Below are 112,613 nucleotides of genomic sequence, written 5' to 3' on the forward strand. Positions count from 1 at the left end.
TCACGCGCGACAGCCGCGTCATCGAGGCTTATCTCGGCAAAAAATGGGTGGCCCATGCTCCGAATTGAAGGGCTGACCGCCGGCTATTCCGCGATTCCCGTGTTGAACGGCGTCTCGATCAAGGTCGACGAAGGCCAGTTCGTCGCGATCGTCGGACCGAACGGCGCCGGCAAGACCACGCTGTTCAAGACGATTTCCGGTATCGTGCAGCCGAGCGCGGGAACGATCACATTCGAAGATCACGACCTGCTGGCGATCCGGCCGTCGCAACGCGCGCATCTCGGCATCGCCCACGTCCCGGAAGGCCGTCAGGTCTTTCCTTCGCTCACGGTGATGGAAAACCTCGAAATGGGCGCGATGACCGAGGCCGGCCAGCGCGACTGGAAACTCAACATCGAGCGCATCTTCGAATGGCTGCCGATCCTGGCCGAGCGCCGCGGCCAGTTCGCGGGCACGCTCTCCGGCGGACAGCAGCAGATGCTGGCGATCGGCCGCGGGCTCGCAGGTTCGCCCAAGCTCCTGATGCTGGATGAACCCTCGATGGGCCTTGCGCCCACCATCGCCGATTTCATCTTCGAACGGCTGATCGAAATCCGCCGGCAATCCAACCTGACCATCCTGCTGGTCGAACAGCGCGTGGCGGAGGCCCTCGAATCCGCCGACCACGGCTACGTGCTCGAAGCCGGCCGCGTCGCGCTCGAAGGCAACAACGAAACCTTGCGGGCGGACGACCGCATCCGCAAGGCCTATCTCGGCATGTAACCAACAACAACAACACCATTGGAAGGACGAAAATGGGCCAGGACAAGATTGAGGACAACGCAGCCGACAAGATCTCGAAGACGTCGCTGACGCGGCGAACCGTGCTGTCAGGCGCGGCGGCGATCGGCCTGTCGACGATGGCGCGCGCGCAAGCGCCGGCCGAGGTCAAGGTTGGCCTGATCGTGCCGCTATCCGGCATCTATACCCGCCCGGGTCAGGTGATGCGCATGGGCGCCGAGATGGGCATCGAGCACATCAACGCGCAAGGCGGCATCAAATCGCTCGGCGGCGCGAAGATGAAGCTCGTCGTGATCGATTGCGGCGACACCACCGAAAAGGCCAAGAACGCGGCACAGCGCATGGTGGCGCAGGAGCCCGATCTGGTTGCGGCGACCGGCTCCTATCTCAGCTCCTTTACACTGGCGGTGACTGAAGTCACCGAACGCGCCGAACTGCCTGTCCTGACGCTGTCCTATTCGGACTTGCTGACCGATCGCGGGTTCAAGTTTATTTTCCAGACCGCCGCGCCCGCCAGTGTGCAATCGCAACTCGGTCTGCCCGAACTGATGAAGCTCGCAGAAAAGGCCGCCGGCAAGCGGCCGAAGACGGTCGCGATGCTGATGGACAATACGGCAACCTCGGTCGCAACCGCCAAAGCGCTGAAAGAGAAACTCTTCGCGCAGGAAGGCCTTCAGCTCGTGGTCGAGGAAGTCTGGACGCCGCCGCTCTCCGACGCCACGCCGCTGATCCAGAAGGTCAGGTCGGCGAGGCCCGACCTGCTGCTATTCATGCCGAACGCGGTCTCCGACGCAAAGCTCGGCCTGGAGAAGATCAACGAGTTCGGCCTCGGACAGGGCAAGATTCCGACCGTGTCCTTCAGCATCACCATTGCCGAGCCGGACATGCTGCAAAGCGTCACCCCGGAAGTCGTCCAGGGCATCATGACGATCGTCGCCAATTGGGGTTGCAAGGGACACGAGGACATCATCGCCGAGCTCAAGGCCAAGTACAAGGAGCCCTGGGCGACTCAGAACTTCATCTCGACCTACGGCGACATGTGGCTGATGAAGGCCGCGCTTGAAAAGGCCGGCAAGGCCAACCGCCTCGCCGTCGCCGATGCGTTCCGCACCCTGGATGGCGGGCCCGCGAAATACTATCCCGGCGGCCAGTTGAAGTTCGACGAAAAGGGCCGCCGTGTCGGTGCCGGCGTCGTCATCGTGCAGTGGCAGAACGGCGTACCCGTCACCGTGTTCCCTTCCGACCTCGCTCAAGCGTCCCCGTTCTGGCCGAAGAAGTCCTGACCATCATGTCGTCAACAAAGATTTCAGGGAGGAATTGTCATGACAAGGAATACCCGATCTGCACTGACACGGCGTAGTTTACTCGCCGGCGCATCCGCCGGTCTGATCTCGTCTCGTGTGTGGGCACAGCAAGCATCCGAAGTAAAAGTCGGATTGCTGGTGCCGATCTCTGGCCTTTATGCGCGCCCCGGAGCCGTGATGCGCCACGGCGCCGAGATGGGGGTCGAGCACATCAATGCGCAGGGCGGCATCAAGTCGCTGGGCGGCGCCAAGCTCAAGCTGGTCGTGCTCGATTCCGGCGACACCACCGAGAAGGCCAAGAACGCCGCGCAGCGGATGGTCGCCCAGGAAACCGACATGGTGGCTGCGAGCGGAGCCTATTTGAGTTCGTTCACGCTGGCCGTCACAGAGGTCACGGAGCGGGCCAACCTTCCGGTCCTCACCCTCTCCTACTCCGACCTGATTACCGACCGCGGCTTCAAGTATGTGTTCCAGACCTCGGCGACAGCGGGATCGCAGGCAAGACAGGCGTTGCCGCAGATCGTGAAGCTTGCGGAAACTGCTTCCGGCAAGAAACCGAAAACGGTCGCGATCATCACCGACAACACCGCAGCGTCGGTATCTTCCGCAAAGGCGATGCGCGACGGACTGCTCGCCGAAAACGGCCTGCAGCTGATCGTCGATGAAACCTTCACGCCACCGCTCGCCGACGCGACCCCGCTGGTTCAAAAAATCCGGTCAGCGAAACCTGATCTTCTGTTCTTCCTGCCGACGGTGATTTCCGACGCCAAGCTGCTGCTCGAGAAGATGAATGAGTTCGGCCTCGGACAAGGCAAGATTCCGACCATCTCGTTCGGCATCGCAATCGCCGAACCCGACATGCTGCAGACCGTCAGCCCGGAATTGCTGCAGGGCCTGCTCACCTGCGTCGCCAGCTGGGGCGCCAAGGGTCACGAGGCACTGATCGCCGAACTCAAGACCCGCTACAAGGAGCCATGGATGACGCAGAACGCGATCTCCACCTATGGCGACATGTGGGTGATCAAGGACGCGCTCGAGAAAGCCGGCAAGGCTGACCGCGTTGCGGTCGCCGACGCGCTGCGCACCATGGATGCCGGCCCTTCGAAATATTACCCGCTCGGCGAAATCAAGTTCGACGCGAAGGGTCGCCGCGTCGGCGCCGGCATGACGATCGTGCAGTGGCAAACCGGCGTACCGGTCACGGTATTCCCGCCGCAACTGGCGCTGTCGCAGCCATTCTGGCCGAAAAACTAGCTCAAGATTGGATACCGACATGGACAAGGCAACATACGATCGAGGCCTCCAGATCCGGAAGAACGTTCTGGGGAGCGAGTTCGTCGACAAGGCGATCGCATCGGCCGATGATTTCAATCGGCCGATGCAGGACCTCACGACGGAATATTGCTGGGGCTATGTCTGGGGCCGCGACGGCCTCACGCACAAGACCCGCAGCTTCCTCAACCTTGCGATGCTGTGCGCGCTCAACCGGCCGCAGGAACTCAAAACCCATGTGCGGGGCGCCCTGACCAACGGCGCCACGCGCGAGGAGATACGCGAGGTGTTCATGCAGGTCGCGATCTACTGCGGCGTGCCGGCCGGCGTGGACGCTTTCCGTAACGCCAAGGAAGTGTTTGCCGAACTGGACAAGAAGTAACCGGGGACTGACGATGTTGCAGGGCAAATGGGCTCTCTTGACCGGGGCGACGGCGGGCTTGGGCCTCGCCGTGGCCGAAAGCCTTGCGGGCGCGGGAGCCAACATTGTCCTGCACGATCTGACCGAACCGGCGCAGACGCGGGATCGTCTGCGCGCGCAGTTTGGCGTCGAGGTAGTCAGCATCGCAGCCGACCTGGCACAGCGCACCGCCATAGAATCGATGATGGCCAGCCTGCTCGGACGTGTCGGCGCGGTCGATATCCTGGTGAACAATGCGGTGGTACGGCATTTTTCACCGGTCGAGAACTTCCCGCCGGAACGATGGGACGAAGCTCTCGCCGTCAATCTATCGGCCCCGTTCCACCTGATCCGGCTTGCATTGCCCGGCATGAAGCAACGGAAATGGGGCCGCATCATCAACATGGCATCGATCTATTCGACGCGTGCGGTCGCGGACCGCATCGATTATGTGACCACCAAGACGGCCATCATCGGCATGACCCGTGCGGTCGCAATCGAAACGTCAAAGAGCGGAATTACCTGCAACGCACTGTGTCCGGGCACGCTGCCGACGCCGGCCATTCAGGGAAAGATCGCAGCCATCGCGGCCAGCGAAGGCCGCAGCGTCGACGAGACCACCAGTGACTACCTTGCGAGCCGGCAGCCGAGCGGGCGATTTGTCGCCATGGAAGGCGTCGGCGCGATGGCGGCCTTCCTGTGCAGTCCGGCAGCGCAAGATATCACGGGGGCTACCCTGCCGATCGATGGAGGCTGGTCCATCGCATGAACATCATCGGCTGTCCCACCCAGGAGATCTGCAATGGCTGAAGCATCGAGCCGAAATGCCGTGGTGACCGGCGCCGCCGGTGGCATGGGTCGTGCGATCACGAAAGCGCTGGTCGAAAGCGGGCGGCGGGTCGTGCTCGCCGACCGCGATCCGGCCTCGCTTCGTGCGTTCGCCGCTGAGATGGGCGACAACACATTCCCGATCGAACTCGATATTACCGACACCAAGGCCGTGGACCGCCTGCCCGACCTCATCCCGGATGCCTTCAAACCGATCGACATCCTCGTCAACAACGCCGGCCACGACATCGGCGGCCGGACCCGCTTCGATTTAGGCTCAGCGGACGATTGGTCCGGGATCATCCAGACCAATCTGATCGGCCTGATGCGGGTGACCCGCAGCCTGCTGCCGGAGATGGTCAGGCGTAACGCCGGCCACATCGTCAACATCAGCTCGATCAACGCCGTACGCATCGTCCCTGATATGGCCGCCTACAGCACCAGCAAGGCGGGCGTGCACATGTTCACCGAAACGCTCCGGGGAGAGCTTGCCGAAACGGCGATCCGGGTCACCGAAATGCAGCCCGGCCTGACCAGGACCAACATCATCCTCACTCGCTACCGCGGCGACCGGGAGAAGGAAAAGGACTACTTTGAGCAGTTCAAGATGGCGCTCGAACCGGCCGACATTGCCCGGTCGATCGTATTTGCCCTGGACCAGCCGCCGCATGTTCAGATTGCGGAGATGATGATTCTGCCCGTAAATCGCTATTGAACCAATGCCGGTGCGAAGGCGGTAGACAATGGACAAACGCGGTGAATTGCAATCCACGCTCCGGATCGAGGACGTTCCGACCGTCCGGTCGATGGTCGCCCAGAAGCTGCGCGAGGCGATCATGTCCGGAAAGCTGAAGCCGGGCCAGCGCCTGGTCGAACGGGAGCTTTGCGAGATGACCGGCGTAAGCCGGCCATCCATTCGCGAAGCGCTCCGGTTGCTGGAAGCCGATGGTCTCGTCAATACCGTCCCTCACCGCGGCCCTGTCGTCAGCACCATCAGCCTCGAGGAGGCAAAGCAGCTCTACGCCGCCCGCGCCGTCCTCGAAGGATTTGCCGGACGCGAATGCGCGCGCCTGCACGACCCCGCCGTCGTCCGCCGGATCGGGGACGCTCTCACCAAGCTGAAAGCGGCGTTCGCCGATTCCGACCTGATCACGGCCCTCGAAGCCAAGACGGAGTTTTATGCGGCGCTGATCGGCGGCTGTCAGAACGCCTTCATCGAACGAATGCTCAGGCCGCTGCACGACCGGATCACGCTGTTGCGGATTACCTCGATGTCGCAGCCAAAGCGCATCAACAAGAGTCTGCGCGAGGTAACCGCGATCTGGCGCGCCATCCAGAGCGGCGATCCCGACCTCGCCGAGAAATGCTGCGTCGATCACATCAACGCGGCGGCCGTGGCCGCGCTCAGCATGATCGAACAATCATCCGCGTCGAACGAGAAGGCGACCGCGGATGAATGACCCAACGCTATTTCGACCAAGCCGTTTCAAGGGGCCACAAGGCCGATAGGAAGCTGTCATGAATCTTGTAAGACGCGTTCTTCTGATGCTGTTGCTGTCGCCCGTACTGCCGGCATTCGCCCAGGAATTCCCGAGCCGGCCGATCACGCTGGTCGTACCCTTCTCGGCCGGCGGGCCCGGCGACGTCATTGCACGCCTGCTCGGGACGTCGATGAGCGCGACGCTGAAGCAGTCGCTCGTCATCGAAAACGTCGTCGGCGCCGGTGGTACCCTTGGAACCAATCGCGTCGCCAAAGCCTCGCCTGACGGTTACACCCTGCTGCTGATGCATGTCGGCCAAGCCACCGCGCCGGCGCTCTACGCCAAGCTGCCGTTCGACCCCGTTGGCGACTTTGCGCCGATCGGTCTCGTCACCGACGTGCCGATGATCCTGGTGGCGCGTGCGAATTTTCCGGCCAGGGACCTCAAGGAACTCGTCGCGCATGTGCGCGCCCAGGGCGACAAGGTCACCTATGGCAATGTCGGCCTCGGCTCCGCGTCACACCTGTGCGGGTTGATGTTCATGAACGCCATCGAAGCCAAGCTCACACCGATCTACTACAAGGGCGGCGGCCCCGCGCTGAACGATATCATCGCCGGTCACATCGACGTCTACTGCGATCCGGCCACCGGGCCGACACCCTATATTCAGGCCGGCACCATCCCCGGTTACGCAATCACCAGCAAGAAGCGCGTGCCGACCTTGCCGAATGTGCCGACGTCGGCGGAAGCGGGGGTGCCGAAGTTCGACGTCACGACCTGGTACGGGCTGTATGCGCCACGCAATACGCCCAAGCCGATCGTTGATGCGCTCGTCGACGCGCTGCAAAAGGCGCTGAAGGACCCGCCCCTGGTCAACCGCTTCGTCGAACTCAGCATGGCGCCGGTCGAGCAGGAACGCGCGACGCCCGCAGCGCTCGAAGCCCTTCTCAAGAGCGAAATCGACAGATGGGGCCGTATTATCAAGGATGCCGGCATTACGCCGCAGTAAAGCGGACTCGGCTCGCAATGGCCGAGGCCGGTTTAGCAGCGGGTGGATCACCGGAGTCGTGTAGAGCGTGAGGAACTGGGAGACCAGCAGCCCGCCTAGGCTAGTGATGCCGAGCGGCCGCCGTAATTCGGTACCGGGGACGGTAGCGACGATTAACGGTATCGGCGCAAGCGAACCATTCGACCGCCGTGTCCAAACCATGTGACACAGGGCACGCCATACAAGCCGACGAAGCGTCCGAACCATTGAATTCGTTGAAGATTTTCGGGAGTTGGTACCCCGGCAGCTATTGGTAGCGAGAGAGGGACTCGAACCCCCGACCCCAGGATTATGATTCCCGTGCTCTAACCAGCTGAGCTACCTCGCCACGGTTCATCGTCACGGCTCAATATACCGCAGTCGCGAACGCGCGGCATATAAGGAGTCGGTCGCCGACCTGTCAAGCAAACCCGCCCGGTTCGAAAACTGCCTGCAAACGGCGCTATTTGGGCCGGATCGACTGATCGCCGCCGGGGCTGCCGGGCGGCGGAATCACCGGCGTTTTGCCGCCACCGGGCGTCGGCGCGTGGATTTCGGGATCAATGCCGGCGGGCGGGCACAGCACGCCATCGGAGCGCGCCAGCCTTTCGCCGAGCGGCTCGGCCCGCTGGCCGGTGGTGGTGCCTTCCGGTGCTGCCGCGCCGGAATGCGGCATGGGTTGCATCGGCGCGCAATTGGCGGTCCGAGCTGCCGATGGCGGCGCGGTCGGAGCCGGGGGAGTGGCCGGACTCGGCGGGGCCTGCGCCGCCGCCATGCCGGAGGCCGCCATCAGAACACACGACAGAAAGAGCGAGCGTTTCATTGCCATGCAGGGAAAACGGTCCGCAGCCGCGGAGGTTCCCGGCTGATTTCAAGACTTGCGGAAGCGGATCAGCGAAAAATGCCCCATCGGCGGCATCGGCCGCCGTTCTGTCAGGCTGACGCCGCCATGTTTGGCGGCCCAATTGGTCAATCGTTCCCAGGGGAATTCCGGCCGCCAGCCGAGCCGCCGCGCCAGCGGCGCGAAGGCAAGTTCAAAGACGCGCCGCGGACCGCTTTCGGCGCCGATGTGATTGACCAGGATGAGTTCGCCGCCGGGCTTCAGCACGCGGATGAAATCATCCAGCGTGCGTTCGGGATCCGGCACCGCGGTGATGACATATTGCGCCACCACGGCGTCGAAGAACGAATCCTTGAACGCCAGATTCTTGGCATCCATCACCGCGAGCGTTTCGACATTGGAGAGGCCGAGCGCGCGAACCCGCTGTTGCGCCCGGCGCAGCATCGGTTCGGAAATATCGACGCCGCACAATTTGGTGCTGCGCGAATAATCCGATAGCGACAATCCGGTGCCGACGCCGACGTCGAGAATGCGCCCGCCGATCTTGTCGGCTTCCGCGATCGTCGATTGACGCCCGTGCTCGAACACCTTGCCGAACACGAGATCGTAGACCGGCGCCCAGCGCCCATAAGCCTTTTCGACCCCCTCGCGGTCGATGTCCGCAGTCATTCCCTTAAGCCCCCGCCCTTGTGCCCCACATTTTTTTAGCCGCGCATCACCTCGGCAAGCGGCGGTGAAGTTGCCGCCTGTGCCCCTGCCCTCGCCGCGGCGTTCCGCGCGGTGGCACTTTTAATGAATCCGCCGCCGAGCACGCGCGCCTGCCCCGAGGGCGCGTCGTAAAACACGCAGGCCTGGCCCGGCGAAACGCCCTCTTCGCCGGCGACGAGTTCGACTTCATAGCCGCCATCGACCGCACGCAGCCACGCCGGCTGCGGCGGGCGCGTCGAGCGCACGCGCACGAACATCTCGATGCCCGCGCCGATCACGCGCTCCAGCGCGCCGCCGCCGATCCAGTTGACGTCGCGCAGCTGGATACGGTCCATCCGCAGCGCCTCGCGCGGCCCCACCACGACGCGGCGGCTGGCGGCATCGAGCTTGACGACATAGAGCGGCGCGGCTGACGCGATGCCCAGTCCCTTGCGCTGGCCGACAGTGAAATGAACGATGCCCTGATGCTGGCCGATGATTTGGCCGTCGAGATCGACGATGTCGCCGGGCTCGATCGCGCCGGGCTTGAGGCGGCCGATGATGTCGGTGTAGCGCCCGGTCGGGACGAAGCAAATGTCCTGGCTGTCCTGCTTGTCGGCGACCTCGAGGCCAAAGCGCCGCGCCAGTTCGCGCGCCTGCGGCTTGGTCATGTCGCCGAGCGGAAAGCGCAGATAGTCGAGCTGCTCGGGCGTGGTCGCGAACAGGAAGTAGCTCTGGTCACGGTCGGCGTCGGCGGCGCACACCAGCGCCCGCGATCCATCCACGAGGCGGCGCGAGGCGACATAATGTCCGGTCGCGAGTGCGCTGGCGCCAAGCTCGCGCGCGGTCGACAGCAGGTCGCGAAACTTGACCGAGCGGTTGCACTCGATGCACGGCACCGGCGTTTCGCCGAGCGCGTAGCTGTCGGCGAAATTGTCGATCACCGACTCGCGAAAACGGCTTTCGTAATCGAGCACGTAATGCGGAATGCCGATCCGCTCGGCGACATTGCGGGCGTCGTGGATGTCACGGCCGGCGCAGCAGGCGCCCTTGCGATGGGTGGCCGCGCCATGGTCGTAGAGCTGCAGCGTGATGCCGACCACATCGTAGCCCTCGGACTTCAGCAAGGCAGCCGTCACCGAGGAATCGACGCCGCCAGACATGGCGACCACGATCCGTGTGTCCTGGGGGCGGCCTTCGAGGTCCAAACTGTTCGGCATGGCAGGTCAATCGGCTTCAATCGCGAGGCAGCGCCGCGCGGCAAGAGTTCAAAAAAGCCTTTTACATATAAGGCCTTAAGGCCCGGTCCGGCCCTTTTTGGCCGGACCGGAAGTTCGCTCTTTAATATAGGCCGTATTCCCGGGAGGCAATCAGCCGGACCGGGTTATGGGCCGGCAATAGACGGCAAATCTTGCCGCCGGGCAGAAAAAGGGGCCGGCCCAAGACCTTCGTGGCTAACCCGCCTCCTCATTAAGCAATTGAAGTTAAAGGAAATTATTCTGATATAGGGCGTGGCCCGGTCCTTGCTGAGAGGTAGTCAAGGTTTCAGCGCGAGGGTCGCCCGTGGTTAGTGTCACGTCAGAACTAATGGCAAACGTGTCTTTTCAAGGCGCGACCGCGAGGTCGGGACGATCGGATTCCGACCAGGCGGCCGGAAACGACAGCTTTGCGGCGCTGGTCGACAGCAACAAGGCCGCGGCCAGCGACCACCGTTCCCAGGACACCGCGCCGCGACGCTCCGACGAACAGCAAAGCCCGGCGGATAACCGGGCGCGCGACAACACGGCCGCTTCGGACAAGGCAGCTTCGGACAAAGCGGCATCCGACAAGGCCGCACGCAGCGACGCGCGCCAGGACTCCACGAGCCGCGATGCCGGCAGCAATGCCCGCGACAACGCCGAGGCCGACACGAAGGCTGACGCAACCCGCTCCAAGACGAAATCGGATTCCCCCAAGTCCGACGCGTCGAAACCGGACGAGACCAAGGCGGAAGGCAAGCCCGCTTCCGGCGAAGGCGCTGCGGCCGCCGATCAGACCGAAGCAAAACAGGATACGGCAGCGCTGGTAACAGCCAGCGCTGTTGCCACCGTGATTCCCGTCGCGACGGCAACAGTGGAAGCCTCGAGCGCAAAAGCTCCGACCGATTCCGCGACGGCGCCGCTTGCGATCGCCGCAGCCGCCATTGCTGCTACCGCCTCGCTCAGCGGCGCTCCGGCGGCCGATGCCGGCGCAAATCCGGCTGCGACCGCCAACGCCGCCAAGACAGCGGGCGCGAAGATCGATGCCCAGACCGAGGTCAGCGTCGCCGTCATTGCGCAGGCCACGCCCGCCGACACCACGGTCACATCAGGCATCGCATTGGCTGCATCCGCAGCTGCGACGGCTGCCGGTGTGTCGAAAACCGCAACGCAAGCCATGACGACGGTCGTCACGAAAGAAGCCACTGCGACATCAGGCGAGTCCGACAAGGCTGCCGGCACGATCGCCGCTCCCGCAGCTCCGGCACCGGGCACCATCGTTCCCGCCACCGCACCGCAGGCGGAGGTCGCCGGCCAAGCGAAAGCCGAGAACGGCGTCATCGACGCCGCTAAGGCTGATATCGCAGGCAACGGCGCTCCGGCACTATCGGCCAATGCGGCCGCCCATGCGCATCCGGTCACAGCCGATGTCAGCCAGACCCTGGCTGGCGCATCGAACAACGGCTTGCAGGCCGCTGGCGCGATCCAGACGCAGCAGCCGGCATCTTCCACCACGCCGGCCCCGGCACCCCAGCTCAACGTCGCGGTCGCGACATCAGCGGCGGTGCCGCTCAGCGGGCTTGCGATGGAAATCGCGGCGTCCGCCAGGAGCGGCAAGAGCCGTTTCGAAATCCGGCTCGATCCGGCCGAGCTTGGCCGCATCGACGTCCGCATCGATGTCGATCGCAACGGCCAGGTCACCTCGCATCTGACGGTGGAGCGGCCGGAGACGTTGTCGATGCTGCGCCAGGACGCCAACCAGCTGCAGCGCGCGCTCGACAATGCCGGGCTTTCGACCGGCAATGGCGGGCTGCAATTCAGCCTGCGCGATCAATCCTCGCGGGGCCAGAACGACGGCAACCAGTCCAATCCCAATGCCCATCGGCTGGTCGTCAGCGAAGAAGACAGCATTCCGGCGGCGGTCGCCGGCCGCAACTATGGCCGCATGCTCGGAGCGAGCGGCGGCGTGGACATCAGGGTTTAACGGAGAGCGTTATGGGCATAGAAGCAACCATGCCGACACCGATCGTGTCGGCGGCCGGAACCGGCAGTTCGACCTCCACGAGCTCGACGTCCTCGACGGCGACGACGGGGATCGCGGACAATTTCCAGACCTTTCTGACGCTGCTGACGACGCAGCTGCAGAACCAGAACCCGATGGATCCGCTCGACACCAACCAGTTCACTCAGCAACTGGTGCAGTTCGCCGGCGTCGAGCAGCAGCTGCGGTCCAACGAGCAGTTGAAGTCGCTGATCGAAATCGAAAAGAGCGCCCAGGCGACGCAGGCGCTGGTCTATGTCGGCAACACGGTTGCGGTCGACGGCAGCAAGGCGCAGTTCGACAAGTCGGCGACCTGGAATTTCCAGTCGGAGAAAGACACCACGGCATCGATCACGATCGCCAGTTCGACGGGACTGACGGCCTATTCCGGCAGCTATGCGCTGAAGCAGGGCGGCTCCAGTTTCGTCTGGGACGGCAAGGGCAATGACGGCGCGCAGTGGCCGGCCGGCACCTACACCCTCACCGCGACAGGCAAGGACAGTGCAGGCAACAACGTCTCGATCTCCACCGAAGTCCAGGGCGTCGTCGATTCAGTCGATCTCAGCGCCTCCCCGCCGCTGCTGTCGATCGGCGGGCAGAGCTACACCACCGACAAGATCAAGCGCGTGGTGCGCCCGTCGACCGCGAGCTAGCGCTGCGGGCTGACGGGTCGCGCTCTCGTCCTCGCCGTCCCGGCCTTCCGCGTGAACGTCCGCAACCCTCTCCGCGTCATTGCGAGCGAAGCGAAGCAATCTATCTCACGACTTGCTGAGGTATGGATCGCTTCGCTCGCAATGACGCGGTCAGACTTTGGATTCAAATTTCAAACAGCCCTTGCCGTCATCGCCCGGCTTGACCGGGCGATCCAGTACGCCGCGGCTTCTCGATTCTTCGCTGACGTCTCTGGAATACTGGGTCACCCGCCTTCGCGGGTGACGACAACTGAATATGCCTTCGCATTCTCGCGACGCATTGCGCCCGAGCTTTGCCAGAAATTCCTTGCCCTCGAAAATAGAGGGCGCAGGGAAGACCGGGTGCGCGCTGCACCCGCGGTCCCGTGTGCGGATTGCACAAAACAACATGCACACGAGCATACAGGGCAGCGGTGAACACCCGGCCTTCCCTGCGCAATGGCTTTACGGCTTATGCCGCGCTCTCCCCGGAGACGAGTTCTTGGTTGACTCCGTCACCGCCGGTTCAGCTTGCGCTTAGCCGACGGCTTGACGCCAGCAACGGGCGCCAGGACCACACGGTTTTGCCGTACGCTTATCCACGCCGTCGTCGAGGCGTAAACCAGCGTCCACCGCAACCCGCCCAACGTCCGTGACGACGGCCGACGCCCTCTGAGTGGGACGGGATGGGCAAACATATGCACCTGATTTTCCTTCCGGTAAACAGAAATATTTTTTATTTCGGGGCTTGACACGACTTCCGAAAAGCAGAACTGATTTGCCCGTCGGGTTGATTTGTCGCACGCGCGCAGCGAGATTTCGCTTGCGCACGAGGCGACGCAGCAACGGTAGGGCGGATTGGAGCCAACGGGTCCGCGCAAAGCGGACCCGTTGGGCGTAATCCGCCGATCAGAACCAGCAACCCGCCCAATCACCGTCGCTCGCCGAAATCACCGTCCACCTCGCCGTCACCAGCCCAATCTTCCGGAAACAACCCCGCGCGCACATCGCGGTGAAAGGAAGAATACGGCCAGTCGCACACGCGCGCGACGAGACCGTGCTTGAGCGGATTGATGTAGCAATACTCGACATGGCGCGCATAGTCGGCCTCGTCGCGGATCAAATGCTCCCAGAATCGCCGCTGCCAGATGCCGCGCTCGTTGCGGGCGACGCGAACGACGTTGAGCCGCTCCTGTTTCGGCAGCGCTCGCGCGAACCGCGTCTTGATCAGACGCCAGCGCGTGGAGAAATTATGATCGCCCGGCGGCAGTTGCCAGACCGCATGCAGATGATCGGGCAGCACGACGAAGGCATCGATGGTGAAGGAATGGTCGCGGCGGGTTATGGCGACGGCCTCGCGCAGCATCGCGATATGATCGGCGAGCAGGGTTTTCCGCCGCTCCAGCAGGTTGACGGTGAAGAACCAGCAGCCGCCCGGAAACGACGATAATTCGGCATGGGAAGCAGGATAGCACATGCTATAGTTGTGGCACGCCCAAGATGGCGGATTACGCCTTCCACTTTCGCTCGTGGAGCTACCGCCGATGTAGTCGGCTCCAATCCGCCCTACCGGCCCTTTTCTGCGTTCGAGCCGCAGCGCATTATGAACAGTCTGGGCCATAGCCGAGTGTTCGACGCTATTGTCATACTCGTTTTCCTCGTACCAACCGGCTCATTCGCATGGCTCTTCGGCGCCGTTGCAGGTATGGCATTTTTCTTGTTGGGACGTGCGCTGCAACCCGCATCAGTTTGACGTTTTTCAAGCGAAGCATGCCCTCGGACTTGTTCCGGCGGTGGAATTCAGTTCGCGTCAAGAAAGCGTAATCCGCCGCACCGGTTACATCGCCAACGGGGTCAGTGCTCCCGCGCCCCATATCGAATGATGGTCGCGCTTGCGCAATTGGCGAGCGGAGACTTTGGCGAACAGCGACCACTTGGAGCGGTTGGCTGAGATGACTACGGACTGGCGCTGAATGGCGGATTACGCCTTGCACCTTCGCGGAGCTACCGCCGATGTGGTCGGCTCCGGCTGCAATCCCTCGTCCGCCCAGACGCCTCCCCAGCCCCAGTTCCAGCCATTTCCAACGAGATTCGTATTGAACCCTTGGGCTTAGGCAAATTTTAAGTCGCACGGCGTAGGTTGTCAGCGTGAGTTCAGTGGTTGAGAGTTTGTGAGTACGCCATGACAGAACCCCATCGCCCGAGGGTAAAATACGTCATCGGGCCTGACGGAAGTCCATTAACAATTGCGGACCTGCCCGCGCCCGGCACCAAACGGTGGGTGATCCGCCGCAAGGCCGAAGTCGTTGCCGCGGTTCGCGGCGGCCTGCTCTCCCTCGAAGAGGCTTGCAGCCGCTACACGCTGACGGTGGACGAGTTCCTGTCCTGGCAGTTCTCCATCGATCAGCATGGCCTGGCAGGCTTGCGGACCACCCGCATCCAGCAATACCGGCAATAAACTCTCCAAACCGGAAGATTTGATGAAAACCGGCTTCGTTTTGCGAAGCTGGTTTTTTTCATGCCCAAACTTCTTCACCGACTTTAACGGTCGTTAACCATATGGAAACCATCCCCTAGGCAATAATTGCCCAGTCGGTCCCCGGGTACGAATCTGGGCCGAACCCCTGGGGGCGGTTGGTGCAAAGTCTCGTTGCTTTCCTGAAAGGCCTGGGCGCGTCGCGGCTGATGGCGATGGTCGCCGTGACCGCCGCCCTGATCGGCTTCTTCGCGTTCGTCATCATGCGCGTCACGACGCCGCAGATGACCACCCTCTTCACCGACCTCTCGGCCGAAGACTCCTCCAGCATCATCAAGGATCTGGAACGCCAGGCGATCCCCTTCGAAATGCGCAACGAGGGCGCCGTAATCATGGTGCCGAAGGACAAGGTGACGCGGCTGCGGATGAAGCTGGCCGAAGGCGGCCTGCCCAAGGGCGGCGGCGTCGGCTACGAGATCTTCGACAAATCCGACGCGCTCGGCACCACCAGCTTCGTCCAGAACATCAATCATCTGCGCGCGCTGGAGGGCGAACTCTCCCGCACCATCCGCGCCATCGACCGCATTCAGGCCGCGCGCGTCCATCTGGTGCTGCCGGAACGGCCGCTGTTCTCCCGCGAAATCCCGGAGCCGTCGGCGTCCATCGTGGTCCGGGTGCGCGGCAGCCTCGAGCCGCAGCAGATCCGCGCCATCCGCCACGTGGTCGCTTCCGCCGTCAACGGCCTGAAGCCGCAGCGGGTGTCGATCGTCGACGAGGGCGGCCGGCTGCTCGCCGACGGCGCCAGCAGCAATCCCGAGGGCGCCAGCGGCGACGAACGCCGCACCGCCTTCGAGAAGCGGATGCGCAACGAGGTCGAGGCGATCGTCTCCTCGGTGGTCGGCCAGGGCCGCGCCCGCGTCCAGCTCACCGCCGATTTCGACTACAACAAGGTCACCCAGACCTCGGACAAGTTCGATCCCGAAGGCCGCGTGCTGCGCTCCAGCCAGTCCCGCGAGGAATCCTCGGCGACCGCCGGAGACACCGGCCAGGTCACGGTCAACAACGAACTGCCCGGCAACCAGGCCAATGCCGGCGTCGCGGCGCGCGACCAGAGCAAGAAGAGCGAAGAAACCAACAATTACGAGATTTCCCGCGTCACCAAGACCGAAGTCACCGAGGCCGGCCGGGTCAACAAGATCTCGGTCGCGGTGCTGGTCGACGGCGCCTACACCAAGAACGAAAAAGGCGAGATGGTCTATCAGGACCGCAGCAAGGAAATGCTCGACCGCATCGCTACCCTGGTTCGCTCGGCGATCGGCTTCGACCAGAAGCGCGGCGACCAGGTCGAGGTCGTCAACCTGCGCTTTGCCGAAGCCCCAACCGTGCCCCCGGTCGCCGAGCCGACCGGACTGCTCGGCATGTTCCAGTTCACCAAGGATGACGTCATGTACGTCATCGAGCTCGGCGTCATGATGCTGCTCGGCCTCGTGGTGCTGTTCATGGTGATCCGCCCGCTGGTCAAGCGCATCCTGGCCGCCGAAGTCGTTCCCGCGCTGGCCGGCGGCGCCGCTGTGCCGGCGCTGGCCGACGGCACCGCCGAAGGCGCGCCGGGCCAGGTCCTGCTTCCCGCCGGCGGCGCCGCCGCGCTGATCGACGTCGCCCAGGTTCAGGGCCAGGTCCACGCCCAGGCCGTTCACCGGGTCGGAGAACTCGCCGAACGAAATCCGAACGAGACCGCCTCCATTGTTCGTCAATGGCTCACCGAACCTGTCGAGTAAGCTGACATGGCCGTACCGCAAACCACCAACGCCAACGACATCACCACCGTCATCTCGGCGCTGGCGAGCCGGCAGGCGACAAGGCCGAAGGGCAAGCCGCTGACCGGCCCGAAGCGGGCCGCCATCCTGATGCTGGCGCTGGGCGAACAATATGGCGGCAAGGTCTGGGCGCTGCTCGACGACGACGAGGTGCGCGAATTGTCGATCCACATGTCGACGCTCGGCACCGTCGAGGCCGACGTGGTCGAGGACCTGCTGCTCGAATTCGTCTCGCGGATGTCGGCCTCCGGCGCCCTGATGGGCACCTTCGACGCCACCGAACGGCTGCTGCAGCAATATCTGCCGAGCGAGCGCGTCAGTGGCATCATGGACGAAATCCGCGGCCCCGCCGGCCGCAACATGTGGGAGAAACTCTCCAACGTGCAGGAAGAGGTGCTCGCCAACTACCTCAAGAACGAATACCCGCAGACCATCGCCGTGGTGCTGTCGAAACTGAAGCCGGAGCACGCCGCCCGTGTGCTGGCGATCCTCCCTGAGGATCTCGCGCTCGACGTGGTCGGGCGCATGCTGAAGATGGAAGCGGTGCAGAAGGAAGTCATCGAGCGCGTCGAGCAGACGCTGCGGACCGAGTTCATGTCGAACCTGTCGCAGACCCGCCGCCGCGACGCCCACGAGGTGATGGCCGAAATCTTCAACAATTTCGACCGCCAGACCGAAACCCGCTTCATCACCTCGCTGGAAGAGGAAAACCGCGAATCCGCCGAGCGCATCAAGGCGCTGATGTTCACCTTCGACGATTTGATCAAGCTCGATTCCGCCTCGGCGCAGACGCTGATGCGCAACATCGACAAGGACAAGCTCGGCATTGCGCTGAAGAGCGCCAATGAGGAGGTCCGCAGCTTCTTCCTCGGCAACATGTCGTCCCGCGCCGGCAAGATGCTGCTGGACGACATGGCCGCGATGGGACCGGTGCGGCTGCGCGACGTCGACGAGGCGCAGGCGCTGCTCGTCAACCTCGCCAAGGACATGGCCGCCAAGGGTGAAATCACCTTGACCAAGAACCGCGCCGACGACGAGCTGGTGTACTGATGGCCGCGCCCGCAAAATTCCTGTTCGACATGGACTTCGGCGCGCCGGACAAGACGCGCGAGCGCCCTGCCACGCCGGCCGAGATCGCGCAGAAGATCGCCGCGGCCGAAGCCCGCGCCTATCGCGACGGCTACGAGGCCGCGCAGCGCGAGGCCAGAGCCGAAAGCGACCGCCGCGCCGCGCTGGCGCTGGAGGAGATCGGCATTGCGATCAAGGGCATCGCCTCGCGCTTTGGCGGCATCGAAGCGCGGATGGAGACCGAGGCGGTCGACGTCGCGGTCGCGGTGGCCCGCAAGCTGTGCTCCGAACTGATCGCCGCCGAGCCGCTCGGCGAGATCACGGCACTGGTGAGCGACTGCTTCTCGCACCTGGTCGCGACGCCGCACCTCGTGGTCCGCATCAACGACTCATTATACGAGGCTGCCCGCGAAAAGATCGAGCGGCAGGCCACGCAGAGCGGCTTCGAGGGCCGGCTGGTGATCCTGGCCGAGCCTGACATTGCAACCGGCGACTGCCGGATCGAATGGGCCGACGGCGGCGTGGTGCTGGAGCGCGCCGCCATCGAAGCCAAGATCAACGAACTTGTCGGGCGCTACATGGCGTCCCGCGATCAGGCTGGAAGGCCGTGAGGACTGAACCATGAGCGACACCGACACCCAGGTCCCGCTGCAAGACCTCAACGCGTCAGACGCGGAGGCCGCGGACGATCTGGCCTACAATGAAGACGAACAGGCCTCGCGCATCGCGGCTGACCTCGAGGCCGTGTTCGACGTGCCGGTGCAGGTCTCAGCGGTGCTGGGGCGCTCCAAGATGGACGTCGGCGAGCTTTTGAAGCTTGGCCCCGGCACCGTGCTCGAACTCGACCGCCGGGTCGGCGAAGCGATCGACATCTACGTCAACAACCGGCTGGTGGCGCGCGGCGAAGTCGTGCTGGTGGAAGACAAGCTCGGCGTCACCATGACGGAAATCATCAAGGCGGAACGCACCTAAAACAACAGCACGCGCATAAGCGGCGCGAACAGACGAACAGGAGACTATGATGCGGCTTCTCATCGTTGGCACATTGAAGGGCCAGCTCACCACGGCCACCAAGATCGCGATGGACAACGGCGCTTCGGTGACCCACGCCGAGACGGTCGAACAGGCGATGGCGGTGCTGCGCGGCGGCAAGGGGGCCGACCTGATGCTGGTCGACGTCGCGCTCGATATCCGCGATCTGGTGATGCGGCTCGAGGCCGAACACATCCATGTGCCGATCGTGGCCTGCGGCATCTCCAACGACGCCCGCGCCGCGGTCGCCGCGATCCACGCCGGCGCCAAGGAATACATCCCGCTGCCGCCCGATCCGGAACTGATCGCCGCCGTGCTCGCCGCCGTCGCCAACGATTCCCGCGACCTGATCTATCGCGACGAGGCCATGGGCAAAGTCGTCAAGCTGGCACAGCAGATCGCGGGCTCCGACGCCTCGGTCATGATCACCGGTGAATCCGGCACCGGCAAGGAAGTGCTGGCGCGCTACGTCCACACCCGCTCGGCCCGCGCCAAGCGGCCCTTCATTTCGATCAACTGCGCGGCGATCCCCGAGCACCTGCTTGAATCCGAACTGTTCGGCCACGAAAAGGGCGCCTTCACCGGCGCCGTGGCGCGACGCATCGGCAAGTTCGAGGAAGCCACCGGCGGCACGCTGCTGCTCGACGAAATCTCCGAGATGGACGTACGACTGCAATCGAAATTGCTGCGCGCGATCCAGGAGCGCGTCATCGACCGCGTCGGTGGCACCAGGCCGGTGCCGGTCGACATCCGCATCATCGCGACCTCGAACCGCAACCTGGCCGACGCCGTGCGCGAAGGCACCTTTCGCGAGGACCTGCTGTTCCGCCTCAACGTCGTCAATCTGAAGATCCCCCCGCTGCGCGACCGGCCGGCGGACATCATCGAACTGGCGCACCATTTTGCGAAGAAATATTCCGAAGCCAACGGCGTGCCGCTACGCCCGATCTCCAGCGACGCGCGGCGGGTGCTCACCGCCAACCGCTGGCAGGGCAACGTCCGCGAGCTGGAAAACACCATGCACCGCTCGGTGCTGATGGCGCAGGGCGACGAAATCGGCGCCGATGCGATCCTGACCCCGGACGGCGACCGCCTCGAGCTTGCCAAGACCGCACCGGCGGTGGCCCACGCCACCTTCGCCGCCGAACAGGTCACGCGTGCGCTGGTCGGGCGCACCGTTGCCGACGTCGAACGCGACCTGATCCTGGAGACGCTCAAGCATTGCCTCGGCAACCGCACCCACGCGGCCAACATCCTCGGCATTTCGATTCGCACGCTGCGCAACAAGCTGAACGAATATGCCGACGGCGGAATACCGATCACGCCGGCGGGTGCAGGCGACTATCAGCGCTTTGCGGCGGCGGGGTAGCCTGCCTTAGCCCATCCTGGGGACGAAGCGATCGAAACGATCGGCTTCGTCCGGAACGGCATCGTGCCGCGAATAACTCGGTGCGTCCGGGTTGCGGAAGATGCGGATGGGGGCACCGGGCTGCAGATCGCGGCCGCTGAAGACCGCATAGGCGTAAAGCGCGAGATAGCCGATCGCCAGAGCGCCGACGCCGTAGAAAGCCCAGACCGCGATACGCTTCATCGGGTCACCACACCGCATTGGGCCAGGCGCGCGACGTCGCGCCGGCAAAACCACAGCGGCAAAACAGTTTTGGGAAGCCTGCGTTCCAACGTGCGCTCTCATTCCCGGGGCGGAAGCGGGCCTTTTAGTCCGTGCGCCCGCTGAACGCCACGGCAACAAACGCCCTACCCGCGCCCGTCACCGGATTTTCACATATTCCGGAGCCTGATTCCATTTGCCGAGTGGGACGCAGTCGACCAACTCCGATTCATTCGTACCCCTTCCGGGCCTCAGAATCACGATTCCCGAAGGGGTCGGCACGTCAGCCCTGGTCATCCTGAATTTGCCCTTTCCTTATGCACAAGGGAACAACAACGCCGGCGCAACCGTCGGCATCACCGTGAATGGTGCGCTTTCGTCGGTCCTGGCGGGGTTCACCTACAATGAACAGATATCGGGGAGCGCCCGGGTGCCGACCACATTGGTAGTCAGCGTGCCGCTAGCGGCTGCGGCGCAGACCATTGTCGGGGTTTGGTCCGGCGTGCGCGGCAGCACCGTCATCATCGACACACCGGCAACGCTCAGCGCGATCCTGGACTAGATTTCCCGCATCAGTAGCGAGCGGCTCGCGGTGGGGGCAGGCTGACTTCGGCCAGCCGCACTGCGTCCTCGTCCTGATCGATCGCCACATACTGGCCCTGCCAATAGGCCAGCGCCGCAGTTCGGCTCGATAGCTGCAGGTCCAGCACGCGGCCGATCACAATCGCATGGGAATGCCGCTCGACGATTTCCTCCACCTCACACTCGATCGCGGCGAGCGCGCCCACCAGCAGCGGCACGCCCGAAGCGCGCGTCGTCCACTGGGCGCCGGCAAACCGTTCGGCGCCCTTGAGCCCGTCCTTGCCGGCAAACCGCTCGGCGACGTCGATTTGGTCCGACGTCAGGATATTGACGCCGAAGAAGCCGTACCGCTGCACCAGCGGCCATGAGGACGCGTTCCGGTTGACGCTGACGATCAGTGCCGGCGGATCGACCGACAGTGACGACACCGAGGTCACCGTCATCCCCGAAATGTCCCTGCCTCGCCCGGCCGTGACGACGCTCACCCCGCCCGTCAACTGGCGCATGGCGCCACGAAAATCGCCTGGCGAAACCGCGCGGGAAACTTCTTGAGAAATCTCTTGGGAAACCTGACGGTCGATCGCGATATGCCGGACAACGGAGTTCATGATGGCCTCACAGGTCGGAAGTGTCCTCGGTGCCTTGCAGCAGGTTCTTCAGGATCGAGCCTTCCAGCGCAGCGAGCTCCGCCGAACCCCGACGCCTTGGGCGCGGGATATTGACGTCGATGTCATGCGCGATACGGCCGTCCTCGATCACCAGAACGCGGTCGGCCAGTGCCACCGCTTCGGCGACGTCATGCGTCACCAGGATCGCGGTGAATCCCTGATCCTGCCAGACCCGCTCCAGCAGCCGCTGCATCGAGATTCGCGTCAACGCATCAAGCGCGCCGAGCGGTTCGTCGAAGGCCAGCACGCGCGGGCGGCTGACCAGGGCCCGCGCCAGCGCCACGCGCTGTTTTTGTCCGCCGGAAAGCACCGCCGGCCATTGCGCCCGTTTGTCGTCAAGGCCGACTTCGACCAGCGCGCTGTCGGCGCGCGCTTGCGCGTCGGGCGAGGTTCTTTCGCGGCCGAGGCCGACCTCGACGTTCGACAGCACCCGGGCCCAGGGCAGCAACCGCGGCTCCTGAAACATCACGCGGACGTCTTCCGCGCGGGTTTCCTCGCCAAAGCTGATGGTACCCGCGGTAATCGTTTCAAGCCCCGCGATCAGCCGCAGCAGCGTACTCTTGCCGCACCCGCTGCGGCCCACGATGGCGACGGACTGCCCTGCCGGAATGTGCAGATCGATGCCGCGAAGCACCTCGTTGTCGCCGAACGATTTGCGCAATCCCCGGATTGTCAGCGAAAGCCCACGCAACAGGGCGTCGGCATCCCGCCGCAACAGCCGCGCCTGCTTGACAAAATCGGGCTGGTCCACGGCTTCGGCATCCGCGGGGCGAAAACGAAGAGCTTCCTGCATTTCAATCCTCAAAAGTTTCTGCCTCAATGTTTCTGGAAGGCCGGATGCCAGGACAGCGTCAGCCGCTCCAGCGCGCGTGAAGCGCTGTCGGCGAGTTTGCCAAGCAGCGCGTAGATCAGGATGGAGAGCACCACGACGTCGATCAGCATGAACTCGCGCGCCTGCATCGCCATGTAGCCGAGGCCCGACGACGCCGCGATGGTTTCCGCCACGATCAGGGTCAGCCACATGATGCCGAGCGCAAAGCGCAGGCCGACGAAGATCGATGGCAACGCACCCGGAAAGATCACCCGGCGGAACAATTCGCCGTCGGTCATGCCGTAGATGCGGCCCATCTCGATCAGCTGCGGATCGACGGTGCGGATGCCGTGCAGCGTGTTGAGGTAGATCGGAAAGAACACGCCGAGCGCGACCAGGAACAGCTTTGCGGACTCATCGATCCCGAACCACAGGATGACGAGCGGGATCAGCGCCAGATGCGGAATGTTGCGCACCATCTGCAACGTCGTGTCGGTCAATTTGCTCGAGAGCTGCGACAGGCCATTGGCGAGCCCGAACGCAAAGCCGATGCTGCCGCCGATCAGGAAGCCGACGCTGGCGCGCCAGAAACTGACCCAGATGTTGCGCACCAGTTCACCCGACAGCAGCAGCTTCCATCCCGCCAGCGCCACATCGCTCGGCGCCGGCAGCACCCGCGCCGAGACGAAGCCGGTGACGCAAGCCACCTGCCAGATCAGGATGATCGCAAGCGGCACGATCCATGGAATAAGGCCGTCGGCTCGCGGCAAATGCAGGCGTCGGACACGCGGAAGACTTTCGATCAGACTCATGATTGCGATGCCTTGACGAGGGGACGATGTTCGTTGGCGATGGTCTCGCCGAACGGGCCGGTATTGACGCGGATCGGCGTCACATTGTTGGGCTGCTTCAGCGACAGCAGCGGAAACACCAGTTCGGCGAAGCGATAGGCTTCCTCCAGATGCGGATAGCCCGACATGATGAAGGTATCGATGCCGACATCCTGGTATTCGCGGATCCGCGCCGCCACCGTCGCGGGATCGCCGACCAATGCCGTCCCTGCCCCGCCGCGCACCAGACCGACGCCGGCCCAGAGGTTGGGGCTGATCTCCAGCTTGTCACGCCTGCCGCCATGCAACTGCGCCATGCGCTGCTGGCCGACCGAATCCATCCGGGAAAATATCTTCTGCGCCGAGGCCACCGTCTCGTCGGTGACATGCTGGATCAACTCATCTGCCGCCTTCCAGGCCTCAGCGTTGGTCTCGCGGACGATCACGTGCAGGCGGATGCCGAACGAGAGTTTTCGCCCGCGCGCGTCCGCCACCGCTTTCACGCGGTTGATCTTCTCGGCCACCTGCGCCGGCGGTTCGCCCCAGGTCAGATATTTGTCGACGGTGTCGACGGCGACATCGATGCCGGCATCCGACGATCCGCCGAAATAGAGCGGCGGCCGCGGCGCCTGCACGGGTGGAAACAGCAGGCGACCATCCTCGATGCGGATGTGCTTGCCTTCCACATTGACGGTCTTGCCCGCGAGCAGGTCGCTATAGACGTTGAGGAACTCGCGCGTCACGGCATAGCGCGCGTCGTGATCGAGGAATATCCCGTCGCCCTTGTTCTCGACGGGGTCGCCGCCGGTGACGACGTTGACCAGCAGCCGCCCGTTCGACAGCCGGTCCAGCGTCGCGGTCATGCGCGCGGCGACGCTCGGCGATTGCAGGCCGGGCCGTACCGCCACCAGATAACGCAGCCGCTCGGTCCAGGGCGCGACGGCCGACGCCACCACCCAGGAATCCTCGCAGCTTCGCCCGGTCGGCAGCAGCACGCCGTAATAGCCGAGCTGGTCCGCAGCCTGCGCGATCTGGCGCAAATAATTGAAGTTCACTTCACGGCCGCCGGTGGTGGTGCCGAGATAGCGGCCATCGCCATGGGTCGGCAGGAACCAGAGGATGTTGGCATTCGCCGATGTTTGGTTGCTCATGAGCCCGGCCTCCGCGCCGCGTCGGAAATCTTGATTTGCTTGGGAATAAGACCGAGCGCGAAGAATGCGTCGGCGACCTGTTGTTGATCGGCGATCACGCTGTCGGTGATCGGCTTGATGCCGTAGGACTGCCGCTTCAATGCCACTTCAACGACGGGCACCGGAAGCCCGATCGCCGGCGCCAGCTGTTCGGCAACGGCGCGGATGTCGCCCTTGGCCCAGTCATCGACCTCGCTGAGTTGCGCCAGCACGAGATCGACGATGTCAGGGTCGGCGCCAATGAACTTCTTCGAGGCGAAGTAGAATTGATAGTTCGAGACGATGCCGGTGCCGTCGGCGAGCGTCCGCGCGCCGGTGGCGGCTTCGGCGGCGGCCTGGAACGGATCCCAGATCACCCAGGCATCGACCGCGCCACGTTCGAACGCAGCCCGCGCATCGGCCGGCGCCAGAAACACCGGCTCGATCTCCGAGTATTTGACACCAGCTTTCTCCAGCGCCTTCACCAGCAGATAGTGGACATTGGAGCCTTTGTTCAGCGCCACCTTCCTGCCTTTGAGATCCGCGACCGAAGCGATCTTGCTGTCCTTCGGCACCAGGATGGCTTCGCCCTTCGGCGCCGGGGGCTCATAGGCGACATACTGGATCGGGGCGCCCGCGGCCTGCGCGAAGATCGGCGGCGCTTCACCGGTGTTGCCGAAATCGATGGCGCCGACATTGAGCGCCTCGAGCAGCGGTGGCCCGGAGGGAAACTCGGTCCACACCACCTGATAACCCGCGGCCTTCAGCTTGCTCTCCAGCGTGCCCTTGCTCTTGAGCAGCACCAGCTTGCCGTATTTCTGGAAGCCAATGCGGACGACCTTGTCCTGCCCGTAGCTGAGGCCAACCGTCGAGCCGACGATGGCGAGAGACAGCATGGCACTCGCGATCATGCGCTTGATGAAACGCTTCATGATGAATTCCCCTGCGTTGATTGGAATGGCTTTTCTCGAAGTCAGGTCTGGGTATTGCGCCAGACGATGTCGCGAACCACGATCGGCTTCGGGATCAGCCCGAGCTTGAAGAAGCGATCGGCGACGGCCTGCTGGGTCTCAATAATCGCCTCCGTCACCGGTCCGATCGCAAACGAGGCCCGGTTGGCCGCGACGGCCTGAACTTCCAGCGGAATGCCGGTCACGGCGGCGAGCGCGCTTGCCACGGCGTCGCGATTTGCTTCCGCCCACCGGGCGGCTTCCGCCAGGCCCGCGATGATGTCGCGGGTGTGCTGAACGTTGGTGTTCGCGAAATCGCGGTTGGCGAGATAGAACGAATTGGTCTTGGCGACCTCAAAGGCGTTGATCAGGATCCGGCCGTTCTGCTTTTTCTCGCCGATCGCGAAGTACGGATCCCAGATCGCCCACGCCTCGATGCTGCCATTGGCGAATGCCGGCCCCGCATCAGGCGGCGACAAATAGACCGGCGTGATATCGGCGTAGGTGAGACCGGCCTTTTCCAGCGTCGCGATCAGAACGTTATGCGCGCTGGTGCCCTTGGCAAATCCGATCCGCTTGCCCTTCAGATCGGCAATCGTGCGAATGCTGGAGCTGGCGGGAACCAGGATGCCCTGCCCGTTGGTAATGGGCGATCCTGCCACATAGACGATGTTCGCGTTCGCAGCCTGGGCAAAGATCGGCGGCGTATCGCCAACCGCGCCGAGATCGACACTGCCGGTGCTCATCGCCTCCAGCAACGGCGGGCCCGACGTGAACTCGATCCATTTGATGACAATTTGTTTCGCGGCGAAGTGCTTTTCCAGAATAGCCTGCTGCCGTGCGATCACGAGCACCCCGGTCTTCTGATAGCCGATGCGGATTTCCTTGACCGGTGCTTGCGCGCGCGCACCTGGCGACAGCGCGACAACGGCACCGGCAACCGACAATCCGAGAAACTCGCGACGCTTCATCACATTCTCCTGAACGATCATGTTCGCGGCGATGCGCGATCATGCGATGCAAGAGATGATGGTGGCGCTTTGAAACGCTGTCGAGTGCTCCGCGAAAATAGCAATGACGGCACTGCTGGTCCGGCTCGCGACGACGCGTTTATTGCCGGAACACGATTTACAACGACGCATTTTTCTTGACGCTTGCGCGACGCCAATTCGCTAATCTTGCATTAGGCAGCGACGGAACCTGATCCACCCAGAGTCATAAGCGACCGCCGCTGGGATCGACGAGCGCCTATCAAATATGCGCTTGGAATTTCTCTCTGCGAATGCCGACCGGCGTAGCATCGTCATGCGGATCGCGTGACAACAAGAAAGAACGGTTCTATTGACCGCCGTTGCGCGGCATCTAGCTTGTTTTGATCCCTTTAATTTCAGGCAGATCAAACTCCATGGGCAACCGCACCGCATCCATCATCAGAGCCATCGCAGCCTTCGCGGTCGTTTCAGCCACATCCGTGGCCGCGCAGACGCCGCCGTCCGATACGATTCGTATCGGCTATCAAAAATCCTCGACGCTGACGGCCATCCTGAAAACCAACGGCGAACTGGAAAAGGCGCTCGCGCCGCTCGGCGTCCGCGTCTCCTGGCATGAATTCACCAGCGGCCTGCCGCTCTTGGAGGCGATCAACACCGGCAACATCGACTTCGGCGCTGACGTCGCCGATACCGTGCCGCTGTTCGCGCAAGCCGCAGGCGCCAGGCTTGCCTATATCGCGGAAGAAGCCGCTTCACCCTCGGCGCAGGCCATTCTGGTCGGCGCGGAATCGCCCATCAAGACGCTGGCCGACCTGAAGGGCAGGAAGGTTGCGGTGACAAAAGGCGCCGGCAGTCATTTCCTGCTGCTCGCCGCGCTCGCCAAATCGGGCCTGAGCTTCAAGGATATCTCGCCGGCCTACCTGACGCCGGCCGACGGCCGCGCCGCTTTCATCGGCGGCAATGTCGATGCGTGGGTGGCCTGGGATCCGTTCCTGACCAGCGCCCAGCGCCAGTCCAACGCGCGGGTGCTGACCGATGGCAGCAACGGCCTTGCCAGCTACAAGCGCTACTATCTGTCGTCGGCTGCGTTTGCCGATCGGCGCGGCGACGTGCTGAATGCCATCTTCGGCAAGCTCGACGAGACCGGCAAATGGGTCAAGGCGAATCAGGACGACGCGGCCAAATTGCTATCGGGCCTCTGGGGCATCGACGTGGCGACGGTGAAGGAAGCCAACAGCCACCGTTCCTACAAGGTCGGAATTGTCACGGCGCCCGGCCTGTCCGAACAGCAGCGCATTGCGGATGCGTTCTTTGCGGAGGGATTGCTGCCGGTAAAGGTCAACGCGGGCGATGCGAAGATCTGGACGCCGAAGCGCGATTGAGCGAGGCGGCAGACTCGCTGCACCTCTCCCGCTTGCGGGGTCGAGACGAGCGAAGCTCGCTCTTAGGTCGGCGCGTAGCGCCGGGTGGGGGCTCTCTCCACACGGGGAGTGTCAATTGTGGAGACACCCCCACCCCAGCCCTCCCCCGCAAGCGCGGGAGAGGGAGCGCAGTCCCTTCGCGGCCGCTATGCCGCCTCGAACGCCGGAACCGGCAACGCAGTAACCGACTTGATCTTTTCCATCGCGAACCGCGACGTCACGTTCTTCAGCGCGACCGCGCCGATCAGCTTCTTGTAGAAAAGATCATAGCTCCGCATGTCGGCGACGACCACGCGCAGCACATAGTCCACGTCACCAGCCATGCGATAGAACTCGATGACTTCAGGCATGGCGCTGACGGCGGCCGCGAATTTCTTCAGCCACGCATCGGAATGATCGTCGCTCTCCACCGACACGAATACCGACAGCCCGAGGCCGATCTTGTTCTGGTCGACCAATGCAACCTTGCCGGTGATGATGCCCTCGTTCTCCATGCGCTGGACGCGCTTCCAGCACGGCGTAGACGAAAGCCCGACGCGCTCCCCGATCTCGGCTACCGACAGCGATGCATCCTCCTGAAGCACCCGCAGGATCTTGCGGTCGATCGCGTCGATGCGTCGGGGAGGTTCCGAGGCGGTGACAACGTCGCTCATGTGTACAACTTTCTTCCAAATGCATTGCTCTCAACAATGCTATTCAGAAAATAATTCCACACAAGCCGGTCGCCGTTTCGAAATTTGGCGTCGCTAGAGAAAGACTTGCTGCGCGGACCGCCTTCCAAGGTTTAAAGACCCGCGCCCTTGCCTATGGCTCCGGAAAACGAACGGTCGACGATGTCGGCGGCGTTGAGCTTCTGCTTGATCAGGCCGGACCGGAAATAGAGATCGATGGTTTGCTGTTCGTCGGCCACAACGCCGTCATCGATTGGTGCAACACGAACCTTCGCCCGGCTCAGCCAGTTCAGCGGCACCGCGGGCGGAATGTTCATCAGTCTGCCCCACGTCTCGGCATAGGCACCGACATTGGTCTGCGACCACGCCCGCGCGGCCGTCAGCCGCCTGACAAAATCTTCCAGTTCCGGCCGCTTGTCGCGGATCGCGTTCGGTGTGGCGACCTGGAATCCCAAGCCGGGCGTAAGCCCCTCCGCCGTGATCACGCGCCGCGACTGGAACAGGACTTCTTCCTGGCTGACATAGGGCTCCCATGTCGACCAGGCATCGACGGAGCCTTGCGTGTACGCAACCTTGGCGTCCGATGGCGCGAGGAACACGATCTGGACGTCGCTGGTCGACCAACCCTTCGATTCAAGCGCGGCAAGAATCAGTTGATGTCCGATCGAGCCACGGCCGGTGGCGATCTTCTTGCCTTTCAGGCTTTCGAAGTCAGGGATCGGCGAGTTTTTCGGGACGAGTACCGCGAGCCCTTCGCGCGTCTGCCGGATCGCGGCGATGGCTTTCACCGGAACGTTGGCCGCCGCAGCGAAGGTGAACGGCGCGTCGCCGACCAGGCCGGTTTCAATCGCGCCCGCGCTCAACGCTTCCAACAGCGGCGCCGCTGCCGCGAATTCCTTCCACTCGATCTTGTATGGAACATCCTTCAGCACGCCGGCCGCCTCCATCACGGCCTGCGAATTCCCCTTTTGATCGCCAACCCGCAACGTGGTCTGGGCATCCGCTTAGGCAATCGCACCCAGCAGCAGGCCCGCAATGAGAATATTGCGCATCATTCTGCGGCCACTCCCCGGGCAACACTGCGTCCGGCGATCAGTTGACGCGTCAGCGGGATCAGTTCGCGGCCGTAGTCGATGGCATCGGTCAGGGGATCGAAGCCGCGAATCAGGAAGTGGCTGATGCCGAGATCGTAGTAATCGCCGAACACTTCGGCGACCTGTTCGGGTGTGCCGACCAGCGCCGTGGTGTTGCTGTTGGCGCCGGTGAGCTTTGCGATTTCGGTCCAGAGCCGCTTGTCGATCCTTGTCCCCTGCTCGGCCAGCGCCAGCAGCCGTTTCGCGCCGGCGGTGGCATGGCCGTCCGCCGGCTTGCGATATCCGGTCTTGTCCTGCAGCGCGGTGGCGCGGGCCAGGATTTCATCGGCCCTGGCCCAGGCCTTCTCCTCGGTATCGGCGAGGATCGGGCGAACCGAGAGGCTGAAGCGCGGCGTCGGCCGGTCATGTTTCGCGGCAGCAGCGCGAACCCGCGACGTTACATCGCGCACCTGCGCATAAGATTCGCCCCACAACGCGAACGTATCGGCATGCTTGCCCGCGACCTCGACTGCCGCGTCCGAACCGCCGCCGACGAAGATCGGAATGCCTTCGCTGCGGTAAGGTTTCAGCTGCGAGAAACCGTTCTGCACCTGATAATATTTGCCCTCATAGTTGAACGGTTTTTCGCTGCTCCATTCGGCGCGAACTACGTCCAGGAATTCGCTGGTCCGGGCGTAGCGTTCGTCCTTGTCGTCGACGACATTGCCGTCCTGCCGCAGTTCGGTGGCGTTGCCGCCGGTGATGACGTGCAATGCGACGCGTCCACCGGACAGTTGATCGACGGTCGCAAGCTGCCGGGCAAGCAGCGTCGGCGCGGTGAAACCGGGCCGCTGCGCGATCAGGACGTTGAGCTTGTCGGTTACGCCGAGCACGTGCTGGCCGATCTGCAGACCATCCGGCGTGGTCGAGTGAAATGCCAGCAGCGCGCGATCAAAGCCTGCGTTCTCATGCGCCTTCGCAACGGTCTCGATGTAGTACCGGTCGAGAATCCCGCCGTTCCGCACGACGGTTTCGGAAGAGTAATTGCTGCCGATGTATCCGATGAATTCCACTGACATGGACTTGCTCCAGAGTTTGGGACTGGTTCGTTGATACTCAGACGCCGAGCACGAGGCGTCCGGCGTTGACTCGCGTAGCGTCGTCCTGCGGGGTGTGAACCCGCCCGCACAGCACATCGCGATAATGCCGCTCCAGCGGATTGGCGCGGGTGAGACCATGATTGCTGGTCAGCGACAGTGCGTCTTCGAGAATCGCGACCGCATTGTTGGTGACCGTGAGCTTGACGATGCTGGATTCGGAGGCACTCAGCTGCACGCCATCGTCGAAGTCGCCGGCAAAACTGTCGATCAGTCGCGCATTGACGGCAAGACGCGCCTCGATGCCGCCGACGATCTCCTGCACTCTCGGCAGCGTTGCCAGCGATGCGCCGAGATTGGACGGCTTCCGATTCCTCAGGAACTCGACCAGCCAGTCGCGCGCGGCACGGGCGACGCCGTCATAAATCGCGGCGACGAAGATCGCATGCACCACGGACTGGGTGAAATCCGGCACCCGCCAATCCTCGGGCGCGCGGACGTCGATCTCATGATCGAGCGGAAACACGACGTCTTCGAACACGATATCCTGGCTGCCGCTGGCACGCAGGCCAAGATGGTCCCACGTTTCGATAATCCGCGTGCCCGGCAATCCCGCGGGCACCAGGAACAGGCCGACGCGCGTTTCCGGCTCGTCGGTCTTCGCCCACACCGCATACCATTTCAGGATCGGCGCGCCGGTGGAATAGATCTTGCGGCCAGAGAGCCGCCACCCCGTCTCGGTCCTTCGCGCGGTTGTCGCCGGCAGCCCGCCACGCGCGGGCGAGCCCAGATCCGGCTCGACCCGCAGCGCATTGATCAGCGCCACGCCGTCGACCGCCTCGCGCGCCAGCTTGCGCGACAGACGCCCCGGCCAGCGCGTGCTGCGCGCCATCACCAGGTGCTGGATGTAATGCATCGACAGCACCAGCGCCGTCGATGGATCGGCCTTGCCGAAAATGCCGAGGATGCGCGCCGTGTCGAGCGCACCCGCGCCGTGGCCGCCCAGCGCGGTCGGTACGGTCAGCGCCAACAATCCCGCCTCGGCAAGCTCCTTGAAATTCTCGTGCGGAAAGCTGGCCTCCCGATCGTGCTGCGCGGCCCGGGCCGCAAACTCGGAAGCGAGCGCCCTCGCGCAATCATACGGCACCGGCGCGGCCTCCGCCGGCGGCTCTTTACGTATCGAACTGTTGATAGCACTCACCATGTCGCGTCCAATCCGAGCAGGCCAAGGATGCTACGGCGAAGCTCCGCCAGCCTGGGATCGCCGCGGTGCCGCGGATACGGCCGATCGACCGCGATGTCGGCCTTGATGCGCGCCGGACGATCGCTGAACACGATGACGCGGTTGGCGAGGAACAAAGCTTCCTCGACGTCATGGGTCACCAGCAGCGTGGTGAATCCCTTGCGCTGCCACAGCGCCACGATTTCGGCCTGCATCGTAATGCGCGTCAGCGAATCCAGCTTGCCGAGCGGCTCATCGAGGATGAGGATCTTGGGATCGTTCACCAGCGCCCGCGCCAGCGCGACACGCTGCGCCATACCACCAGACAATTGATGCGGATAGGCGTTGCGAAACTGCGACAGCCCGACAAGGTCGAGCGCAGCATCGACGCGATGGCGCTGGGTCTTCAGGATGCCCTGCGCCTCGAGCCCGAGCGCGACGTTGTTCCAGACGGTTCGCCACGGAAACAGCGTCGGATCCTGAAACACCACCACGCGGGACGGAAACGGTCCGGTGACGGGATCGCCGTCCTCTCGCAGCACGCCCGACCGCGGCGCCTCCAGCCCCGCGACCAGCCGCAGCAAGGTCGACTTGCCGCAGCCGGACGGACCGAGCAGCGCGATAAATTCGCCTGGCTTGACGCTGAAATTGACGTCGTCGAGCACCGGCAACACATTGCCGTCGATGTCGAAGGCGTGGCTGATGCGTTCGACATCGAGCGAGGCGCCGACGGCCGGATAGGTGACCGCTTCGGCCAAAGCATGGGCTACCATTTGACGACTCCCTTTTGCCAGATCAGCAGGCGGTCGCGCGTCCGGAACAGCAACGTGATCGCGCCCGAGCACAGCAGCGACATCACGATCAACGCGGCATACATGTTCGCGTACGCCGCCCAGCCCTGCGCCCATTGCAGATACCAGCCGAGCCCGGCCTTGACGCCGATCATCTCGGCAACCACCAGCACCGCAAACGACGAGCCGAGGCCCATGAACAGGCCGACGAACACATGTGGAAGCGCCGCGGGAATGGCAACCTTCAGCACCAGGAACGACGGTTTCGCGCCGAGCGTCCGCGCCACGTCGTAATAGGCATTGCTGACGCTTGCTACGCCGGACCAGGTCAGCACCGTGACCGGAAACCCGGTCGCCAGCGCGATCAGGAACGTAGAGGCGCTCCAGCTCGACGGGAAGGTGAAGAACGCGATCGGCAACCACGCCGTCGCCGGCAGCGGGCCGATGAAGCGCAGCACCGGATGCACCCAGTAGCCGACGCTGCGCGACCAGCCGATCGACACGCCGGTCAGAAAGCCGACGGTGGCGCCGATGACATATCCGCCGAGTTGAAGTTTTACAGAAGCAAGGATGCTGTCCAGCAATTTGGGCAGATCATCGGTGTAGACCTCGATGATGGATTGCGGCGGCGGGAAGAACGGCAGCGGCAGCCACCCGAACTTTGCGGTCGCGACTTCCCACAGCGTCAGGAACAACGCCGAGACCAGCAGCCACGGCGCACGCCGTTGCAGGCCGGCATTGAACCGCCCGAGCCGGCTGCCCGCCACCGTCGCCAGGAAAATGGCGCCTGACATGACGAAGGCAGCGGCGGCGAGCTGATGGGTGCGCGTCCAGTCGCCAATATCCGGCCACCACAGGCACGATATGCCAAACCCGACCCACGCCAGGCTTGCGAACAAGCCAGTCCCGCCTGGCGGAAACGAGAACGCCAGCGACAATGGCCGCCCTGAAAGTGCTGCGCCTTCCTCCGCCGATTGCGCCAGTGCGACCGTCTTAGACGCCGAATACGTCGACATAGATCCGCTCCGCAAATTTCGCCGTATCGGTGCTGGCCTTGAAGACCGAAACGCTCTTCAGGTCGTCCGCATAAGCCTTCAGTTCCCGCTTCAACACTTCGCCGACCGGATGGTGATGATGGGTGTGGTAGCGGACCATCGCCTGCAGATCCTGCAGGCTCGCCGTCTTGGGGGCGTAAGGCTGGAACGAAGCCGCGGCGACATCGGGATTTTGCGCGGTGAACATCGCGGCATCGAGCAGCGCTTGCGTGATGGCGCGCGCGACCTGCGGCTCTTCGCGAACCAGGCTGCCGCGCAATCCGAGGATGCAGCAGGTCTTGTCCTTGTATTCACCGTCGAGGTTGGAAGCGACCTCCTTGTAGGCGGTGTCCTTCAGCCAGATATGGGCAATCGGATCGGAGGCGAGGAACGCCTGAACTTCGCCCTTCTCGACGGCGAGCTGCAGCAGATTGCCGGGATAGGCGCGCCAGTCGACATCCTTGTTGGGATCGATGCCCTGTTTGGCAAGCTGGATCGAAAAGAAATTCTTGTCCGGCCCGCCGAGATCGCCGACCGCAACGATCTTGCCCTTGAGGTCGGTCAGCTTGTCGACGCCCGAATTGACGCGCGACAGCACCCGCATGCAGCCGCCATGGGTGCCAGCCGCGATCTTGACGTCAAACCCCTGCTCCAGCGGCTTCAGCCACCGCAACGCCATGCCGAGCCCCGCGTCGCTCTTGCCGGTCGCGATCGCTTCCAGCAGTTGATCGGTCGAGCCACTGTAATTGATCAGTTCGACGTCGAGATTGTGCTTCTTGAAGATGCCCTGGTCGATCGCCACTGGAACCGGCACGAGGCAGACCGCACCGGCGTTCCATGACAATTTCAGCTTTCGCGGCGCTCCTGATAGCGCCGGCGCGTTCGAGGCGGTCCTACAGATCGGAAACTCCGAGAAGTCGATGCCGGGCGTGGCCGCACGGAACGGAAAGGCCTGCGCGCCGAACACGCCGAGCGGCGCGGCGAGCGCCGCGGCGGCCCCGCCGCGCAGCAACGTTCGGCGATCCAGCCGCGTTGCGCTATTGTTTTCATCTCGTGACATCCTGCACTCCTGCTCTCAAAACGGCATGGCGCCGCCGTCGGCGCAGCACGTCGGTGCTGCGGCCCGTTATGTTCCACACTGGCGATCGGTTTTTCGGTTCAATCCCCGCGAGACTCCGATCTCGCGCCGTTGATCTGACGTTCAAATGATGCGCGGCAGCAACGCCGTCGTCAATGAAATGGAATTTTGAATGTGAAAGCGAACGGAGAGATAATCTCCACACCGATATCGTCGCGCGATGAAACGGTTTTTGCACGCTCGCAAAATATGCAGCGACCTCGCATCGATTCAATTCTGCTGATCGTGAACAAATTCAAGCCGCGCAGCAGACACCTTTCATTCGCGGGTGAGTAACGAGACGATCATTACCGGTGCATCAAAATATTCAGTCAGCCATTTCATTGACTGCGCGCCTTTCGCTCGTACGCTTGGTGCATCGCTGATTGCGTCATGCAATGCGGCGGATCACACCGGAAAGAACAAAGGCATGAACAAACTCGAATCAACATCGCGCACACGCATCCGCAGACTTGGCGCCACGCTGTTCAGCGTCGCGTTGGGGCTGGCGATGACGGCTTCAGCAATGGCAGCGGACACCGTTACGCTGCGCGTCGGCGACCAGAAGGGCGGCAACCGTTCGCTGCTCGAAATCGCGGGATTGGCGAAGGATCTTCCCTACAAGATCGAATGGTCGGAATTTCCTGCCGCGGCGCCGATACTCGAAGCCTTGAATGCCGGCGCGCTCGACGTCGGCTACACCGGCGACCTGTCCTTCCTCACCGTCTATGCCACCGGTGCGCCGATCAAGGCGATCGGCGGCACGCGCTCGGATGCTCGCACGCAGGCAATTCTGGTTCGGCAGGATTCGCCGATCAAGACGGCCGCGGATTTGAAAGGCAAGCGGCTGGCGGGAACGCGCGGCGGCTGGGGCCAGTTCCTGATCGACGCGACGCTGGAGAAAGCCGGATACAAGGTCGACGACGCGACCTTTGCGCCGCTCGGACCGGTCGATGCCAAGATCGCGCTCGTCGCCGGCTCGATCGACGGCTGGGCGGTGTGGGAGCCCTACGTGTCCTACGCGACACTGAAGGATAAGGCCCGAATCGTCGCCAACGGCGAAGGCCTGACGCCGACCATCACCTTCATCGTGGCATCCGATTCCGCGATCGCCACCAAACGGGCGGCGGTGCAGGATCTCGTGCAGCGGCTCAACAAGGCGCGGCTGTGGTCGCTGGATCATCTGCCCGAATATGCCAAAAACACGTCCGAGCTGACCAGGCTGCCAGAAGACGTGCTGCTCAGCGCCTACACCGCGCAGAAAACCAGCCCGATCGTGATCGATGCCGGCATCGTCAAGGAAGTGCAGGAAGCCTCCGACCGCGCCACCCGCTACGGCATCCTTTCCAGGACGCTCGATGTCGGCAAGGCCGTCGATCGCAGCTTTACGGCGGCGGCCGCCGGATCGAACTGAGACGAGCGTTTCGACACGAACGAACGGGCCGGCATCGAATGCCGGCCCGTTGCACTTCGCCCGCCGAACCCGCTATCCCGCCGCGGCAACTTTCTGCGGCGCAACGCTGACCGCCAGTTTGCCGTAGCGGTCCTTGAAGGCCTCGGTATCGATCTCCTCGAGCTGGATCGCGCCGCTCATCACGCCGGCCTTCCAGGCCTCGTGCTCGGGATCGCGCTGGAATTCCGGCATCACTTCCCTGGCGAACAGCTCAAGCGAATCACAGATGTGCTCGTGGCTGTTCTTGCCGGCCTGGTTGAGCAAGATCACCTGGTCGATGTGCGAGGAACGAAACCGCCGCAACTTCTTGCGGATGGTTTCCGGCGAGCCGATCAGGCCGCCACGAAGCGCCGCCTCCTGCGCCTCCGGATTTTCGCGCTTCCACTTGTTGTATTCGTCCCACATGTTGACGGTGCCGGGGTCGGGGCGCTGCCGGTTCTGCGACGCGCCGTAATAGCGCAGCGCGAACTGGAAGAAGGTGGCGCCATCGGCACGCGCCCGCGCCTCCTCGTCGGTCTTGGCGCACATGAAGAACGACACCAGCGCCATGTTCGGGTTGATCTCGTAATCGGCGAGTTTCTTCAGCCGCTTGGTGATCGCGTTGTAATAGGCGTGCACCCAGGCGTGGGCCGCTTCCGCGCTGACGAACTGAAAGCCCAGCGCGCCAAAGCCGTTCTCGCCGGCGCGTTCGATGGTCTGCAATTGCGAGCACGCCATCCACAGCGGCGGATGCGGCTTCTGCACCGGCTTCGGCACCACGTTGCGCAGGGGGATGTCGAAATATTTGCCGTGATGCTCGGTGCCGACCTTGGTGAACATCGGAAAGATCGCCGCGACAGCCTCCTCGAACACCTCGCGCTTGGTTTCCATGTCGCGGCCGAATGGCGTCAGCTCGGTGATCGAGGCGCTCTCGCCCATGCCGAATTCGCAGCGCCCGTTGCTGAGCAGATCGAGCACCGCGACACGTTCGGCGACACGGGCAGGATGGTTGGTGGTGAGCTGGAAAATGCCGTGGCCGAGCCGGATTTTCTTGGTGCGCTGGGAGGCGGCGGCCAGAAACGATTCCGGCGACGGCGAATGCGAATATTCTTCCAGGAAGTGATGCTCCACCACCCAGGCGTGGTCATAGCCGAGCCGGTCGGCGGTTTCGAGCTGCGTCAGGGCATTCTGATAGAGCCGGAGCTCATCGCCCTCTTCCCACGGGCGCGGCAGTTGCAGCTCATAAAAGATGCCGAACTTCATGACGTCGCTCCCGATTGTTGTTTTGCGGCAGTGTATTCGCGGCGGGGACCAAGTCCAGCCTCGGGCATGAAACTCCAATTCCGCGCCGCGGAAGCCGGCTTGCATGGAACGCGCAAATGATTAGCTTGAGTTTCCGTTGAGTCGTGGCCGATCACGGCCCGCTCGCCCCTCCGCCGAGACCACATGACCACGTTTACGCCGCATCAGGATTCCGCGCTGAAGGCCGTTGCCGACTGGATGAAGGCAAAGCCCGGCAAGAACGGCACGCCACCGGTATTCCGGCTGTTCGGCTATGCCGGAACCGGCAAGACTACGCTGGCGCGGCACATCGCCGACGGCGTCGACGGCGAGGTGAAATTCGCGGCCTTCACCGGCAAGGCCGCGCTTGTCATGCGCAACAAGGGCTGCGACAACGCCTCCACCATTCACTCGCTGATCTACCGCGCCCGGGAATCCGGCGTCGAGCAGCCGAGCTTTGAACTGTGGGATGACGCGCCGGCCTCGAAGGCGAAACTGATCGTGATCGACGAATGCTCGATGGTCGATGCCGAACTCGGCCGCGACCTGATGTCGTTCGACTGTCCGCTGCTGGTGCTCGGCGATCCCGCGCAGCTACCGCCGATCCAGGGCGGCGGGTTCTTTACCGATTGCGAGCCCGACGCGATGCTGACCGAGGTGCATCGCCAGGCCCAGGACGATCCGATCGTGCGGATGTCGATGGATATCCGCGAGGGCCGCGAGCTCGAAATCGGCCGCCATGGCGAGAGCGAGGTGGTGTCGCGGAGCGAACTCGACCCGGACCGGGTGATGAAGGCCGATCAGGTGCTGGTCGGACGCAACAATACCCGCCGCGCCTACAACATGCGGGTGCGGCAGAAGCAGAACATCGAGGATCCGTTGCCGGTTGCCGGCGACAAGCTGGTCTGCCTGCGCAACAACCGCAAGAAGGGCCTGTTCAACGGCGGCCTGTGGCGGGTCAAGTCGCGCGCGCAGTCGAAATCGAAAATCATCACGATGCGGTTGTCGCCCGATGAGGACTTCGGCCACAAGGTGACCAAGGTCTCCGTGCGCGGCGACTGCTTTGGCGGCGCCATCGAGACCATCCCGTGGGAGCAGCGCAAGCCCTATGACGAGTTCGACTATGGCTATGTGCTGACCGTGCACAAGTCTCAGGGTTCGCAATGGGACGACGTGGTGCTGTTCGACGAAAGCTTTGCGTTCCAGGACAGCCGCGCGCGCTGGCTCTACACCGGCATCACGCGCGCGGCGAAGCGGCTGAGCGTGGTGGTGTAGGCTACTAGATGCTGGCGTTCCCCGGACGCTGCGCAGCGCGAAGCGGTGCGCTGCAGAGCCGGGGTCCATGCCGCACCGTCATTGGGTCCCGGCTCTGCGGAGCAGCGCGAAGAGCGCTGCACCGCGTCCGGGACACGAGACCTACTTCTCCGCCACGAAATAAAAATCTTCCCTGCCCGGCGGCGAGCCGTAGGTGAAGGGCTGTTGCGCGCGCTTGGTCATCGTCCAGACGTCGTCGCGGACGATATCGAACAGTTTCCGCACCTCGACCTTGGGCGTCTTGAGTTCACGCGCCAGCACGGTCGCGAACGGGCTGTTGACGGAATCGCCGTCGAGCGCGGTCTCGCCGTGCTTGGCGGCGTAGACCACCATGAAGCCGGCCTCCGGCTCGATGTTGGAAAAGCCCTTGTTGACTAGCTTCAGCGCAATGGTCCGCTGCATATTCTTTTCGAACGGATTGTCGCGGCAGGCATCGAGTATCACCAGCCGCAGCTTGCGCGCGCCGGAGACCGCAGCGATCAATTGCTCCAGCGCGACGGCTTGCGTCTCCGCATCGCGGTCGGCGGCGAGCTTGGCGTCGGTCGGGATCAGGTAGTTGACGCCACCGATCTCCATGCCGTGACCGGCATAATAGACCACCGCCCAATCGGCTTTTTCGGCTTGCGTCCCGAACTCATGCAGGGCCGCGAAAAATCTGTCGCGGGTGAGGTCCGGCGCCAACGTCACGGTCGCAAAGCCGAGGTCGCGAAGCGTGGACGCGATCAATTTGGCGTCGCGCGCCGGATTGGCGAGCGGCTGCACGTTCTTGTAGGCGCTGTTGCCGACGATCAAGGCGACCTTGCGCGGACCTGATGATGCAGGGGCTGCGGCCGTCAGCGCCGCCAGCCGCTCCTTGGCGAAGCGGCGGGCAATGGCGGCGTCGATATCATCGAACTTGGTCAGGGCCGCGCTCGCCGAGCGATATTCGCTGCGCGCGCCCACGAGGTCGCCGCGCTTTTCGAACACCTTGCCGCGGTTGGCACGGGCGCGGATATTGTTCGGGTTGATCTTGAGCGCCTCGTTGTAATCCTTCAGCGCCGCGTCGAGGTCACCCTTTGCCAGATAGACATTGCCGCGGCTGGTCATCGCATAGACCGAATTCGGCGTGTGACCCAACGCCACGTTGCAATCCGCGATCGCTTCGTCGAACTTCCTGATCTCGGTGTAGGTGATGCAACGGTAGGCCGCGACCTGCGGGGCATCGGGATTGATCTTTTTCGCCTCGGCGAAATCGGCGAGCGCCGCATCATATTGCTTGCGGTACGTCTGCACGCGCCCCCGGTTGAAGCGGTGATTGTAACGGCTGGCGTCGTTGTTCGCGAGCCTGACGGCGGAATCGAGTTCGGTGAGGGCGCGCTGCAGGTCGCCCTGACGCATGAAAATAAGCGCGCGGTTGTTGTAGGGGCTCGAGAAATTCGGCTGCAGCTTCGAGCTCTGCGCGTAGTCGGCCAGGGCCCGTTCGTCCTCGCCCTTGCTGCTATAGGCGAGGCCGCGCATGTTGATGTATCCGGCGTTATCGGGAACCAGATCGATCGCCGCGGTATAGGCAGCGATCCCGCCGTCATAGTCGCGCTTCTTGATCAGCGCCTCGCCGCGAACGGCGAGAGCGCCCGCCCTGGCTTTGGCGGGCATTTTGTTGTCGGCAATGACGGTCTCGCAGGCGGCCAATCTTGCGACCGGTTCCGCATCCTTATTCCGGCAGGTGTCGATATCGCCCGCCGCCTGCGCGGAGCCGGCGGCGACAAGGGTGACGATGACCAGGAAAAAGGCGCGCAACATCAGTGAAACGCTCCGGCGCATGAATTTTGGTCGCCGGAGGCTGCCGGCGGTTCATTGTGGGAAGTTGCGCCGGATTCGGTCAAGCGTGGCCAAACATCGCGCCTAACGTGTTGCGCCGGCGCGGTTTTATTCACGAACTCGTGTGCCGCCGGCCGTAACAAAATGAGCCCTTGCCCGTATCTCGGCGTATCGGAGGGAGCTGCGCCGATTGCGAAACGCGGCTCCCGCTCTAAACTGCCTTCCAACAGCACCAAGAGGAAACCATGTCCCCTCGCCGATTCAGCCGCCTTTCGCTGTGCGCCGCCGCCATCGGCGCGCTCGCCATTGCCGCGTTCGCCGTCACCCCCTCGCGCGCCGCGGAAGAAGCCGTGATCATCCCCCCGCCCGCCGCCGACGTGCAGCCGGCCGGCGGCCTCCAGACCGCGGTCCTTGCCGGCGGTTGCTTCTGGGGCGTCCAGGGCGTGTTCCAGCACACCGCGGGCGTGGTCAACGCCGTATCCGGTTACGCCGGCGGCACCAAGGCGACCGCCGACTACAATCTGGTCTCGATGGGGACCACGGCGCATGCGGAAGTGGTCGAGGTCAAATACGACCCGAAGAAGATAAGCTACGGCAAGATCCTGCAGATCTTCTTCTCGGTCGTGCACGATCCGACCCAGCTGAACCGCCAGGGCCCGGACACCGGCACGCAATATCGCTCGGCGATCTTCACCACCAGCGACGAACAGAAAAAGGTCGCGGAGGCTTATATCGCCCAGCTCAACGCCGCCAAGGTCTACAAGAAGCCGATCGTGACCAAGGTCGGCCCGCTGGAGGCGTTTTATGCGGCTGAGGCCTATCACCAGGACTACATGACGCGGCACCCGAACCAGCCCTATATAGCCTTCAACGACATCCCGAAGGTCCATAACCTCAAGAAGATCTTTGCAAGCGACTATCTCGACAAGCCGACGCTGGTCAGCAGTGCGAAGGCCAGCAACTGAGGGACCAAATTCAAAGGAGACTCCATGTCCGACACCAAGACCAAGGTCGAGAAGAGCGAGGCCGAGTGGCGCCGCGAGCTGACGCCGATGCAGTATGCGGTGCTGCGCGAAAAGGCGACCGAGCGGCCGTTCTCCGGCGAATACGAGCATGAGCACCGCAAGGGCACCTATACCTGCGCCGGCTGCGGGCAGACGCTGTTCGAATCCGATGCCAAGTTCGATTCCGGCTGCGGCTGGCCGAGCTTTACCGCACCCGCTGTCGACAGCCATGTCGACGAGGAACGCGACATCAGCCACGGCATGATCCGCACCGAGGTTTTGTGCTCGAAATGCAATGGCCATCTCGGCCACGTCTTCGAGGACGGCCCCGGCCCGACCGGCCTGCGCTACTGCATCAATTCGGCCGCACTGAAGCTGCAGCCGAAGTAGCTTCAGTCGCCGTCGTGCCCTTCTCGTCATGCCCGGGCTTGACCCGGGCATCCATCGAGAAGAAGCATTCCTTAAGGTGATGGATTGCCGGGTCAAGCCCGGCAATGACAGTGGTCGGTCTAAAGGCCTCTTTATCTTCAATTCCATTCGAACTCATTTCCCACCCCGTGCGACCAAGAGCTGGTCGCGCGGGGTTTTTCATTTTTCAGGGGTGCTTCTCCGGTTTGCCCGGCGCGCAAACAAGGAAAGTTCAGATGCAATTATCGAAACGTCTGCTGCTCGGTCTCGGCGCAGCCACCCTCATCATGGAGAGCGTTGTGATCCAGCCCGCTTTTGCCGCCGACAAGGTCTCCCTGTTCAAGGTCATTACCGCGAAAGATGAAATCGTCATCGGCATCGCCGAGGACGATCTGGCGCAGATGGACGGCAAGAACGCCGGCGGCATCGCCAAGATGCTGGTGGCCAAGGGCTCGATGAGCGTCTGGCGCTACGCCGTGCACAAATCGGCCTCGGGCAACCTCGAACAGGCGCCGCTGCACAAGATCGGCCTGCTCGCGTCGGACTCGCTGCGCGTCGAGCCCTATGCGACACCGCTGAAGGTGCTGCCGATCGACGAGACGAAGAAATGATCTCCTTCCTTCGCCCCCTGTGGGAGAAGGTGGCGCGAAGCGCCGGATGAGGGGTTTGCATCCGCGGAGACAGACCCCTCACCCGTCTCGAATGAGCTGGCGGTCATTCGATCCACCCTCTCCCACAAGGGGAGAGGGGAAGAAGCGCCAGCGGCAATGACACTCTCCCAAGGTTTCGGCGGAGCGAGGACTCGCGGCCTGGAGTATCCTTTGCTCCGGGCCGCGGGGCGTTTTCACCTGACGCCGGCCACGCTTTCAGGAGGTCGCGATGTCGCTGGGCACGATCCTGATCATCATCCTGATTATTTTCCTCTTAGGCGGCTTCTCCGGCCGTTTTCGCGGCTATGGCTATGGTCTTGGCCATTCCGGCATGGGGCTTGTCGGGGTGATCCTGATCGTGCTGATCATCCTGGTGCTGCTCGGCAAACTTTAGGCGCCGTAACCAATTGAAATAACAGGACTTATTTCGGTCCGAAGCGGGCCCAAAGCCAGCCATGCGCAGATTCAGCATCACCCCCGATCTGCGCATCAGGAGTCGCATTTCTGTCAAACAGGCTTATATTGGGGGTCGAAATGACGTGCACGGCGCGCCGCCCGGGATAGCGGCCCACCGTCATCCAATCCCCACTCGCTCGACGAACGAGCCAAAAAGATTGAGGTCACAAACCATGCGTCCATTCAGCTACGATACCGCTGCCGAACTGTTTCCTGCCGCGATCCGCAAGAAGAAGCGGGCTGGCTTTGCATATCGGCGTTTTGGCACCGCGGCCGAAGCGGTTCGCTTCGCGATCGAGGAGCTGCCGGCGGACTCGCTGAACGGCGCCTATCTGCAGGTCGAGGAAGCGCGCTTCGACCAGAGCGGCATCCGCACGCTCTATGAGAGCGAGGCCTTCCCGCTGACGCGCCGTCCCCGTGCGCCCGCCGCGACCGAGACCAACGCCGACGCTGCGTAACAGCAAGCTTTCGAGCTGTCTGCCCTCGGACGATGTCCGGGGGCATTTTTTCGCGCGTGTGAAGTTGATTACTGCGGTTGCTTGTCGAGCCAGCGCTTGAGCATCCGCACGTTGCGAACGTTGGCGCGGAACATGACGTCGAAGGCGTCGCCCGCGACCGGCACCAGGCCGACCACGCCGTCGAGCGCGACATTGGCCAGCATCCGCGTCGTGATGTGCCAGGGCGCGCCGAGCGCGCGCGCCTCGCGCACCAGCCACAGCGAAATCGCGGTCGTGATGATGTCACCGACGACAGGGATCAGCCCGATCAGGCCGTCGATGCCGTAGCGGATATTGGTGCCCGGTACGATGAAGGCGACGTCGAGCAGTTTCGAAATCGCTTCCAGCCGCGCCAGCCGCTGCTCGCGGGTGAGATTGCCGAACGGGTTGGCGCTGGAATTCCCGAAGTCGATCCGGAAACCCTCGAACTGCCCGCGCAGGCTCTCATCGGGGATTTCGCGCCCCTCCTGGTCGATCACAGGCCCACGGCCCTTCGCGCGCCCCTGCGAGGGACGTTCGGTGCGGGCGCTGTTCGGCACAAAAATATCGTCGTTTGACATGGTCATCAAATGGTAACGCAAAAGGCGTGCGCAAGTTGCGTCAAATTATCGCTTTCCCCTTGCGCCCTGTGGCATCTGAGGTCTGGGCCACATACTCCGTCATTGCGAGCCACCGGGTCGCGCGAACGCGCGCCCGATGACAGGCTCCGCGAAGCAATCCCTGTGGCGGCACCGCAAGAATGGATTGCTTCGTCGCTACGCTCCCTTGCGCAAACGCTTCGCGTTTGTCGCAGGCGATGACGGCCGCCGCGAAAGAGCGGCCTCGAAACTGCGTGCCATTGCGCGCAACGTTCCATCTTCGCCGGCGCGTCCGGCAAAACACAGGGCTGACGGCAGTCCGTCCTGGCGCGTCACACCCGGCACTGATACCGCGCAAAGATCGAGTGGATTCACGAAATAGGTGTAAGTGCCCATGATGGTATTGCGTCCCATCGGTTCGGCCAGCATCTCCTCGATGGTGAAGATGGTCGGGATCGTCGGCACGACCAGCGCAGCGAACCCCGCAAGGCTGTTCGACGCCACGCGCTGCAGGCGCTTGACTTCATAGAGCGTCTGGAACGCGTCCTTGGCGCTAAACGCCAATCCGGGCTCTATCGCCGCCCAAACCGCCGGATGAATGGCATCGCGCCGGTTGGCGATGACGTCGCCATAATCACAAAGCCGCTCGGCCACCATCGCCGACTGGAACACCAGCCGCCCCGCTTCCTCAAACGGATCGAAATCGATCTCGGTCAGCGAGAACCCGAGCGCGACGAGCCGGTCGAGATTGGCCTCGAAGGTGTGCGCCGAATCCGCGTCACCAAAGAAACGCAACTGGCTCTTTCTTGGGGTCGCGAGCGCCTTTAGCGAAGGCGCTTTGGCCGTCACGTCGATCCGCCCGGCATCCGGACGGCTGAACGGGTCGCGGCTGTCATGAGCTGCGATCAGCTCCAGAACCTCGTAAGCGTCCGCAATGCTTCTCGCGAAGATCGGAACGCAATCGAGGAAGCGGTTGTTGTAGAGCAGTCCACGCGAACTCACGAGACCGATCGTGGGCTTCAGACCGACGATCCCGTTACAAGCTGCCGGCACGCGCCCCGATCCACCGGTGTCGCTCCCGAGCGAGAATGCGACGATATCGCGCGCCACCGCGACCGCAGATCCCGAGCTGGATCCGCCCGGGATGTAGTTCGGATGTATCGCGTTACGGCAGAGCGGCTCCGGACTGCGTGTGCCATTCAGTCCCGTTGCAAACTGATCCATCGTGTTCTTGCCGATGAGAACAGCTCCCGCCTGCTCGAGGAGTTGGACCGCGTGAGCCGTTTCCTCCGGCATGATGGAGAGGCCCGGGCAATTGCTCGTTGTGACCATGCCCGCGGCGTGAATGTTGTCCTTGACCGCAAAGGGCACGCCGAGCAGCGGGAGACTCTCGCCGCCGTCGGCGCGCCGTTGCAGCGCATGAGCGCGCGCAACGGCATCTTCGGGCGGCACAAGCGCGGTGAAAATACCGTCCCCAACCACGGCCTGCGCGCGCCGGCAGGCTTCAGCGACCAGATCATCCGCACGCGCGCCCGCCCGGCGGGCCTCGCGAACAGATTTCAGGTTCAACGGAATTGCCGAAAGGTCCGACATGGTCGGCGCGGAACATGCCACGGTGGGTTTCCTCTAAAAAAGCAGGCGAGTTCGTTGGAAGGCCGGCGAAATCAACTCTTGCCTTCCCAGTGCACGATGCGCCGCGCGAGATAGGCAATGCCCCGGTCACTGATCAGACCGATGAGGCCGATCAGAATGATGCCCGCAAAAACATAGGTGGTACGGAAGAAGCTGCTCGCATCGAGGATCACAAAACCAAGCCCGCGATCGCCGCCGAGAAGTTCGGAGGCGACCAGGATCGTCAGCGCCGTGCCCATGGAGATGCGCAGGCCAGTCATGATCTGCGGGAAAGCGGAAGGCAGCACGACAAAGCGAAATGTCTGCCAGCGGCTGGCGCCCATCGATTGCGCCGCCCGGAGCGCGTCGAGGGCGCAGGAGCGCGAGCCGGCTTGTGCGTTCACCATCATGATCAGAAAGACCGAAAGGAAGATCAACAATATCTTGGATAGTTCCCCGATGCCGAACCACAGGATGAACAGCGGAATGAGGCCGAGCGGCGGAATCGGCCGAACGAGTTCGGACGGCACGATGAAAAGCGCATCGATGGCCGGAACACGTCCGCGCAGCAGCCCCAGCGTAATACCGAGCACCGAGCCGGCCACAAACGCGATACCAACCCGCCAAAGGCTGGCGCCGATATGCGTCCAGATTCCGACGCCGGAATAACCGCGCTGAATCATGTCGAGGAAGCTTGTCGCGACCGCTGCCGGCGACGGCAGGATGGTCGGCGGCACGGCGCCCTGCATCGTAACAAAGGTCCAGAGCAAGAAAATGGCGAGCGGCGAGAGGATCGCGAGCGCCACATACTGGCGCCGTGCCTTGAGCGCGGTGGAATTCATGCAAAACCCTCACGGCGAATGAAAACGGTCAATGGCGCATCTTCCGGTAGATCATCTCGCGCAGCCGAATGAACGACGGATGCAAACGGTTCTCGCCGGTATCACGCGGCGACGGCAGATCGACTGCGAACTCGTCGAATGAGCCGTCCTTCAGATCGGTGAGCAGAAAAATCCGGTCGCCGAGGAATACCGCCTCGTCGATGCTGTGGGTGACGAAGAGAATCGTGCAACCGGTGCGCTCGCGAATGCGCAGCACCTCCTCCTGCAACACTTCCCGTGTCTGCACGTCGAGGGCGGAGAACGGCTCGTCCATCAGCATGACTTTTGGCTTCGCGGCGAGCACGCGGGCAAGCCCGACCCGCTGCCGCATGCCACCTGAGAGCTGGTAGGGATAGGAATTCTCGAAGCCGGAGAGGCCGACCAGCGCCGCCATTTCTTCCGCGACCTGCTGGCGCTCCGCCTTCGGGCGGCCGGCGCAGCGCAGGCTGAAGGAAATATTGTCCGCAACTGTCATCCAGTTGAACAGTGCGGCAGCCTGAAATACCACGCCGCGATCCGGACCCGGCCCGGCGATCTCGCGGTTGTCGATGAACGCGACACCTTCGGTCGGCTGGAGGAAACCCGCCACCAGGTTGAGTATCGTCGTCTTGCCGCAACCGGATGGCCCGAGCAACGCGACGAGTTCACCGGGGCGGATAGCGAAGGAGACGTTGCTCATGATCGAGCGGCGGTCATACTCGAAACCGACGCGCTCGAATTTGAGCATCGGCTTGACCGCAGCGGACGCGCCGGTTTCGTCCGCCGCCAATCCCACGGTCTTGTCAGGTACGATGCTCAAGACGCGGGCGCCCGTGTTCATTTGAGGCTCGCACGATAGGCCTGAACCGGCTTGGTATAAAGCAATCCCGACCAGTCGGTGGGGGCGGCCTGGATGCGTTTCTCCTCGACAAGAAAGGCCGCAATGCCCTGCAGATGCTTGCCGAGCCGCGAGTTCGCTTCCTGGCCCGGAGGTCCCATGAAATCGGCCGTCAGAATTTGCTCGAAGGTTGGATGGGCTGCACCCTGCCCCTCGATGAGCTTGTCGAACTGTTCCGGAGCCATGTCGACCCGCTTGGCCTCATACTGACGCACCTCGGCCGGCTTGGCCTTGTAGTCCTTCTGGGCCTGGTCCCAGATCTTCAGGAAAAGCTGCACGGTTTCCGGGCTGCCGTCGGTGAACGCTTTCCGCGCGGCCCAAACACCGCCGGTAATCATGCCGAGACTTTTTGTCGTCGCGATCGGCTTTGCGCCGGCACGCTCGATGGCACTGACATTCGGCTCCCACACGAAGGCGGCATCGATCTGCCCGGCCACATAGGCCGGCGGCATGTTCGCCGGCGTGAGGTTGATGAGGGTGACGTCGGTTGCTTTCAGGCCGGCTTTCTCGAGCGCCCGCAGCAAATGGTAGTGGCTCGTCGATCCCGTGGCGACGCCAATGCGCTTGCCCTTGAGGTCGGTCAGTTCCTTGATGCCCGAAGCGGGATTGGCCGCAAGGCGCACGTTGGTGGCGTCGATCCGCTCCATGAACAGGATCTGGATCGCAAGACCGTTGGAGTAGCCGGTGACCGCGGGGAATTCCCCCATCCATGCCAGATCGACCTCGCCTGCCGCAATGGCTGGAAGCATTGCCGGGCCGGCCGGGAACTGCGCGGTCTTCACGTCGAGGCCGCCAGCCTTGAACAGTCCGGAGCCCAACGCGTAGGAAAGGATGACGTTGATCTCACCGGTCTGGAATCCGATTCTGATCGGCTTCAGATCCTGGGCTGATGCCGCGCCAAGCGGGGCGAAGGCGATACTGGCGAAAAGCGCCAACCACCGGGTCAGGCGGGTCATGGGTCGTCTCCTTTGCTGAGCGGAATGCGTGAGCGGGCGGGCAGTCATGCGACGGCGCCGACGAGGTCGAGAACCGTGAGCGCGAGGATTTTCGTCGCCGCGACCGACTTGCCGATGTGGATGTATTCGTTGATCGGCGGCCAACCGTCCTCACCAGGACCGAAGGTGATGGCGGCACGTCCCCGCTCCGCGAACCGGATGGTGTCGTTGAAGGCGTTCTTGCGATAGATCGCCGGCGCTTCGCCGTAAATCCGCTTGTAAGCGCGCCCGAGCGAGGCAGTGGGATTCATATTCTCGTCCTGCTCCAGCGTGCCGTCGACGAACAGCGCACCGGGATAAGGCCGCGCCGTCGCTTTCAAGTCCGGATCCCTGGCGGTCTCGGCAGCGATCACGGCCTGCACGTCCGCCATCACGCTGTCGGGCGTCATGCCGGGCAGGATGCCGACGACTGCGATCACCGCACGGGCGATGTCGGGCGTGAACTGCATCTCCCGCTTCACGCCGCCCTGCACCCGGACCAGCGCCGTCATCGGCCGCGTGCCTCCCGCAATTCTCGCGGGCGTATGGGTGAACGTCATGGTCTCCAGCGCCGTGAGCAGCCGCACCATCTTGGCGACGGCGTTGACCCCGGTGTCAGGCCTCCAGATGTGAGTCTTGACGCCGTGGGTTTCGATCTCGACCAGGAAATTTCCGCCGTTGGCGACCGCAATGCCCATGCCCGATCGGCCGTCAGGTTTGGTCCAGCCGGTCGGCTCGCAGACGATGGTGTAATCGGCATCGAGCCCGCATTCGTCCAGCAGAAAGATCGAACCGTCGGGGCCGTTCTTTTCTTCATCCGCGGTGTAGACGCATTTGAGCGTACCGCGCAGCTTCACGCCGGCTTCGCGGATGGCGCGCGCGGCCAGCAACGTGCATGCAAGGTTGCCTCGCGTGTCCGATGTGCCCCGTGCGTAAAGCCTGTCGCCATGGCGGGTCGGACGAAACGGATGGCCACCGGTCATCGTCCAGGCATTCCAGTCGCCTGCCGGGTAGGTGTCGAGATGATCGTTGAGAATCAGGGACGGGCCGCCGCCGGTGCCTTCAAGGATTCCAACAACGTTCGGCCGGCCCTCGCGCTTGGTCGGGAACGTGACCGCAAATCCCATCTCCCGCAGCTTGCCGGCGATGAAGAGGGCCGCGCCCTCTTCCCGCGCCGGCGCCTCGTCCGGATCCAGCGGGTTCTCGGCTTCCGGCTGGCCGGCGGGAACGAGTTCGCAGGTCAGATCGAGCCAGGCTTTTTCGGTGATGCGATCGAGCACAAGCCGCTCAATCTCGGTAAGGCCGTCCTGCTCAATCACATCCACCGTCGTCTGCATGGCTGTCCCCTGGCTTCTTCACCAGGTGCAATAGCAAGGCATGTGCCAGCGGCTCTGTCGCTGCGTGCGAAGCGGTGGGCGAGCGGTAGCCCCCTATGATTCCAGCATAAAATGTCTTTGGGGCATGGCCTCTTTGCTCTGTCAGAAAATTTCCTACGGTGTTCCGATGCGGGGTCGCTGGGCAGCGGACCCGTCCAGATGACGTAGGACGCGCCGTCGCTGAAGAGCGCTAGTCGTCGTCGGCGGATGCTGCTGCTGTAAGCAGATCAAGACGCTGGATCACGAGCATGCCCCGCTTCTGCCGAAGCACGCCCTCTTTCTGCATCCGGTTGAGGCTGATGGTGACCCATTGCCGCGTCGCACCAATGAGATTCGCGATTTCGGCATGGGTAAAGGCGGCTGCGATCACGATGCCGCCGTCACTGGATTCTTCGTCAAAGCCATAGGTTTTGGCGAGATGCAGCAGGACCTGCGCCAGGCGTTGCGACAGCGAGCGCGTGCCGAGCATCTGCGCCAGCGAGGAATAGCAGCGCGCCTTGAAGCTGAGCGCCTCGATGATTTCGATCGCCAGATCCGGCACGTCGCGGGCCAGATCGCGCAAGCCTGCGCCCGGAAGATGCGTGACGGTGCTGTTCTTCGCCGCAACGGCGGACCAGACATGAACGCCGCCGTCAAAGATTTCGGGACCGCCGACGAAGTTGCCAGGCAACCAGTAGGCCAGGGTGATCTCCTTTCCCGAAGGCGCGGTGTAGTAGCTGCGAACAAGGCCGCTTTCGATGATCACGATACCATCGTGCACATCGCCCTGAAGGAACAATGTCTCGCCGCGCTGGTAGGATTGTTTCCTGCCATGGCGCTCGACGCGCTCTCGCGCCGCCGGCGGAAGGCGGCCGATCAGACTCTGTTGACGGGTGACCGCCTCGTCAGCCTCGGTGAGAAGAATGCCGGCGGTCTTATCGCCAATGTCTGACATTGCATCCCCTGGACCGAGGCCTTCGCTGGACCCGGAAACGGACGGCGACCGGTGTCCACGCCGACACGGTCCTGCCCTGGATTACGTCGAATGCACCGGCGCCTGTTCGTCGGCATATCTGTGCGCCAGCCACGACGACAGCACCGCGGGCACGCCGCCGACCAGTCCGTAAAGGATGAACTGCATCACGCCGGTATCCGGGCCGCGCGAGCCGTAGAGCAGTTCCGTGACCGTGAACCCGATCACGCCCACGATGCATAGGCGCACCCACCAGGGAATCCGCCGCACGTGGTACAGGATGTCGTCGATGGCGCCGATCATCAGCGCCGGCACGACGCCGAACAGATAGCTGTATTGCAGCGTCTTGGCGAAAGTGCCGAAGAATTTCCCGACCTCCTTCCAATCGGTCTGGGCCCAGTAGCCGGAAGCCATCGTGATCGCGAACAGCATCAAGAGCCCGCCGACGAACGGGCCGATGGCTCCGAAGATCAGATAGCGTTTCATGGACCGTCCTCTTCCAATCGCGGGATCAGATGCGGTCTCAGTCTTACGATGATCTTGCGAAAAATTCGACAGGCTTGACGGAAGCGTTGTGAAACAATCCGCCGCCGCCCCCTACTCGCCCCAGGCCGCGAACGCCTCGTTGAACGCCCGCTCGCCCGGCGCGCCCTTTTCGATCGCGATGATGGCGCGGCGCTGGTTGACGTAGACCAGCGGCACGTCGAACCAGGAACGCTCCTTCAGGAGCTGCAGATTGCGGGCGCGGTCGGCGTCGACGTTGGAGAGGCCGACCAGGAAGAAGCCGTCGGTGACCTTCACGGCGAGGCCCGCCAGCGGCGTGCCGCGCGCCTGCTCGTTGGATTTCATCAAAATGCCCGGCACGTTGCCGACGCCGCCGCCGGAGAAATCCTGCGGCAGGATGAAGGTGAGCTCCGCGGTGTGGCTTGCGGGGAGCGAGGTGTCGGTATTGCGGCGGAACGACATCGTCATCTTGAACTTGCGGTCGGGAATTTCGATGTCGGCGCGCACGCTGATATCAGGCTTCTGGTTGCCGCTCGCCTTGATCGGTTCGGTACGCCAGATCACCGAGCCGACATATTGCTTGCCCTTGGGATCGGACGGGTCCTCGTCATACAGCACCACGCGCTGCGCCACCGGCGCCACCTGCTCCGACGACGGCTGGCCGACGCGATCGGGGATCTTCGGCTTCGACTGCGGCGCCGACGGATCCTTCGGCGCTTCGACGACCGGCGACGACTTGAACAGGCCAGAGACGATGGTCAGCGCCTGCTTGCCCCAGACGATACCGGCGCCCACCAAAATCAGCACGATGCCGACCGCGATCGCGCTCTTGAACGGGAAAGCCGCGCCGACCCGGCGTGGCTTTTTCGGCTCGCGGTCGCCGTTTTGGCCGATCCGCGAACGCTGCGGCGGCGGCTGCATCGGGGCAGCCTGCGGCGAATAGCGGTCGGCCTCCTCGAGCGACTCTTCATAGGAATACGGCGCTTCCGGATCGGCGCCGCGGTTCTCCATGCTCGGCTCGAGCCGGTCGAACTCCGGCGAGGGCGAGGGCACGTTGGCGTAGGTCTTGCGCGCCGAGCGGTTGGCCTGGGCCGCGGCGCGGCCGAGATCGTCGGCGTCGGCGGCGATGTCGCGGAAGCCGCGCATGCCAGGGGGCTGCGGCATCTGCGGCGCTGAATTGTCGGGGCCGCGGCGCGCCGCGCCTGACCGTTCACGGGTCGGCGGCAGCGGCGGTTCCTGCCCGGGCGGCAGCTGCGGCGGGCGTGGTGGCGGCGGGGGTGGCGCATCGGGCCGCAGGTTGCGCGGCGGGCGCTGCTGGTCGCCGTCACCAGACGGCGGACGGGGTTCGCGCGCGGGCGGCGGCGAAGCCGGGCGCGGACGGGGTGGGTTAGCAGCTGGCGCGCCGGATTCCGGCGGGCGCGCATTGGCGCGGCGGAAGGCGTCGCCGCCACGCGCAGCCCCGGCGCCGCCGGGCCGCGAGGCGTCGCGGGCGCGCTGGGCGGCCTCGGACTCGACCTTGCGGACGGCCTCTTCCAGCGACAGCCGCTCCCGAGTGATTTCCGATTCGCTCAAAGGCGGCTGCACGCTGCGCAGCTGCGCGATCAGCGCCGAGCGGGCCCGCTCATAGAGCGCACGGCGGCTCTCGCCGGGAGCACTGGGGTCCAGTCCGGCAATGGCGCGGGCGATCAGCGGGTAGTAGTCAGCCATAACGACTCAACAATGCGGACTTATGGGTAACAACTCGTTAAGCCTCGAACGGGTTTTGAACGAGAATAGTATCCTCGCGTTCCGGGCTGGTGGAAAGCAAGGCGATCGGACAGCCCACCAATTCCTCGACCCGGCGGACATATTTAATGGCCTGGGCCGGCAGATCCGCCCAGGAACGGGCATTGGCGGTCGGCTCCTTCCAGCCCTCGATGGTCTCGTAGATCGGCACCACCCGGGCCTGGGCGCCCTCGCCGGCCGGCAGATGGTCGATTTCCTTGCCGTCCAGCATGTAGCCGGTGCAGACCTCGATCGTGTCGAAGCCGTCGAGAATATCGAGCTTGGTCAAGGCGAGGCCGGTAATGCCGCAGGTTCTTGCGGCCTGCCTTACCAATACGGCGTCGAACCAGCCGCAACGCCGCGGCCGGCCGGTATTGGTGCCGAACTCGCGGCCCCGTTCGCCGATCTTGCGGCCGATCTCGTTGTCCAGTTCGGTCGGGAACGGGCCCTGGCCGACCCGCGTCGTATAGGCCTTGCAGATGCCGAGCACATAGCCGACCGCGCTCGGCCCCAGGCCGCTGCCGGTCGCGGCCTGCGCCGCCACCGTGTTGGACGAGGTGACATAGGGGTAGGTGCCGTGATCGACGTCGAGCAGCGCGCCCTGCGCGCCCTCGAACAGGATGCGCTTGCCCTCACGGCGCTTGAGATCGAGCAGGCGCCACACCGTCTCGGCGTAGGGCAACAAATGCGGCGCCAGCGCGGTGAGGTCCTTCAGGATGACGCCGCCGTCGAACTCCTCCAGCCCGAGGCCGCGGCGCAGCGCGTTGTGGTGCGCCAGCAGGCGGTCGATCTTGTGCGGCAGGGCGTCGAGGTCGGCCAGGTCCATCAGACGGATGGCGCGGCGGCCGACCTTGTCCTCATAGGCCGGGCCGATGCCGCGGCGGGTGGTGCCGATCGCGGTGCCGGCGTTGGATGATTCGCGCAAGGCGTCGAGCTCGCGGTGCAGCGGCAGGATCAGCGTGACGTTCTCCGCGATACGGAGATTTTCCGGGCTGATGGCGACGCCCTGGCCCTTCAGCCGGGTGACCTCATCGAGAAAGGCCTGCGGATCGAACACCACGCCGTTGCCGATGACGCCCAGTTTCGATGGCCGCAGCACGCCCGACGGCAGCAGCGCCAGCTTGTAGGTCTCGCCATTGATGACGAGCGTGTGGCCGGCATTGTGGCCGCCCTGGAAGCGCACGACGATGTCAGCCTGCTCCGACAACCAGTCGACGATCTTGCCCTTCCCCTCGTCACCCCATTGGGCGCCGACGACGACAACATTGGCCATTTCTAAGCGTTTCCCTGCGACTCACGTGGTTTCAGCATGACTTCCCCGGAAAACTACTGCCCACTTTCCGGATCATGCTCTCCGGCATGGTTCAGGTTGAACCACGCCGTCGAATGTTTCTTTAGTTCGGGCATGATCTTCTCGGAAAACCGGTATCCACTTTTCCGGATCATGCCCGTAGCTTGCCCAGCCCAAATCACGGCCTTAAGGCCGTTCGCATGCGAGGCAGCCCAACCGGATAAAGGAAGCAGCCCGTCTAGGCAAGCAAGAAGCAAGCTTTGGGGGGCGTCAAAAAGGAGGACAACCCTTTGATATCCCCCAAAAATTTGTGGCGGCGCGAAGGCGGCCGCATGAACGCGGAGTAATCTGGCAAATGTCTAAAACCACTCCTGCGACAAAGGCGCTGGAAAAGCTCGGCGTGAAGTTTGTGCTGCACAGCTATGTCTATGATTCCAACGCCGACAGCATCGGCCTGCAGGCGGCCGAGGCGCTCGGCGTCGCGCCCTCCCGCATGCTGAAGACGCTGATGGCCGAGGTCGACGGCAAGCCGGTCTGCGTGGTGGTGCCGTCGGACGGCGAAGTCAGCATGAAGAAGCTCGCCAGCGCGTTCGGCGGCAAGGCCGCGAAGATGATGCGCCCGGCGGATGCCGAGCGGCTCACCGGCTATCATGTCGGCGGCATCTCGCCGTTCGGGCAGAAGAAGCGCGTGCCGGTCGCGATCGAGGCCGCCGCGCTCGGCCACGCGACCGTGTTCCTCAATGGCGGGCAGCGCGGATTGCAGGTCGAACTCGATCCTGATGACGCGATGCAGGCGCTCGGCGCGATCGCGCAGGCCCTGACGGTGTGAGGGTTCAAGACGCCGCGCGCAGTTTTGCTTTGGGGCTCGGCTGCGCGAAATCGCAGCGCTTTGCGACGACCAGGAACAACAGGACCAGCGGCACCATCGATGCCAGCAGCGCGGCGCTGGCGACCAGTGCTGCCGCCGGCGATCCCCAGGCGTCCTGCAGGCTTCCGGCGGCGGTGGGTCCGGCCGCCATCAGCACGTAGAAGCAGGTATAGAACAGGCCGAAGCCCATCGACCGGTCGGCCGGCTCCAGCACCCTGGCAGGCATCGACAGGATCGCACCCGACATCGGACCGATCGCGACGCCAAAAATCAGGCATGCGATCGTCGAATGAAAATTCTCCACGAACAGCATCAGCGCACAGGCCGCGATCAGGCTGCAGGCAATGATCGCGGTGATCGGCCGGCCGGCGCGGTGCACGAGATAGCCGCCGGCCGGAATGGCGAGAATGGTGAACCAGATCGACAGGCTCGTCAGCGACGCCGCAACCGTCGGCGAAGATCCCTGCGCCACCATCAACAGCGGTGCGTAGCTGAAGAACAAAACGCAGGCGAGATTCATCGCGCCCCAGATGGCGCCCGATATCACCACCGGCATCAGCGCCGCACGCGGAAGCCGTCCGCGGCCGGCGGCCTCCGCCTGGGCCAGCTGCGCCGCGCGCGGAATCATCGCAAACGCCAGCAGCACTGCCACCGAACAGATCGCGGCCGACAGCATCACCGCCTGCCAGCCGAGCGAATGGGCGATCCAGGTCTGGATCGGCAGCGCGATCATGGCGCCGAACGGCCAACTCATCTGCAGGAACGACATCGCCAGCACCATCTCGCGGGCGTCGAACCAGTCCGCCACCATCTTGGTCGCGACCAGACCCACGACCGTGCCCCCGACCCCGCCAACCGTGCGCGCCGCCAGCGCGAGGGCGAGATCGCCGGAATAACTCAATGCCAGGCCGGAAACCGCCATCAGCACCAGGCCCACGATCCCGAGCGTCTTTTCGCGGCCCCGGCTTCCGAGCAATCCGGCCGGGAACGCGACGAGGACGCCCGGCAGCATATAGGCGCCGAGCAGCATGCCGACTTCCGAATAGCCGATGCCGAGATCGGCCATCAGAAGATTGGCCGCCGACCCGATCGATTGAAACTGGAATCCGATGGCCGCGCGCGTCGCGAACAACACCGCAAGGATGATCCACCTGCGTCCGGGCATACGGATACTCCCGGGGTTCAATCGCTGCGTTCGCCGCTGAGCACGTTGGAGAACTCGGATAATTCGTCCTCGGAGACCTCGTGCAGCGAGAGGCGCAGCTGCATGATCGCAAGATCGACCAGATGGCCGGCAAAGGAGACGCCGCCCGAAACCAGCAAATTGCGCTGCTCTACCAGCACCGGAAGCACATTACGCAAACGACGCGCACTTAACTCATCCATAGCAATGCCCTTTGAGAGGTCGCTGCGACGTCGCGACCAGCCACTGGCCGGTGGTGGCGACGTCGGCGAAAAGTTCGATCGCCCTTGTGGCGAGCACATGCACGGCGGCGGCGTCGGTATTGGGCCGCGACCGGCTCACGGATGCATCGCTCAGGAAGGTGACGCTGTGCTCCCTGCGCGCGGCATCCATCGCCGTCGCAAGGCAGGTTTCCTCGGCGACGAGACCGGCAATGGCGAAGCTCCCGGCCTGCGAGACCACGCTTTCGAACAAATGATTGCTGTAGCAGGACGGTTGCTGGCGCTCGAACACCATGTCCGACCGCCGCGGCTCGAGACCGGAAATCCACGCCGACTGGCTCGAGCGTTCGAGTATGCCCGGGCCATCGCCCCGACCCTCGGCTTGCCGCGTGAACGCGATCGGTATGGCAAACTCGCGCGCATGCCGGATCGCGGCCAAGCAATTGTTCAGCGACCGCTGGATGTCTCGCGCGTTGTCCCTGGCCAATGCGGCGTAGTTTTTCTCCTGCAGGTCGACCATGATCAGCAGGCGGCCACGCGATGCGCCGACATAGGTTCGCAAATCAATGACCGAACTCATTGGACATCCGCCGCTTGGCAAATTCCCCGGCTGGTGGATTTTTCGAGGATGCCCGGTCTATCCCAGCGGCCTTCGGGACGAATCAGCACGTAGGGATCGTCGTTGAGGGTGATGCATTGCGGATGCTTCTCGGTCTCGAGTTTGACCTCGACATAGTCAAAGTCGGAAAACACGAACTTGCGGCCGGGCGAGCGCTTGAAGCCACGTTGCTGCCAGAAGCCGAGCAGCCGGGCCTGCGCATGCGCGTACAGCACGCGGTAGCCCTTCTTCCGGCACAGCTCGATGGCCGTGTCCACGATCTGGCCGGCCAGGCCGGCGTTGCGGCTTTCGTTGCGGACGGCCAGCCGTTCGAGCTTGGCGAAATCCGCAAAATAGCGGATCCGCATGCAGCCGACTGGCTCGCCATCCTTGTGGCAGATCAGATGGGTGGCGGAGAAATCATTGCCGTCGAATTCCTCTTCGAACGGGCAATGCTGTTCGCCCATGTAGACCGCTCCGCGGATCGCAATGACGCGCGCCATCTCGTCCATCGAGCGGACGACCTCGACGGTGACCGGCTCGGGCGGCATTGCCTTGACCCGCGGAAGATCCTTCGAGCGGTCGAACATCTGCAGATGCGGAACGAACAATTCCTCGTAACTTGCGCCCGGTTGGAAGCCGAGCGGCTCCAGCACCCGCAGGCCGCCCTTGGTGATGGGACGCGAATAGAGGTTGACGCCCTGGTAGAGCGGCGAGGAGATTTTCTGCAGCACCAGCGGGATCGCCGCCGCGAGCGTGCCCTTGGCATGGATCGCCCAGACATAGATGCCGGCCGGACGCTCCGATTGCCGCGCGACGTAGCACAGCTCGGGATCCTTGGTGTTGAGCCGGCCGTCGAGCAGCCGGCGCATGCCCTCATGGGTCAGCGGCAACACTGCAAGGAAGCCCTCGCCCTTGGGGTCGCCGATATCGAACCGGTCGCTTCGCGCGATGGCCCAGAAAATATCGGGGTTGTGGCGTGCCGCCGCCTGCAGGATTTCGTTCTTGGTTAATCCCGGTATGTCGGCGCGGGCCCTGTCAACCAGCGAGGCGATGCCGGCGGCCCCGACGGTGAAAATCACCGTGCGTCTGGCCACTTGAAGATTGGTCATTCTCTCGAGAGAATGGGCCGTAGACCGGCTGGCGGGAACCGAGCGGCTGGCGCGAGCGTGCTCCCGGGCGGATTTTCTGATCAGATCGATGTCGAGCGCGTTCATTGATCGTCTCTTGATTGTGTAAGGCTTGGTTTTCTGCCAAGAATAGAAATATCGATCCCTTAAATTAGAAGGCGATAAACGAGGCGATTTGTATGCACTCAGGTGAGCGCAGGGGCGCGCACAACGGCGCGCACATGCCAGGACGAATGGCGAACTGGGATCTGGTGCGGATTTTCCTGGCGGTCGCCCGAACGGGGAGCTTCCGCGCCGCGGCTGCGCAGCTGAACATGTCCGCCAATTTCCTCAGCAAGCGAATTTCAGTCCTGGAGAATGCCTACAAGACGCCCCTGATGACCCGCCACGTCGACGGCATCAGGCTGACGCCGGAAGGCGAGGCGGTTCTGGACGCCGCCAAACGGATGGAAGAGGCGTCCTTCGGGCTCGACCGCGCGCTAAGCCGGGCGACGCCGGCGCTCACCGGAGAGGTCCGGCTTGCCGTGACCGAAGGGCTCGGCACTTTCTGGCTGGCGCCCCGGCTGGTCGAATTCCAGCGGGTCTATTCCGGCCTCTTGGTCGATCTGAAATGCGAGATGCGATCGGCGGACGTGCTCCGGCTCGAAGCCGATGTCGCGGTGCAACTCGAGGAGCCCGCTAATCCCAACCTGAAGCGGGTCAAGATCGGCCGGCTTCACATCATGCCGTTCGTCAGTCCATCCTATGTCGAAATCTACGGCATGCCGACGGACCTGAAGGACCTGCAGCAAAACCATCGCATGGTGATTCAGGACGCAGAGCAGACCAAAGGCAGGGAGATGTACGAACGGCATGCCGCACGCGAACAGCTCGGCTTTGTCGCGATGCGCAACAACGTCTCGAGCGCGCATGTCTGGGCCGTTTCCAAGGGCGCCGGCATCGGCTGGTTGCCGACCTACATACCGGCGATCGCCGGGCCCTTGATTCCGCTCGATCTCGGCGTCCAGTTTCCACTCGATATCTGGCTCACCTACCATCCCGATGCGAAGCGGATTCCACGCGTCAAGCAATTGATCGACTGGACCATCCAGGCGTTCGACGGCCGCAAATATCCGTGGTTTCGCGATGAGTTTGTCCATCCCAATGATTTGCAGAAAACCTACAAGGGTGAGCCGCTGGTGAATCTGTTCGCGGGTTTCATGAAAGAATCACGGTCAAAGATTGGCTGAGCGAGGCACATGAGCAAGTCGACCGACGGGCAAATCGATCAACTGGTGAAGGCGCGATGGCTCGCGCTCGGGCTTTCGCAGAACGATCTTGCGGAAGTACTCGCTGGCCAGCCGACGCCGAAAGCCAACAACGGGTCGGGCCGCGTTAGCGTCGGCCGCCTGATGCAGGTGGCGGACGCGCTCGGCGTCTCCCACGATCTGTTCGAGGGCCTGTCGCCGTCGACCAGGCCGCAAAAGCCGCAATCCGGTAACGCCAGTGCCGATACGATGCAGGCGCTGCTCGAACTGCGCTTGCTGCGCGTGTTCCGCGAGCTGCAGGACAACAATACCAAGCGGATGCTGATCCAGCTCGCCGAACAGATCGTCAAGCGTCAGGCCGCAGGCCCCGACGAAGCGGGTTAACCGGAACGCCGCGCATCTCCCTCCGCGCATGGTCGCGATGCATCTGCCCCATTGATGAACCCGGCAAATCGGTGTCTGTGACACAGGCCGGGCGACCTTCTCCGGCCCGGCTTCCGTCGCCGGGCGGGCCGCGGCGTCATGAACCGGGCCTTGTCTTTGCGAATGTCTGCTTCCGAACCCAACGCGCCCGTGCAGCCCGCGACCTGGATCGCCAACCAGCCATATTTGTTGCTCAGCATCACCGCGCTGTGCTGGGCCGGCAACGCCATCGTCGGCCGCCTCGCCGCGGGGCATATTCCGCCGGTGACGCTGTCGTTCCTGCGCTGGTCGTTCGCGTTCCTCATCATTCTTCCCTTTGCCTGGAAACATCTGGTGCGCGACTGGGCCGCGATCCGCGGCCGCCTCGGCACCATGATCGTGCTCTCGATCACCGGCATCGGCGCCTTCAACACCCTGCAATATTGGGCGCTCGAACACACCCAGGCGCTGAACACGCTGCTGCTGCAGTCGGCGGCGCCGCTGATCGTCGCAGTGTGGTCGCTGGTCCTGTTCGGCGTGCGGCTGACACTGGCCCAGGCCGGCGGGGTTCTGCTGTCGCTGGCCGGCGTGCTGGTGATTCTGCTGCACGGCGATCTCACTACGCTCAAGAACATCGAGTTCAACAAAGGCGACCTCATCTTCACCGTGGCGCTGGCGATCTTCGGGCTTTATTCGGTGCTGTCGCTGAAACGCCCCGCCATCCATGGCCTGTCGTTCGTCGCCTTCACCTTCGGCGCAGGTGCTGCGTGCCTGATCCCGCTGTTCGTCTGGGAACTGTTCGCACGGCCCCTGATGCGGATCGACACCGCCAACCTGTTGACGCTGTTTTATGTGGCGCTGTTTCCCTCGACGCTGGCCTATCTGTGCTTCAATCGCGGGGTGCAGCTGATCGGCGCCAACCGCGCCGCGCCCTTCTTTCATGTGGTGCCGGTGTTCGGAACCGTGATGTCGATCGCCTTCCTCGGCGAGCACCCGCAGCCGTTCCACTTCCTGGGGTTCGCGCTGGTCCTGACCGGGGTGTTTGTGGCGTCGCGAAAGCAGCCCAGCTAGCTTTGGACAGCCCGGTTGCGGTGACTTGCAGCGGCAAATCCGCTATCTACTGGGCCTGCTTCGCAGGATTTCGCTGATGGCGCGCGCCAGCAATCTGATGATCGGGACCTTGACCCTGGCGTTGATCGCCGGGTCGCTCGGCTCGTTCCTTGGCTATCAGAAATTCGCCGGCAATAAGCAGAAGACGCCGTTCCGGGTGATCTTCGAGGGCTCCGCTTCCGGCCTGCGCCAGGGCGGCAGCGTGAATTTCGCCGGCGTGCGGGTCGGCGAAGTGGTGTCGATGAAACTGGATAATCCCCGCCGCGTCGTCGTGCTCACCATGATCGACGGCAACACCCCGGTACGCCGGGACACCCAGGTCGGCCTCGAATTCCAGGGCCTGACCGGCATCGCCGCGATCTCCTTTACCGGCGGCACGGTCGATCCGCCGCCACTCGGCGCCGACGGCATTCCCGAACTGACCGCGGATCCGGAAGGACTGCTGGACATGCAGGCACGAATCCGCGTGGCGCTGCGCAACGTCGACAAGATCATCGCCGACAATGAAGTCGCGGTGAAAGACACGCTGCGCAATTTCGAAACGTTCACGGCCTCGCTGTCCGGCAGTGGCGAGCGGATCAGCAACATCATCGGCACCGCCGACGACGGCATCAACGCGGTCGACGGAGCGCTGACCAAGACCCGGGATTTCCTCGGCGGGCTCGGGAGCGACAAATATGGCGGCGACCTGTTGCCGACCGTGATTTCGATGCGCGAACTGATCGTAAGCTTCGACAAGAAGTCCGACACGGCGCTGAAAGAAGCCCGGAAAATGCTGATCGATCTCAGCCAGTCCATCAACAACAGCAAGTTTGCTGCGCCCCCCGCCAGACGCTAAAGCGCTCTCTGTTTGAGCATGATCTTTTTCGGAAAACCGCTTCGCACTTTTCCGGATCATGCTGTAGCGTCTTGCCCCGATAATAACCAAGAACAGGGACTGCTCCGCCGTGCTCGATAAATCCGCTGGTCTGACCGCTCCGCCCGCAACAGTGACCCGGGCCACGAGCGCGGTTCCACGTCACTTGAAACGCTATCTCTCGCTCGACGATTTCGAAGCCACGGCGCGGCGGCGGATTCCGAAATTCCTCTACGGCTATATCGCCGGCGGTGCCGAGACCGACGCCGCGGTCCGCGACAACCGCACGGCCTTTGACGAATACGGTTTCGTGCCGCGCGTGCTCAACGACGTCTCCGGCCGCGACCAGACCACGACGCTGTTCGGCAAGACCTACGCCTCGCCGTTCGGCATTCCGCCGATGGGCTCCTCGGCGCTATGCGCCTATCGCGGCGACATCGTGCTGACGCGGGCGGCGGCCGCCGAAAACGTGCCGATGATTCTCTCCGCCTCCTCGCTGATCACGCTGGAGGACGTGCGCCGGGAAAATCCGGCCGCCTGGTACCAGGCCTATCTGGCGGGCCTGCCCGCCCGTATCGAGCCCTTGGTCGACCGGGTCGCCGCGGCAGGCTACGACACGTTCGTCGTCACCGCCGACGTGCCGGTGCCGCCCAACCGCGAGAACAACATCCGCAACGGCTTTCAGGTGCCGCTGGCGATCACGCCACGCGTCGCCTGGGATACGGTGACCCATCCACACTGGCTGTTCGGCACCTGGCTGCGCACCGTGAAGAATTACGGCATGCCGCATTTCGAGAACATGGACGCGCAGCGCGGCCCGCCGGTGTTGGCCAAGAATCTGATGCGCAACATCGGCGCCCGCGACCAGCTCGCCTGGAAGCATGTCGAACTGATCCGCAAGCGCTGGAAGGGCAAGCTCGTCGTCAAGGGACTGGTCTCGCCCACCGACGCCCGGATCGCGCGCGAGAGCGGCGTCGATGGCGTGATGCTCTCCAACCATGGCGGCCGCCAGCTCGACTACACGATGTCCGGCCTGCGCACGCTGCCGGAGATTGCGGCCGAGGCGAAAGGCATGACGGTCATGGTCGACGGCGGCATCCGCCGCGGCACCGACGTGATCAAGGCGCTGGCGCTCGGCGCCCATTTCGTCTGGGTCGGCCGTCCCTTCCTCTATGCTGCGATCGCCGGCGGCGAGGCCGGCGTGCAGCGCGCCATCAGCCTGCTCCATGCCGAAATCGACCGCGACCTCGCGCTGCTGGGTATCCGCAGCATCAGCGAGATCACACCAGATCTGGTACGAAAGTTCTAGGGCCGGGGGCGCTCGGCGGCCCGCAGCGCATTGCAGGCATGGACGGCTCGCGCCGGCGGGTCAGGGGGCCCTATTGTATTGCCCAACCCTGTGCAGGCTGGGTATCCTCGGCCCCCTCAAAGGCGAGGGGAGAAAGCCGATGACCGCTTTCAATACGGTGCGTTTCCGAGTGAAGCCAGGACGCGATCAGGAGTTTCTGGATGCCCACAAGAACGTTGCAGCGACGTGGCCGGGCCTGACGCACGCCAACATCATCAAGACCGGCGACCGCTCCTACTGCATTATCGCCGAGTGGAAAGACATGGACGCGTGCGTCGCGGCGCGGCCGAACATGATCGCGACCCTCAATTCTTTTCGCGATACGCTCGAAGACCTCGGCGGCGGCCTCGGCGTCACGGATCCGGCGGCGGGTGAGGTCGTCCTGGCGCTGAAATAGTTCGTGTCTTCTTCGGCATCCGCAGAACGTCCCATTGACGGTTCTGAACAACTCGGAAACCCTGCCCGCTTTTCGGGATTGACTTCAGTCGCCCGTTTCGAGCACGGCTGACGGGCATTTCCGGCCAGGGACGGTTGGCTGAAGTGGTACGTCCATTGCTTCCGGGCAGTCTGCGCGTGAGGGGAAAGAACACACGATGATCCGCCTGTTTCTCGATCGGCTCTATTTGTTCTCCGGCTATCTCGCCGGACTTTTCCTGATTGTGATTTTCGTGCTGATGATGCTGCTTTCGGCCGGCCGGCCGCTCGGCATCAACATTCCGGCGGGCGACGATTTCATCTCCTGGTGCATGGCGGCCACCGCCTTCCTCGGGCTCGCCCATACGTTCAAGCACGGCGAAATGATCCGTGTCGGTCTTTTGATCGACCGCCTCAGCGACGCCGTCCGCCACTATGTGGAGATCGCCGCGCTTCTGGTCGGCACCGGCTTCATCGGCTTTTTCGCCTGGCACGCCTCGGTCATGACCTGGCAGTCCTGGAAGTTTTTCGACATTTCGCAAGGCGTCATCGCGGTGCCGCTGTGGATCCCGCAGCTCGGCTACAGCGGCGGCCTCGTAATTCTCTTCATCGCCTTTGTCGATGAGCTGATCCACGTGCTGCGCGGTTTTCCGCCGCGCTACGAATTGCCGAAACCAAAGAGCGCCGAGGAAATCGTCGAGCGCGCCATGCAGAGCGGGGTCTGACATGGAGCTGCTCTCGATCGCCGCCATCCTGCTGGGATTTCTTGCGCTGCTGCTCGGTGCCGGCGTCTGGATCGGCGTCGCCTTGATGGCGACGGGATGGGCCGGCATGCAATTCGCCGGCGGCGCCATTCCGGCGGGCAGCGTGCTGGCGACGACGGTGTGGGGCAACAGTGCGTCGTGGTCGCTCGCAGCCTTGCCGCTCTTCATCTGGATGGGCGAAATTCTGTTTCGCACGCGGCTCTCGGAAGAAATGTTTCGCGGATTTGCGCCGTGGCTGAACTGGCTGCCGGGCCGGCTTATGCACGTCAACGTGCTCGCCTGCGGCGTGTTCGGCTCGGTGTCGGGATCGTCGGCCGCGACCTGCGCCACGGTGGCCAAGATCGCCCTGCCCGAACTGAAGAAGCGCGGCTATGACGAAGGCCTGAGCCTCGGCTCGCTGGCCGGCGCCGGCACGCTCGGCATTCTGATCCCGCCGTCGATCACCATGGTGGTCTACGCCGTGCAGGCCAACGTCTCCATCATTCAGGTCTTCCTCGCGGGCTTTCTGCCGGGCTTGCTGGTGATGGCGCTTTACTCCGGCTACATCGCCGTCTGGTCGCTTGCCAATCCGAAGCGCACGCCGCCGGCCGACCCGCCGATGAGCTTTCGCAAACGCGTCTCGGAATCGCTCAATCTGCTCCCTTGTCTGCTGCTGATCGCTTTCGTCTTTCTGTCGTTGCTGATGGGCTGGGCGACGGCGACGGAATGCGCGGCCTGGGGCGTTTTGGGATCGCTCGCGATCGCATGGTGGCAAGGCGCGCTGACCTGGCAGGCGTTCTGGGCCAGCGTCATGGGCGCAACGCGGGTCAATTGCATGATCCTGCTGATCCTGGCGGGCGCATCCTACATGGGCACGTCGATGGCCTATACCGGCATCCCGCTGGCGCTCGCGAACTGGGTGAACGCTCTTCACCTCAGCCCCTATGCGCTGATCGCGGCGCTCACCGTCATGTACATCGTGCTCGGCACGGCCCTCGACGGCATTTCCATGATCGTGCTAACCACGGCCATCGTCATTCCGATGGTGAAGCAGGCCGGATTCGATCTCGTCTGGTTCGGTATTTTCCTGGTGCTGGTGGTGGAAATGGCTGAAGTCTCTCCGCCCGTCGGCTTCAACCTGTTCGTGTTGCAGACCATGAGCGGCAAGGATTCCAACACCGTCGCCAAGGCGGCCCTGCCGTTCTTCTTTTTGCTCGTTCTGGCGGTTGCCATCATCACGGTGTTTCCTGATATCGTGATGCTGCTGCCGCGGATAGCGTTCCCTGGCTAGAGAAAGGTATTGTCATGTTGAGGCTTGTTAAAACGTGCGCAATGGCTGCCGGCGTCGCGGCGCTTGCGATTTCCGCAACTGTCGCCCCCGCGACTGCGCAGACAAAATGGAATCTTCCGGCGGCCTATCCGGCTGATAATCCGCATTCGGTCAATCTGATCGCGTTTGCCAAGGACGTCGGCGATGCCACCGGCGGCAAGCTGCAGATCACCGTGCATGCGGCGGCGTCGCTGTTCAAGGCCCCTGAAATCAAGCGCGCGGTCGCAACCGGTCAGGCGCAGGCGGGCGAGGTTCTGATCTCGCTGCATGAGAACGAGGACCCGCTGTTCGGCGTCGATGTTATTCCGTTCCTGGCGACGAGCTATCCGGCAGCCAAGAAATTGTGGATCGCGTCAAAGCCCGCCGTCGAAAAGAAGCTCGCATCGCAGGGGCTGATGCTGCTGTTCGCAGTGCCGTGGGGTCCGCAGGGCATCTATGCCAAGAAGGACCTCAACACCATCGACGATATGAAAGGCCTGAAGTGGCGCGCCTATAACGTCGGCACCTCGCGCATCGCCGAACTGGTCGGCGCGCAGCCCATCACCATCCAGGCGGCGGAATTGCCGCAGGCGCTGGCGACCGGCGTCGTCAACGCGTTCATGACCTCGGGCTCGACCGGCTACGACAGCAAGGCCTGGGAAACCATGACGCACTTCTACGACACGCAGGCCTGGATTCCGAAGAACGTCACCTTCGTGAACAAGGCGGCTTTCGACGCGCTCGACAAGCCGACGCAGGAAGCGATCCTCAAGGCGGCCGTTGTCGCCGAGGAACGCGGCTGGAAGCTCGCGGAAGAAAAGGCGAAGTGGTATCTCGATCAACTCAAAGCCAACAAGATGCAGGTGTTGCCGCCGCCTGCCGCGCTGAAGTCCGGGCTCGAGAAAATCGGCGAGCAGTTGACGGCCGACTGGTCGAAGAAGGCCGGCGCCGACGGTGAAGCCGTGGTCGCCGCCTATAAGAAGTAGGACGAATAGCGCTTCATAGCGAACGCCGTCATGCCCGGCCGTAGCAGTCTGCTTTGCGCAGACTGCGCAAACTTGTCTGCGATGCCGGAGCAAGAAAGACGTGGATGGCCGGGACAAGCCCGGCCATGACGACAGACGCCCATGACTTGCTCCCGGCCGGTTCAGACCAATCAGAACATTAGCATTGCAGCCATAGTAGCATTGCAGACTCGGGACTTGTCGCGCGGCGAAAATCCGGCACAACTCCCGCGAGACGATGACCAGCCCCGCGCCACTGCCGCCCACCCGCGATCCGGTCGGCTGGCTCAACAACCAGCCTTACGTCCTGCTGACCCTGACTTCGCTGTTCTGGGCCGGTAACATCGTGCTGGCCCGGCATGTCGGCGACCACGTGCCGCCGATCACGCTGACCACGATCCGCTGGTTCGGCGTCTTCCTGATCCTGCTGCCGTTCGCCTGGCCGCATCTCAAGCGCGACTGGCCGACGCTGCGCGCCCATCTGCCGCTGATGCTGTTCCTCTCGCTGATCGGCTTTGCCTACAACAACGCGATCTCCTTCTGGGCGATGCAATACACCCAGGCGCTGAACGCGCTGCTGATCCAGTCGTCCGGCCCGCTGTTCGTGGCGATGTGGTCGCTGGTCCTGTTCGGCGTGCGGCTGACCGGCGCGCAGCTGGCCGGCATTGCCCTTTCGCTGATCGGCGTCCTGACCATCATCCTGCGCGGCGATTTCTCGGCGCTCGCCAGCATCAGCTTCAACAAGGGCGACGTGATGTTTGGCTCATCGCTGGTGTCGTTCGGGCTTTACTCGGCGCTGATGCTGCGCCGCCCGGTGACGCATCAATTGTCGCTGATCTCCTTCACTACCTGCTGCGGCGCGCTGATGCTGGTGCCGTTCTCGGTCTGGGAGTTTTCGACCGGCGCCGTGCTGAAATTCGATTTCCTGACGCTGGCTACATTGGCCTATGTCCTGATCTTTCCCTCGACGCTGGCCTACACGTTCTTCAACCGCGGCCTGGCGCTGATCGGACCGAACCGCGCCGCGCCGTTCTTCCACCTGGTGCCGGTGTTCGGCTCGGCGATGGCGATCCTGCTGCTCGGCGAGCAATTGCGGCTGTTTCACCTCGTCGGCTATGCGCTGGTGCTGGCCGGCGTCGTGATCGCGTCGCGGCGGGCCTCGGCGAGGCCATGAATTCCGTGTCCCGGACGTGCTGCGCAGCAGCCGGGGAACGCAATCGATATGCGGCGCTGTACCGCTTCCGCTTTCCCTCCGGGCAGGCTAGCTTGCCCGCCAACCCCTCAAAAAACCAAACGGGAGAAACGACCCTATGATCGCGTCCTTGAAACGATACCGGCGCATGGCGGCGGCAACATCCTTGCTGTTCGCGCTGGCATCGACGGCGTCCGCGCAGGCTCCGTATCCGAACCGCAACATCACGCTGGTGCTGCCATTCGCCGCCGGCAGCGGCACCGACACCACGACGCGGATCATCTCCAAGGAACTCGGCACCGCGCTCGGCGTCGGCATGGTGATCGAGAACAAGGCGGGCGCCAATGGCTCGATCGCGGCGAGCTATGTCGCGCGTTCGGCGCCGGACGGCTACACGCTGTTCGTGACGACCAACACCACGCATTCGGCCAATCCGTATCTGCTCAAGACCATGAACTACGATCCGATCAAGGATTTCACGCCGATCGCGCGGACCGGCGACCTGCCCTTCATGCTGGTGATCCACCCCGACATTCCCGCCAATTCGGTCGCCGAGCTGATCGCGCTGGCGAAGAAGGAGCCGGGCAAATACTCCTACGCCAGCGGCAGTTCGTCGGCGATCGTCTCCGGCGCGACCTTTGCCCGCCTCGCCGGCATCGACCTGCTGCACGTCCCCTACAAGAGTTCGCCGCCGGCGCTGACCGACGTGATCGCCGGCCGCGTCTCGATGATGTTCATCGACGTCCTGACCGGATTGCCGCACGTCAACGGCAAGGCACTCAAGTCGCTGGCCGTCACCACCAAAAAGCCCTCCGCCCTGCTGCCGCATCTGCCCACCATGGACGCCACAGTGAAGGGTTTCGACATCAGCTCATGGCAGGGCTATTTCGGCCCGGCCAATATGCCGAAGGACATGGTCACCAGGCTGAACGCGGAAATCCGCAAGATCGTCGAGCGGCCGGACACCAAGAGCCAGCTCGCCGAGCGCGGCATGGAGGCCTTCTCGAGCACGCCGGAAGAGTTCGACGCGTTCCTGAAAGAGCAGCTGGTGCTGTGGGAAAAGCTGATCGCGGATGCGGGCATCGAGAAGCAGTGAGAGCGTAGGGTGGGTTAGCGAAGCGTAACCCACCATTTTGGTCTTCACAATCGGCGGTGGGTTACGGCTTCGCCTAACCCACCCTACGACCCGCGTCTTACGCCGCCCGCACCTTGACGAGGAACTCGTCGACCGCGTTGCGCAGCATGCCGGACTGATTGTCGAGTTCGCGCGCGTTCGAGAGCACGTCGGACGCCGCCTTGCCGGTGGCTGCCGCCGCCGTGGTGACGCCGCCGATATGGGCGCTGATCTCGCTCGATCCCGCCGCCACCGACTGGATGTTGCGCGCGATCTCGCGCGTCGCGTCGCCCTGCTGTTCGATCGAGGTCGAGATGCTCACGGTGATCTCGCTCATTTGCGCGATGGTTTCGGTGATGCCGCCGATCGAGGAGACCGCCTCGCTGGTGGAAGCCTGCATTGCCGCCACCTGGGCCGAGATTTCCTCGGTCGCCTTCGCGGTCTGGTTGGCCAAAGCCTTCACTTCGGAGGCGACGACCGCAAAGCCGCGGCCGGATTCGCCGGCACGCGCCGCTTCGATCGTCGCATTGAGCGCCAACAGATTGGTCTGCGCGGCGATCGAGTGAATCAGTTTGACGACCTCGCCGATCTTCTCGGCACCGGTGGAGAGCGCCTGGACGGTGGAGTTGGTGCGCTCGGCATCGCCCACCGCCTTGCTGGCGATTTCGCTCGAACGCGCCACCTGGCGGGAGATCTCGGCCACCGAGCTCGACAGCTCTTCGGCTGCGGCTGCGACCGTGCCGACATTGTTCGACGAGCTTTCCGATGCCGCGCCAACCGTGGCGGCGCGCGCGCTGGCGTCGCTGGCGGTCGCCGTCATCGATTGCGCCGTGGTCTGCATGCCGGCGGCGGCCGTCGACACCGAGCGGACGATGCCGTTGACGCTGCGCTCGAAATCGCTGGCGATGTTCTCCATCGCGGTCCGCCGTTCGGCTGCCGCACGCGCCTGCGTCGCCGCTTCGGCCTGTTCGAGGCCGCGGATCCGCACCGCATTGTCCTTGAAGATCTGCACGGTTGCCGCCATCGCGCCGACCTCATCGCCGCGCCCGAGACCGGGAATTTCACCGTCGATCTTGCCATCGGCCAGCGCCTGCATGCGGGCGCCGAGTTCGCCGAGCGGCTTTGAGATGCTGCGGCCGATCATCCAGGCGATGCTGCCCGCGATCACGGCGATGCCGAGAATGGCAAGCCCCAGCAGCCACGCGATCGGCTTCATCTTGGCGTCGAGATCGTCCAGATAGGCGCCGGTGCCGACGAACATGTTCCAGCCGGGGATTCCGACCGCGTAGGAAACCTTGCGGATCAATGTCTCCTGGCCGGGTTTCATGTATTCGTAGGGCAAGGTCACTTCGCCCTTGGCCGCGACGCCGTCGCGCAACTCGCGCGCGAGTTTTCTGCCGTTGGTCTCGACGTCGAGGCGGTTCTGACCGATCTGCTTGGGATCCGGCGTCACCACCGCGACGCCATCCATCGTATAGGCGAACACGTAGCCTGAGCCCTTGTCGAAGGTCAGCGTAACGCCGCGGCGGCCGAATTCGGCGATCGCCGCTTCCTTGGTGAGCTGGCCCGCTTCAACCTGCTTTTGCAGCCCCAGCGCCATGTTGCGCGCCATTTCGACGATCGCCCTGGTCTGGTCGATGCGCGCGTTCAGCATCTCGCGCTGCATCAGGTGGCCCGCGAGCACGCCGGCCGCGCACAGGCCGAGCAGCGTCACCCCCACCAAGATACCGAGCTTGGGGGTGATCTTCAGATTTGACAGCTTCACAGGGGAATCTCCGGGGAATGCACGCGGGACGCGATTGGCGAATTGATTCGCCGCACGTTATCGTGCGAGCCTTTAGCGCTTTGTTACGATGCCGCTCCGTAGAAGCCCGGACATGCAAAAAGCATTGGTCTCTATGCTGCGGGATTGTGCGAGAAGCTGATCAGGACGTTTATAATTCGGGGGCCGCGGCACGCCGCCGCAGCCATAATCAACACCGAAGAGTCAAATCGGGAGCAGGAAATGCCGAAATTCAGGATATTGACGCCGAAAGGCGCGAGTTTCACGGTCGCCGGCGGCGGCTACGACTATGAAATGGAGGCGCTCGAGCCAATCGGGGCCGAGATCATCGAGGCGCCGGCCAACGAGGCGGAATTCATCGCCGCCGCCCGCACCGCCGACGCCATCTACGCCAAGGGCATGCGGATCTCGAAAACGGTCATCGACGCGCTCGATAATTGCAAGGTCATCACGCTCGGCAGCGTCGGGGTCGACAGCGTCGACGTCAAAGCCGCTACCGCCCGCGGCATCCCCGTCACCAACATCCCCGACACCTTCATCGAGGAGGTCGCCGATCACGCCATGATGCTGCTGCTCTCGGGCTTCCGCCGCCTGGTCGAGCAGGACAAGATGGTCCGCACCGGCCGCTGGTCGGAGGGCCGGCCACAGCTTTTGAAGATTCCGCGGCTGATGGGGCAGACGCTCGGCTTCATCTCGTTCGGCCGGGTGGCACGCGCGGTCGCCAAGCGCGCAGCGCCGTTCGGCCTGCGGATGATCGCCTATGACCCCTTCATCCAGGAAACCCTGATTTCCGACCATGGCGTGCTCCCGGCGACCCTGTCGGAGGTGCTGTCGCAGTCGGATTTCCTCTCGATGCACGCCCCGGCGCGGCCGGAGGTGCATCACATGCTCGGCGAGAAGCACTTCAAGCAGATGAAGAAGAGCGCAATCTTCATCAATACCGGCCGCGGCGCCACCGTGGACGAGGAAGCGCTGATCAAGGCGCTGCAGGAGGGCTGGATCGCGCACGCCGCCCTCGACGTGCTGGAAACCGAACCGCCGTCGCACAACAACCCGATGCTCTCGATGGAAAACGTCACGCTGACAGCGCATGTCGCCTCGGCATCGGCACGTTTCGACGAAGCGCGCAAGCGCCGTGTGGGCTACGAATTGTCACTGGTATTGTCCGGTATGTGGCCGGTAAGCTGCGTCAATCCGTCGGTGCTGCAAAACACCTCGCTTCGTCGCTGGCAACCTGTCAGCATGGATCGCGGTCCCAACAGCTAGGACGGCCGAACGCGTTGTCGGGCGAAGCGGAGAGCGGTCCGCGCCCGGGAAAGCGCACCAGGAAGAAAACAATACCCTTCGGTTCCGCTGGGAACCGGAGGCCGCGAGTTCATCGGCGATCAACGCCGGGAGCAGGAAAAACAGGGAGACGATTATAATGAAGAACGACATTACCCGCCGCGAGGCGCTGGCACTGGGTGTTTCCGCCGCCGCGCTCGCCGCCACCGGCGCATCGGCGCAATCACCCATCAAGGCCGCCGATGTTCCGGCGCCGAAGTTTGCGATCGAGAAAGGCGCATCCTTGCGCATGCTGCGCCCGGTGCGATTCGTGCAGGCCGACGAGGACGTGTTCCGCGCCAATGCCGCCAAGTTCACCAAGGAGACCGGCGTCGAGGTCAAGGTCGACTTCGTCGGCTGGGAAGACATCAACCAGCAGACCGCGGTGACCTCGAACTCCGGCGCCGGCCCGGACATGATCATCGGCTTCTCCGACGCGCCGCACATCTATGTCGACAAGCTGGTCGAACTGAGCGACGTCGCCGATTACATCGGCAAGAAGTACGGCGGCTGGCTGAACCTTGCGAAGGCTTACGGCAAGAAAGCCAAGAGCGACGCCTGGATCGGGCTCCCGTTCGGTGCTACCGCCGGCCCGTTGATCTATCGCAAGTCGATTCTCAAGTCCGTCGGGTTCGACAAGGCGCCGGAAGACCCTGCCGGATTCCTCGACCTCTGCAAGAAGCTGCAGAAGGCCGGTAAGCCCGCGGGCTTTGCGCTTGGTAATGCCGTCGGCGACGGTAACGGCTTTGCGGACTGGATGTTGTGGTCGCACAACGCCGCGCTTCTGGATGAAGAAGGCAATGTTACCATCAACAGCAAGGAGACCATCGCGGCGCTGAACTACGTGAAGGAACTCTATCCGACCTTCATCGCCGGCACGCCTTCCTGGAACGACGTCAGCAACAACCGCGCCTATTCTTCGCAGGAACTCGGGCTGACGGCGAACGGCGTCTCGCTGTATTTTTCGCTGAAGAACGATCCGGCAACCAAGGCGATCGCCGACGATTCCGAACATCAGCTGTTGCCGAAGTTCCTTGCACCGGTCTCGCCGATGTCGGGACTGACGCTGAACGCGATGCTGTTCAAGCACAGCCAGTATCCGAACGCTGCGAAGGCCTTCCTGACGTTCATGCTGGAGAAGGACCAGTACGAGCCCTGGCTCAACGCCAACAGCGGCTACTGGTCGCAACCGCTTGCGGCCTATGCCGATGCAGCGGTGTGGTCGAGCGACCCCAAGGTCGCAATCTTCAAGAACACCATGAACAGCAAGTATTACGCCGGCTACAAGGGTCCTATTTCGACTGCCACCGGTGCGGTTCGTGCGGACTATGTGACGGTGCAGATGTTCGCCGCGGTGGCAACCGGCGCCTCGACGCCGGAGGCCGCAGCCGCGGAAGCCGAGCAGCGTGCGAAGCGTTATTTCCGGCGACAGGGCCGGTAACGCCGAACAGAGCGACCGTCATTGCGAGGAGCATAGCGACGAAGCAATCCATTCTTTCGTTCCATGGAGACATGGATTGCTTCCGCCTTCGCTAAAGCTTCGGCGGACAAGTCGCTTGGCTCGCAATGACGGCCTCACATAGCTCGCATCGGGATAATATTGATGTCTGTGACGACCCTACCTTCTCGACCTCGACGCATCATTGAGCAGCGGCAACCAAGCTGGATCGCACGCCTGTTCGATTACAAGCCATTCCTGATCGTGATGTGCCTGACGCCGGCGCTCGGTCTGCTCGGCGTATTCCTCACCTACCCGCTCGGCCTCGGCGTCTGGCTCGCCTTTACCGACACCACCATCGGCAAGCGTGGCGTCTTTATCGGCTTTGAGAATTTCCAGTACCTCTTTACCGATCCGCTGTGGTGGAGCGCGGTATTCTACAGCGTCTTCTACACGGCGATCGCGACCATCGGAAAGTTTGCGCTCGGCTTCTGGCTGGCGCTGCTGCTCAACAACCACTTCCCGCTCAAGAGCCTGCTCCGCGCCATCATCCTGTTGCCGTGGATCGTACCGACGGTGTTGTCGGCGCTGGCGTTCTGGTGGATCTACGATCCGCAATTCTCGATCATTTCCTATCTTTTGGTCGACGTGCTGCACGTCCGCACCACCAATGTCGACTTTCTGGGCACGCCTTGGGCGGCGCGGTTCTCGCTGATCGTCGCCAATATCTGGCGCGGCATTCCGTTCGTGGCGATCTCGCTGCTGGCCGGCCTGCAGACCATCTCGCCCTCGCTCTATGAGGCGGCGATGCTGGACGGCGCCACCGCCTGGCAGCGCTTCCGCTTCATCACGCTGCCGATGATGATGCCCATACTCGCCATTGTGATGACGTTCTCGATCATCTTCACCTTCACCGACTTCCAGCTCGTCTATGCCATTACCCGCGGCGGGCCGGTCAATTCGACACATTTGCTGGCGACGCTGGCGTTCCAGCGCGGCATCGCCGGCGGCGAGCTCGGCGAAGGTGCGGCGATCGCGGTGTCGATGATCCCGTTCCTGGTTTTCGCGACGTTGTTCAGCTACTTCGGCCTCGCCCGCCGCAAATGGCAGCAAGGAGAAGCCAATGACTGACGTAGCTGCCTCACCGGGCAACAGCAATGTCGCCAGCGCCACGCCGGACACCATGTCGTGGGATTCCCGCGCGCGGCGGGTGATGATGATCTATCTGCCGCTGTCGTGCTTCGTGCTGATCCTGCTGTTCCCGTTCTACTGGATGGCGATCACCTCGTTCAAACCGAACGCGGAACTGCTGAACTACAAGGAACACAATCCGTTCTGGATCACCTCGCCGACCATCGCGCATATCAAGCATCTGCTGTTCAACACGGCGTATCCGACCTGGCTGAAGACCACGATGTTCGTGGCGGTTTGTTCGACCTTCCTGTCGCTGTTTGCCTCGACACTGGCCGCTTACGCGATCGAACGGCTGCGCTTCAAGGGCAGCCCCTATGTCGGCCTCGGCATCTACCTCGCCTATCTGGTGCCGCCCTCGATCCTGTTCATTCCGCTGGCCACCGTGATCGTGCAATTCGGCCTGTTCGACTCGCCGATGGCGCTGATCCTGGTGTATCCGACCTTCCTGGTGCCGTTCTGCACCTGGCTGCTGATCGGTTACTTCAAGTCGATTCCCTATGAGCTGGAGGAATGCGCGCTGGTCGACGGCGCGACGCGGCTGCAGATCCTGCGGCGTATCACGCTGCCGCTGGCGGTGCCCGGCCTGATCTCGGCCGGCATCTTCTCGTTCACGCTGTCGTGGAACGAGTTCATCTACGCGCTCGCCTTTATCCAGAGTGGCGCCAACAAGACCGTTCCGGTCGCCATCCTGACCGAACTCGTCACCGGTGACGTGTACCAGTGGGGCGCGCTGATGGCGGGCTCGCTGCTCGGCTCGCTGCCGGTCGCGCTGTTCTACTCGCTGTTCGTCGACTATTACGTCTCGTCGCTGACCGGCGCGGTGAAGGAATAGACGACCGATTATCTGACCGTAAACGCCACAGGGATCGTAAAGCTGATCGATCCCTGCGGGATTTCGGACGGGATCGGCGGAAAGGGTGAAGCCTGGCGGATCATCGCCGAGGCCTGCGCGTCGAGCGCGGCAACGCCTGACGAACCGCTGAGGCGGCCTCCGCTGACCTGTCCACTGCGGCTCACCGTAAAGGACAGCCGCGCGACGCCGCGCTGGCCGTTGGCTGCCGACGGGTACTGGTGGAAACGCATCAGGTGGGCGCGGACGCGCTGATTATAGGATGCGAGCGCCGAGGCCGATGCACCGGCGCTGGCCGCGGAGGCGGCCTGGGCCTGGCGTTCAACACGCGGCGGCGCCGCGGTGCGTGGCGCGGGTGTCGCCTGGTTCGGCTTCTTCGCGTCGGGCCGGACGACCTTTGGCTTGACCGGTGTCGGCGTGGCGGTCGGGACGGGCTTGGCGGGCTCGGCCGCCGGCTTCATCTCGACCTTCTGCTCGGGCGGCGCCACCACCTCGGGCTTCTCCTGCGGCGGGGTCGGCGCGATCTGCTCCTCGACCACCTCCTGCCGCTTGACCGGCTCCGGCGGCGAGGCGTCGGCCTGTTCCATCAACTGGTCAGGGGCGCGCTCCAGCTCAGTCGATTGCGGCGCCGCCGAGACCGGCGACATGTCTACCATGATCGCCGGCAAGGTGGCGCCCGGCGGCGGCCGCGGCGTGTACCAATTCATGAACAGCGCAATCAGCGCGGCATGCGCGGCGAGTATCGCAATGCCCGACGCGCTCCAGCGCCGCACCCCGGCGTGGTCGGTGGCATCATGCAGCGCGAACGCGTTCATCGCGGTCAGCTTCGCCCGTCGAGGCCGACCAGTGCGACCTTGAGATAGCCGGCGTTGCGCAAGAGGTTCATCACCTCCATCAGCTCGCCATAGCTGACGGCCTTGTCGGCGCGCAGATAGATCCGCTCGTCCTTGCGGCCCTTGGTGGCGCCATCAAGCGTCGCGGTCAGTGTGTCGCGCGCGATGATGTCCTCGCCGACCGCGACCGACAGGTCCGGCTTGACCGTGACGAACACCGGCTTGTCCGGACGCGGCGCGGGTTCGACCGCGCTGGCCGGCAAATCGACGCCGAGATCGACGGTGGCAAGCGGCGCGGCGACCATGAAGATGATGAGCAGCACCAGCATCACGTCGATGAACGGCGTGACGTTGATCTCGTGGTTCTCGGCGAGATCGTCGTCGCCGCCGCGCGACCGGCCGCCGAAGCTTGCGCGTGTGCCCAATCTAGCGCCCATGTTTCACTCCGCGGCGCGCGCCAGCCGGAACGAGCCGCGATCGCCCTCGCGGCTGATCAGCAGCATCACCATGACAGAGGCGTCGCCGAGCAGCGCGCGGTGGGCCGAAATCGTGCGCGTCAGGTGGTTGTAGATCACCACCGCCGGGATCGCGGCCACCAGCCCCAGCGCGGTCGCCAGCAGCGCCTCGGCGATGCCGGGCGCGACCACCGCGAGATTGGTGGTGTGGGCTTCCGAAATGCCGATAAAGGCATTCATGATGCCCCACACCGTGCCGAACAGGCCGACGAACGGCGCGGTGGCGCCGATGGTCGCCAGCACGCCGGTGCCGCGCGCGATCTGCCGCGACATCGCGGCCTCGACCCGCTCCAGCCGCAGCGCGATCCGCTCCTTGAAACCGTCATCATTGATGCCGCCGGAAAGACTGGCTTCGCGCGCGGCAGACTGCACGATCTGCGCCACCGCGTCGCCGCCGTTGCGGCACTGCTTTTCGACGTCGGCGAGCACCGTATCAGTCTCGAGCAGGGAGATCCGCCGCCTGGCGGTCGCGGTCTTGCGCCTGATCTCGAGCGTTTTCGCGAGCCAGATCGTCCAGGTCACCAGCGAGGCAAATGCCAATCCGACCATCACGGCTTGCACCACGATGTCGGCATTGACGAACATGTTCCATGGCGAGAGATTGCGCGGCAGCAACGCGGTGTCGGTGGCGGCAAGCGCCGCCCCCGGAATTACTGCCATGCAAGCGGCCATCGAGGCCGCCAGCTTTCTCGATCCCGACTTGCGCACATTCTGCTGCATGGTCACCTCCCGGCGGACAACACTGCGGATGGTCAGGCCGCTTTTGCCGAAGCAAGGCTGTCCGCGAGCGACTGAAAACGCTTCAACTGGTCGCCGCGCAACGCGCGGGTCTCGTCGCGGCCGACGAACACCTTGAACATGATGCCGCCATCGACATTGATGAAGGCGACGAAGGCCGACGACTTGCCCATGAAGGGACGCTCGACAAAGGCGACCGCGTCGCAGCGTTCATGCCTGAGATGGCCGTGCAATCCCTTGTTAGAGCCCTTGGGCTGCATCAGGTTGAAATAGCCGCGGCCAACCTCGCCCGCCGGGATCGCGCCGGTGAACTCGAAAATCGCATCAACGGTATGGACGATCAGCGTCACCTCGCCCCATTGGGCGATGTCCTGCATCGCGGCGGCGAACTGGCTGCCGGCACCGATACGCACCATCGTCGGGGGCATCGCCTCGATCACCGCGCGCGGCGTGACGTTGCGCTCGCGCGCAACGTCCTCGATCACCGCGCCCGGATTGTCCGCCATATACGCCTTGAGATCGGCGCTCTGCGTGCTCGACATGCAGGCCTCCCGTCAGGCGGCGGCGCTGGTTTTGCGCTCGGACTGGATCACCTCAAAGCCTTCGAACTTGGGATGGCCGAGGTAGAGGCTTTCGCCGGTCTTGTTGTCGGCGCGCGCGTGGGCGCGGCGGAACTCTTCCGAGCGGGTCCAGGCCTCGAAGGCGGCTTTGTCGACCCAGGTGGTGTGCGACGAATACAGCGTGTGGTCGTCGGCGACCGGCCCCTTGAGCAGATGAAATTCGACGAAGCCGGCCATGGAGCCGAGATAGGATTCCCGCGTCGCCCACACCGTCTCGAAAGCCTGCTCCTGGCCCAACTTCACCTGAAACCTGTTCATCGCGATAAACATGGAAATCTCCTTGTTGCGGTCCGTCTCTGTTGCGAGCGAACCAGTTGAATTTGACGAAAACACGAACGCACCGCAGCCGCGCTGGAGCATCAACGCGGCCCGGTGGAGATTAAAGTTTGAAACGTCAGCTAATGCTCTGGTTACGCTCCGCCAAAGTGAATTTTCAAGCCGGCCTTGTAGACCCTGCCCGGACCGGGGCTCGAGAACAGCACGTCGTTCTGCGTGGTGCCGTCGGTCGAGCTGCCGGGGATCGCATAGGGCCGGTAGTACTGGTTCAAGAGATTGTCGATCGACGCCGAGAACACGATATCCTTTGTCGCATTCCAGGTCAGGTACAGATTGACCAGTTCATACGACGTCGACGGCAGGTAGCCGGCCGAAAGATCGTTGTTGGCACCGAACGACGCCCACTGCGCCGCCAGGATCAGCGTGCGGTCGAGCAAGCGGACGCCGGCCGTCGTCGTCACCTTGCGCGGCGTGATGGTGGAGAGCCCGACATTGGTCTGGGTGTTCTTGCCGCGGATTAGGTGGCCGGCAACGCCGAGATACCAGGTTCCGGCGTCATACAGCGCCTCGGCCTCAAAGCCCTCGATCCTGGCACTGGCGATATTCTGGTATTGGAAGAATTGTGAGAACAGGCCGGGGACCGGAACCAGGATAGCGGTTCTCGGCGTCGATCCGACAAGGTCGATATAATCAGAGACGTCGTTGCGGAATACGTTGAACTTGCCCCGGAAGCTGTCATCGGCCGCGAAGATACCGTTGTACTTCAGGTTGACGCCGGCTTCCTTGTTCTTGCCGACTTCGGGGCGGAGGCCCGGATTGGGCAGGAAGCAGAACAGTCCGGCGGTGCCGCCCGGACAGGGGAACAGGGTGGGACCGCCGCCGGTCGCGTGCTCGCCGGCGATCAGCGTCTCCGTGATCGAGGGCGCGCGGTAACCTTCGGAATAGCTGACATAGGGCGTGAAGCCGGCCACCGGCGTCACACCAAGGGTGATCTTGGGCGAGAATCGATCGCCGCCCGTCGATACCGTGGACGACTGAAGCTCGTAGCGGTCATAGCGGATCGCGCTGACCGCTTCGAACCAGGTCGAATAATTCTGCTTCAACTGGATGAAGGCACCGGAGACCTTGCGGTGGCCGCCCGGTGTGGTGATCTCGGAATTGCCCCGGCTGTCGGACGTGCTGACATCGTCCTTGAACGCGTCGAAGCCGTAGGTCACCGCGTTGCGCCAGTCGGCGACATTGAAACGCGTGGTGTTGTTGACGTCGATGCCGACGGTGTCGAGCAGATAGCCGCGCCTGTCGCCGACGCAGCCCGAGATGTTGTTGCCGGGATTGGCGAGCGTGCAGACGCCGCCGCCGGTGGTGATGCGGTTGTTGTAGGTCTTGACCTGGTCGTTCTCGACCCGGTTGCCATAGACCGTCGCATTCCAGTCGAACCAATTGTCGTCCGGCTTGGAGTATTTCCAGCTCAGGGTGCCGAGGTAGTTCTTGGCATCGGATGCATAGACCGACGAGCCTGCAATTGCCGCCAGCGGGGCTGCCGTGGTGGTCGGCCCACGGTTCGGCTGACCGATCGAGTATTTGTAGTCCTGGAACATGGTGCCGAACTTGACTTCATGGCCATCGGCAGGCCGCACCGTGAGCTTCAACAGCCCGGCGGCGATTTCATTGCCGGTATTGCCGATCTCGGTGCCGCTGCCGTCCTTGTAATTTCCCTGCGTGCGGTAAACCGCGCCGCCGAAAATATCGACATTGGGATCGGCGCGGACGCCGCCGAAGATCGAGCCGAGGCCGCGGCTGTTGTTGGTGCCGCCGGAGCCGGTCAGGTCGACGCCCCAGCGTTCGCCCGGGCGCACGACGTCATTGATATCCTTGGTGCGGAACGAGACCACGCCAGCGATCGCGCCGGAGCCGTAGATGTTCGCGGTCGGACCGCGCACAACATCGACGCCGCCGACCAGCTCGGGATCGAGGAAGAACGATCCGTTGGCATTGTGGCCGGTGCGCTGGTAATTCTGCCGGGCGCCATCGACGACCACAGCGACGCGGCCGAAATCCTGCAAGCCGCGGATGTTGATCGAGGTCGACGGATCGTCGCCGCGATCCTGGAACGATACGCCAGGCACGTTATAGAAGATGTCGGCGAGCCGCTTCGGCTGCAGTCCCTGAATCTGCTCGAGCGTCACGACGCTGACTGGCGCCAGCGCGTCGATCGCGCGCTCTTCGGTCTTCGATGCGGCAACGGTGATGGTGTCGAGCGACTGCACGGGTGCGCGGCCGATCTGCGCGTACGCGTTCAACACCGGCGCGGCCGCCTGCTGCTCGGCTTGCGGTTTGGCGGGTTTGCGCTTGGCCTGTTTCTTCCGTTCCGACGGACGACCGGTCTCCTGCGTGTCCGCGGTCTGCGCAACCGCGGCATCGCCCATCAGCAACGCAAATGACACCACCGACGCGCCCAAAAGAAGGGCGCGCGGATACCTAGCCCCGTCAGCCATAACAACCCCAACCTGTTATCGAATTTCTTGGGTCTGGCTGGCGGGCGCTGCGCGACGTGCGAGCTGCTTGCTGGCTACCACTTTTTGAACGCAGGCTCCCCCGCCCGCATTCTGTCACAATTGGTTAAGCGGTGACGCCGGAACGGTCAATGACCGCAGGGCACACTTTATATCTATTGTAAATTGCTGCGGTTGGATTGCGCTTCGGCCCAACTATACAAGGTTGGATCATAAGAACTTCTTTGGGGCACAACAGAATTAGATGGCCGCACCTTCCGGAGACAAACTCGAAGACGCCACGAGAAGCGCGGGGAATCCCCCTGTTGCGGCACGATCGGTGGTCATGAGCGGCAACCGGCTGGACAGCCGCGAGCTGTTTGCAACCGAACGCGAGATCATCATTGCGCACGGCGAAGAGAACTATCGCTTGCGGCTGACGTCGCAAAACAAGCTGATCCTGACCAAGTGATATCTGGATGACGATATCTCGCACGCTCGCTTTGCTCGCCACCACCTGCGCCTTCGCCATTGGCGGCGCCGCGCTGGCGGCGGGCATTACGGTGCACGACGCGCGCAACCGCGACGTCACGATTTCGGATCCGGCTCGGATCGTTTCGATCGGCGGTGCCATCACCGAGATCCTCTACGCGCTGGGCTTCGAGGACCGGCTGGCCGGCGTCGACGCGACCAGCCTCTATCCGACGTCAGCGCTGCGCGACAAACCCAATGTCGGCTATATGCGCCAGCTCTCGGCCGAGGGCGTGCTCGGGCTCAACCCTTCGCTCGTGCTTGCCGTGCAAGGCTCGGGGCCGAAGGAAACCATGGACGTACTGGAGGCGGCGAAGGTGCCGCTGGTGCTGGTGCCCGAAACCTTCTCCGAACAGGGCCTGCTCGACAAGATCAGGCTGGTCGGCCACGCCATGGGCGCCGATGCGCGGGCGGAATGCCTGACCGCGGCAGTATCCGGCGATCTGGCGCAACTGCGCGATCTGCGCGCCAAAGTGACAAAGCCGGTGCGCGTGATGTTCGTGATGTCGATGCTCAACGGCCGCGCCATGGCAGCAGGCCAGAAGACCGCGGCGAATGAAATCATCGCGCTGGCCGGCGGCGTCAACGCGATCGACAGCTATGACGGCTACAAGATCATCAATGACGAGGCGATCGTCGCGGCGAGGCCCGACGTGGTGCTCTCGATCGAGCGCAGCAAGGGCTCGCTGGAAGCTGACGCCGTCTTTGTCCATCCGGCCTTCGCGATGACGCCTGTGGTGGCGAACAAGGCCTTCATTGCAATGGAAGGCCTCTATCTGCTTGGCTTCGGTCCGCGCACCGCGGCCGCCGCGCGCGACCTCTCGGTCAAGCTCTATCCGTCGCTGGCGCCGCAGGCGGAAAAATTCACGCCGGCCGCGCTGACGGCGAACTGCCGGCAATGACCGCCGTGGCCGAGGCGGAGAGCGCGAAGCGCCGCAGCGGCATCACGCTGCGGCCCGCCGCCACGCTGACGCTGGCTGGATTGCTGCTGGCGCTCGCCGGTGCGGCCCTGATCGCGCTCACGATGGGCGCAGCGGGAATTCCGCTGTCGCGGCTTCCGGCAGCGCTCGGCCTGTGGAGCGATGCATCGCCGCATCCGCTGGCGGCGCGCGATCAGCTCGTGCTGTGGTCGATCCGGATTCCGCGGATCGCGGCGGCGGCGATGGTCGGCGGCCTGCTCGCCGCGTCCGGCACCATCATGCAGGGGCTGTTCCGGAATCCGCTGGCCGATCCCGCCCTCGTCGGCGTCTCCAGCGGCGGCGCGTTTGCGGCGGCCAGCGCCATCGTGTTCACCAACAGCCATCTTGGCGAAAACCTGCATTTCATGCAGAACCAGCTGCTGCCGCTGGCCGCCTTCTTCGGCTCGCTGGCGACCACCATCCTGCTCTACGGCATTGCCAGCCGCTCGGGCCGGACCTCGATTGCGATCTTCCTGCTGGCGGGCCTGGCGATCGCCGCCATCGCCAATGCCGGCATCGGGCTCCTGGTGTTCATCGCCGACGACCGCCAGCTGCGCGACATCACCTTCTGGCTACTGGGATCGCTGAGCGGCGCGACCTGGCCCAAGGTCGCCACGCTGGCGCCGGTGCTGCTGTTTGCGCTGATCGCCTGCCTGTGGATCGGCCGCGGGCTCGACGTGCTCGTGCTCGGCGAGGCCGAGGCGTTTCACAGCGGCGTCGATGTCGAGCGGCTGAAGCGGATTTCGATCGTGTTGGTATCGGCGATGACCGGCGTTGCGGTGTCGATCTGCGGCGTCGTCGGATTTATCGGCATCGTGGTGCCGCATCTGCTGCGGCTGGTGATCGGGCCGGCGCACCGGCTGCTGCTGCCCGCCTCTGTATTATCAGGCGCGATCCTGCTGGTCGGGGCCGATACGCTGGCGCGCACCATCGTTGCGCCTGCCGAATTGCCGATCGGCATCCTGACTGCTGCGGTCGGCGCGCCATTCTTCCTCGCCATGCTGCTGCGCCAGCGCGGGCTGGTCGGACTATGAATCCGATGCTCGAAGCACGGTCGGTGTCGCTGCGGATCGGCGACGCGACCCTGGTCGACGCCATCGACCTGCGCGTGTCCGCCGGCGAGATGGTCGCGATCGTCGGGCCCAACGGTGCGGGTAAATCAACGCTGTTGCGGATGCTGTCTGGCGACCTCCGGCCGACCCGCGGCCATGTCGAACTCAAGCAGCGCGGCATCGACGCCTACAGACCGCGCCAATTGGCCCAGCATCGCGCCATGCTGTCGCAGCACGTCAACGTCACTTTCCCGTTCACGGTCGGGGAGATCGTCGCGATGGGCGCGGGCGACAACAGCCGCGCCGCCGCGCAGCGGCTGGTCGATGCGGCGCTGCATGAGGTCGGGCTGGAGCGGTTCAGCCACCGGCAATTGCCGACCTTGTCCGGCGGCGAGCAACAGCGCGCGCATTTTGCCCGCGTGCTGGTGCAGCTCGCCTGCGGCGAGGCGCAGCACGGGCCGGGATTGCTGCTCCTGGACGAGCCGACCTCGAGCCTCGACATGCGCCACCAGATCGACCTGGTGGAAACCGCCAAGCTGCGCGCGCGGGGCGGCACTGCCGTGATCGCGGTGCTGCACGATCTCAATCTCGCGATGCGTTTCGCCGACCGGATCGTGCTCTTGCACCGCGGCAGGCTGGCGATCGATGGCGGCCGCACCGACGCCATCACGGCCGAAACCATCCGCCGCATCTTCGAAGTGGACGTCACCGTCGAGTATACCGACCATGGCGTGCCGTTCCTGCTGCCGCAGACCATGCGGCCGGTCGCGACCCGGTAGCCGCCCAAGGATCCGCCCAAGTATCCTCGTTCGCGCGGGCGGCGTAAGGCCGCAACTTTATCCAACGGCATCACCGGTGTTTCATAAAACTGTCAGGTGGCTGTTACACGCTCCCCGGAGAACACGGCATCGTTTCTCACAGGAGATATTACCATGCGCATGTCACTGCTCTGTTCCGTCGCCTCGGTCTTTCTGGTTACAGGTGCCGCGTTTGCGCAAGGCGAAGGCGAGTTTCCGGCCACGCTGAAGGGCCACGCCGTGCTATCAGCGCAATCCTTTGTCGAGGCCCCCGCCGACGCGCCGGATGACCTCAAGAATGCCGGCAAATACACCACCGGCCGCCGGATCGATGCGCTGGGCAGCGTGATGGGAAAATCCTATGAGCGCCCGACCGGCGTCTCGCTGCCGTTCAAGGGCCAGCCGCTGCAGGGCCATTCCGGCATCAAGGTGATGGCTGACGGCTCGTTCTGGGTGCTCACCGACAACGGCATGGGCTCGCGCTACAACTCGCCGGATTCGATGCTGTACCTGAACCGGCACAAGATCGACTGGGCGACCGGCACGATCGAGCGCCAGGAAACCGTCTTCCTGCATGACCCCGACAAGAAGGTGCCGTTCCGCATCATGCACGAAGCCACCGCCAAGCGCTACCTCACCGGCGCCGACTTCGACACCGAAGGTTTCCAGATCATCGGCGACACTTTCTGGATCGGCGATGAATTCGGTCCCTATATCCTGAAAGCCGACAAGACCGGAAAAGTGCTCGCCGTGTTCGACACCAGCGCCGACGGCAAGCCGGTGCGTTCGCCGGACCATTGGTCGGTGCAGTCGCCGGGCGCGCCGGGCGCCAGCTACACCACCGTCAACCTGCGCCGCTCCAAGGGCTATGAAGGCTTTGGCGGATCGAAGGACGGCAAGTTCCTCTACGGCCTGCTGGAAGGCCCGCTGTGGGACGCCGAGAAAAAGGACGTTGAAAAGGTCGACGGCAAGGAAGCCGCGCGGATTCTCGAATTCGACGTCGCGGCCGAAAAATTCACCGGGCGCTACTGGCACTATGTGTTCGAGGCCAACGGCCACGCCATCGGCGACTTCAACATGATCGACGCCTCCTCCGGACTGATCATCGAGCGCGACAATGGCGAAGGCACCGCGGACAAGGCCTGCCCGCAAGGCACCCGCGGCGAAAGCTGCTTCCCCGACCTCGCCAAATTCAAGCGCGTTTACAAGGTCGAGCTTAACGACGCCAATGCCGGCAAGCCGGTGCGCAAGATCGCCTATATCGACCTGATGAAGGTCCGCGATCCCGACAAGAAGGCAAGGAAGCCGCTCAATGACGGCGTGCTGACGTTCCCGTTCTTCACCATCGAAAACGTCGACCGCGTCGACGATACCCACATCATCGTCGGCAACGACAACAATCTGCCGTTCTCCTCGAGCCGCGATCCGAACAAGGCCGACGACAACGAGTTCGTGCTGCTGGAAGTGGGTGAGTTTTTGAAGGCGAAGTGAGCTCTCTGGTCTCCCTCTCCCCGTTCTTCACGGGGAGAGGGTCGGGGTGAGGGGCTCTCACCGCGAAAGCAGTGTCAGTTGATAGACCTGTACCCCCTCACCCGAAATCCGCTATCGCGAACTTCGACCTCTCCCCGCAAGCGGGCCGCAAGCAGGGAGAGGTAAGAAGAGACCTACTCCTTCCGCGTCCGATAATCACCAAACGTCGTGTCGCGCTGGTCGAGCTGTGACTTTACGCTCGATCCGTCGCGGCGGAATGTCGACATGTAGTTGCGCGAAGCTTCCGTCGTGAACGCCAGCGCCTGGATTTCGGTGCCGGCGCGCATCGCGGCGCGGGCGCCCATGATCTCCATCGCGCGGTGCACCGAGCGCTTGTTGAGCTGCTGCAATTCAATCGGCACTTTGGCGGCGCGCTCGGCGAAATCCAGCGTGCGCGTATCTAACTCTTCGAGCGGAAACGACCGCGTCGCAAAGCCCCATTCGGCGGCCTCGCGGCCGGACATCGCGTCCCCGGTCAGCATCAGCTCCATGGCGCGGCGCATGCCGACCAGCCAGGGGTGATATTGCATGTCGGGCGGCGACATCAGCCGCACGGGCGGATAGCCGATTTGCGTATCGTCCGCGACATAGACGATATCGCAGGCGGTCGCGAGCTCCGTGCCGCCGGCAAGGCAATAGCCGTGCACCTGCGCCACCACGGGTTTTGCAAGATCCCAGATCCCGAACCAGCCCTCGACGACGTGCCGCGACCATTGGCCAGGGCCGGCAGCCGAGTGATAGGGCTGATCGACGCGGTTATCCGCCGACAAATCGTACCCTGCGGAAAAGCAGGGACCAGCGCCGCGAATAATCGAGGTCGAAATGTCAGGATCGCGATCGGCCTGTTCCAGCACCTCGAACACTTCCGCCCGCAGGCGGTTGTTGAGCGCGTTGCGCTTTTCGGGACGATTGAGCGTGATGCGCCGGACCCGCGGCCGGGGATCGTCGACGAGAATGTGTTGGTATGGCATCGGTGGCTTCTCCCTGTTCGCGGGACCTGTTGGGCGGTCCTTAGCTTGATGCCGATATCAGAGAGGAAGTCGCAAGCTGCGGCAAGGCCGCGGGATGCAGACCAGCACCCCACGGCCTTTGCTCACCTTCCGTCATGCCCGGCCTTGTGCCGGGCATCCGCGTCTTGCTTGCCTCCATGACGAAGACGTGGATGGCCGGGACATAGGCGAGCGGAAGCGACGCCGTGCTTCAGACGGCTACGCCCGGCCATGACGAGCTAGCCCGCCGGGTTCATGACCACGCCCTTGTCCTTGGGCCAGCGCACGCGCCAGGCAAAGCCGATGTCGCGGACTTCGCCGGCCTTGGCCTCGAAGGCCCATTCCAGCACACCGCGCTTGTCGCGCAGGTTGGTCGTGGTCGGCGGCGTCGAGGATGACAGCATTTCGACCTGGATGTCTTCGTTCTCGCTGACCGGCAGCTGATCCTCGACCGCGACTTTGATCGGGAAGTCGTGGCCGTTGCGGATGGTGGTCTTGAACGAGCGCTCGTCGGTCTTCGACGTGGTCACGATCAGGCCGGCCGAACCCTCGTTGCGTTTGATTGTCGTGCGCTCGATCTTGATCTTGTCGTCGGCGCCGAAGCCGAGGCGGACGGTTTCGTCCTTGCCGGCGGCGGCCATCTGGCCGCGGCCGACGAACACGCCGTCGCGATAGATCGCGACACGGCCGGGCAGCAATGGCGCGTCTTCGGTCTGCTTGAAGCTGGCTTCCAGGAACGCGGTCGGATCCAGCACCGGCACCGCGCGGACCGCAAGATCGGGCGCGATGATCGCAGAGGAGACGCGCAGGCTCTTTGCGCCCTCGCTGGCGCCGAGGCTGACACGGCCCGGAATTTTGAACACCACCTGGAAGCCGCTGACTTCGGCGGCGGCCTGCTGCTCGTCGGCACGCTCGGACATTGCCTCTGGCGCCCGTTGCGCGGGCGCCGCGCGTACCAATGGCTTGGCGGCATCCATGCCGCCGCTGACGGATGCGGCAGCCCGCGGCGGCGGCGGATATTGCACGATCAGCGAATTCAGGTCCGGCGCCTTGCCGCCGCGCGCGGTGCGCACGGTGGAAACGGCAAGCGCGACATTCGACCAGTCCTCGCCGGTGTTCTGGGTGATTTCGGCGCGGCGCACCAGTTCGAGCGCGGGCTTGCGGTCTCTGGCGCCGGTGTCGAGACGGGCATCGTACAGCGGCGTCCAGCGCGCGTTGCGCACCGCGTAGGTCACCCGCAGCGTGGCCTTGGTCGCAGCCGCGGCGGCGAGCTCGATCCGGACCTCGAGCTTGCTCGGCGGCTTCTGCGCCCGGTCGGCTTCCAGCCGCGCGATTTCGCGGTCGAGCTCGCGCTGCTTGCGTTCGGCGTCGCGGATCGCGCTGTCGGCGGTAGCGACTTCCTCGGCCACGGCGGCAAAGGCCGCGCGCCATTCGGCAATGGGACGCGCCTCGCCCTTGTCACCGATCCCGGCCGGCGAGGCATCGGCAAACCGCTCGGCGAATTTGCGTCGCGCCGCGGCTGAATTGATCGCGCCCTGCAGATCGGCGCGCTGGTCTTTCAACGCCTCGATGCGCTTGTCGAGTTCGGGCAGATTGACCGGCGGCGCCGCGCGCGGCGGCTTGGCATCGATGGCGCCAATGGTGAGTTTTGCCCCCGCCTCGCCCTCGACCCGCAGCGAGGACGGATCCAGCGTCAGCGGAAAATCCTTCAGCACGGCCGAGTGGTCGCCGGCCGGAAGATCGACGGTGATGACCCGGGTGATGCTGGCGCCGTCGGGATAGACGGTGACGGCATCGACGGCCGAACTGGCTGATACATCGGCCGCCCGCACCGGTGCTGCGGCCAACGCCGCAACCACGACGAGGCTGGTCGTCACAAGGCACTTGGCTGAACACTTGGCTGAAAATCGCATTGGTTTCCCTCTCCTAAGGCCGCCTGCTGACCGGCGACGCAAAAAAACTCCCACCACCCCTGGTGATGAGACGTTGCGAGCGAGGAACTGGTTCGATTGGGGTTTCGGTGAGGCAGCGCCGCGGCGGGATCGCGGCTGATGGGGCTGACGATCGCCGCGAGCGGCCGGTTCAGGGCCCGCCGCGATCGTCCACTGCTGAAATCGGTGGCGGTGTCAGGCCGCCCGCACCGAGTTCAGGAATTTGCCGACTTCGAGCTTCAGGCGGTTGCTGTCGCCCGACAGCGATTGCGCCGCCGAGTGCACCTGCTCCGAGGCCGCCCCGGTCTCGCTGGCGCCCTGCCGGACGTCGGTGATGTGGGCGCTGACCTGGCTCGTTCCCAGTGCCGCCTGCTGCACGTTGCGCGAAATTTCCTGCGTCGCCGCACCCTGCTCTTCCACGGCGGAAGCGATCGTCGACGAAATCTCCGACAGCCGCTCGATCGTGCCGCTGATGTCCTTGATGGCGCTTACCGAATCCTCGGTCGCAGACTGGATGCCCGCGATCTGCCGGCCAATGTCGCCGGTTGCCTTCGCCGTCTGTTCGGCCAACGCCTTGACCTCGGACGCCACCACGGCAAACCCGCGCCCCGCGTCGCCCGCCCGCGCCGCCTCGATCGTCGCGTTCAGCGCCAGCAAATTGGTCTGTCCCGCGATGGTGTTGATCAGTTCGACGACATCGCCGATACGCGCGGCGGCCTTGGACAATTCGCCGACGCGATCATTGGTCTGGTGCGCCTGGCCGACGGCCTCATTGGCGATCCGCGCCGATTCCTGCACCTGGCGGCTGATCTCGTTGACCGAGGAGGTCAGTTCCTCGGTGGCGGAGGCCACCGACTGCACATTGGCGGAGGCTTCTTCGGAAGCGGCCTCGACCATGGTGGTCAATTCCTGCGAACGGATGGCAGTCGACGTTAACACGCCGGCGGAAGCTTCCAGCTCGGTCGATGCCGACGACACCGTCTCGACGATCTCGCCGACCGCGCCTTCGAACGCGTCCGCCATCTTGATCATGTCGGCCTTGCGCTCCTGGGCGGCGATCTGGTCCTGCCTGATCTTGGCATCCGCCTCGTCGCGTGCCTTCTGCTCGGCGTTGACCTTGAAGGTTTCCACGGCCTGGGCGATTTCCCCGATCTCGTCGGCGCGGCCAAGACCCGGCAGCACGATGGCGAAATTACCCTTGGCAAGCTCAATCATGGCCGCCCTCATCGCCGACAGCGGTTTTGAAACCGACCTGCCGATGAAGAAGCCCGCCGCCAGAACCGACACGGCGATCATCAGGATGGCAATCTCGATCATCCGCTGAATGCTGTCGCGTTCGGCGACGTTCAGGCGGTCGGCCTCGGCCTTGATGCCGTTGACCGATTTCGATACCTCATCGATGACCGGCTCGACCGCCGCAAAGGCCTCCGACATCGCCTTGAGTTCACCGGCAAGCATCAGGGCCTGCACCATCCAGGCCTCGAAATCGCGCTGATAGTCGGCAAGCTTCTGCTTCAGCTCGGCCTTCGCCGCTTGCGGAATATTCGTAGCCTCCAGCCCTGCGAGGAATTCCACGTTCCGCTTCTTCATGTCGTCGCCGTATTTACGGTCACGCCGCAGCATGAAATCCTTCTCGAGCCGGCGCATCCTCAACATGGTGATCAGCAGCGCGGACTCATTCAGCGGCTCAATCCGCGATTCGATATCGTGGACCGAGGCGCGCAGCCGGCCTTCAAGCCCGGATTTTTCGTCGAGGCCAAGCTGGCGCTTCTGCTCGACGACCGCGGTGAAATGCGTCTGGTATTTTTTCAGCGAGGCGCTCATCGCCTCGATCTGGCGGGCCAGTTCGGGCTTGCCGACGGCGACGATCTTGCCGTGCAACGCATCGATATCGGCAGCAACGGCTTTGGCAATCTCGATCTGGCTGTCCGCCTTCTTCGCGTCATTGCGCAGCAGGAAATCCTTTTCGGCGCGGCGGCCTTCCAGCAATTCGACTTCGATCTTGCTGTTCAACTCCGCGATGGTGCGCGCCTTGTCGGCGGCATCGCGGTATACCGCCATGGCCTTTTCGCCATACATATGGATGCCGCCGATCAGAACGACACCGAACACACCCACGACGCCGATCGCGGTAATCTTGTGAGTTAACCGCAGAGAGATAATCCGCATCCTGATCCCCTGATGGGCATGGTTACAAAAACGTAAACCCGCCCATCAGGGATAGCGCTCAGTTGTGCAACTTTCGGTAAATTTCCGGATACGTAAAATTACGCGCAATTTGGAAGCTATGCACGCTACAGTGCAAAAGCGTTGAACTTCCGAGGTCGCCCGGAAGAGCGAAACGAGCACCTCCGGGAATACCAACGCCTCTCGAAAGACCAGCGTCTCTTAAAAAACCAACGCCTTGGCCTGCTTGACCTGCGGCAACGCCTGCACCTTGGCGAGCACGTCGGCCGGAATTTCACCGTCGATTTCCACCAGCGCGATGGCGTCGCCGCCCTGCTTGACGCGGCCGAGATGGAAGGTCGCGATGTTGATCTTGGCGTCGCCGAGCAAACCGGCAAAGCTGCCGATGAAGCCGGGCTTGTCCTCATTGGTGACATAGATCATCGACTTGCCGAACTCGGCATCGACGCGGATGCCCTTGATATCGACCAGCCGCGGCTTGCCGTCGTGATAGACGGTGCCCGACACCGAGCGCTCCTGGCGTTCGGTGATGACGGTGACGGTGATCAGGCTTTCGTAATCGCTCTGCGCCGCGCGCACGATTTCGTCGACCACCATGCCGCGTTCCTTGGCGACAACCGGCGCCGAGACCACGTTGACGTCGCCCAGCATCGGCCGCAGCAGACCGGATAGCACCGCCGAGGTGATCGCCTTGATCTTCATTTCGGCGACATGGCCCTCATAGGTGATCTGCACCTTGAGGATGCCGCTCTCGGTGAGCTGGCCCGCGAACGAGCCGAGCTTCTCGGCCAGTTCAATGAACGGCTTCAGCTTCGGCGCCTCTTCGGCGGTGATCGAAGGGAAATTGACCGCGTTGGAGATCGCGCCGGTCAAAAGATAATCCGACATCTGTTCGGCGACCTGCAGTGCGACGTTCTCCTGCGCTTCGGTGGTGGAGGCACCGAGATGCGGCGTGCAGATCACGTTGGGATGGCCGAACAGCACGTTCGAGGTAGCGGGCTCCTCGATGAAAACGTCGAAGGCGGCGCCCGCGACATGCTTGGAATTCAAGGCATCGACCAGCGCCTGCTCGTCGACCAGGCCGCCGCGGGCGCAGTTGATGATGCGCACGCCCTTCTTCATCCTGGCGATGGCTCCCGCGTCGATGATGTTTTTTGTCTTCTCGGTCAGCGGCGTATGCAGCGTGATGAAATCGGCGCGCTTCAAGAGATCGTCGAGCTCGACCTTCTCGACGCCGATGTCCTTGGCGCGCTCCGGCGACAGGAACGGATCGAAGGCGATCACCTTCATGCGCAGGCCGAGCGCGCGGTCGGCGACGATGGCACCGATATTGCCGCAGCCGACCACGCCGAGCGTCTTGGCCGTGATCTCGACGCCCATGAAGCGGTTCTTCTCCCACTTGCCGGCCTGCGTCGAGGCGTCCGCCTGCGGAATCTCGCGTGCCAGCGCCAGCATCAGGGTAATCGCGTGTTCGGCGGTCGTGATCGAATTGCCGAACGGCGTGTTCATCACGATGATGCCCTTGGCGGTCGCGGCGGGAATCTCGACATTGTCGACGCCGATGCCGGCGCGGCCGATCACTTTCAGCTTCTTGGCCTTCTCGATGATCTTGGCAGTCGCCTTGGTCGCGGAGCGGATCGCAAGCCCGTCATAATTACCGATGATCTCGGCGAGCTTGTCCTTGTCCTTGCCGAGATTGGGCTGGAAGTCGACATCGATGCCGCGGTCCTTGAAGATCTGCACGGCTGCCGGAGAGAGAGCGTCGGAGATGAGAACTTTGGGTTTGGACATTGGTGTGATCCTTGCCTTCCCTATAGGGAGGGTCGGCCTGCGGGGCCGGAATGGGTGAATGTCTCGGAGCGATTTCTTCTCCCTCTCCCCGTTCTTACGGGGGAGAGGGGCAGCTACGGGCAAGGTGCCAGCGGAGAGAGCCCCTCACCCGGATCGCTCAGGCGCGCAATTGCGCTGCCGAGCGATCCGACCTCTCCCCGTAAGAACGGGGGAGAGGTTAAAAAGAAAACTCAAGCCGCCTTCGGCAACGCGGCCTTGGTCTCGGCGAACGCCCAGTCGATCCACTGCGTCAGCAGCGCGACGTCGGAGGCTTCCACGGTGGCGCCGCACCAGATCCGCAGGCCCGCCGGCGCATCGCGGTAATAGGCGAAGTCGTAGCCGGCGCCTTCCTTCTCCACCAGCGCGACCAGCTTCTTGGAGAAGTCGGCCTGCGCGTCCGCCGTCAGCGAGGTGATCGCGGGATCGACGAACTTCAGGCACACCGAAGTGTTGGAGCGGATCGCCGGATCCTTGGCCAGGAAGTCGATCCACGGCGTCCTGGCTTTCCAGTCGGCCAGCGCCTTGGTGTTGGCGTCGGCGCGCGCGATCAGCGCCTTGAGGCCGCCGATCGATTTCGCCCAGTTCAGCGCATCGAGATAATCCTCGACGCACAGCATCGACGGCGTGTTGATGGTCTCGCCTTCGAAGATGCCTTCGTTGAGCTTGCCGCCCTTGGTCAGGCGGAAGATTTTTGGCAGCGGCCACGCCGGCTTGTAGGTCTCCAGCCGCTCCACCGCGCGCGGCGAGAGGATCAGCATGCCGTGCGCGGCCTCGCCGCCCAGCGCCTTCTGCCAGGAGAACGTCACCACATCGAGCTTTGCGAAATCGAGCGGCTGCGCGAAAGCGGCGGACGTTGCGTCGCAGATGGTGAGGCCTTCGCGGTCGGCCTTGATCCAGTCGGCATTGGGCACGCGCACGCCGGACGTGGTACCGTTCCAGGTGAAGACGATGTCGGAGGCGGGATCGGCCTTGGAAAGATCGGGGATATCACCATAGCCGGCGTGCAGCTTGGTGACGTCCTTGAGCTTCAGTTCCTTGACGATATCGCTGACCCAGCCTTCGCCGAAGGATTCCCAGGCGATGGTGGTGACCGGGCGCGCACCGAGCAGCGACCACAGCGCCATTTCGACCGCGCCGGTATCGGACGCGGGCACGATGCCGATCTTGTAACCGGCCGGCACTTCAAGCACTTCGCGCGTCAATTCGATCGCGAGCTTGAGCTTGGCCTTGCCGACCTTCGCGCGATGCGAACGGCCGAGCGCGGCGTCCTTGAGATTTGCGGGGTTCCAGCCGGGGCGCTTGGCGCAGGGGCCGGAGGAGAAATGCGGCACGTTGGGCCGCGAAGCGGGCTTCGCTACGGTCATATTCTATCCTTCCAGATAGCAAGCCTCCCGTTGGGGGGAGGTGTCCCGCGGCGGTGATTAGGGGAATCGCGCCCGATCGTCAAGGAACTTCGGGCGCTTCCGATATGTCCCTGACATCACAGGTGATTGAAGCATCGGCAGCTGTGGACGAGACCGGCTGCTGCTCCAGCAGTCCGGCCGCATCGTTGATCAGCCTGGCGGCCATTCGCCGGCTCGAAGTTTTCAAAACGCTTTTCTCGCCGGCCTGCACGACATATTCGTTGCCGATCCGCACGATCGAAAAATCCTTCATCGAAAATCCCCAGAGTTGCCCACGGCCCCATGGGAGACGCTGACATAGCGGAGACGTTCCTCTCCGTAAAATCACGGAGGCAGAGGTAGTTTATCGCCTGTTAATGGGATTGCAGAGTCACGACTACTCAAGGCAATTGCCTGCGCCGCGACTCAACTTTGCACAAGAATAAAGCTCAGAATCTCAAGGTCATGCCGACATGACTGCGCGCGAACCCAAGCCGTTCATAAAACCGTTGCGCATCGACGCGCGTATGATGCGTCAGCAGCTCGACCAGCTTGCAGCCGTTGGCGCGCGCTTCTGCAACCGCCCATTGCACCAGTTGCTCGCCAATGCCCCGGCTGCGGCAATGGCTGGCGACGCGGACATCCTCGAGCAAACCGCGCGAGGCGCCCTGCGAACTCAATCCAGGGAGGATGCACAGCTGCAGGCAGCCGACGACAGTGCCCTCGCCGTCCTCGACGACCACCAGATGGATATTCCGGTCGCCCGCGACGCGTTCGAACGCGTCGAAATAGGCCTGCGGCAGCGGATCGTTGAGCCGCTCGCGCGGGCCACCGAGCGGATCGTCCGCCAGCATGGCGACGATGTGACCGACATCGTCACGGCGCGCGCGACGGATGGTGACTTGCGAAACGGTGACCATGGGGTTTTCCGGTGAATTCAGCGCGCCGGCGGCAGGCCGAGCGATTTTTCGGTCTCGCCGATCCAGCGGCGCACGGCGGCATAGCCGTCGAGATGGAAGCCGCCTTCATGCGCCAGCCTTGTATAGGCCAGCAGGGAGACGTCGGCGAGCGAGGCGGCGTCACCGACCAGGAACGGCGTGATGGCGAGCTGATGCTCCATCCGCGCCAGCGCCGCATAGCCGCGCTTGACCTTGTCGGGGTCGAGATCGGAGGCAGATTTGCCGAGATAGAACATCTGGAAACGGCAGACCGCGATGTAGGGCTCGTGGCTGTATTGTTCCCAGAACAGCCATTCGTCCATCTTCGCGGCGGCGAACGCATCCGCCGGAATGAGGTCGCTGCCGCGGGCGAGATAGCGGATGATGGCGTTGGACTGCGCCAGCGTACGGCCGTCATCGAATTCGACCGTCGGCACCTGCCCGGCATAATTGAGCTTGAGGAATTCCGTCGTGCGCGTTTCGCTCTTGAGCGTATCGATCGCAACCCAGCTATAGGGCAGCGCGAGCTTGTCGCACACCCACTTCACCTTCAGGCAATTGCCGGAGTTGGTATCGCCGTAGATTTTCATGCGCAGACGCCCTCGTTATGGCGACAGTGCAACAGCCCGCGGCAAATCTGTCAACGGTATCAGGATCGACGACGGACGAGGCCAAGTCTGAGGCCAGATCAGAGCTTGCAGCCCGTCAGAACTTGTAGCCGAGGCCCGCGCGCACCGTGTTGACGGTGGTATCGACACTGGAGGTGAAGCGGAGATATTCCCACTCGGCGCGCAGGAAGAGACCCGCATACAGCATCACGTCGATGCCGAGACCGCCGGCGAACCCCGTGATGAACTTGGAGTTGGCGTTGTCCGTCAGGAACCCGGCCGCCGATAGATTGGGGAGTCCCTGCGTGCCGACATAGAGATAATCAATGTTGGCATCGGCCCTGCGATTAATATTCGCCTGCCCCATCGCAACGCCGACGAATCCATATGGCAGAAAGCCGTCGATGGCGTATCCGCCACGTACCCGCAACGAGCCGTAATCGGTGATCTTCATCGAGGCGCTCGAGGACACGCGCGCTGTCGATATGTAATCGGTGGGGTACTGGAACGAGCGACCCTGGGAACCGCTGTTGGCACCGAAGAAGTTGCCGTGGGTATAGTTCAGCTCGACACCGATGACGGCGTCGCTCCACTGAAAATTATAACCGACGAACCCGCCGTAGCCGCTGCCCTGCATATGGGACTTCCCGAGCAGAGGCCATTGCGAGATGTTGAACTGCGATTCCAGATCGAGATTGTTGAGGAGCTTGGCGAGCAGGTCCTGGCCGGAATTGGTGAAGTTCATGTCCGCCGCACCGTGCGAAACGTGGCCGCCAACATAGACGCCCGACCAGGTGACGGTGGTTCTGCTCAACCCGTCCGTGAAACTGCCGCGTAGAATCGGCAAGTCCGGCATATCGGCCGCCTGCGCGCCAGCCGCCGCGCCACACATCACCGCCACCAGCAAAAAACGACGCATCGCAACGCTCCATCGCACACTCTAACTTGCGTTGATCATCGCTCGTTAACCCTAACCAATCGTTATCGCGGGCTGCGATGGAGCATGATCTTGTCGGAAAAAGCCAACTGCATCGCATGCTTGCGGCACGCGCACGGAGCGACCGCGGCAAAAGCAAAACGGCGCGGGAAGATCCCGCGCCGTTTTCAATTCTTAACGGATGGAAGTCGCAGTTAACCTTTGCGCATCAGCGGCGCCGGCGCATAGACCTGCGGGCTTTCCAGGTTCCAGCGCACGCCGAGCTTGAGGTCATGCGAGGTGATGTTCTTGAAGGTGGTCGGGTTGTTGATGGCGTTGACGCCGTCGAAGCGGCGGAGATCGCCGGTCAGACCGTCGCCCATGTCAAGATAGCGATAGGCCAGTTCGACCGTGAAGTTCGGCGTGACCTTGTAGGCGAGACCGGCGTGCGCCGCCCAGGCAAAATTCCACTTCGCAACATTGTCACCGAAGGCTACGCCTGCGTTGGGCGTATTGGTGTCGGTGAAGTTGGCGATGGAGACCCGCGCACCGCCGACACCGGCACCGATGAACGGTGTCACGCACCACCAGGTACCGAGATCGACATAGGCGTTGGCGAGAACGACCCATTCCGACTTGGTCGCGTTATACGTGTCGACACCGTACGCAGGGCCCAGGTAGGTGAGGTGATCGGTTCCGAAGAACTGCGAATTGCCGCGATACTCACCAGTGACGTCGGCGCGGAACCAGTTGTTGACCTTGTAACCGACGCCGAGCCCGAAGATGCCGGCGGTGCCGAAGCTGTTGTTCTGGCGCGATGCGATGGCATCCGAATCCAGGACGTTGTTGAGACGCTCGACCCGCTGATTGCTGAACCCGATATCGCCGCGCAGATACCAGCCACCGAAGTCTTCGACCACCGGGGGCGGCGCATACTGGGGCGGGGGCGCGATGGCCATGTCCGCGGCGAAGGCCACCGACGACAACAGGGATGCCGCTCCGGCGGCAAGAAGAGACTTAACGCTACGCATTGGCTTCGTCCTTTTGTCCGGTGAGGCGACTGCGGAGGCCTCACATCAAAAACTCACGGGCGGACGATGCCAGCAAATGCTTAAGCGGCGCTTAACCCTAATTTTTAAGGTTGATAATCTCCGAACAATTTTTGCGCGGGCGTTTATGCAGCATGCAACCTGATGCATTTTCGGCACAGAAAATGGCGAAACCGCCATACATCCTAACGATGCGTTGCTGAAAACGACACGGATGCTGACCTACCCGCTTGCTTGCCCGTGTCGTTTGCAAACACTTCGTTAACGCGCGAGCTTCGGCATCTTCGGCAGGAACACGGCGAGCAACCCGAGCGCCGGCAGGAAGGCGCAGAGATGGTAGACAAAGGCGATGCCGGTGTGATCGGCAAGCTTGCCGAGCACTGCAGCCCCGAGCCCGCCGATGCCGAAGGCGACGCCGAAGAACACGCCGGAAATCATTCCGAAGCGATGCGGCATCAACTCCTGCGCGAACACGATGATCGACGACGTCGCCGAGGACAGGATCAACCCGATGATGACAGTCAGCACCGCACTGCCAAACAGGCCGGCATAGGGCAGCGCCAATGTGAACGGCAGCGCGCCGAGGATCGAGAACCAGAGGACGTATTTGCGGCCATAGCGGTCGCCGAGCGGCCCGCCGAAGAACGCGCCTGCGGCATTGGCGGCGAGAAAGATGAAGAGATAGAGCTGGGCTGCCTGGGTCGAGACGCCAAACTTGTCGATCAGATAGAAGATGTAATAGCTCGACAGGCTCGACACGTAGAGCTGTTTTGAAAACAGCAGCGCCACCAGAACCACGAGTGCGATCTTGACGCGGCGCGCGTCCGGCGCATCCGGATGCCGCTCGACTACGGCGGGCTTCTTCGTCGTGATCTGCGGCCGGTACCAGACACCAATCCGCCACAGGATCACGATCGCCAGAAACGCGATCGAGGAAAACCAGGCGATGCTGGGCTGGCCGAACGGCACCACGATCAACGCCGCCAGCACCGGCCCCATCGAGGTGCCGAAACTGCCGCCGAGTTGAAACACCGATTGCGCAAAGCCATAGCGCCCGCCCGAGGCAAGCCGCGCGATCCGCGCCGATTCCGGATGGAACACCGCCGATCCCAGCCCGACCAGCGACGCTGCTATGAGGATGACCGCGTATTGATGCGCGACGCTGAGCAGCAGCAGGCCGAAGAACGTGAACCCCATGCCGACCGCGAGCGAGAACGGCTGCGCCTTCTTGTCGGTGTAGTGCCCGACCAGCGGCTGCAGCAGCGACGCGGTGAACTGGAACGCCAGCGTGATCAGACCGATCTGCGCATAGTCCAGCGCGTAATTGTCCTTCAGGATCGGATAGACCGACGCGATCAGGGACTGCATGGTGTCGTTGAGAAAGTGCGAGAAGCTGATCCCGGCCAGCACGACATAGGCTGGCCCTGCGGCGACCGCCTTGGCGGCGAGCGCCGGCGACACGTCGGGCACCACCACGGGCGCGGTGAGCGCTTCCTCGGAGACGGTGACGGGCTTGTTCAAGGGCGCGATTCCCGAAATATCAGCTGGTGAATAAGGCCCGTTCCTACGCCGCGCGCGGTGCTGCGACCAGCATCAATAGCTAATGGCTGCGATGCGTTGGGGTGCGCTGGCAGGCACTTCTTCCCTTCTCCCCTTGTGGGAGAAGGTGGCGCGAAGCGCCGGATGAGGGGTCTGTTTCCACAGGAGCAGTTTGCGCTTGAGGAGACAGACCCCTCATCCGGCACGCTTCGCGTGCCACCTTCTCCCATAAGGGGAGAAGGAAGAGTCGCCTCGTGCGATAGATTTCAAGCCGCGGCGGCGTGGCCGAGGGCGGTGACGATGTGATCGACCACTTCCTCGACCAGGATGCGATCGTCGCCCTCGCCCATCACGCGGATCACGGGCTCGGTGCCCGACGAGCGGACCAGCAGGCGGCCGCAGCCGTTGAGGCGTTTTTCGCCGTCGACGATCGCGGATTTGACCTCGGCATCGTCAAGCGGCTTGCCGCTGCGATAGCGTACGTTCTTCAGGATCTGCGGCAGCGGATCGAACTTGTGGCAGACTTCCGACACCGGGCGGCGCAGCTTTTGCACCACGGCCAGCACCTGCAGCGCCGCGACGAAACCATCGCCGGTGGTCGCATAGTCGGACAGGATGATGTGGCCCGACGGCTCGCCGCCGAGATTGTAGCCCTGCTTGAGCATCTGCTCGAGCACATAGCGGTCGCCAACCGGCGTGCGCACCATCTCCAGCCCAATGCCTTCGAGGAAACGCTCCAGCCCGAGATTGGACATCACGGTGGCGACGATGCCCGGCTTAGCGAGACGGCCGTCTTCCTTCCAGCTTTGCGCGATCACCGCGAGCAGCTGGTCGCCGTCGACCACATGGCCGCGCTCGTCGACCAGGATCACGCGATCGGCGTCGCCGTCGAGCGCGATGCCGATGTCGGCGCGCATTTCCCGCACTTTCCGACTCAATGCCTCCGGCGAGGTCGAGCCGCATTCCTTGTTGATGTTGAAGCCGTCAGGCTCGACGCCCATGGCAACGACGTCAGCGCCGAGTTCCCACAGCGCTTCCGGCACCACCTTGTAGGCCGCGCCGTTGGCGCAATCGATCACGACGCGCAGGCCGTCGAGCGAGAGTTCGCGCGGCAGCGTGCGCTTGGCGAATTCGATGTAGCGGTCATGGACGCCGTCGATGCGGCGAGCGCGCCCGAGGCTGGCGCTCTGCGCCAGACGCCGGTCGATCGGCTCGTCGAGCAATTGCTCGATCTGCTTCTCGACGTCGTCGGACAATTTGAAACCCTGCGGGCCGAACAGCTTGATGCCGTTGTCCTCGAACAGATTATGCGAGGCAGATATCATCACGCCGAGATCGGCGCGCATCGACTTGGTCAGCATCGCGACCGCCGGCGTCGGCATCGGGCCGAGCAGCAGCACGTCCATGCCGACAGAAGTAAAGCCCGCGACCATGGCGTACTCGATCATGTAGCCGGACAGCCGCGTGTCCTTGCCGATGACGACGCGATGGCGGTGATCGCCGCGCTGAAACACCAAACCGGCCGCCTGCCCCACCTTGAGCGCGAGCTCCGGCGTGATCAGACCATTGGCACGGCCCCGAATTCCGTCGGTACCGAAATATTTGCGGCTCATATAACCCCCAGCCATTCCGCGCCTCTCTTAAAGCCATCCGGCAAGAAGCAGCGAACGCGCACCATAGCGTGCACCGGCCTTATAGTCTCCAAAGCGCTAAAATGGCTTCAAAAAATATGATGAATCATTACCGGCGCCGGAAGTCGCGATCGGCGCGCAACCCATTGAAAAACATGATATTTTTCAATCCATACGCTGCCTGGGTACCCCTTAATCGCGTCGCTTGATGCGATGGTCGCCCTTCGACTGCGGCGGTTGGGTCACATTCACGGCGTCCGAACCCGGAAAGGTCTCCTCCAGCCCCTCCTCCAGGGCCTCGTCCAGCCGGCGCTTCTCGGCGCTCTCGCGGGGCGTGCGAACAGGCTTGGGATGACGATCGGATCCGGTCATGGAATGTCCTCACCGCAGGGTTCCGCAGGCCTGATTTGGCTGACGTATCAACCATGCTAGATGACGACACAGAAAAGAAATTCAAGAAGGGGCCGGAACGTTCATGAAGCACATTACCTGCATCGAAGATCTGCGCCAGCTGCACAAGCGCCGGGTGCCGAAGGCGTTTTTCGACTATGCGGATCGCGGCTCCTATTCCGAGGACACGCTGCGCGCCAACCGCGCCGATCTCGAAGCGATCAAGTTCCGCCAGCGTATCCTGGTCGATGTGTCGAGGCGCGATACGTCGACGACGATCCTGGGCGAGCCGGCCGCGCTGCCGCTAAGCCTCGCCCCGGTCGGATTGCTCGGCATGCAGCACGGCGACGGCGAAATCGCCGCCTGCCGCGCCGCACAGGCCGCCGGCATTCCGTTCACGCTGAGCACGATGTCGATCTGTTCGATCGAGGACGTCGCCGCCAATGTCGACAAGCCGTTCTGGTTCCAGCTTTACGTGATGAAGGACCGCGGCTTCATCAAATCCCTGATCGAGCGCGCGATCGCGGCGAAATGCAGCGCGCTGGTGCTGACCGTCGACCTGCAGGTGATGGGACAGCGCCACCAGGACATCAAGAACGGCATGACGATTCCGCCGGAATGGTCGTTGTCGAAACTGATCGACTTCGCGACCAAGCCGGCCTGGGTCGCCGGCGTGATGCGCGGCAAGCGCCGCACCTTCGGCAACATCGCCGGCCACGTCAAAGGCACCGACGATATCACCCAGCTCTCGCAATGGACCAACGCGCAGTTCGACACCACGCTGAGCTGGAAGGATGTCGATTGGATCCGTTCGATCTGGCCGGGCAAGCTGATCCTCAAGGGCATTCTCGACGTCGAGGACGCCGAGGAGGCCGTCAAGACCGGTGCGCATGCGATGGTGGTCTCCAACCATGGCGGCCGCCAACTCGACGGCGCGCCATCGTCGATCGAGGTGCTGCCGGAGATCGTCGATGAGGTCGGCGACAAGATGGAGATCATGTTCGACGGCGGCATCAGGTCGGGCCAGGACGTGATGCGCGCGCTCGCGCTCGGGGCCAAATCCTGCATGATCGGCCGCGCCTTCGTCCACGGCCTCGGCGCCGGCGGACAACAGGGTGTCGCCAAGGCGCTCGATCTGATCCGCAACGAAATGCTGGTGACGATGGGCCTGTGCGGCGTCAACACCATCGCCGAAATCGACGATCACGTGCTGGCGATTTAGCCCCGCTGTCGTCGCGGACAAGCGAAGCGCGATCCGGGACCCATAACCACAGGCGGACCTGTAAGGCACAGCTGGAGCTACTGCTCGGTGTAACAACAGACAACGGTGGTTATGGGTCCCGGCGTTCGCCGGGACGACTCGTTGAGAGTTCGCCCACCCCTCACATCGACTTCGCTCGTCTCGATCCCACAAGGGGAGAGGGAAGAAAGTCACATCGGCGGGGTCAGCCCGTCGCGGCCGACGCTGACGCGGTTGGTTTCGAACGAGCCGTCCGGCAGCTTCTTCATGAACGCGATCACCTTGGCGCCAGCCTTGAGATCGGACTTGTCGGCGGGGACATAGGTCACCACCGGCGTCTCCGGCGAGACCACAACCTTCTTCTCGCCGCCCTTGTACTTGATCAACAGCGTGTGACCGTCATTGCCGGCTACGGACTGATCCACCGTCGCATTGGTCATGGTGCTGTTGGGGCGCAGATCATACGGCCGCGAGCCCTCGCCGGTGCCGCGCATCGCCTCGGGAAACACGTGCACCTCGACCGCATTCTGGCTGCCGTCCGGTCCCGGCACCGTGGTGGCACCGATGAAGGAGCCGACCTTGACGTCGGACAGCGAGATCTTGGTAATCCCGACCACCCTGATATCGCCGGTCATGTGCAGCTTGACATCTTCGCCGCTGCGCGACTTGACCGCAAGTATGTCGCCCTCAACACCTTCGATGGTGCCGCGAACCCGCGTCGGCGTGGGCGGCTGCTGGGCGATGGCATAGATGGTGGACGCGGCCACCATCGCGGCGGCGAACAGCGGGCGGATGAGCAGATAACGATGCTGGGGCATGGGAGATCTCCGGTGGAGCTCCACATAGCCATTGCCCCCAATATTCCAACTCAAACTTTGTTGAGATCGGCCTCGACGATCGCACGAAGTTCTGATGTCACCTCGGGGCGCTTTCCGAACCACAATTCGAATCCGCGCACCGCCTGGTGCAGCAGCATCCCGAGCCCGTCGGCGGTCTGCAGGCCGCGCCCGCGCGCGGCGACAAGCAATGGCGTATCCAGCGGCACGTAAACGAGATCGGTAACCACGGCGTTCGACGGCAGCCGGGCGATATCGAGTTCGAGCGCCGGCTGGCCGTGCATGCCGAGCGACGTCGTGTTCACCAGCAGCCCGGCGCGCGGCAGCAACTCACTCAATGCATCCCACGCCACCGGCAACACGCTCGCGCCGAATTGATCCGCCAGCGCCTGCGAGCGCTCCCCGGTCCGATTCGCCAGATGCACGCGCTTGACGCCGCGTTCGATCAGCCCGAACAGCACGGCGCGCGCCGCACCACCGGCGCCCAGCACCAGCGCCTCCTCGGCACGCTCCCATCCGGGCGCGCAGGCGTCGAGATTATTGATAAATCCCTCGACATCGGTGTTGGTCGAACACAGCTCGCCGTTCGCGAACCACAAGGTGTTGGCGGCGCCGACCGCGCGGGCGCGGTCATCCGGCTTCGACAGCGCCAGCGCGCGCTCCTTGTGCGGAATGGTGACGTTGGCGCCGACAAAGCCGCGCAGCGAAAGCCGAAAGACAAAGTCCTGAAACTCGTCGGGCGGCACGGCCTCGATGACGTAGCCGCCTTCGATGCCCAGCGTCCGCAGCCAGTAATGATGGATCAACGGCGAGCGCGAATGCGCGGCCGGCCATCCGATCAGGCACGCGGCGGGGGGTCTGATTGCACGGGTCATCGCAGTCAATTCGGCCATGCCGGCGACGGTGTCAATGCCGGGGTGCGGCGGCGGCGATGTCGCTTGCGGCCAGCGCAGCAACTGGTGCGCCTAACCTCTCCCCGCTCCTATGCGGAGAGAGGTCGGATTGCGAAGCAATCCGGGTGAGGGGCATGGCACCATACCCGTCGCGAATTCTGAGCCAGCGGATAGAAGAGCCCCTCACCCCGACCCTCTCCCCGCAAGTGCGGGGCGAGGAAGCAGAGCATCAAACCATCACGCCGCGACCCGGTTCGCGGCGATGATCTGGTCGGCGGCGCGGCCGGTCACTTCGGCCATGCGGTCGAACTGCCGCGTAAAGCCGCCTGCGCCGGCGGTGGCTGATCGCAGCTCCACGATCAGGTCGCCGATCTCGGCCTCCGGCATGGTGGCGCGGACGCAATCCCAGCCGGCCCAGCCCTCGCGGGTGTCGAAGCCGAGGATCTGGCCGCGCCGCGCCGACAGGATGGCGTTGATTTTCGCCGTCGCCTCGGTCGGGCAAACGATCTCCACCATGTGGATCGGCTCCAGCAGCACCGGCTGGCACTGCGGCAGCGCCTCGCCCATGCCGATCCGCGCCGCAGTGCGGAAGGCAAGATCGGAGGAATCGACGCTGTGATAGGAGCCGTCGGTCAGGGTGACGTGGAGGTCGATCACGGGAAAGCCGAGCGGCCCGCGCGCGAGGCTGTCGACCACGCCTTCTTCCACCGCGCCGATATAGTTGCGCGGCACCGCACCGCCGACGACCTTTTCGTGGAATTCAAAACCCGAGCCGCGCGGCATCGGCTTGATTTCCAGCACGACGTCGCCGAACTGGCCATGGCCGCCGGACTGCTTCTTGTGGCGCCCGCGTTGCGTGATCGATTTGCGGATCGTCTCCTGATAGCCGATCGCCGGCGCCTGAGATTTGACGTTGACGCCGAAGCGATCCTTGAGCCGCTCAAGCGCGACGCGCAGATGCATCTCACCCTGCCCCCACAGCACGATGTCGTGGGTCTGCGTGTTGTGGATCATCGTCAGCGACGGATCCTCCTCGTTCAGCCGCAGCAGCGCCTGGCCGAGCTTGACGTCGTCCTTGCGATCGTTCGCCGCCAGCGACATCGCCAGCACCGGCGGCGTCGGCTCGACCCGCACGAGCGAGGCCGGCGCGGTCTTGCCGCTGGAGAGCGTGTCGCCGGTCTTGATGGCGTCGAGCTTGCCCAGCGCCACGGTTTCGCCGGCTTCCGCCGCCGGCCGTTTGCTGTCGTGCCCGCCACTGACCGCGAGGATGCCGGAGACCCTGCCCGCCTCGCCGGACGAGGATTGCAGCGTCGCACCGTCATCGAGGTGCCCGGCGAGCAGCCGCACCAGCGACAGCTTGCCGCCATGCGGCTGATGCAGGGTCTTGAACACATAGCCCAGCGCATCCTTGGGCGAAGACGCGCTGAGGCGCTTGGCGGTCTCGGCCACGCCGGGCGCTTCATGCCGCAACGCCTTCATCAGCCGCAGCACGCCGTTTTCGCGTGTCGCGGCACCCAGCAATACCGGGCAGATCAGGCCTTCGCGCAGTTCGCGCGCGAGATCGTCGAACACCGCGTCACGCGGCGGCTGGATGTCTTCCAGCAGTTGCTCCATCAGCACGTCGTCGTGATCGGCAAGCTTTTCCAGCATCGAGAAGCGCGCTTCCTTCTCGCGGTCGAGATTGCCGCCGTCCAGCGCGATCACTTCCGAGGGCTTGTGTTCGCGGTAGACAAAGGCGCGCTCCAGCGCGAGATCGACAAAACCCTCGATCAATTCGCCGTTCCAGATCGGAATCTGGCGCAAGACCAATGGCACGCGCGAGGCCGGCTGCAGCGTCGCCAGCGTTTCGCGGATGCGCTTGTTGGCCTTGTCGATCTTGTTCAGAAACAAAAAGCGCGGAATGCCCATTTCCTCGAGCTCGCGCAGGATGATCTGCAGTTGCGGCAGCTTCTTCTCATCGGCTTCGCAGACCACGATCGCGGCATCGACCGCCGGCAGCGCGGCGCGCATGTCTTGCGCGAACTCGATCGAGCCGGGACAATCGATAAAGGTATAGCTGTCGCCCATGAAACTGGTAGTGGCTGCACTTAAGGCCACGCCCATCTTGTGGTGCCGCGCCTCGGGGCTGGAATCGCCGACCGAAGTTCCGGCATCGACGCTGCCGGCGCGGTGGATGGCGCCTGTACGCGCCAATATGGCTTCAAGAAGTGTAGTTTTACCGCTCTGGAAAGGGCCCACCAGCGCAATGCACCGTGGACCTCGGGGACTTCTGACGTCTTGTCCCATTGCCGCCTCCTTGTTTGGAGCTCGGCCCATGATTGGGTCGGCGGATCAGATGCTCCGCCCGCGCGTGCGATTTGGCAAGTCAGAAAAAGTTGCTGCGGTGCATCGTGACCGGCGCGGCGGCGGCCGGCTCAACCGCCCCCGCGGCAGCGGGCGAGCGAGAAAAGTTAACGCTCCTGGCGCGAGTTCCAGGCTTTCCAACCCAACGATGCCGTGCCGGCTTGGGTAGCGTAAGCTCAACGGCGGGGGCGCGATCGAAATTCGCGGAACGGTGGCTCGTCACCTTATTTTGTTCGTCGCGACGCTTCGCGCAGTTCGGTCGGCGTTGTGCCGAAACGGCGGCGAAAGCGGCGATTGAAGTAAGGCACCTCGTTGAACCCGCAGGTCCATGCAATTTCACTCACCTTCAATATATCGTGGGCTGCATCCATCAGCATCACCCTGGCCTCGTGCAGCCGCATCTCAAGCACGCGCTCGGCGAAACCAGATCCGCTTTCGGCCAGCAGATCGTTCACGTAACGACGCGACAGGCCCAAACGCTGCGCAACGCTCTGCGACGAGAATTCCGGATCGTGAAAGCCCGATTTGATGGTCGCAAGAACGTCGTGCAATCGTGCCGCGCGCAGGCCGCGCGTCGCGGCGATCGCGGGCGGATCACCGCGCGTGCCCAGCGCGAGCGCGACGAGATCGACAAGCATGGTCTCGATGCGCCGGTCGAGTGCCGGATCGCTGTCCTGCTTCAGCCCCATGACAAACTCGGCATACCGGCCGAGCTCGGCGTCAATTACAGGTTCGGCAATTGCGGCGTCGCCGCCAAATGCTGACTGAGGAAGAAGGGCCCGCTTCACGCGGGCCCACTTTTGATTTCGATTGACAGAATTTATCTACCCGGCCGAAGTTCCAGGCTTTCCAATCCGGCAGCGATGCTGACGCCGACCTGGCCCTGCAGGCTGAGCGGCTGCAGCGCGATCGAGTTCGCCGAGCCGCCAACCAGCACGTTGCCGCCGACGCCGATGCCGAGCGTGGCGCTGCCCTGCGCGCCGACATAATTGCCGGAGAGGCCGCCCGGCCCAAGTTGCGCCGACGGCGCGAACACGCCCCACGCCAGCGCGGATTCCTGGGTGATGCCGAGATCGAGGCCGACTTTACGGATGGTGGCGACGTAACGGTCTTCCGGCATGCCGTCGGCACGCAGCACGCAGCCGAGATTGGTCACGGATCCGACGATGAAGCCGATGCTGGCGCCGCCGCGGCATTCGAGAATGCCGACCTGCACCCGCGCCACCTGCTGCGCATTGGCGCCGGCGATCGAGCTGGCCCACACGGCGATGACGGCAGCGGCAAGGAGAAGGGAGCGACGCATGAAGAAATCTCCAGCTGAAACGATGTAATGCGGGCAGAGGATCGAGAAAAGCACGGACCAAGGGCGCGCGAGCCATTCTATGGCATAACAGCAATTGACGTGCCCTAAATAAAAAAGGCCCGCTCTCGCGGGCCTCTTTCACAAGAACTATCTTCAACCGCGGCGATGATGCCGGCGGTGGTGACGGCGCGGAGGGCCATAGCCGCGGAACGGCTCCAGCTGGATGTCGGCAATCCCGGCGGCGACGTTCAGCCCGGTCTGGCCCTGCACGCTGAGCGGCTGCAGCGCGTAGGAATTGGCCGGACCGCCGACCAGGAAGTTGCCACCCCCGCCGATACCGACCGACGCGTTGGCGCCGACGCCGCCGTAACTGCCGGCGAGATCGCCGCGGCTGACGCGGCTGTTCGGCGCGTTCACCGCCCAGGCCAATTGGGTCTGTGCGGTGATGCCGAGATCGAGGCCGTAGCGGCGCACGGTGGCAATGTAAGGCTCCGGCCGACGGCCTTCACTCTTGAACACGCATTCGAGGCTGGTCACGGAGCCGACGACATAGCCGACATTCTGGCCTCCCTGGCATTGCAGGACGCCGGCGCGAACCGCCGGTGCTGCATCCGCGCTCGCGATCGGCGCAACGAGCGCCGCGATCGCGATGCCGAAGGTCGTAAAACGTTTTCCGAAGAGCATGAGTCGTCCCCACTTGATGAACTGAATGTGCGGGGGGACAGGAAGGAAGCGCCGTGTCCAAAACATGGCGCTTTGCAAAAAGAAGACTTCAAAACATCATGCGGTTCACGCGTGATGTGATTTGACACGCCTTTTTTCTGACGCGTTTTCTTTGCGCGTTTCTTTACAGAAATTTTTGGAAACAAACCGGAACCTGTCCCGCATCATGTGCGGAACAGGCTTCGCTTCAAAACGCGTTATCTCAGATTGCCGCAAAAGCGCTGGATGCGTTTGCAGGCGTCTTCGAGATCGGAAGTCTTGGTGGCGTAGGAAATCCGGAACGCCGGGCCAAGCCCGAACGCGGAACCCTGCACCACGGCGACGCCTTCGCTCTCCAGCAGTTCCGTGACGAAGTCCTCGTCATTTGCGATCACCTTGCCCGACGGCGCGGTCTTGCCGATGGTGCCGGCGCAGGACGGATAGACGTAGAACGCGCCCTCGGGCCGCGGGCATTCGATGCCCTTGGCCTGGTTCAGCATCGACACCGCAAGGTCACGGCGTTCCTTGAACACCTTGTTGTTCGCGGGGATGAAGTCCTGCGGACCGTTGAGCGCCTCGACTGACGCCCACTGCGAGATCGACGACGGGTTCGAGGTCGACTGCGACTGGATCGTCGCCATCGCCTTGATCAGTTCGGCCGGGCCGCCGGCATAGCCGATGCGCCAGCCGGTCATGCAATAGGCCTTCGACACGCCGTTCACCGTCAGCGTGCGGTCGTACAGTTTCGGCTCGATCTGCGCCGGCGTGGTGAACACGAAGTCGTCATAGACCAAATGCTCGTACATGTCGTCGGTCATCACCCAGACGCTTGGGTGCTTCACCAGCACGTCGGTGATCGCCTGCAACTCGCTGCGCGAGTAGGCCGCGCCGGTCGGGTTCGACGGCGAGCACAGGATGATCCATTTGGTCTTCGGCGTGATCGCCTTTTCCAGCGCGTCGGGCTGCAGCTTGAAGCCCTGCTCCGCCGTGCACACCACGGACACCGGCACGCCGCCGGCCAGCGCCACCATTTCCGGATAGCTCACCCAATAGGGCGCCGGGATGATGACCTCGTCGCCCGGATTGATGGTCGCCATCAGCGCGTTGTAGAGCACCTGCTTGCCGCCGGTGCCGATGATGATCTGGTTCGGCTTGTAGGTCAGGCCGTTCTCGCGCTGGAACTTGGCGATGATCGCCTCCTTCAGCTCGGGAATGCCGTCGACCGCGGTGTACTTGGTCTTGCCGGCCTCGATGGCGTGGATCGCCGCCAGCTTGATGTTGGCGGGCGTGTCGAAATCGGGCTCGCCGGCGCCAAGGCCGATGACGTTGCGGCCGGCCGCTTTCAGCGCGCGTGCTTTATCCGTGACCGCGATCGTCGCGGACGGCTTCACACGGTCGAGCGCAGCGGACAGAAAAGGCATCATCATCTCCTGGAATGGCATGTGTGGGCACACTTGGTGCCCGTTTCGGGAATGATCCGCGATTCTCAATGTTGGGATCGGCGCACCCTAAAGCGCTCAGCGCCGCATCGCAAGAAGCTTGGCCCGAAAGGCTCAAATTTTACGGGGTCGCAGGCGCGATCGGCGCAATATTTGGGAAAATTCTGCGCCGAAATGACTCATATCTGGCCAAGGAAACCCGCGACGGAAACCGGCGCGGCCGCGATGGTGTTGACGGCGATCATCCCCGGCCCGCACGCCGCGCCGGGATCTGGCTCTCCGACGCGATCAGGTGCCGCGATGGATTGCTCCGAGGTCAATTCAGAATAGACGTCGATCCATCTCGCAGAGATTTCAAAATCCGGGCCTGCACGTATCGACGACATCGCGAAAGCTTGAAGCGTTTTGATCACAAATCCCGACCACGTGATCCCTGCGTCGAGGCATGACGTTCTGCGCGCGTGCAGTGCGGTAGAGGTTTTCGACTTTTTCCATAATGCGGGTCTTGCGACGCAACCCTAACGGCATCATTGTTTAACCGCGTTGCGGCGATCCGCGCGCGAAAGACGTGCAACTGATCGATTGAAATTCATACGATGTACAAGCTCTATTCGATGCAGCGCTCCGGCAACAGCTACAAGGTCCGCCTTGCGCTGTCGCTGCTCAAGGCGCCGTATTGCGCGATCGAAGTCGACATCCTGCGCGGTGAAAGCCGGACGCCGGATTTTCTGGCGATGAATCCGAGCGGACAGGTGCCGCTGCTGGAAGTCGCCGAGGGACGCTACCTCGCCGAGTCCAACGCCATCCTCTGGTACGTCGCCGGCGGCACCTCGCTGGCGCCGGAGTCGCGGGTCGAACGCGCCGAGGCGCTGCAGTGGATGTTCTTCGAACAGCATGCGCTCGAGCCCAATCTCGGCGCGGCCTATTTCTGGCTGTCGCTGGTCAAGGGCGGCCGCGACCTGCAGACCCACGCATTGGAGGACTGGATGGAGCGTGGCTACGCCGCGCTTCAGGTGATGGAAAACCATCTCAAGACCCGGGCCTATTTCGCCTCCGACCAGCTCACGGTCGCCGACATCGCGCTGTACGGCTACACCCATGTCGCCGACCGCTGCGACTATGACCTCGCGACCTTCCCCGCGATCCGCGCCTGGCTGCGGCGGGTCGAACAGACCCCCGGTTTCGTGACCATGGACTGGCGGCCGGATGCCGAGGTCGATGATCCCGCCAGCATCGCCGCCGGAGCTTAAGGCACGGGTCGCGATTCACGTTCGCTTGAAGAGGCGTCCAAAGGTTAAGGACAACGGGAATAACGTTAACCTTTGCCGTGATTTCGCCATTTTTGGCACTCGCGTGCCCCAATATTGCCGGCCACGATTGTGAAATTCCCGGATGCCGCGGGTGATTCGCCCGCGTCCTGAAGGATTTAGACCCATGACACGGTCGCCCGGCACGGCCGGCTTCGAAACCCGCCCAGCGCCAGTCGCTTCCGCCCGACTGACCAACGCCATTGCCGCCTCTCTGGCGATCGGTACGCTGTCGCTGTGCCTTGTCGTCGCGCTGACAGTGCTCTCGATCAAGGTGACCATGGCCATGCCGATTCCGGCGTGACTCCGGCATTTCCTGATTGGACCTTTTCCGAGCGCAACGCGCGATGATTGGCATCGCGGGCGGACGAAGATGAAGACACCTGTCGGACTTGTAACCGTGGCGCTGACGGCAGCGATCCTGCTGACCGCGACCTTGGTGATCGCCACCGGCACCCGCGGCGAAGAGACGGAGTTTCCGTCATCCGCCGGCGGACTCGAAGTCCGCACCTTCGCAAGGGGTCTGGCCAATCCGTGGTCGCTGGCGTTCTTGCCCGACGGCAGGATGCTGGTGACCGAACGGCCCGGCCGAATCCGAATCGTGTCCGCGGAAGGCCAGCTGTCGCCGCCGCTCAAGGGCGTGCCCGACGTGTGGGCGTCCAGCCAGGGCGGCCTGCTCGACGTCGCGATCGATAAATCCTATGCGCAAAACAAGACGATCTATTTCTGCTTTGCGGAGCGGACCAGCGGCGGCGGCCGCACCGCGATCGCGCGCGCCAAACTCAATGACAGCGGCGGCCGCCTCGACGAAACCAAAATCATCTTCCGCCAGGAAGGGCCGCT

General features: G+C 63.5%; 111 protein-coding genes, 1 tRNA gene and 2 pseudogenes (2 of these 114 only partly in view). 51 read left to right on the top strand and 63 right to left on the bottom strand.

Going from position 1 to position 112,613, the window contains the following annotated elements; all coding sequences use genetic code 11:
• The 9 genes from JQ609_RS14165 to JQ609_RS35060 all read left to right on the top strand — a co-directional run.
• A protein-coding gene (locus tag JQ609_RS14165; protein WP_212273857.1) for an ABC transporter permease subunit crosses the window boundary here: on the top strand, positions 1 to 68 show its end. 1,723 nt of this gene lie to the left of the window's left edge; 68 of the gene's 1,791 nt are visible here — the last part of the coding sequence; the start codon falls outside the window, past its left edge; the stop codon is at positions 66 to 68.
• The gene (locus tag JQ609_RS14170) at positions 55 to 762 is read left to right on the top strand and encodes an ABC transporter ATP-binding protein (RefSeq protein ID WP_212209149.1); all 708 of its coding nucleotides are present in this window, start codon (positions 55 to 57) and stop codon (positions 760 to 762) included. Before JQ609_RS14165 ends, JQ609_RS14170 begins: the two co-directional genes overlap by 14 nt.
• A gap of 32 nt (positions 763 to 794) precedes the next feature.
• Positions 795 to 2,063 (top strand): ABC transporter substrate-binding protein, encoded by a 1,269-nt coding sequence (locus JQ609_RS14175; RefSeq protein ID WP_212273858.1) that lies wholly within the window; start codon positions 795 to 797, stop codon positions 2,061 to 2,063.
• 39 nt (positions 2,064 to 2,102) lie between these two features.
• Positions 2,103 to 3,338, top strand: a complete 1,236-nt coding sequence (locus JQ609_RS14180) for an ABC transporter substrate-binding protein (RefSeq protein ID WP_212273859.1) — start codon at positions 2,103 to 2,105, stop codon at positions 3,336 to 3,338.
• 19 nt (positions 3,339 to 3,357) lie between these two features.
• Entirely contained in the window at positions 3,358 to 3,738 is a 381-nt protein-coding gene (locus JQ609_RS14185; RefSeq protein WP_212273860.1) for a carboxymuconolactone decarboxylase family protein, read from the top strand.
• 13 nt (positions 3,739 to 3,751) lie between these two features.
• Positions 3,752 to 4,525 (top strand): 3-hydroxybutyrate dehydrogenase, encoded by a 774-nt coding sequence (locus JQ609_RS14190; RefSeq protein ID WP_249127979.1) that lies wholly within the window; start codon positions 3,752 to 3,754, stop codon positions 4,523 to 4,525.
• Positions 4,526 to 4,588: 63 nt separating this feature from the next.
• Positions 4,589 to 5,299 carry an SDR family oxidoreductase gene (locus JQ609_RS14195; protein ID WP_312014855.1) on the top strand — a complete coding sequence of 237 codons (711 nt, stop codon included), beginning with the start codon at positions 4,589 to 4,591 and terminating at the stop codon, positions 5,297 to 5,299.
• 28 nt (positions 5,300 to 5,327) lie between these two features.
• The gene (locus JQ609_RS14200) at positions 5,328 to 6,044 is read left to right on the top strand and encodes a GntR family transcriptional regulator (RefSeq protein ID WP_192734570.1); all 717 of its coding nucleotides are present in this window, start codon (positions 5,328 to 5,330) and stop codon (positions 6,042 to 6,044) included.
• Between the two features lie 58 nt (positions 6,045 to 6,102).
• Positions 6,103 to 7,074 (top strand): tripartite tricarboxylate transporter substrate-binding protein, encoded by a 972-nt coding sequence (locus JQ609_RS35060; RefSeq protein ID WP_249127981.1) that lies wholly within the window; start codon positions 6,103 to 6,105, stop codon positions 7,072 to 7,074.
• Here JQ609_RS35060 and JQ609_RS35065 read toward each other — a convergent pair.
• From JQ609_RS35065 to mnmA, 5 genes and pseudogenes are all read right to left on the bottom strand, one after another.
• Positions 7,075 to 7,242: pseudogene (locus tag JQ609_RS35065) on the bottom strand (efflux RND transporter permease subunit); the annotation flags it as partial.
• Between the two features lie 122 nt (positions 7,243 to 7,364).
• Positions 7,365 to 7,441: transfer RNA gene (locus JQ609_RS14210), tRNA-Met, on the bottom strand.
• Between the two features lie 114 nt (positions 7,442 to 7,555).
• Entirely contained in the window at positions 7,556 to 7,921 is a 366-nt protein-coding gene (locus JQ609_RS14215; protein WP_212273862.1) for a hypothetical protein, read from the bottom strand.
• A gap of 42 nt (positions 7,922 to 7,963) precedes the next feature.
• Positions 7,964 to 8,602: a class I SAM-dependent methyltransferase gene (locus JQ609_RS14220; RefSeq protein ID WP_192737539.1), complete on the bottom strand. Its 639-nt coding sequence runs from the start codon at positions 8,600 to 8,602 to the stop codon at positions 7,964 to 7,966.
• A 35-nt stretch (positions 8,603 to 8,637) separates the two neighbouring features.
• Positions 8,638 to 9,840: a tRNA 2-thiouridine(34) synthase MnmA gene (gene mnmA / locus JQ609_RS14225; RefSeq protein WP_212273863.1), complete on the bottom strand. Its 1,203-nt coding sequence runs from the start codon at positions 9,838 to 9,840 to the stop codon at positions 8,638 to 8,640.
• 367 nt (positions 9,841 to 10,207) lie between these two features.
• Between mnmA and JQ609_RS14230 the strand changes: the two genes are divergently transcribed.
• Both JQ609_RS14230 and JQ609_RS14235 read left to right on the top strand, forming a co-directional pair.
• On the top strand, positions 10,208 to 11,842 hold the full coding sequence (locus JQ609_RS14230) for a flagellar hook-length control protein FliK (protein WP_212273864.1): 1,635 nt from the start codon (positions 10,208 to 10,210) through the stop codon (positions 11,840 to 11,842).
• Positions 11,843 to 11,853: 11 nt separating this feature from the next.
• Entirely contained in the window at positions 11,854 to 12,552 is a 699-nt protein-coding gene (locus tag JQ609_RS14235; RefSeq protein WP_212273865.1) for a flagellar hook assembly protein FlgD, read from the top strand.
• A gap of 949 nt (positions 12,553 to 13,501) precedes the next feature.
• On the opposite strand, the gene JQ609_RS14240 is transcribed toward JQ609_RS14235, so the two are convergent.
• A complete protein-coding gene (locus JQ609_RS14240; protein WP_212273866.1) occupies positions 13,502 to 14,047 on the bottom strand; it encodes an REP-associated tyrosine transposase in 546 nt (181 codons plus the stop codon).
• Positions 14,048 to 14,752: 705 nt separating this feature from the next.
• On the opposite strand from JQ609_RS14240, the gene JQ609_RS14245 reads away from it, so the two are divergent.
• The 6 genes from JQ609_RS14245 (at position 14,753) to JQ609_RS14270 (ending at position 20,332) form a co-directional block, all read left to right on the top strand.
• Positions 14,753 to 15,028 carry a DUF1153 domain-containing protein gene (locus JQ609_RS14245; RefSeq protein WP_002714638.1) on the top strand — a complete coding sequence of 92 codons (276 nt, stop codon included), beginning with the start codon at positions 14,753 to 14,755 and terminating at the stop codon, positions 15,026 to 15,028.
• Between the two features lie 179 nt (positions 15,029 to 15,207).
• Positions 15,208 to 16,824: a flagellar basal-body MS-ring/collar protein FliF gene (gene fliF / locus JQ609_RS14250; protein ID WP_212273867.1), complete on the top strand. Its 1,617-nt coding sequence runs from the start codon at positions 15,208 to 15,210 to the stop codon at positions 16,822 to 16,824.
• A gap of 6 nt (positions 16,825 to 16,830) precedes the next feature.
• Complete coding sequence (gene fliG, locus JQ609_RS14255; RefSeq protein ID WP_212207304.1) at positions 16,831 to 17,913, top strand: flagellar motor switch protein FliG; 1,083 nt, start codon at positions 16,831 to 16,833, stop codon at positions 17,911 to 17,913.
• Positions 17,913 to 18,542, top strand: a complete 630-nt coding sequence (locus tag JQ609_RS14260; protein ID WP_212207303.1) for a FliH/SctL family protein — start codon at positions 17,913 to 17,915, stop codon at positions 18,540 to 18,542. The genes fliG and JQ609_RS14260 overlap by 1 nt, the downstream gene beginning before the upstream one ends.
• A gap of 10 nt (positions 18,543 to 18,552) precedes the next feature.
• A complete protein-coding gene (fliN, locus tag JQ609_RS14265) occupies positions 18,553 to 18,903 on the top strand; it encodes a flagellar motor switch protein FliN (RefSeq protein WP_212207302.1) in 351 nt (116 codons plus the stop codon).
• A gap of 49 nt (positions 18,904 to 18,952) precedes the next feature.
• The gene (locus JQ609_RS14270; protein WP_212273868.1) at positions 18,953 to 20,332 is read left to right on the top strand and encodes a sigma-54-dependent Fis family transcriptional regulator; all 1,380 of its coding nucleotides are present in this window, start codon (positions 18,953 to 18,955) and stop codon (positions 20,330 to 20,332) included.
• Between the two features lie 6 nt (positions 20,333 to 20,338).
• Here JQ609_RS14270 and JQ609_RS14275 read toward each other — a convergent pair whose 3' ends face one another.
• A complete protein-coding gene (locus JQ609_RS14275; protein WP_212207431.1) occupies positions 20,339 to 20,554 on the bottom strand; it encodes a hypothetical protein in 216 nt (71 codons plus the stop codon).
• Between the two features lie 214 nt (positions 20,555 to 20,768).
• Here JQ609_RS14275 and JQ609_RS14280 point away from each other — a divergent pair, with 214 nt between their 5' ends.
• The gene (locus tag JQ609_RS14280; RefSeq protein ID WP_212273869.1) at positions 20,769 to 21,134 is read left to right on the top strand and encodes a hypothetical protein; all 366 of its coding nucleotides are present in this window, start codon (positions 20,769 to 20,771) and stop codon (positions 21,132 to 21,134) included.
• A gap of 10 nt (positions 21,135 to 21,144) precedes the next feature.
• Here the strand turns inward: JQ609_RS14280 and JQ609_RS14285 are convergent, their stop codons facing one another.
• Genes JQ609_RS14285 through JQ609_RS14310 form a run of 6 tightly spaced genes read right to left on the bottom strand, consistent with a single transcriptional unit; the run spans position 21,145 to position 26,553 of the window.
• On the bottom strand, positions 21,145 to 21,762 hold the full coding sequence (locus tag JQ609_RS14285) for a flavin reductase family protein (protein ID WP_212273870.1): 618 nt from the start codon (positions 21,760 to 21,762) through the stop codon (positions 21,145 to 21,147).
• Positions 21,763 to 21,769: 7 nt separating this feature from the next.
• Positions 21,770 to 22,615, bottom strand: coding sequence for an ATP-binding cassette domain-containing protein (locus JQ609_RS14290; protein WP_212207299.1), 846 nt, complete (start codon positions 22,613 to 22,615; stop codon positions 21,770 to 21,772).
• 23 nt (positions 22,616 to 22,638) lie between these two features.
• Positions 22,639 to 23,445, bottom strand: coding sequence for an ABC transporter permease subunit (locus JQ609_RS14295; protein WP_212273871.1), 807 nt, complete (start codon positions 23,443 to 23,445; stop codon positions 22,639 to 22,641).
• The gene (ssuD, locus tag JQ609_RS14300) at positions 23,442 to 24,614 is read right to left on the bottom strand and encodes an FMNH2-dependent alkanesulfonate monooxygenase (RefSeq protein WP_212207297.1); all 1,173 of its coding nucleotides are present in this window, start codon (positions 24,612 to 24,614) and stop codon (positions 23,442 to 23,444) included. Before ssuD ends, JQ609_RS14295 begins: the two co-directional genes overlap by 4 nt.
• Positions 24,611 to 25,564 carry a sulfonate ABC transporter substrate-binding protein gene (locus JQ609_RS14305; protein ID WP_212273872.1) on the bottom strand — a complete coding sequence of 318 codons (954 nt, stop codon included), beginning with the start codon at positions 25,562 to 25,564 and terminating at the stop codon, positions 24,611 to 24,613. The genes ssuD and JQ609_RS14305 overlap by 4 nt, the downstream gene beginning before the upstream one ends.
• Before the next feature lie 41 nt (positions 25,565 to 25,605).
• A complete protein-coding gene (locus JQ609_RS14310) occupies positions 25,606 to 26,553 on the bottom strand; it encodes a sulfonate ABC transporter substrate-binding protein (RefSeq protein ID WP_212273873.1) in 948 nt (315 codons plus the stop codon).
• Between the two features lie 434 nt (positions 26,554 to 26,987).
• Here JQ609_RS14310 and JQ609_RS14315 point away from each other — a divergent pair, with 434 nt between their 5' ends.
• Positions 26,988 to 27,956, top strand: coding sequence for an aliphatic sulfonate ABC transporter substrate-binding protein (locus tag JQ609_RS14315; protein ID WP_212273874.1), 969 nt, complete (start codon positions 26,988 to 26,990; stop codon positions 27,954 to 27,956).
• Between the two features lie 185 nt (positions 27,957 to 28,141).
• On the opposite strand, the gene JQ609_RS14320 is transcribed toward JQ609_RS14315, so the two are convergent.
• From JQ609_RS14320 to JQ609_RS14350, 7 genes and pseudogenes are all read right to left on the bottom strand, one after another.
• A complete protein-coding gene (locus JQ609_RS14320; RefSeq protein WP_212273875.1) occupies positions 28,142 to 28,648 on the bottom strand; it encodes an Lrp/AsnC family transcriptional regulator in 507 nt (168 codons plus the stop codon).
• Between the two features lie 131 nt (positions 28,649 to 28,779).
• Positions 28,780 to 29,721, bottom strand: a pseudogene (locus tag JQ609_RS14325) (ABC transporter substrate-binding protein).
• On the bottom strand, positions 29,718 to 30,818 hold the full coding sequence (locus JQ609_RS14330) for an LLM class flavin-dependent oxidoreductase (protein ID WP_212273876.1): 1,101 nt from the start codon (positions 30,816 to 30,818) through the stop codon (positions 29,718 to 29,720). Before JQ609_RS14330 ends, JQ609_RS14325 begins: the two are co-directional and overlap by 4 nt.
• A gap of 37 nt (positions 30,819 to 30,855) precedes the next feature.
• A complete protein-coding gene (locus JQ609_RS14335) occupies positions 30,856 to 32,040 on the bottom strand; it encodes an acyl-CoA dehydrogenase family protein (RefSeq protein WP_212273877.1) in 1,185 nt (394 codons plus the stop codon).
• Complete coding sequence (locus JQ609_RS14340; protein WP_212273878.1) at positions 32,034 to 32,831, bottom strand: ABC transporter ATP-binding protein; 798 nt, start codon at positions 32,829 to 32,831, stop codon at positions 32,034 to 32,036. The genes JQ609_RS14335 and JQ609_RS14340 overlap by 7 nt, the downstream gene beginning before the upstream one ends.
• Entirely contained in the window at positions 32,825 to 33,865 is a 1,041-nt protein-coding gene (locus tag JQ609_RS14345; protein WP_212273879.1) for an ABC transporter permease, read from the bottom strand. Before JQ609_RS14345 ends, JQ609_RS14340 begins: the two co-directional genes overlap by 7 nt.
• A complete protein-coding gene (locus tag JQ609_RS14350; RefSeq protein WP_212273880.1) occupies positions 33,843 to 34,943 on the bottom strand; it encodes an ABC transporter substrate-binding protein in 1,101 nt (366 codons plus the stop codon). Before JQ609_RS14350 ends, JQ609_RS14345 begins: the two co-directional genes overlap by 23 nt.
• Positions 34,944 to 35,430: 487 nt before the next feature.
• On the opposite strand from JQ609_RS14350, the gene JQ609_RS14355 reads away from it, so the two are divergent.
• Positions 35,431 to 36,414, top strand: coding sequence for an ABC transporter substrate-binding protein (locus JQ609_RS14355; RefSeq protein ID WP_212273881.1), 984 nt, complete (start codon positions 35,431 to 35,433; stop codon positions 36,412 to 36,414).
• Between the two features lie 72 nt (positions 36,415 to 36,486).
• Here the strand turns inward: JQ609_RS14355 and JQ609_RS14360 are convergent, their stop codons facing one another.
• Positions 36,487 to 37,695, bottom strand: a complete 1,209-nt coding sequence (locus JQ609_RS14360; protein WP_212273882.1) for an LLM class flavin-dependent oxidoreductase — start codon at positions 37,693 to 37,695, stop codon at positions 36,487 to 36,489.
• Between the two features lie 183 nt (positions 37,696 to 37,878).
• Between JQ609_RS14360 and JQ609_RS14365 the strand changes: the two genes are divergently transcribed.
• Positions 37,879 to 38,988: an ATP-dependent RecD-like DNA helicase gene (locus JQ609_RS14365; protein WP_212034344.1), complete on the top strand. Its 1,110-nt coding sequence runs from the start codon at positions 37,879 to 37,881 to the stop codon at positions 38,986 to 38,988.
• Positions 38,989 to 39,129: 141 nt separating this feature from the next.
• Here the strand turns inward: JQ609_RS14365 and JQ609_RS14370 are convergent, their stop codons facing one another.
• Positions 39,130 to 40,806 (bottom strand): caspase family protein, encoded by a 1,677-nt coding sequence (locus tag JQ609_RS14370; protein WP_212273883.1) that lies wholly within the window; start codon positions 40,804 to 40,806, stop codon positions 39,130 to 39,132.
• Positions 40,807 to 41,069: 263 nt separating this feature from the next.
• Between JQ609_RS14370 and msrA the strand changes: the two genes are divergently transcribed.
• From msrA to JQ609_RS14395, 5 genes are all read left to right on the top strand, one after another.
• A complete protein-coding gene (gene msrA / locus JQ609_RS14375) occupies positions 41,070 to 41,789 on the top strand; it encodes a peptide-methionine (S)-S-oxide reductase MsrA (protein ID WP_212273884.1) in 720 nt (239 codons plus the stop codon).
• A gap of 24 nt (positions 41,790 to 41,813) precedes the next feature.
• Entirely contained in the window at positions 41,814 to 42,218 is a 405-nt protein-coding gene (msrB, locus tag JQ609_RS14380) for a peptide-methionine (R)-S-oxide reductase MsrB (protein WP_212207280.1), read from the top strand.
• Positions 42,219 to 42,472: 254 nt separating this feature from the next.
• Positions 42,473 to 42,847 carry a hypothetical protein gene (locus tag JQ609_RS14385; protein WP_249127984.1) on the top strand — a complete coding sequence of 125 codons (375 nt, stop codon included), beginning with the start codon at positions 42,473 to 42,475 and terminating at the stop codon, positions 42,845 to 42,847.
• 268 nt (positions 42,848 to 43,115) lie between these two features.
• Positions 43,116 to 43,280 (top strand): DUF3309 family protein, encoded by a 165-nt coding sequence (locus JQ609_RS14390; RefSeq protein WP_212207279.1) that lies wholly within the window; start codon positions 43,116 to 43,118, stop codon positions 43,278 to 43,280.
• A 235-nt stretch (positions 43,281 to 43,515) separates the two neighbouring features.
• Positions 43,516 to 43,800, top strand: a complete 285-nt coding sequence (locus JQ609_RS14395; RefSeq protein WP_192737574.1) for a hypothetical protein — start codon at positions 43,516 to 43,518, stop codon at positions 43,798 to 43,800.
• A gap of 68 nt (positions 43,801 to 43,868) precedes the next feature.
• Here the strand turns inward: JQ609_RS14395 and JQ609_RS14400 are convergent, their stop codons facing one another.
• The 10 genes from JQ609_RS14400 to JQ609_RS14445 form a co-directional block, all read right to left on the bottom strand.
• On the bottom strand, positions 43,869 to 44,405 hold the full coding sequence (locus JQ609_RS14400; protein WP_212273885.1) for a DUF4112 domain-containing protein: 537 nt from the start codon (positions 44,403 to 44,405) through the stop codon (positions 43,869 to 43,871).
• Between the two features lie 189 nt (positions 44,406 to 44,594).
• Entirely contained in the window at positions 44,595 to 46,031 is a 1,437-nt protein-coding gene (locus JQ609_RS14405; RefSeq protein WP_312014856.1) for an allophanate hydrolase, read from the bottom strand.
• A gap of 50 nt (positions 46,032 to 46,081) precedes the next feature.
• On the bottom strand, positions 46,082 to 46,870 hold the full coding sequence (locus tag JQ609_RS14410; protein WP_212273886.1) for an ABC transporter permease: 789 nt from the start codon (positions 46,868 to 46,870) through the stop codon (positions 46,082 to 46,084).
• Between the two features lie 28 nt (positions 46,871 to 46,898).
• A complete protein-coding gene (locus tag JQ609_RS14415; RefSeq protein ID WP_212207276.1) occupies positions 46,899 to 47,729 on the bottom strand; it encodes an ABC transporter ATP-binding protein in 831 nt (276 codons plus the stop codon).
• Positions 47,726 to 48,742 (bottom strand): aliphatic sulfonate ABC transporter substrate-binding protein, encoded by a 1,017-nt coding sequence (locus tag JQ609_RS14420; RefSeq protein WP_212273887.1) that lies wholly within the window; start codon positions 48,740 to 48,742, stop codon positions 47,726 to 47,728. Before JQ609_RS14420 ends, JQ609_RS14415 begins: the two co-directional genes overlap by 4 nt.
• A gap of 44 nt (positions 48,743 to 48,786) precedes the next feature.
• Positions 48,787 to 50,097, bottom strand: coding sequence for a M20 family metallopeptidase (locus tag JQ609_RS14425; RefSeq protein WP_212273888.1), 1,311 nt, complete (start codon positions 50,095 to 50,097; stop codon positions 48,787 to 48,789).
• Positions 50,098 to 50,326: 229 nt separating this feature from the next.
• Positions 50,327 to 51,070, bottom strand: a complete 744-nt coding sequence (locus tag JQ609_RS14430) for a Crp/Fnr family transcriptional regulator (protein ID WP_212273889.1) — start codon at positions 51,068 to 51,070, stop codon at positions 50,327 to 50,329.
• A gap of 81 nt (positions 51,071 to 51,151) precedes the next feature.
• The gene (locus JQ609_RS14435) at positions 51,152 to 51,574 is read right to left on the bottom strand and encodes a DUF5413 family protein (RefSeq protein WP_212273890.1); all 423 of its coding nucleotides are present in this window, start codon (positions 51,572 to 51,574) and stop codon (positions 51,152 to 51,154) included.
• Positions 51,575 to 51,685: 111 nt separating this feature from the next.
• Positions 51,686 to 53,299, bottom strand: a complete 1,614-nt coding sequence (locus JQ609_RS14440) for a hypothetical protein (RefSeq protein ID WP_212207271.1) — start codon at positions 53,297 to 53,299, stop codon at positions 51,686 to 51,688.
• Positions 53,300 to 53,336: 37 nt separating this feature from the next.
• Positions 53,337 to 54,629 (bottom strand): adenylosuccinate synthase, encoded by a 1,293-nt coding sequence (locus tag JQ609_RS14445; RefSeq protein ID WP_212273891.1) that lies wholly within the window; start codon positions 54,627 to 54,629, stop codon positions 53,337 to 53,339.
• 373 nt (positions 54,630 to 55,002) lie between these two features.
• Here JQ609_RS14445 and ybaK point away from each other — a divergent pair, with 373 nt between their 5' ends.
• Positions 55,003 to 55,476 carry a Cys-tRNA(Pro) deacylase gene (gene ybaK / locus JQ609_RS14450; protein ID WP_212207269.1) on the top strand — a complete coding sequence of 158 codons (474 nt, stop codon included), beginning with the start codon at positions 55,003 to 55,005 and terminating at the stop codon, positions 55,474 to 55,476.
• Positions 55,477 to 55,480: 4 nt separating this feature from the next.
• On the opposite strand, the gene JQ609_RS14455 is transcribed toward ybaK, so the two are convergent.
• The 4 genes from JQ609_RS14455 to JQ609_RS35070 are packed head-to-tail and all read right to left on the bottom strand — an operon-like array spanning position 55,481 to position 58,629.
• Positions 55,481 to 56,680 (bottom strand): MFS transporter, encoded by a 1,200-nt coding sequence (locus tag JQ609_RS14455; protein WP_212273892.1) that lies wholly within the window; start codon positions 56,678 to 56,680, stop codon positions 55,481 to 55,483.
• A 17-nt stretch (positions 56,681 to 56,697) separates the two neighbouring features.
• Positions 56,698 to 56,877: a hypothetical protein gene (locus JQ609_RS14460; protein ID WP_212207267.1), complete on the bottom strand. Its 180-nt coding sequence runs from the start codon at positions 56,875 to 56,877 to the stop codon at positions 56,698 to 56,700.
• A gap of 16 nt (positions 56,878 to 56,893) precedes the next feature.
• Positions 56,894 to 57,499, bottom strand: coding sequence for an isochorismatase family protein (locus JQ609_RS14465; RefSeq protein WP_212207266.1), 606 nt, complete (start codon positions 57,497 to 57,499; stop codon positions 56,894 to 56,896).
• A complete protein-coding gene (locus JQ609_RS35070; protein ID WP_249127986.1) occupies positions 57,496 to 58,629 on the bottom strand; it encodes a GNAT family N-acetyltransferase in 1,134 nt (377 codons plus the stop codon). Before JQ609_RS35070 ends, JQ609_RS14465 begins: the two co-directional genes overlap by 4 nt.
• A 239-nt stretch (positions 58,630 to 58,868) precedes the next feature.
• Between JQ609_RS35070 and JQ609_RS14475 the strand changes: the two genes are divergently transcribed.
• The 11 genes from JQ609_RS14475 (at position 58,869) to JQ609_RS14525 (ending at position 69,368) form a co-directional block, all read left to right on the top strand.
• On the top strand, positions 58,869 to 59,876 hold the full coding sequence (locus tag JQ609_RS14475; protein ID WP_249119326.1) for a LysR family transcriptional regulator: 1,008 nt from the start codon (positions 58,869 to 58,871) through the stop codon (positions 59,874 to 59,876).
• Between the two features lie 9 nt (positions 59,877 to 59,885).
• Positions 59,886 to 60,278 (top strand): helix-turn-helix transcriptional regulator, encoded by a 393-nt coding sequence (locus JQ609_RS14480; RefSeq protein ID WP_212207264.1) that lies wholly within the window; start codon positions 59,886 to 59,888, stop codon positions 60,276 to 60,278.
• A gap of 162 nt (positions 60,279 to 60,440) precedes the next feature.
• Complete coding sequence (locus tag JQ609_RS14485) at positions 60,441 to 61,367, top strand: DMT family transporter (RefSeq protein ID WP_212273893.1); 927 nt, start codon at positions 60,441 to 60,443, stop codon at positions 61,365 to 61,367.
• Between the two features lie 76 nt (positions 61,368 to 61,443).
• A complete protein-coding gene (locus JQ609_RS14490) occupies positions 61,444 to 62,244 on the top strand; it encodes an MlaD family protein (protein ID WP_212273894.1) in 801 nt (266 codons plus the stop codon).
• A gap of 184 nt (positions 62,245 to 62,428) precedes the next feature.
• Entirely contained in the window at positions 62,429 to 63,571 is a 1,143-nt protein-coding gene (locus tag JQ609_RS14495) for an alpha-hydroxy acid oxidase (protein ID WP_249127988.1), read from the top strand.
• 139 nt (positions 63,572 to 63,710) lie between these two features.
• Positions 63,711 to 64,007 (top strand): antibiotic biosynthesis monooxygenase, encoded by a 297-nt coding sequence (locus JQ609_RS14500; RefSeq protein ID WP_212273895.1) that lies wholly within the window; start codon positions 63,711 to 63,713, stop codon positions 64,005 to 64,007.
• 196 nt (positions 64,008 to 64,203) lie between these two features.
• Positions 64,204 to 64,749: a TRAP transporter small permease gene (locus JQ609_RS14505; protein ID WP_212273896.1), complete on the top strand. Its 546-nt coding sequence runs from the start codon at positions 64,204 to 64,206 to the stop codon at positions 64,747 to 64,749.
• 1 nt (position 64,750) lies between these two features.
• Complete coding sequence (locus JQ609_RS14510) at positions 64,751 to 66,058, top strand: TRAP transporter large permease (RefSeq protein ID WP_212273897.1); 1,308 nt, start codon at positions 64,751 to 64,753, stop codon at positions 66,056 to 66,058.
• Positions 66,059 to 66,099: 41 nt separating this feature from the next.
• Positions 66,100 to 67,062, top strand: a complete 963-nt coding sequence (locus tag JQ609_RS14515) for a TRAP transporter substrate-binding protein (protein ID WP_249119328.1) — start codon at positions 66,100 to 66,102, stop codon at positions 67,060 to 67,062.
• Between the two features lie 256 nt (positions 67,063 to 67,318).
• Entirely contained in the window at positions 67,319 to 68,254 is a 936-nt protein-coding gene (locus JQ609_RS14520; RefSeq protein WP_212273898.1) for a DMT family transporter, read from the top strand.
• Between the two features lie 136 nt (positions 68,255 to 68,390).
• Positions 68,391 to 69,368, top strand: coding sequence for a tripartite tricarboxylate transporter substrate binding protein (locus JQ609_RS14525; protein WP_212273899.1), 978 nt, complete (start codon positions 68,391 to 68,393; stop codon positions 69,366 to 69,368).
• 97 nt (positions 69,369 to 69,465) lie between these two features.
• On the opposite strand, the gene JQ609_RS14530 is transcribed toward JQ609_RS14525, so the two are convergent.
• A complete protein-coding gene (locus tag JQ609_RS14530; RefSeq protein ID WP_212207256.1) occupies positions 69,466 to 71,151 on the bottom strand; it encodes a methyl-accepting chemotaxis protein in 1,686 nt (561 codons plus the stop codon).
• 240 nt (positions 71,152 to 71,391) lie between these two features.
• Between JQ609_RS14530 and JQ609_RS14535 the strand changes: the two genes are divergently transcribed.
• The 4 genes from JQ609_RS14535 (at position 71,392) to JQ609_RS14550 (ending at position 75,956) form a co-directional block, all read left to right on the top strand.
• On the top strand, positions 71,392 to 72,435 hold the full coding sequence (locus JQ609_RS14535; protein ID WP_212207255.1) for a C-terminal binding protein: 1,044 nt from the start codon (positions 71,392 to 71,394) through the stop codon (positions 72,433 to 72,435).
• 157 nt (positions 72,436 to 72,592) lie between these two features.
• On the top strand, positions 72,593 to 73,933 hold the full coding sequence (locus tag JQ609_RS14540; RefSeq protein ID WP_212207254.1) for an ABC transporter substrate-binding protein: 1,341 nt from the start codon (positions 72,593 to 72,595) through the stop codon (positions 73,931 to 73,933).
• 162 nt (positions 73,934 to 74,095) lie between these two features.
• Positions 74,096 to 75,061 carry a carbohydrate ABC transporter permease gene (locus tag JQ609_RS14545; RefSeq protein ID WP_212207253.1) on the top strand — a complete coding sequence of 322 codons (966 nt, stop codon included), beginning with the start codon at positions 74,096 to 74,098 and terminating at the stop codon, positions 75,059 to 75,061.
• The gene (locus JQ609_RS14550) at positions 75,054 to 75,956 is read left to right on the top strand and encodes a carbohydrate ABC transporter permease (protein WP_212207252.1); all 903 of its coding nucleotides are present in this window, start codon (positions 75,054 to 75,056) and stop codon (positions 75,954 to 75,956) included. The genes JQ609_RS14545 and JQ609_RS14550 overlap by 8 nt, the downstream gene beginning before the upstream one ends.
• 8 nt (positions 75,957 to 75,964) lie before the next feature.
• On the opposite strand, the gene JQ609_RS14555 is transcribed toward JQ609_RS14550, so the two are convergent.
• From JQ609_RS14555 to JQ609_RS14580, 6 genes are all read right to left on the bottom strand, one after another.
• Complete coding sequence (locus JQ609_RS14555) at positions 75,965 to 76,789, bottom strand: energy transducer TonB (RefSeq protein WP_212273900.1); 825 nt, start codon at positions 76,787 to 76,789, stop codon at positions 75,965 to 75,967.
• A 5-nt stretch (positions 76,790 to 76,794) separates the two neighbouring features.
• The gene (gene exbD, locus JQ609_RS14560; RefSeq protein ID WP_192737601.1) at positions 76,795 to 77,244 is read right to left on the bottom strand and encodes a TonB system transport protein ExbD; all 450 of its coding nucleotides are present in this window, start codon (positions 77,242 to 77,244) and stop codon (positions 76,795 to 76,797) included.
• Positions 77,245 to 77,247: 3 nt separating this feature from the next.
• Positions 77,248 to 77,994, bottom strand: a complete 747-nt coding sequence (gene exbB / locus JQ609_RS14565) for a tonB-system energizer ExbB (RefSeq protein ID WP_212273954.1) — start codon at positions 77,992 to 77,994, stop codon at positions 77,248 to 77,250.
• An 80-nt stretch (positions 77,995 to 78,074) separates the two neighbouring features.
• Positions 78,075 to 78,602 (bottom strand): heme utilization cystosolic carrier protein HutX, encoded by a 528-nt coding sequence (gene hutX, locus JQ609_RS14570; protein ID WP_212273901.1) that lies wholly within the window; start codon positions 78,600 to 78,602, stop codon positions 78,075 to 78,077.
• Positions 78,603 to 78,614: 12 nt separating this feature from the next.
• A complete protein-coding gene (locus JQ609_RS14575; RefSeq protein WP_212273902.1) occupies positions 78,615 to 78,950 on the bottom strand; it encodes an antibiotic biosynthesis monooxygenase in 336 nt (111 codons plus the stop codon).
• 140 nt (positions 78,951 to 79,090) lie between these two features.
• The gene (locus JQ609_RS14580; RefSeq protein ID WP_212273903.1) at positions 79,091 to 81,451 is read right to left on the bottom strand and encodes a TonB-dependent hemoglobin/transferrin/lactoferrin family receptor; all 2,361 of its coding nucleotides are present in this window, start codon (positions 81,449 to 81,451) and stop codon (positions 79,091 to 79,093) included.
• 262 nt (positions 81,452 to 81,713) lie between these two features.
• Between JQ609_RS14580 and JQ609_RS35075 the strand changes: the two genes are divergently transcribed.
• From JQ609_RS35075 to JQ609_RS14605, 5 genes are all read left to right on the top strand, one after another.
• On the top strand, positions 81,714 to 81,920 hold the full coding sequence (locus JQ609_RS35075; protein ID WP_249127990.1) for a hemin uptake protein HemP: 207 nt from the start codon (positions 81,714 to 81,716) through the stop codon (positions 81,918 to 81,920).
• Between the two features lie 7 nt (positions 81,921 to 81,927).
• Entirely contained in the window at positions 81,928 to 82,881 is a 954-nt protein-coding gene (locus JQ609_RS14590) for a hemin ABC transporter substrate-binding protein (RefSeq protein WP_212273904.1), read from the top strand.
• Positions 82,878 to 83,972: an iron ABC transporter permease gene (locus JQ609_RS14595; RefSeq protein ID WP_212273905.1), complete on the top strand. Its 1,095-nt coding sequence runs from the start codon at positions 82,878 to 82,880 to the stop codon at positions 83,970 to 83,972. The genes JQ609_RS14590 and JQ609_RS14595 overlap by 4 nt, the downstream gene beginning before the upstream one ends.
• Positions 83,969 to 84,769 carry a heme ABC transporter ATP-binding protein gene (locus JQ609_RS14600; protein ID WP_212207243.1) on the top strand — a complete coding sequence of 267 codons (801 nt, stop codon included), beginning with the start codon at positions 83,969 to 83,971 and terminating at the stop codon, positions 84,767 to 84,769. The genes JQ609_RS14595 and JQ609_RS14600 overlap by 4 nt, the downstream gene beginning before the upstream one ends.
• Positions 84,770 to 84,922: 153 nt before the next feature.
• Positions 84,923 to 86,278 (top strand): esterase-like activity of phytase family protein, encoded by a 1,356-nt coding sequence (locus JQ609_RS14605; protein WP_212273906.1) that lies wholly within the window; start codon positions 84,923 to 84,925, stop codon positions 86,276 to 86,278.
• Positions 86,279 to 86,451: 173 nt separating this feature from the next.
• Here the strand turns inward: JQ609_RS14605 and JQ609_RS14610 are convergent, their stop codons facing one another.
• The 13 genes from JQ609_RS14610 to JQ609_RS14670 all read right to left on the bottom strand — a co-directional run bounded on the left by JQ609_RS14610 (position 86,452) and on the right by JQ609_RS14670 (position 101,689).
• Positions 86,452 to 87,288: an enoyl-CoA hydratase-related protein gene (locus tag JQ609_RS14610; RefSeq protein WP_212273907.1), complete on the bottom strand. Its 837-nt coding sequence runs from the start codon at positions 87,286 to 87,288 to the stop codon at positions 86,452 to 86,454.
• 257 nt (positions 87,289 to 87,545) lie between these two features.
• Entirely contained in the window at positions 87,546 to 89,219 is a 1,674-nt protein-coding gene (locus JQ609_RS14615; RefSeq protein WP_212207240.1) for a mucoidy inhibitor MuiA family protein, read from the bottom strand.
• A gap of 213 nt (positions 89,220 to 89,432) precedes the next feature.
• Positions 89,433 to 91,406, bottom strand: a complete 1,974-nt coding sequence (locus tag JQ609_RS14620; RefSeq protein WP_212207239.1) for a methyl-accepting chemotaxis protein — start codon at positions 91,404 to 91,406, stop codon at positions 89,433 to 89,435.
• A 219-nt stretch (positions 91,407 to 91,625) separates the two neighbouring features.
• Positions 91,626 to 93,215 carry a phosphoglycerate dehydrogenase gene (serA, locus tag JQ609_RS14625; protein WP_212273908.1) on the bottom strand — a complete coding sequence of 530 codons (1,590 nt, stop codon included), beginning with the start codon at positions 93,213 to 93,215 and terminating at the stop codon, positions 91,626 to 91,628.
• A 230-nt stretch (positions 93,216 to 93,445) separates the two neighbouring features.
• The gene (locus tag JQ609_RS14630) at positions 93,446 to 94,618 is read right to left on the bottom strand and encodes a phosphoserine transaminase (protein ID WP_212273909.1); all 1,173 of its coding nucleotides are present in this window, start codon (positions 94,616 to 94,618) and stop codon (positions 93,446 to 93,448) included.
• Positions 94,619 to 94,697: 79 nt separating this feature from the next.
• Complete coding sequence (locus JQ609_RS14635; protein WP_212273910.1) at positions 94,698 to 94,910, bottom strand: hypothetical protein; 213 nt, start codon at positions 94,908 to 94,910, stop codon at positions 94,698 to 94,700.
• Between the two features lie 175 nt (positions 94,911 to 95,085).
• The gene (locus tag JQ609_RS14640; RefSeq protein ID WP_212273911.1) at positions 95,086 to 95,556 is read right to left on the bottom strand and encodes a GNAT family N-acetyltransferase; all 471 of its coding nucleotides are present in this window, start codon (positions 95,554 to 95,556) and stop codon (positions 95,086 to 95,088) included.
• Between the two features lie 17 nt (positions 95,557 to 95,573).
• Positions 95,574 to 96,164: a glutathione S-transferase family protein gene (locus JQ609_RS14645; RefSeq protein ID WP_212273912.1), complete on the bottom strand. Its 591-nt coding sequence runs from the start codon at positions 96,162 to 96,164 to the stop codon at positions 95,574 to 95,576.
• 115 nt (positions 96,165 to 96,279) lie between these two features.
• Positions 96,280 to 97,101 carry an outer membrane protein gene (locus tag JQ609_RS14650; protein WP_212207233.1) on the bottom strand — a complete coding sequence of 274 codons (822 nt, stop codon included), beginning with the start codon at positions 97,099 to 97,101 and terminating at the stop codon, positions 96,280 to 96,282.
• 212 nt (positions 97,102 to 97,313) lie between these two features.
• Positions 97,314 to 98,129 (bottom strand): outer membrane protein, encoded by an 816-nt coding sequence (locus JQ609_RS14655; RefSeq protein WP_212207232.1) that lies wholly within the window; start codon positions 98,127 to 98,129, stop codon positions 97,314 to 97,316.
• 279 nt (positions 98,130 to 98,408) lie between these two features.
• Entirely contained in the window at positions 98,409 to 99,668 is a 1,260-nt protein-coding gene (locus JQ609_RS14660) for an MFS transporter (RefSeq protein WP_212273913.1), read from the bottom strand.
• Positions 99,669 to 99,952: 284 nt separating this feature from the next.
• The gene (gene glmM, locus JQ609_RS14665; RefSeq protein WP_212269256.1) at positions 99,953 to 101,299 is read right to left on the bottom strand and encodes a phosphoglucosamine mutase; all 1,347 of its coding nucleotides are present in this window, start codon (positions 101,297 to 101,299) and stop codon (positions 99,953 to 99,955) included.
• Between the two features lie 210 nt (positions 101,300 to 101,509).
• Positions 101,510 to 101,689, bottom strand: a complete 180-nt coding sequence (locus JQ609_RS14670) for a hypothetical protein (RefSeq protein WP_212207230.1) — start codon at positions 101,687 to 101,689, stop codon at positions 101,510 to 101,512.
• 103 nt (positions 101,690 to 101,792) lie between these two features.
• Between JQ609_RS14670 and JQ609_RS14675 the strand changes: the two genes are divergently transcribed.
• Positions 101,793 to 102,929, top strand: coding sequence for an alpha-hydroxy acid oxidase (locus tag JQ609_RS14675; RefSeq protein ID WP_212207229.1), 1,137 nt, complete (start codon positions 101,793 to 101,795; stop codon positions 102,927 to 102,929).
• A 209-nt stretch (positions 102,930 to 103,138) separates the two neighbouring features.
• Here the strand turns inward: JQ609_RS14675 and JQ609_RS14680 are convergent, their stop codons facing one another.
• From JQ609_RS14680 to JQ609_RS14710, 7 genes are all read right to left on the bottom strand, one after another.
• A complete protein-coding gene (locus JQ609_RS14680) occupies positions 103,139 to 103,717 on the bottom strand; it encodes a hypothetical protein (RefSeq protein ID WP_212207415.1) in 579 nt (192 codons plus the stop codon).
• Positions 103,718 to 103,815: 98 nt separating this feature from the next.
• Positions 103,816 to 104,658, bottom strand: coding sequence for a shikimate dehydrogenase (locus JQ609_RS14685; protein WP_212273914.1), 843 nt, complete (start codon positions 104,656 to 104,658; stop codon positions 103,816 to 103,818).
• Positions 104,659 to 104,913: 255 nt separating this feature from the next.
• A complete protein-coding gene (locus JQ609_RS14690; protein ID WP_212273915.1) occupies positions 104,914 to 106,962 on the bottom strand; it encodes an elongation factor G in 2,049 nt (682 codons plus the stop codon).
• 281 nt (positions 106,963 to 107,243) lie between these two features.
• Positions 107,244 to 107,708 carry a helix-turn-helix domain-containing protein gene (locus JQ609_RS14695; RefSeq protein ID WP_212273916.1) on the bottom strand — a complete coding sequence of 155 codons (465 nt, stop codon included), beginning with the start codon at positions 107,706 to 107,708 and terminating at the stop codon, positions 107,244 to 107,246.
• A 131-nt stretch (positions 107,709 to 107,839) separates the two neighbouring features.
• Positions 107,840 to 108,322 (bottom strand): DUF992 domain-containing protein, encoded by a 483-nt coding sequence (locus JQ609_RS14700; RefSeq protein ID WP_212207225.1) that lies wholly within the window; start codon positions 108,320 to 108,322, stop codon positions 107,840 to 107,842.
• 153 nt (positions 108,323 to 108,475) lie between these two features.
• Positions 108,476 to 109,006 (bottom strand): DUF992 domain-containing protein, encoded by a 531-nt coding sequence (locus JQ609_RS14705; RefSeq protein ID WP_212273917.1) that lies wholly within the window; start codon positions 109,004 to 109,006, stop codon positions 108,476 to 108,478.
• Positions 109,007 to 109,242: 236 nt separating this feature from the next.
• A complete protein-coding gene (locus tag JQ609_RS14710; protein WP_212207223.1) occupies positions 109,243 to 110,445 on the bottom strand; it encodes a pyridoxal phosphate-dependent aminotransferase in 1,203 nt (400 codons plus the stop codon).
• A 614-nt stretch (positions 110,446 to 111,059) separates the two neighbouring features.
• On the opposite strand from JQ609_RS14710, the gene JQ609_RS14715 reads away from it, so the two are divergent.
• The 3 genes from JQ609_RS14715 to JQ609_RS14725 all read left to right on the top strand — a co-directional run.
• Complete coding sequence (locus tag JQ609_RS14715; protein WP_212273918.1) at positions 111,060 to 111,713, top strand: glutathione S-transferase family protein; 654 nt, start codon at positions 111,060 to 111,062, stop codon at positions 111,711 to 111,713.
• 184 nt (positions 111,714 to 111,897) lie between these two features.
• Complete coding sequence (locus JQ609_RS14720; RefSeq protein WP_212207220.1) at positions 111,898 to 112,074, top strand: hypothetical protein; 177 nt, start codon at positions 111,898 to 111,900, stop codon at positions 112,072 to 112,074.
• Between the two features lie 69 nt (positions 112,075 to 112,143).
• Positions 112,144 to 112,613, top strand: partial view of a PQQ-dependent sugar dehydrogenase gene (locus tag JQ609_RS14725; RefSeq protein ID WP_212273919.1) — the 5' portion only. The gene runs 691 nt beyond the window's last position; only the first 470 of its 1,161 coding nucleotides appear in the window; its start codon is at positions 112,144 to 112,146; its stop codon lies beyond the right edge, outside the window.

Source organism: Bradyrhizobium sp. AUGA SZCCT0169 (genome assembly GCF_018130085.1).
Lineage (GTDB): Bacteria > Pseudomonadota > Alphaproteobacteria > Rhizobiales > Xanthobacteraceae > Bradyrhizobium.

Bases quoted from the DNA above. Each gene is read 5' to 3' on its own strand.
- JQ609_RS14320 (WP_212273875.1), bottom strand. From the start codon at position 28,648: ATGAGCGACGTTGTCACCGCCTCGGAACCTCCCCGACGCATCGACGCG.
- fliN (WP_212207302.1), top strand. From the start codon at position 18,553: ATGAGCGACACCGACACCCAGGTCCCGCTGCAAGACCTCAACGCGTCA.
- ybaK (WP_212207269.1), top strand. From the start codon at position 55,003: ATGTCTAAAACCACTCCTGCGACAAAGGCGCTGGAAAAGCTCGGCGTG.
- JQ609_RS14385 (WP_249127984.1), top strand. From the start codon at position 42,473: ATGCAATTATCGAAACGTCTGCTGCTCGGTCTCGGCGCAGCCACCCTC.
- JQ609_RS14650 (WP_212207233.1), bottom strand. From the start codon at position 97,101: ATGCGTCGTTTTTTGCTGGTGGCGGTGATGTGTGGCGCGGCGGCTGGC.
- JQ609_RS14655 (WP_212207232.1), bottom strand. From the start codon at position 98,129: ATGCGTAGCGTTAAGTCTCTTCTTGCCGCCGGAGCGGCATCCCTGTTG.
- JQ609_RS14360 (WP_212273882.1), bottom strand. From the start codon at position 37,695: ATGAAGTTCGGCATCTTTTATGAGCTGCAACTGCCGCGCCCGTGGGAA.
- JQ609_RS14580 (WP_212273903.1), bottom strand. From the start codon at position 81,451: ATGGCTGACGGGGCTAGGTATCCGCGCGCCCTTCTTTTGGGCGCGTCG.
- JQ609_RS14680 (WP_212207415.1), bottom strand. From the start codon at position 103,717: ATGGTGGCCGCGTCCACCATCTATGCCATCGCCCAGCAGCCGCCCACG.
- JQ609_RS14355 (WP_212273881.1), top strand. From the start codon at position 35,431: ATGAACAAACTCGAATCAACATCGCGCACACGCATCCGCAGACTTGGC.
- JQ609_RS14535 (WP_212207255.1), top strand. From the start codon at position 71,392: ATGCCGAAATTCAGGATATTGACGCCGAAAGGCGCGAGTTTCACGGTC.
- JQ609_RS14410 (WP_212273886.1), bottom strand. From the start codon at position 46,870: ATGAATTCCACCGCGCTCAAGGCACGGCGCCAGTATGTGGCGCTCGCG.
- JQ609_RS14520 (WP_212273898.1), top strand. From the start codon at position 67,319: ATGACCAGCCCCGCGCCACTGCCGCCCACCCGCGATCCGGTCGGCTGG.
- JQ609_RS14400 (WP_212273885.1), bottom strand. From the start codon at position 44,405: ATGACCATGTCAAACGACGATATTTTTGTGCCGAACAGCGCCCGCACC.
- JQ609_RS14465 (WP_212207266.1), bottom strand. From the start codon at position 57,499: ATGAGTTCGGTCATTGATTTGCGAACCTATGTCGGCGCATCGCGTGGC.
- JQ609_RS14180 (WP_212273859.1), top strand. From the start codon at position 2,103: ATGACAAGGAATACCCGATCTGCACTGACACGGCGTAGTTTACTCGCC.
- JQ609_RS14330 (WP_212273876.1), bottom strand. From the start codon at position 30,818: ATGTCAGTGGAATTCATCGGATACATCGGCAGCAATTACTCTTCCGAA.
- JQ609_RS14640 (WP_212273911.1), bottom strand. From the start codon at position 95,556: ATGGTCACCGTTTCGCAAGTCACCATCCGTCGCGCGCGCCGTGACGAT.
- JQ609_RS14440 (WP_212207271.1), bottom strand. From the start codon at position 53,299: ATGGCTGACTACTACCCGCTGATCGCCCGCGCCATTGCCGGACTGGAC.
- JQ609_RS14500 (WP_212273895.1), top strand. From the start codon at position 63,711: ATGACCGCTTTCAATACGGTGCGTTTCCGAGTGAAGCCAGGACGCGAT.
- fliG (WP_212207304.1), top strand. From the start codon at position 16,831: ATGGCCGTACCGCAAACCACCAACGCCAACGACATCACCACCGTCATC.
- JQ609_RS14305 (WP_212273872.1), bottom strand. From the start codon at position 25,564: ATGAAGCGTTTCATCAAGCGCATGATCGCGAGTGCCATGCTGTCTCTC.
- JQ609_RS14480 (WP_212207264.1), top strand. From the start codon at position 59,886: ATGAGCAAGTCGACCGACGGGCAAATCGATCAACTGGTGAAGGCGCGA.
- JQ609_RS14575 (WP_212273902.1), bottom strand. From the start codon at position 78,950: ATGTTTATCGCGATGAACAGGTTTCAGGTGAAGTTGGGCCAGGAGCAG.
- JQ609_RS14335 (WP_212273877.1), bottom strand. From the start codon at position 32,040: ATGGTGAGTGCTATCAACAGTTCGATACGTAAAGAGCCGCCGGCGGAG.
- JQ609_RS14490 (WP_212273894.1), top strand. From the start codon at position 61,444: ATGGCGCGCGCCAGCAATCTGATGATCGGGACCTTGACCCTGGCGTTG.
- JQ609_RS14185 (WP_212273860.1), top strand. From the start codon at position 3,358: ATGGACAAGGCAACATACGATCGAGGCCTCCAGATCCGGAAGAACGTT.
- JQ609_RS14435 (WP_212273890.1), bottom strand. From the start codon at position 51,574: ATGAAACGCTATCTGATCTTCGGAGCCATCGGCCCGTTCGTCGGCGGG.
- JQ609_RS14430 (WP_212273889.1), bottom strand. From the start codon at position 51,070: ATGTCAGACATTGGCGATAAGACCGCCGGCATTCTTCTCACCGAGGCT.
- JQ609_RS14295 (WP_212273871.1), bottom strand. From the start codon at position 23,445: ATGAGTCTGATCGAAAGTCTTCCGCGTGTCCGACGCCTGCATTTGCCG.
- JQ609_RS14425 (WP_212273888.1), bottom strand. From the start codon at position 50,097: ATGCAGACGACGGTGGATGTGATTGAGCAGGACGGCCTTACCGAGATT.
- JQ609_RS14285 (WP_212273870.1), bottom strand. From the start codon at position 21,762: ATGAACTCCGTTGTCCGGCATATCGCGATCGACCGTCAGGTTTCCCAA.
- JQ609_RS14540 (WP_212207254.1), top strand. From the start codon at position 72,593: ATGAAGAACGACATTACCCGCCGCGAGGCGCTGGCACTGGGTGTTTCC.
- JQ609_RS14510 (WP_212273897.1), top strand. From the start codon at position 64,751: ATGGAGCTGCTCTCGATCGCCGCCATCCTGCTGGGATTTCTTGCGCTG.
- JQ609_RS14610 (WP_212273907.1), bottom strand. From the start codon at position 87,288: ATGCCATACCAACACATTCTCGTCGACGATCCCCGGCCGCGGGTCCGG.
- JQ609_RS14190 (WP_249127979.1), top strand. From the start codon at position 3,752: ATGTTGCAGGGCAAATGGGCTCTCTTGACCGGGGCGACGGCGGGCTTG.
- JQ609_RS14365 (WP_212034344.1), top strand. From the start codon at position 37,879: ATGACCACGTTTACGCCGCATCAGGATTCCGCGCTGAAGGCCGTTGCC.
- JQ609_RS14485 (WP_212273893.1), top strand. From the start codon at position 60,441: ATGTCTGCTTCCGAACCCAACGCGCCCGTGCAGCCCGCGACCTGGATC.
- JQ609_RS14370 (WP_212273883.1), bottom strand. From the start codon at position 40,806: ATGTTGCGCGCCTTTTTCCTGGTCATCGTCACCCTTGTCGCCGCCGGC.
- msrB (WP_212207280.1), top strand. From the start codon at position 41,814: ATGTCCGACACCAAGACCAAGGTCGAGAAGAGCGAGGCCGAGTGGCGC.
- JQ609_RS14350 (WP_212273880.1), bottom strand. From the start codon at position 34,943: ATGTCACGAGATGAAAACAATAGCGCAACGCGGCTGGATCGCCGAACG.
- JQ609_RS14545 (WP_212207253.1), top strand. From the start codon at position 74,096: ATGTCTGTGACGACCCTACCTTCTCGACCTCGACGCATCATTGAGCAG.
- JQ609_RS14630 (WP_212273909.1), bottom strand. From the start codon at position 94,618: ATGACCGTAGCGAAGCCCGCTTCGCGGCCCAACGTGCCGCATTTCTCC.
- JQ609_RS14645 (WP_212273912.1), bottom strand. From the start codon at position 96,164: ATGAAAATCTACGGCGATACCAACTCCGGCAATTGCCTGAAGGTGAAG.
- JQ609_RS14710 (WP_212207223.1), bottom strand. From the start codon at position 110,445: ATGCCTTTTCTGTCCGCTGCGCTCGACCGTGTGAAGCCGTCCGCGACG.
- JQ609_RS14215 (WP_212273862.1), bottom strand. From the start codon at position 7,921: ATGGCAATGAAACGCTCGCTCTTTCTGTCGTGTGTTCTGATGGCGGCC.
- JQ609_RS14525 (WP_212273899.1), top strand. From the start codon at position 68,391: ATGATCGCGTCCTTGAAACGATACCGGCGCATGGCGGCGGCAACATCC.
- JQ609_RS14590 (WP_212273904.1), top strand. From the start codon at position 81,928: ATGACGATATCTCGCACGCTCGCTTTGCTCGCCACCACCTGCGCCTTC.
- ssuD (WP_212207297.1), bottom strand. From the start codon at position 24,614: ATGAGCAACCAAACATCGGCGAATGCCAACATCCTCTGGTTCCTGCCG.
- JQ609_RS14170 (WP_212209149.1), top strand. From the start codon at position 55: ATGCTCCGAATTGAAGGGCTGACCGCCGGCTATTCCGCGATTCCCGTG.
- JQ609_RS14720 (WP_212207220.1), top strand. From the start codon at position 111,898: ATGACACGGTCGCCCGGCACGGCCGGCTTCGAAACCCGCCCAGCGCCA.
- JQ609_RS14245 (WP_002714638.1), top strand. From the start codon at position 14,753: ATGACAGAACCCCATCGCCCGAGGGTAAAATACGTCATCGGGCCTGAC.
- hutX (WP_212273901.1), bottom strand. From the start codon at position 78,602: ATGTCGAGCACGCAGAGCGCCGATCTCAAGGCGTATATGGCGGACAAT.
- JQ609_RS14695 (WP_212273916.1), bottom strand. From the start codon at position 107,708: ATGGGGCTGAAGCAGGACAGCGATCCGGCACTCGACCGGCGCATCGAG.
- JQ609_RS14240 (WP_212273866.1), bottom strand. From the start codon at position 14,047: ATGTGCTATCCTGCTTCCCATGCCGAATTATCGTCGTTTCCGGGCGGC.
- JQ609_RS14505 (WP_212273896.1), top strand. From the start codon at position 64,204: ATGATCCGCCTGTTTCTCGATCGGCTCTATTTGTTCTCCGGCTATCTC.
- JQ609_RS14315 (WP_212273874.1), top strand. From the start codon at position 26,988: ATGGGCAACCGCACCGCATCCATCATCAGAGCCATCGCAGCCTTCGCG.
- JQ609_RS14445 (WP_212273891.1), bottom strand. From the start codon at position 54,629: ATGGCCAATGTTGTCGTCGTCGGCGCCCAATGGGGTGACGAGGGGAAG.
- JQ609_RS14600 (WP_212207243.1), top strand. From the start codon at position 83,969: ATGAATCCGATGCTCGAAGCACGGTCGGTGTCGCTGCGGATCGGCGAC.
- JQ609_RS14275 (WP_212207431.1), bottom strand. From the start codon at position 20,554: ATGAAGCGTATCGCGGTCTGGGCTTTCTACGGCGTCGGCGCTCTGGCG.
- JQ609_RS14515 (WP_249119328.1), top strand. From the start codon at position 66,100: ATGGCTGCCGGCGTCGCGGCGCTTGCGATTTCCGCAACTGTCGCCCCC.
- JQ609_RS14605 (WP_212273906.1), top strand. From the start codon at position 84,923: ATGCGCATGTCACTGCTCTGTTCCGTCGCCTCGGTCTTTCTGGTTACA.
- JQ609_RS14270 (WP_212273868.1), top strand. From the start codon at position 18,953: ATGCGGCTTCTCATCGTTGGCACATTGAAGGGCCAGCTCACCACGGCC.
- JQ609_RS14230 (WP_212273864.1), top strand. From the start codon at position 10,208: ATGGCAAACGTGTCTTTTCAAGGCGCGACCGCGAGGTCGGGACGATCG.
- JQ609_RS14420 (WP_212273887.1), bottom strand. From the start codon at position 48,742: ATGACCCGCCTGACCCGGTGGTTGGCGCTTTTCGCCAGTATCGCCTTC.
- JQ609_RS14475 (WP_249119326.1), top strand. From the start codon at position 58,869: ATGCCAGGACGAATGGCGAACTGGGATCTGGTGCGGATTTTCCTGGCG.
- JQ609_RS14455 (WP_212273892.1), bottom strand. From the start codon at position 56,680: ATGCCCGGACGCAGGTGGATCATCCTTGCGGTGTTGTTCGCGACGCGC.
- JQ609_RS14415 (WP_212207276.1), bottom strand. From the start codon at position 47,729: ATGAACACGGGCGCCCGCGTCTTGAGCATCGTACCTGACAAGACCGTG.
- JQ609_RS14595 (WP_212273905.1), top strand. From the start codon at position 82,878: ATGACCGCCGTGGCCGAGGCGGAGAGCGCGAAGCGCCGCAGCGGCATC.
- JQ609_RS14615 (WP_212207240.1), bottom strand. From the start codon at position 89,219: ATGCGATTTTCAGCCAAGTGTTCAGCCAAGTGCCTTGTGACGACCAGC.
- JQ609_RS14390 (WP_212207279.1), top strand. From the start codon at position 43,116: ATGTCGCTGGGCACGATCCTGATCATCATCCTGATTATTTTCCTCTTA.
- JQ609_RS14705 (WP_212273917.1), bottom strand. From the start codon at position 109,006: ATGCTCTTCGGAAAACGTTTTACGACCTTCGGCATCGCGATCGCGGCG.
- JQ609_RS14260 (WP_212207303.1), top strand. From the start codon at position 17,913: ATGGCCGCGCCCGCAAAATTCCTGTTCGACATGGACTTCGGCGCGCCG.
- JQ609_RS14395 (WP_192737574.1), top strand. From the start codon at position 43,516: ATGCGTCCATTCAGCTACGATACCGCTGCCGAACTGTTTCCTGCCGCG.
- JQ609_RS14200 (WP_192734570.1), top strand. From the start codon at position 5,328: ATGGACAAACGCGGTGAATTGCAATCCACGCTCCGGATCGAGGACGTT.
- exbB (WP_212273954.1), bottom strand. From the start codon at position 77,994: ATGGCCGCTTGCATGGCAGTAATTCCGGGGGCGGCGCTTGCCGCCACC.
- JQ609_RS14685 (WP_212273914.1), bottom strand. From the start codon at position 104,658: ATGACCCGTGCAATCAGACCCCCCGCCGCGTGCCTGATCGGATGGCCG.
- JQ609_RS14700 (WP_212207225.1), bottom strand. From the start codon at position 108,322: ATGCGTCGCTCCCTTCTCCTTGCCGCTGCCGTCATCGCCGTGTGGGCC.
- JQ609_RS14550 (WP_212207252.1), top strand. From the start codon at position 75,054: ATGACTGACGTAGCTGCCTCACCGGGCAACAGCAATGTCGCCAGCGCC.
- JQ609_RS14555 (WP_212273900.1), bottom strand. From the start codon at position 76,789: ATGAACGCGTTCGCGCTGCATGATGCCACCGACCACGCCGGGGTGCGG.
- JQ609_RS35075 (WP_249127990.1), top strand. From the start codon at position 81,714: ATGGCCGCACCTTCCGGAGACAAACTCGAAGACGCCACGAGAAGCGCG.
- JQ609_RS35070 (WP_249127986.1), bottom strand. From the start codon at position 58,629: ATGACCAATCTTCAAGTGGCCAGACGCACGGTGATTTTCACCGTCGGG.
- exbD (WP_192737601.1), bottom strand. From the start codon at position 77,244: ATGGGCGCTAGATTGGGCACACGCGCAAGCTTCGGCGGCCGGTCGCGC.
- JQ609_RS14670 (WP_212207230.1), bottom strand. From the start codon at position 101,689: ATGACCGGATCCGATCGTCATCCCAAGCCTGTTCGCACGCCCCGCGAG.
- JQ609_RS14715 (WP_212273918.1), top strand. From the start codon at position 111,060: ATGTACAAGCTCTATTCGATGCAGCGCTCCGGCAACAGCTACAAGGTC.
- msrA (WP_212273884.1), top strand. From the start codon at position 41,070: ATGTCCCCTCGCCGATTCAGCCGCCTTTCGCTGTGCGCCGCCGCCATC.
- JQ609_RS14290 (WP_212207299.1), bottom strand. From the start codon at position 22,615: ATGCAGGAAGCTCTTCGTTTTCGCCCCGCGGATGCCGAAGCCGTGGAC.
- JQ609_RS14620 (WP_212207239.1), bottom strand. From the start codon at position 91,406: ATGCGGATTATCTCTCTGCGGTTAACTCACAAGATTACCGCGATCGGC.
- serA (WP_212273908.1), bottom strand. From the start codon at position 93,215: ATGTCCAAACCCAAAGTTCTCATCTCCGACGCTCTCTCTCCGGCAGCC.
- JQ609_RS14675 (WP_212207229.1), top strand. From the start codon at position 101,793: ATGAAGCACATTACCTGCATCGAAGATCTGCGCCAGCTGCACAAGCGC.
- JQ609_RS14340 (WP_212273878.1), bottom strand. From the start codon at position 32,831: ATGGTAGCCCATGCTTTGGCCGAAGCGGTCACCTATCCGGCCGTCGGC.
- JQ609_RS14345 (WP_212273879.1), bottom strand. From the start codon at position 33,865: ATGTCGACGTATTCGGCGTCTAAGACGGTCGCACTGGCGCAATCGGCG.
- glmM (WP_212269256.1), bottom strand. From the start codon at position 101,299: ATGAGCCGCAAATATTTCGGTACCGACGGAATTCGGGGCCGTGCCAAT.
- JQ609_RS14690 (WP_212273915.1), bottom strand. From the start codon at position 106,962: ATGGGACAAGACGTCAGAAGTCCCCGAGGTCCACGGTGCATTGCGCTG.
- JQ609_RS14220 (WP_192737539.1), bottom strand. From the start codon at position 8,602: ATGACTGCGGACATCGACCGCGAGGGGGTCGAAAAGGCTTATGGGCGC.
- JQ609_RS14235 (WP_212273865.1), top strand. From the start codon at position 11,854: ATGGGCATAGAAGCAACCATGCCGACACCGATCGTGTCGGCGGCCGGA.
- mnmA (WP_212273863.1), bottom strand. From the start codon at position 9,840: ATGCCGAACAGTTTGGACCTCGAAGGCCGCCCCCAGGACACACGGATC.
- JQ609_RS14635 (WP_212273910.1), bottom strand. From the start codon at position 94,910: ATGAAGGATTTTTCGATCGTGCGGATCGGCAACGAATATGTCGTGCAG.
- JQ609_RS14310 (WP_212273873.1), bottom strand. From the start codon at position 26,553: ATGAAGCGTCGCGAGTTTCTCGGATTGTCGGTTGCCGGTGCCGTTGTC.
- JQ609_RS35060 (WP_249127981.1), top strand. From the start codon at position 6,103: ATGAATCTTGTAAGACGCGTTCTTCTGATGCTGTTGCTGTCGCCCGTA.
- JQ609_RS14175 (WP_212273858.1), top strand. From the start codon at position 795: ATGGGCCAGGACAAGATTGAGGACAACGCAGCCGACAAGATCTCGAAG.